At 37.1% G+C, this 109,516-nt stretch carries 101 protein-coding genes, 2 tRNA genes, 1 rRNA gene and 1 other RNA gene (2 of these 105 cut by a window edge); 36 read left to right on the top strand and 69 right to left on the bottom strand.

Annotation, left to right across the window (positions count from 1 at the left end; genetic code table 11):
* The 6 genes from CGC47_RS09430 to CGC47_RS09405 form a co-directional block, all read right to left on the bottom strand.
* A tRNA-Ala gene (locus tag CGC47_RS09430) sits at nucleotides 1–40 on the bottom strand (it extends 34 nt beyond the left edge of the window).
* A 132-nt stretch (nucleotides 41–172) separates the two neighbouring features.
* Nucleotides 173–246: transfer RNA gene (locus CGC47_RS09425), tRNA-Ile, on the bottom strand.
* 150 nt (nucleotides 247–396) lie between these two features.
* Nucleotides 397–1,912, bottom strand: a 16S ribosomal RNA gene (locus CGC47_RS09420).
* A 1,338-nt stretch (nucleotides 1,913–3,250) separates the two neighbouring features.
* The gene (locus CGC47_RS09415) at nucleotides 3,251–3,964 is read right to left on the bottom strand and encodes a hypothetical protein (RefSeq protein ID WP_157908818.1); all 714 of its coding nucleotides are present in this window, start codon (nucleotides 3,962–3,964) and stop codon (nucleotides 3,251–3,253) included.
* A 57-nt stretch (nucleotides 3,965–4,021) separates the two neighbouring features.
* Nucleotides 4,022–5,380 (bottom strand): dGTP triphosphohydrolase, encoded by a 1,359-nt coding sequence (gene dgt, locus CGC47_RS09410; RefSeq protein ID WP_095900279.1) that lies wholly within the window; start codon nucleotides 5,378–5,380, stop codon nucleotides 4,022–4,024.
* A 121-nt stretch (nucleotides 5,381–5,501) separates the two neighbouring features.
* Entirely contained in the window at nucleotides 5,502–8,135 is a 2,634-nt protein-coding gene (locus CGC47_RS09405; protein ID WP_041998764.1) for a valine--tRNA ligase, read from the bottom strand.
* Nucleotides 8,136–8,276: 141 nt separating this feature from the next.
* Between CGC47_RS09405 and CGC47_RS09400 the strand changes: the two genes are divergently transcribed.
* Both CGC47_RS09400 and CGC47_RS09395 read left to right on the top strand, forming a co-directional pair.
* Nucleotides 8,277–8,657 (top strand): DUF1573 domain-containing protein, encoded by a 381-nt coding sequence (locus CGC47_RS09400; RefSeq protein WP_013996847.1) that lies wholly within the window; start codon nucleotides 8,277–8,279, stop codon nucleotides 8,655–8,657.
* Nucleotides 8,658–8,776: 119 nt separating this feature from the next.
* Entirely contained in the window at nucleotides 8,777–9,658 is an 882-nt protein-coding gene (locus tag CGC47_RS09395; RefSeq protein ID WP_041998761.1) for a mechanosensitive ion channel family protein, read from the top strand.
* A 1-nt stretch (nucleotide 9,659) separates the two neighbouring features.
* Here the strand turns inward: CGC47_RS09395 and CGC47_RS09390 are convergent, their stop codons facing one another.
* Both CGC47_RS09390 and mnmD read right to left on the bottom strand, forming a co-directional pair.
* A complete protein-coding gene (locus CGC47_RS09390; protein ID WP_013996845.1) occupies nucleotides 9,660–10,325 on the bottom strand; it encodes a carbonic anhydrase in 666 nt (221 codons plus the stop codon).
* Nucleotides 10,326–10,501: 176 nt separating this feature from the next.
* Entirely contained in the window at nucleotides 10,502–11,161 is a 660-nt protein-coding gene (gene mnmD / locus CGC47_RS09385) for a tRNA (5-methylaminomethyl-2-thiouridine)(34)-methyltransferase MnmD (RefSeq protein ID WP_013996844.1), read from the bottom strand.
* A 162-nt stretch (nucleotides 11,162–11,323) separates the two neighbouring features.
* Here mnmD and CGC47_RS09380 point away from each other — a divergent pair, with 162 nt between their 5' ends.
* Complete coding sequence (locus CGC47_RS09380; protein ID WP_013996842.1) at nucleotides 11,324–12,028, top strand: hypothetical protein; 705 nt, start codon at nucleotides 11,324–11,326, stop codon at nucleotides 12,026–12,028.
* Between the two features lie 123 nt (nucleotides 12,029–12,151).
* Here CGC47_RS09380 and CGC47_RS09375 read toward each other — a convergent pair whose 3' ends face one another.
* The 6 genes from CGC47_RS09375 to rsfS form a co-directional block, all read right to left on the bottom strand.
* Complete coding sequence (locus tag CGC47_RS09375) at nucleotides 12,152–12,871, bottom strand: YebC/PmpR family DNA-binding transcriptional regulator (RefSeq protein WP_013996841.1); 720 nt, start codon at nucleotides 12,869–12,871, stop codon at nucleotides 12,152–12,154.
* A 58-nt stretch (nucleotides 12,872–12,929) separates the two neighbouring features.
* Nucleotides 12,930–13,610: a phosphatidylserine decarboxylase family protein gene (locus tag CGC47_RS09370; RefSeq protein ID WP_013996840.1), complete on the bottom strand. Its 681-nt coding sequence runs from the start codon at nucleotides 13,608–13,610 to the stop codon at nucleotides 12,930–12,932.
* Entirely contained in the window at nucleotides 13,600–14,424 is an 825-nt protein-coding gene (locus CGC47_RS09365) for a phosphatidate cytidylyltransferase (protein WP_095900278.1), read from the bottom strand. Before CGC47_RS09365 ends, CGC47_RS09370 begins: the two co-directional genes overlap by 11 nt.
* Nucleotides 14,425–14,435: 11 nt before the next feature.
* Complete coding sequence (locus CGC47_RS09360) at nucleotides 14,436–15,041, bottom strand: LUD domain-containing protein (protein WP_095900277.1); 606 nt, start codon at nucleotides 15,039–15,041, stop codon at nucleotides 14,436–14,438.
* A 128-nt stretch (nucleotides 15,042–15,169) separates the two neighbouring features.
* Nucleotides 15,170–17,146, bottom strand: a complete 1,977-nt coding sequence (ftsH, locus tag CGC47_RS09355) for an ATP-dependent zinc metalloprotease FtsH (RefSeq protein WP_095900276.1) — start codon at nucleotides 17,144–17,146, stop codon at nucleotides 15,170–15,172.
* Nucleotides 17,147–17,151: 5 nt separating this feature from the next.
* Complete coding sequence (gene rsfS / locus CGC47_RS09350; protein ID WP_013996836.1) at nucleotides 17,152–17,526, bottom strand: ribosome silencing factor; 375 nt, start codon at nucleotides 17,524–17,526, stop codon at nucleotides 17,152–17,154.
* A gap of 178 nt (nucleotides 17,527–17,704) precedes the next feature.
* Between rsfS and CGC47_RS09345 the strand changes: the two genes are divergently transcribed.
* The 3 genes from CGC47_RS09345 to dgt (CGC47_RS09335) all read left to right on the top strand — a co-directional run bounded on the left by CGC47_RS09345 (nucleotide 17,705) and on the right by dgt (CGC47_RS09335) (nucleotide 20,377).
* Nucleotides 17,705–18,439 (top strand): biotin--[acetyl-CoA-carboxylase] ligase, encoded by a 735-nt coding sequence (locus CGC47_RS09345; RefSeq protein ID WP_095900275.1) that lies wholly within the window; start codon nucleotides 17,705–17,707, stop codon nucleotides 18,437–18,439.
* A gap of 62 nt (nucleotides 18,440–18,501) precedes the next feature.
* Nucleotides 18,502–18,930 (top strand): DUF2147 domain-containing protein, encoded by a 429-nt coding sequence (locus CGC47_RS09340; protein ID WP_042000386.1) that lies wholly within the window; start codon nucleotides 18,502–18,504, stop codon nucleotides 18,928–18,930.
* 106 nt (nucleotides 18,931–19,036) lie between these two features.
* Entirely contained in the window at nucleotides 19,037–20,377 is a 1,341-nt protein-coding gene (gene dgt / locus CGC47_RS09335) for a dGTP triphosphohydrolase (protein WP_042000383.1), read from the top strand.
* A gap of 187 nt (nucleotides 20,378–20,564) precedes the next feature.
* Here the strand turns inward: dgt (CGC47_RS09335) and CGC47_RS09330 are convergent, their stop codons facing one another.
* The gene (locus CGC47_RS09330; RefSeq protein ID WP_013996832.1) at nucleotides 20,565–20,885 is read right to left on the bottom strand and encodes a lipoprotein; all 321 of its coding nucleotides are present in this window, start codon (nucleotides 20,883–20,885) and stop codon (nucleotides 20,565–20,567) included.
* Between the two features lie 230 nt (nucleotides 20,886–21,115).
* On the opposite strand from CGC47_RS09330, the gene pruA reads away from it, so the two are divergent.
* Both pruA and CGC47_RS09320 read left to right on the top strand, forming a co-directional pair.
* Nucleotides 21,116–22,741, top strand: coding sequence for an L-glutamate gamma-semialdehyde dehydrogenase (pruA, locus tag CGC47_RS09325; protein WP_095900274.1), 1,626 nt, complete (start codon nucleotides 21,116–21,118; stop codon nucleotides 22,739–22,741).
* Nucleotides 22,742–23,262: 521 nt separating this feature from the next.
* On the top strand, nucleotides 23,263–24,006 hold the full coding sequence (locus CGC47_RS09320) for a DUF6261 family protein (RefSeq protein ID WP_042000380.1): 744 nt from the start codon (nucleotides 23,263–23,265) through the stop codon (nucleotides 24,004–24,006).
* A 772-nt stretch (nucleotides 24,007–24,778) separates the two neighbouring features.
* Here CGC47_RS09320 and CGC47_RS09315 read toward each other — a convergent pair.
* The 5 genes from CGC47_RS09315 to CGC47_RS09295 all read right to left on the bottom strand — a co-directional run bounded on the left by CGC47_RS09315 (nucleotide 24,779) and on the right by CGC47_RS09295 (nucleotide 32,178).
* Nucleotides 24,779–25,954 (bottom strand): gliding motility-associated C-terminal domain-containing protein, encoded by a 1,176-nt coding sequence (locus CGC47_RS09315; RefSeq protein ID WP_042000376.1) that lies wholly within the window; start codon nucleotides 25,952–25,954, stop codon nucleotides 24,779–24,781.
* Between the two features lie 84 nt (nucleotides 25,955–26,038).
* Nucleotides 26,039–27,103, bottom strand: a complete 1,065-nt coding sequence (locus CGC47_RS09310; RefSeq protein WP_095900273.1) for a hypothetical protein — start codon at nucleotides 27,101–27,103, stop codon at nucleotides 26,039–26,041.
* Between the two features lie 43 nt (nucleotides 27,104–27,146).
* Complete coding sequence (locus CGC47_RS09305) at nucleotides 27,147–29,288, bottom strand: hypothetical protein (protein WP_095900272.1); 2,142 nt, start codon at nucleotides 29,286–29,288, stop codon at nucleotides 27,147–27,149.
* A gap of 148 nt (nucleotides 29,289–29,436) precedes the next feature.
* Nucleotides 29,437–31,005 carry a sialidase family protein gene (locus CGC47_RS09300; RefSeq protein WP_042000364.1) on the bottom strand — a complete coding sequence of 523 codons (1,569 nt, stop codon included), beginning with the start codon at nucleotides 31,003–31,005 and terminating at the stop codon, nucleotides 29,437–29,439.
* A 15-nt stretch (nucleotides 31,006–31,020) separates the two neighbouring features.
* Nucleotides 31,021–32,178, bottom strand: coding sequence for an AGE family epimerase/isomerase (locus CGC47_RS09295; protein WP_042000361.1), 1,158 nt, complete (start codon nucleotides 32,176–32,178; stop codon nucleotides 31,021–31,023).
* Nucleotides 32,179–32,380: 202 nt separating this feature from the next.
* Between CGC47_RS09295 and CGC47_RS09290 the strand changes: the two genes are divergently transcribed.
* Nucleotides 32,381–33,124, top strand: coding sequence for a FadR/GntR family transcriptional regulator (locus CGC47_RS09290; RefSeq protein WP_095900271.1), 744 nt, complete (start codon nucleotides 32,381–32,383; stop codon nucleotides 33,122–33,124).
* Here CGC47_RS09290 and CGC47_RS09285 read toward each other — a convergent pair.
* A complete protein-coding gene (locus CGC47_RS09285; RefSeq protein WP_042000355.1) occupies nucleotides 33,121–33,771 on the bottom strand; it encodes a uroporphyrinogen-III synthase in 651 nt (216 codons plus the stop codon). The genes CGC47_RS09290 and CGC47_RS09285 overlap by 4 nt on opposite strands.
* Nucleotides 33,772–33,774: 3 nt before the next feature.
* Nucleotides 33,775–34,908 carry a 2-amino-4-hydroxy-6-hydroxymethyldihydropteridine diphosphokinase gene (gene folK / locus CGC47_RS09280; protein ID WP_042000352.1) on the bottom strand — a complete coding sequence of 378 codons (1,134 nt, stop codon included), beginning with the start codon at nucleotides 34,906–34,908 and terminating at the stop codon, nucleotides 33,775–33,777.
* 96 nt (nucleotides 34,909–35,004) lie between these two features.
* On the opposite strand from folK, the gene sppA reads away from it, so the two are divergent.
* The 3 genes from sppA (at nucleotide 35,005) to CGC47_RS09265 (ending at nucleotide 38,545) form a co-directional block, all read left to right on the top strand.
* The gene (gene sppA / locus CGC47_RS09275; RefSeq protein WP_042000348.1) at nucleotides 35,005–36,768 is read left to right on the top strand and encodes a signal peptide peptidase SppA; all 1,764 of its coding nucleotides are present in this window, start codon (nucleotides 35,005–35,007) and stop codon (nucleotides 36,766–36,768) included.
* 192 nt (nucleotides 36,769–36,960) lie between these two features.
* The gene (mscL, locus tag CGC47_RS09270) at nucleotides 36,961–37,341 is read left to right on the top strand and encodes a large-conductance mechanosensitive channel protein MscL (RefSeq protein WP_013996587.1); all 381 of its coding nucleotides are present in this window, start codon (nucleotides 36,961–36,963) and stop codon (nucleotides 37,339–37,341) included.
* Between the two features lie 208 nt (nucleotides 37,342–37,549).
* The gene (locus CGC47_RS09265) at nucleotides 37,550–38,545 is read left to right on the top strand and encodes an aspartate-semialdehyde dehydrogenase (RefSeq protein WP_013996586.1); all 996 of its coding nucleotides are present in this window, start codon (nucleotides 37,550–37,552) and stop codon (nucleotides 38,543–38,545) included.
* 61 nt (nucleotides 38,546–38,606) lie between these two features.
* Here CGC47_RS09265 and eno read toward each other — a convergent pair whose 3' ends face one another.
* The 37 genes from eno to CGC47_RS10930 form a co-directional block, all read right to left on the bottom strand.
* On the bottom strand, nucleotides 38,607–39,899 hold the full coding sequence (gene eno / locus CGC47_RS09260) for a phosphopyruvate hydratase (RefSeq protein WP_041913511.1): 1,293 nt from the start codon (nucleotides 39,897–39,899) through the stop codon (nucleotides 38,607–38,609).
* Between the two features lie 118 nt (nucleotides 39,900–40,017).
* Nucleotides 40,018–40,545: a class I SAM-dependent methyltransferase gene (locus CGC47_RS09255; RefSeq protein ID WP_013996584.1), complete on the bottom strand. Its 528-nt coding sequence runs from the start codon at nucleotides 40,543–40,545 to the stop codon at nucleotides 40,018–40,020.
* A 96-nt stretch (nucleotides 40,546–40,641) separates the two neighbouring features.
* On the bottom strand, nucleotides 40,642–41,745 hold the full coding sequence (carA, locus tag CGC47_RS09250) for a glutamine-hydrolyzing carbamoyl-phosphate synthase small subunit (protein WP_042000345.1): 1,104 nt from the start codon (nucleotides 41,743–41,745) through the stop codon (nucleotides 40,642–40,644).
* Nucleotides 41,746–41,835: 90 nt separating this feature from the next.
* Nucleotides 41,836–42,306 (bottom strand): 50S ribosomal protein L17, encoded by a 471-nt coding sequence (rplQ, locus tag CGC47_RS09245; protein WP_041987584.1) that lies wholly within the window; start codon nucleotides 42,304–42,306, stop codon nucleotides 41,836–41,838.
* Between the two features lie 33 nt (nucleotides 42,307–42,339).
* Nucleotides 42,340–43,332 carry a DNA-directed RNA polymerase subunit alpha gene (locus CGC47_RS09240; RefSeq protein ID WP_013996581.1) on the bottom strand — a complete coding sequence of 331 codons (993 nt, stop codon included), beginning with the start codon at nucleotides 43,330–43,332 and terminating at the stop codon, nucleotides 42,340–42,342.
* Nucleotides 43,333–43,354: 22 nt separating this feature from the next.
* A complete protein-coding gene (gene rpsD, locus CGC47_RS09235; protein ID WP_013996580.1) occupies nucleotides 43,355–43,960 on the bottom strand; it encodes a 30S ribosomal protein S4 in 606 nt (201 codons plus the stop codon).
* An 89-nt stretch (nucleotides 43,961–44,049) separates the two neighbouring features.
* On the bottom strand, nucleotides 44,050–44,442 hold the full coding sequence (gene rpsK / locus CGC47_RS09230) for a 30S ribosomal protein S11 (RefSeq protein ID WP_013996579.1): 393 nt from the start codon (nucleotides 44,440–44,442) through the stop codon (nucleotides 44,050–44,052).
* A 12-nt stretch (nucleotides 44,443–44,454) separates the two neighbouring features.
* Entirely contained in the window at nucleotides 44,455–44,829 is a 375-nt protein-coding gene (gene rpsM / locus CGC47_RS09225; RefSeq protein ID WP_013996578.1) for a 30S ribosomal protein S13, read from the bottom strand.
* 2 nt (nucleotides 44,830–44,831) lie between these two features.
* A complete protein-coding gene (gene ykgO, locus CGC47_RS09220; RefSeq protein WP_041913510.1) occupies nucleotides 44,832–44,948 on the bottom strand; it encodes a type B 50S ribosomal protein L36 in 117 nt (38 codons plus the stop codon).
* Between the two features lie 96 nt (nucleotides 44,949–45,044).
* Entirely contained in the window at nucleotides 45,045–45,260 is a 216-nt protein-coding gene (gene infA, locus CGC47_RS09215; protein WP_041987579.1) for a translation initiation factor IF-1, read from the bottom strand.
* A 5-nt stretch (nucleotides 45,261–45,265) separates the two neighbouring features.
* Nucleotides 45,266–46,615 (bottom strand): preprotein translocase subunit SecY, encoded by a 1,350-nt coding sequence (secY, locus tag CGC47_RS09210; protein ID WP_042000342.1) that lies wholly within the window; start codon nucleotides 46,613–46,615, stop codon nucleotides 45,266–45,268.
* A 13-nt stretch (nucleotides 46,616–46,628) separates the two neighbouring features.
* A complete protein-coding gene (gene rplO, locus CGC47_RS09205) occupies nucleotides 46,629–47,081 on the bottom strand; it encodes a 50S ribosomal protein L15 (RefSeq protein WP_013996575.1) in 453 nt (150 codons plus the stop codon).
* Between the two features lie 18 nt (nucleotides 47,082–47,099).
* Nucleotides 47,100–47,282: a 50S ribosomal protein L30 gene (rpmD, locus tag CGC47_RS09200; RefSeq protein WP_013996574.1), complete on the bottom strand. Its 183-nt coding sequence runs from the start codon at nucleotides 47,280–47,282 to the stop codon at nucleotides 47,100–47,102.
* Nucleotides 47,283–47,292: 10 nt separating this feature from the next.
* On the bottom strand, nucleotides 47,293–47,817 hold the full coding sequence (rpsE, locus tag CGC47_RS09195; protein WP_013996573.1) for a 30S ribosomal protein S5: 525 nt from the start codon (nucleotides 47,815–47,817) through the stop codon (nucleotides 47,293–47,295).
* A gap of 6 nt (nucleotides 47,818–47,823) precedes the next feature.
* On the bottom strand, nucleotides 47,824–48,180 hold the full coding sequence (rplR, locus tag CGC47_RS09190) for a 50S ribosomal protein L18 (protein ID WP_013996572.1): 357 nt from the start codon (nucleotides 48,178–48,180) through the stop codon (nucleotides 47,824–47,826).
* Nucleotides 48,181–48,191: 11 nt separating this feature from the next.
* On the bottom strand, nucleotides 48,192–48,734 hold the full coding sequence (gene rplF, locus CGC47_RS09185; protein WP_013996571.1) for a 50S ribosomal protein L6: 543 nt from the start codon (nucleotides 48,732–48,734) through the stop codon (nucleotides 48,192–48,194).
* 19 nt (nucleotides 48,735–48,753) lie between these two features.
* Nucleotides 48,754–49,152 (bottom strand): 30S ribosomal protein S8, encoded by a 399-nt coding sequence (gene rpsH / locus CGC47_RS09180; protein WP_041913509.1) that lies wholly within the window; start codon nucleotides 49,150–49,152, stop codon nucleotides 48,754–48,756.
* A gap of 21 nt (nucleotides 49,153–49,173) precedes the next feature.
* Nucleotides 49,174–49,443 (bottom strand): 30S ribosomal protein S14, encoded by a 270-nt coding sequence (gene rpsN / locus CGC47_RS09175; protein WP_013996569.1) that lies wholly within the window; start codon nucleotides 49,441–49,443, stop codon nucleotides 49,174–49,176.
* Nucleotides 49,444–49,447: 4 nt separating this feature from the next.
* Nucleotides 49,448–49,999, bottom strand: coding sequence for a 50S ribosomal protein L5 (gene rplE / locus CGC47_RS09170; protein WP_013996568.1), 552 nt, complete (start codon nucleotides 49,997–49,999; stop codon nucleotides 49,448–49,450).
* Nucleotides 50,000–50,001: 2 nt separating this feature from the next.
* On the bottom strand, nucleotides 50,002–50,316 hold the full coding sequence (gene rplX / locus CGC47_RS09165) for a 50S ribosomal protein L24 (protein WP_172458718.1): 315 nt from the start codon (nucleotides 50,314–50,316) through the stop codon (nucleotides 50,002–50,004).
* A gap of 16 nt (nucleotides 50,317–50,332) precedes the next feature.
* Nucleotides 50,333–50,701 (bottom strand): 50S ribosomal protein L14, encoded by a 369-nt coding sequence (gene rplN / locus CGC47_RS09160; protein WP_013996566.1) that lies wholly within the window; start codon nucleotides 50,699–50,701, stop codon nucleotides 50,333–50,335.
* 2 nt (nucleotides 50,702–50,703) lie between these two features.
* Nucleotides 50,704–50,961 carry a 30S ribosomal protein S17 gene (rpsQ, locus tag CGC47_RS09155; RefSeq protein WP_013996565.1) on the bottom strand — a complete coding sequence of 86 codons (258 nt, stop codon included), beginning with the start codon at nucleotides 50,959–50,961 and terminating at the stop codon, nucleotides 50,704–50,706.
* Between the two features lie 18 nt (nucleotides 50,962–50,979).
* The gene (rpmC, locus tag CGC47_RS09150) at nucleotides 50,980–51,171 is read right to left on the bottom strand and encodes a 50S ribosomal protein L29 (RefSeq protein ID WP_013996564.1); all 192 of its coding nucleotides are present in this window, start codon (nucleotides 51,169–51,171) and stop codon (nucleotides 50,980–50,982) included.
* A 10-nt stretch (nucleotides 51,172–51,181) separates the two neighbouring features.
* The gene (gene rplP, locus CGC47_RS09145) at nucleotides 51,182–51,601 is read right to left on the bottom strand and encodes a 50S ribosomal protein L16 (protein ID WP_013996563.1); all 420 of its coding nucleotides are present in this window, start codon (nucleotides 51,599–51,601) and stop codon (nucleotides 51,182–51,184) included.
* Nucleotides 51,602–51,620: 19 nt separating this feature from the next.
* Entirely contained in the window at nucleotides 51,621–52,352 is a 732-nt protein-coding gene (gene rpsC, locus CGC47_RS09140) for a 30S ribosomal protein S3 (protein WP_013996562.1), read from the bottom strand.
* A gap of 8 nt (nucleotides 52,353–52,360) precedes the next feature.
* Nucleotides 52,361–52,771, bottom strand: a complete 411-nt coding sequence (gene rplV / locus CGC47_RS09135) for a 50S ribosomal protein L22 (RefSeq protein WP_013996561.1) — start codon at nucleotides 52,769–52,771, stop codon at nucleotides 52,361–52,363.
* A gap of 9 nt (nucleotides 52,772–52,780) precedes the next feature.
* On the bottom strand, nucleotides 52,781–53,059 hold the full coding sequence (gene rpsS, locus CGC47_RS09130; protein WP_013996560.1) for a 30S ribosomal protein S19: 279 nt from the start codon (nucleotides 53,057–53,059) through the stop codon (nucleotides 52,781–52,783).
* 12 nt (nucleotides 53,060–53,071) lie between these two features.
* Nucleotides 53,072–53,896 (bottom strand): 50S ribosomal protein L2, encoded by an 825-nt coding sequence (gene rplB, locus CGC47_RS09125; protein WP_041987562.1) that lies wholly within the window; start codon nucleotides 53,894–53,896, stop codon nucleotides 53,072–53,074.
* A gap of 21 nt (nucleotides 53,897–53,917) precedes the next feature.
* Nucleotides 53,918–54,208, bottom strand: coding sequence for a 50S ribosomal protein L23 (gene rplW / locus CGC47_RS09120; protein WP_041913508.1), 291 nt, complete (start codon nucleotides 54,206–54,208; stop codon nucleotides 53,918–53,920).
* A gap of 7 nt (nucleotides 54,209–54,215) precedes the next feature.
* Entirely contained in the window at nucleotides 54,216–54,845 is a 630-nt protein-coding gene (rplD, locus tag CGC47_RS09115) for a 50S ribosomal protein L4 (RefSeq protein WP_013996557.1), read from the bottom strand.
* The gene (rplC, locus tag CGC47_RS09110; protein WP_013996556.1) at nucleotides 54,845–55,462 is read right to left on the bottom strand and encodes a 50S ribosomal protein L3; all 618 of its coding nucleotides are present in this window, start codon (nucleotides 55,460–55,462) and stop codon (nucleotides 54,845–54,847) included. Before rplC ends, rplD begins: the two co-directional genes overlap by 1 nt.
* 149 nt (nucleotides 55,463–55,611) lie before the next feature.
* Entirely contained in the window at nucleotides 55,612–55,920 is a 309-nt protein-coding gene (rpsJ, locus tag CGC47_RS09105; RefSeq protein ID WP_013996555.1) for a 30S ribosomal protein S10, read from the bottom strand.
* Nucleotides 55,921–55,932: 12 nt separating this feature from the next.
* Nucleotides 55,933–58,053, bottom strand: coding sequence for an elongation factor G (fusA, locus tag CGC47_RS09100; RefSeq protein WP_042000330.1), 2,121 nt, complete (start codon nucleotides 58,051–58,053; stop codon nucleotides 55,933–55,935).
* Nucleotides 58,054–58,067: 14 nt separating this feature from the next.
* The gene (gene rpsG / locus CGC47_RS09095) at nucleotides 58,068–58,544 is read right to left on the bottom strand and encodes a 30S ribosomal protein S7 (protein ID WP_041913507.1); all 477 of its coding nucleotides are present in this window, start codon (nucleotides 58,542–58,544) and stop codon (nucleotides 58,068–58,070) included.
* 21 nt (nucleotides 58,545–58,565) lie between these two features.
* Nucleotides 58,566–58,979: a 30S ribosomal protein S12 gene (gene rpsL, locus CGC47_RS09090; protein WP_013996552.1), complete on the bottom strand. Its 414-nt coding sequence runs from the start codon at nucleotides 58,977–58,979 to the stop codon at nucleotides 58,566–58,568.
* Between the two features lie 145 nt (nucleotides 58,980–59,124).
* Entirely contained in the window at nucleotides 59,125–59,421 is a 297-nt protein-coding gene (locus tag CGC47_RS10935) for a transposase (protein WP_232779659.1), read from the bottom strand.
* 16 nt (nucleotides 59,422–59,437) lie between these two features.
* Nucleotides 59,438–59,839: a transposase gene (locus CGC47_RS10930; RefSeq protein WP_232779658.1), complete on the bottom strand. Its 402-nt coding sequence runs from the start codon at nucleotides 59,837–59,839 to the stop codon at nucleotides 59,438–59,440.
* Nucleotides 59,840–60,138: 299 nt separating this feature from the next.
* On the opposite strand from CGC47_RS10930, the gene CGC47_RS09080 reads away from it, so the two are divergent.
* From CGC47_RS09080 to CGC47_RS09035, 10 genes are all read left to right on the top strand, one after another.
* The gene (locus CGC47_RS09080) at nucleotides 60,139–60,993 is read left to right on the top strand and encodes a YicC/YloC family endoribonuclease (protein WP_041999517.1); all 855 of its coding nucleotides are present in this window, start codon (nucleotides 60,139–60,141) and stop codon (nucleotides 60,991–60,993) included.
* Between the two features lie 10 nt (nucleotides 60,994–61,003).
* Nucleotides 61,004–61,576 carry a guanylate kinase gene (gene gmk, locus CGC47_RS09075; protein ID WP_041999519.1) on the top strand — a complete coding sequence of 191 codons (573 nt, stop codon included), beginning with the start codon at nucleotides 61,004–61,006 and terminating at the stop codon, nucleotides 61,574–61,576.
* Nucleotides 61,573–62,157, top strand: coding sequence for a nicotinate (nicotinamide) nucleotide adenylyltransferase (nadD, locus tag CGC47_RS09070; protein WP_041999522.1), 585 nt, complete (start codon nucleotides 61,573–61,575; stop codon nucleotides 62,155–62,157). The genes gmk and nadD overlap by 4 nt, the downstream gene beginning before the upstream one ends.
* A 269-nt stretch (nucleotides 62,158–62,426) precedes the next feature.
* On the top strand, nucleotides 62,427–63,383 hold the full coding sequence (gene metF / locus CGC47_RS09065; protein ID WP_041999524.1) for a methylenetetrahydrofolate reductase [NAD(P)H]: 957 nt from the start codon (nucleotides 62,427–62,429) through the stop codon (nucleotides 63,381–63,383).
* 64 nt (nucleotides 63,384–63,447) lie between these two features.
* On the top strand, nucleotides 63,448–65,751 hold the full coding sequence (gene metE / locus CGC47_RS09060; RefSeq protein ID WP_041999527.1) for a 5-methyltetrahydropteroyltriglutamate--homocysteine S-methyltransferase: 2,304 nt from the start codon (nucleotides 63,448–63,450) through the stop codon (nucleotides 65,749–65,751).
* A gap of 104 nt (nucleotides 65,752–65,855) precedes the next feature.
* The gene (locus tag CGC47_RS09055; RefSeq protein WP_041999530.1) at nucleotides 65,856–67,100 is read left to right on the top strand and encodes a hypothetical protein; all 1,245 of its coding nucleotides are present in this window, start codon (nucleotides 65,856–65,858) and stop codon (nucleotides 67,098–67,100) included.
* A gap of 406 nt (nucleotides 67,101–67,506) precedes the next feature.
* Nucleotides 67,507–69,390 carry a molecular chaperone HtpG gene (gene htpG / locus CGC47_RS09050; protein WP_041999533.1) on the top strand — a complete coding sequence of 628 codons (1,884 nt, stop codon included), beginning with the start codon at nucleotides 67,507–67,509 and terminating at the stop codon, nucleotides 69,388–69,390.
* 565 nt (nucleotides 69,391–69,955) lie between these two features.
* Entirely contained in the window at nucleotides 69,956–70,423 is a 468-nt protein-coding gene (locus CGC47_RS09045; RefSeq protein WP_041999536.1) for a hypothetical protein, read from the top strand.
* A 235-nt stretch (nucleotides 70,424–70,658) separates the two neighbouring features.
* Nucleotides 70,659–72,488, top strand: coding sequence for an SLC13 family permease (locus CGC47_RS09040; protein WP_041999562.1), 1,830 nt, complete (start codon nucleotides 70,659–70,661; stop codon nucleotides 72,486–72,488).
* A 272-nt stretch (nucleotides 72,489–72,760) separates the two neighbouring features.
* Nucleotides 72,761–73,297 carry an RNA methyltransferase gene (locus tag CGC47_RS09035; protein ID WP_041985120.1) on the top strand — a complete coding sequence of 179 codons (537 nt, stop codon included), beginning with the start codon at nucleotides 72,761–72,763 and terminating at the stop codon, nucleotides 73,295–73,297.
* Between the two features lie 44 nt (nucleotides 73,298–73,341).
* Here the strand turns inward: CGC47_RS09035 and trxB are convergent, their stop codons facing one another.
* From trxB to CGC47_RS09020, 3 genes are read right to left on the bottom strand one after another with little or no spacing between them, the layout of a single operon-like run.
* Nucleotides 73,342–74,292: a thioredoxin-disulfide reductase gene (gene trxB, locus CGC47_RS09030; protein ID WP_095900269.1), complete on the bottom strand. Its 951-nt coding sequence runs from the start codon at nucleotides 74,290–74,292 to the stop codon at nucleotides 73,342–73,344.
* Nucleotides 74,293–74,317: 25 nt separating this feature from the next.
* Nucleotides 74,318–74,845, bottom strand: a complete 528-nt coding sequence (locus tag CGC47_RS09025; protein ID WP_041999539.1) for an adenine phosphoribosyltransferase — start codon at nucleotides 74,843–74,845, stop codon at nucleotides 74,318–74,320.
* 27 nt (nucleotides 74,846–74,872) lie between these two features.
* Nucleotides 74,873–75,292, bottom strand: a complete 420-nt coding sequence (locus tag CGC47_RS09020) for a nucleoside-diphosphate kinase (RefSeq protein WP_041985129.1) — start codon at nucleotides 75,290–75,292, stop codon at nucleotides 74,873–74,875.
* Between the two features lie 172 nt (nucleotides 75,293–75,464).
* Between CGC47_RS09020 and ffs the strand changes: the two genes are divergently transcribed.
* Nucleotides 75,465–75,563: signal recognition particle sRNA small type (gene ffs / locus CGC47_RS09015), an RNA gene on the top strand.
* A 195-nt stretch (nucleotides 75,564–75,758) separates the two neighbouring features.
* Here the strand turns inward: ffs and rpmA are convergent.
* Both rpmA and rplU read right to left on the bottom strand, forming a co-directional pair.
* On the bottom strand, nucleotides 75,759–76,019 hold the full coding sequence (rpmA, locus tag CGC47_RS09010; protein WP_041913497.1) for a 50S ribosomal protein L27: 261 nt from the start codon (nucleotides 76,017–76,019) through the stop codon (nucleotides 75,759–75,761).
* Between the two features lie 49 nt (nucleotides 76,020–76,068).
* On the bottom strand, nucleotides 76,069–76,686 hold the full coding sequence (gene rplU, locus CGC47_RS09005; RefSeq protein ID WP_041999542.1) for a 50S ribosomal protein L21: 618 nt from the start codon (nucleotides 76,684–76,686) through the stop codon (nucleotides 76,069–76,071).
* 328 nt (nucleotides 76,687–77,014) lie between these two features.
* Here rplU and CGC47_RS09000 point away from each other — a divergent pair, with 328 nt between their 5' ends.
* From CGC47_RS09000 to CGC47_RS08940, 13 genes are all read left to right on the top strand, one after another.
* Entirely contained in the window at nucleotides 77,015–78,994 is a 1,980-nt protein-coding gene (locus CGC47_RS09000; protein ID WP_041999545.1) for an alpha amylase C-terminal domain-containing protein, read from the top strand.
* 39 nt (nucleotides 78,995–79,033) lie between these two features.
* Entirely contained in the window at nucleotides 79,034–80,215 is a 1,182-nt protein-coding gene (locus CGC47_RS08995) for a Type 1 glutamine amidotransferase-like domain-containing protein (protein WP_232779657.1), read from the top strand.
* Nucleotides 80,216–80,225: 10 nt separating this feature from the next.
* Nucleotides 80,226–81,212 (top strand): RhuM family protein, encoded by a 987-nt coding sequence (gene rhuM / locus CGC47_RS08990; protein WP_095900267.1) that lies wholly within the window; start codon nucleotides 80,226–80,228, stop codon nucleotides 81,210–81,212.
* 16 nt (nucleotides 81,213–81,228) lie between these two features.
* Nucleotides 81,229–83,178, top strand: a complete 1,950-nt coding sequence (locus tag CGC47_RS08985) for a glycogen debranching enzyme N-terminal domain-containing protein (RefSeq protein WP_041999550.1) — start codon at nucleotides 81,229–81,231, stop codon at nucleotides 83,176–83,178.
* An 83-nt stretch (nucleotides 83,179–83,261) separates the two neighbouring features.
* Nucleotides 83,262–83,789 carry a DUF1643 domain-containing protein gene (locus CGC47_RS08980; protein WP_041999553.1) on the top strand — a complete coding sequence of 176 codons (528 nt, stop codon included), beginning with the start codon at nucleotides 83,262–83,264 and terminating at the stop codon, nucleotides 83,787–83,789.
* Between the two features lie 425 nt (nucleotides 83,790–84,214).
* A complete protein-coding gene (locus CGC47_RS08975) occupies nucleotides 84,215–84,526 on the top strand; it encodes a hypothetical protein (RefSeq protein WP_013996524.1) in 312 nt (103 codons plus the stop codon).
* A 57-nt stretch (nucleotides 84,527–84,583) separates the two neighbouring features.
* A complete protein-coding gene (locus CGC47_RS08970; RefSeq protein ID WP_095900266.1) occupies nucleotides 84,584–85,675 on the top strand; it encodes a DUF4932 domain-containing protein in 1,092 nt (363 codons plus the stop codon).
* Between the two features lie 100 nt (nucleotides 85,676–85,775).
* On the top strand, nucleotides 85,776–86,237 hold the full coding sequence (locus CGC47_RS08965) for a YdeI/OmpD-associated family protein (protein WP_095900265.1): 462 nt from the start codon (nucleotides 85,776–85,778) through the stop codon (nucleotides 86,235–86,237).
* 162 nt (nucleotides 86,238–86,399) lie between these two features.
* Nucleotides 86,400–87,689 (top strand): glycosyltransferase family 4 protein, encoded by a 1,290-nt coding sequence (locus CGC47_RS08960; RefSeq protein WP_041999556.1) that lies wholly within the window; start codon nucleotides 86,400–86,402, stop codon nucleotides 87,687–87,689.
* 92 nt (nucleotides 87,690–87,781) lie between these two features.
* Entirely contained in the window at nucleotides 87,782–88,972 is a 1,191-nt protein-coding gene (locus CGC47_RS08955) for a glycoside hydrolase family 57 protein (RefSeq protein ID WP_041999572.1), read from the top strand.
* 93 nt (nucleotides 88,973–89,065) lie between these two features.
* A complete protein-coding gene (glgP, locus tag CGC47_RS08950) occupies nucleotides 89,066–93,304 on the top strand; it encodes an alpha-glucan family phosphorylase (protein ID WP_041999558.1) in 4,239 nt (1,412 codons plus the stop codon).
* 121 nt (nucleotides 93,305–93,425) lie between these two features.
* Nucleotides 93,426–95,675: a GH92 family glycosyl hydrolase gene (locus tag CGC47_RS08945; protein WP_095900264.1), complete on the top strand. Its 2,250-nt coding sequence runs from the start codon at nucleotides 93,426–93,428 to the stop codon at nucleotides 95,673–95,675.
* A 36-nt stretch (nucleotides 95,676–95,711) separates the two neighbouring features.
* Entirely contained in the window at nucleotides 95,712–98,039 is a 2,328-nt protein-coding gene (locus CGC47_RS08940) for a glycoside hydrolase family 20 protein (RefSeq protein WP_095900263.1), read from the top strand.
* A gap of 103 nt (nucleotides 98,040–98,142) precedes the next feature.
* Here the strand turns inward: CGC47_RS08940 and CGC47_RS08935 are convergent, their stop codons facing one another.
* The 5 genes from CGC47_RS08935 to CGC47_RS08915 form a co-directional block, all read right to left on the bottom strand.
* On the bottom strand, nucleotides 98,143–98,736 hold the full coding sequence (locus tag CGC47_RS08935) for a ribonuclease HII (protein WP_041988741.1): 594 nt from the start codon (nucleotides 98,734–98,736) through the stop codon (nucleotides 98,143–98,145).
* Between the two features lie 24 nt (nucleotides 98,737–98,760).
* Entirely contained in the window at nucleotides 98,761–99,885 is a 1,125-nt protein-coding gene (locus CGC47_RS08930) for a formimidoylglutamase (protein WP_041999199.1), read from the bottom strand.
* A 280-nt stretch (nucleotides 99,886–100,165) separates the two neighbouring features.
* Nucleotides 100,166–102,124, bottom strand: coding sequence for an OmpA family protein (locus CGC47_RS08925; protein WP_172458717.1), 1,959 nt, complete (start codon nucleotides 102,122–102,124; stop codon nucleotides 100,166–100,168).
* A gap of 20 nt (nucleotides 102,125–102,144) precedes the next feature.
* The gene (locus tag CGC47_RS08920) at nucleotides 102,145–103,068 is read right to left on the bottom strand and encodes a PorP/SprF family type IX secretion system membrane protein (RefSeq protein WP_041913490.1); all 924 of its coding nucleotides are present in this window, start codon (nucleotides 103,066–103,068) and stop codon (nucleotides 102,145–102,147) included.
* Nucleotides 103,069–103,172: 104 nt separating this feature from the next.
* Nucleotides 103,173–109,516 carry the 3' portion of a T9SS type B sorting domain-containing protein gene (locus tag CGC47_RS08915; protein ID WP_114626114.1) on the bottom strand. The gene runs 2,227 nt beyond the window's last position, so the window shows 6,344 of its 8,571 coding nt (coding positions 2,228–8,571); its start codon lies beyond the right edge, outside the window — the gene reads right to left on this strand; the stop codon is at nucleotides 103,173–103,175.

The raw sequence follows: 109,516 nt of genomic DNA, 5'->3' as shown, positions 1-109,516 counted from the left end.
CGTGCAAGGCAGGCGCTCTAGCCAGCTGAGCTAATTCCCCATTAATATAGGTATTAGGGGTTAGGCAATAGGGAATAGTTTATATCAATCCCAAAACTCTTACCTATCTTAAAAGCATCAACCTCTAAAATTTCCTTTCAATATTAATATCAATGAACTTAATCACTATCAGTAGTCCCAGGCAGACTCGAACTGCCGACCTCTACATTATCAGTGTAGCGCTCTAACCAGCTGAGCTATGAGACTGCATCTTTTTAGCTATTAGCCATCAGCAAATAGCAATTAGTCTATATAACTTCTAAACACTAATCACTAACCTCTAATTAGCTTAGAAATATCGACTGCACAAGATTTAAAGAATACCCTACAATTACTCCCATAAAGGTATTTCTCTAGAAAGGAGGTGTTCCAGCCGCACCTTCCGGTACGGCTACCTTGTTACGACTTAGCCCCAGTCACTAGTTTTACCCTAGGCAGCTCCTTGCGGCAACCGACTTCAGGTACCCCCAGCTTCCATGGCTTGACGGGCGGTGTGTACAAGGCCCGGGAACGTATTCACCGGATCATGGCTGATATCCGATTACTAGCGATTCCAGCTTCACGGAGTCGAGTTGCAGACTCCGATCCGAACTGTGACCGGCTTTATAGATTCGCTCCTGCTCACGCAGTGGCTGCTCGCTGTACCGGCCATTGTAGCACGTGTGTAGCCCAAGATGTAAGGGCCGTGATGATTTGACGTCATCCCCACCTTCCTCACGGTTTGCACCGGCAGTCCCGTTAGAGTGCTCGACTTGACTCGCTAGCAACTAACAGCAGGGGTTGCGCTCGTTATAGGACTTAACCTGACACCTCACGGCACGAGCTGACGACAACCATGCAGCACCTTGAAAAACGTCCGAAGAAATATCTATCTCTAGATACGTCGTTTCCCATTTAAACCTTGGTAAGGTTCCTCGCGTATCATCGAATTAAACCACATGCTCCACCGCTTGTGCGGGCCCCCGTCAATTCCTTTGAGTTTCACACTTGCGTGCGTACTCCCCAGGTGGGATACTTATCACTTTCGCTTAGCCACTCAAAATTACTTCCAAACAGCTAGTATCCATCGTTTACAGCGTGGACTACCAGGGTATCTAATCCTGTTCGCTCCCCACGCTTTCGTCCATCAGCGTCAATAATTTGTTAGTAACATGCCTTCGCAATCGGTGTTCTGTGTAATATCTATGCATTTCACCGCTACACTACACATTCCAGCTACTTCACAAACATTCAAGACCTACAGTTTCAAAGGCAGTTACTCAGTTGAGCTCAGTGCTTTCACCTCTGACTTATAAGCCCGCCTACGGACCCTTTAAACCCAATGATTCCGGATAACGCTCGCATCCTCCGTATTACCGCGGCTGCTGGCACGGAGTTAGCCGATGCTTATTCATACAGTACCGTCATCAATCTACTCGTAGACCTTATTCTTCCTGTATAAAAGCAGTTTACAACCCATAAGGCCGTCATCCTGCACGCGGCATGGCTGGATCAGTCTTCCGACCATTGTCCAATATTCCTCACTGCTGCCTCCCGTAGGAGTCTGGTCCGTGTCTCAGTACCAGTGTGGGGGACCTCCCTCTCAGGACCCCTACCCATCGTAGCCTTGGTATGCCGTTACCACACCAACTAGCTAATGGGACGCGTACTCATCTTTTGCCACCAGAGCTTTAATTATTCAGTGATGCCACCAAACAATACTATAAGGTATTAATCCAAATTTCTTCGGGCTATCCCTTAGCAAAAGGTAGATTGTACACGTGTTACGCACCCGTGCGCCGGTCTCAAGTGCCGAAGCACTCTACCCCTCGACTTGCATGTGTTAGGCCTGCCGCTAGCGTTCATCCTGAGCCAGGATCAAACTCTTCATCGTTAAAAATCTTTAATATCGCAACCTTTAACAAAAAAGTAATCGACTCTTAGGATAATTCTTTAAATCTTATTCTTGTGCTGTCAACAATATTTTCAATGAACTTCTCATTTCTTTTTTTCGCTCTCTAGCCTTACGCTTTCAAAAGCGAGGGCAAAGATAAAAACTTTTTCTTTACCAACAAAACTTTTTAAAGTTTTTTTTCAAAATATTTTTTTTGAACTTTTTCGCTTTATTACTAATCACTAATCTCTATTAACTAACGACTTTCTCAAAGCGGGTGCAAAAGTAATACTTTTTATTTAATCACCAAAACTTTTTAAAGTTTTTTTTTTCAAAATATTTTTTGAGCTTTTCGCTTTTCATCTATTCACTAATCTCTATCAACTAATGACCTCCTCAAAAGCGGGTGCAAAAGTAATACCTTTTATTTAATCACCAAACTTTTTTAAAGTTTTTTCTAAAATATTTTTTATTAAACAAAATAAAATAATGAAAAACAAAAAGTTAAACCCAAAAAAACAATTCTGTCAAAATAATTCAAAAACAAATCCTTCCCCACAATAACAACAAAAGACTACTCATTCAAGTAGCCCCCTATACCTATATATACCTAATAAATAACATTACATATTCCCATTTGCAAAACTCAAAGACAAAAATACTTTCGCAACCTCATTTTCATCCTTTGTCTTCATCCTTATATTCTTTTACTTCTTAGTTTGACTATCTCCTTTTCCCTGATTGTTTCTTCGTTTTATGGTGGTATTGGTCGTGTCAATCACTTGTTCTCACCAAAAGTAAGTCAGAAACATCATCGATTTGGGTAGTGCGAATGGAAGTGTTTAGTTTGTTCATAGCGGTATAAATTTAGTTTGACAATCAGTAATGTGTTTTACTTTTTCCGCTAATGTACAAAAATATTATTGTGTAAGCGCTTTTAGGTTGAATTTTAACATTTGTTGTTGTTTAGTTGCAATCATTTAGGCGAAACGAGAAAACAAATGTTCCCAACCTTCGCCTACTTAGGCGATATGTAAAAACAGCTGTTTTCTACCTTTACCTATTTAGGCAAAGGTTTCCTCCACGTGTTTTGGGGCTTCGCCTATTTAGGCGAAACAAGAAAACAAGCGTTTTGGTGTTTCGCTTAAATAGGGAGAATAAGAAGTCATTTGTTTTTTAATTAAAAACTTTAATAAAGAGATTTGGGATACACGTTTTATTCTTTTAGGTAATTCCCTTAAAATGAAAAAATACGTGCTAGAATCTTGATAATGTTTATAAACGCGTTAACATAATTCTTTATTTGATTGATTTGTAATAATTTGTTTTTTGTAATCTTTAAAAATCTAGAAGATATTGATTATTATAGTTATTATTTTTTTTTATTTCTTCTATACAACACTCTATGTAAGCTGAATTTAATTCATTGTACTTCGGATAAGTTTGTTTAATTTTATTAAGATGAGACAATACATTACCATATTTATCTCGTAAATGTCCAAGTTTTTTACTCACATATAAATAAGTGTTATCGCTTAAAGAAGAATTGAATCTATACTTTATATAAAAGGCTCTTATTATATTCGCCTCAACAGAAGGATTTAAATTTTTATATATCGATTTTTTTTGAAGAATATCAAGTTGATTATTTTTTACAAAGTCTTTATAATACTTCAAGTTGTATGAAAAGTTGTGGAGATTAATTACTAATGAATCATAGTTGTAAAAGCACCCCTTGGCTATACTATTCAATTTGTCATTTTCATTTAACTTTACCAAGTTATTTTTGAAAGCCCAATTGTCCTCTATAGACCAAATATCTAACTCTAAATCACTTAACTTGATTTTGATCCCCCCATATCTATTTACTTTATGGGGAAAGCAAAAGGACGATATTATTTCGATTAGTTGTGTTCTTTTAATGTCTACTATTATATCTATATCACGACTATTTTTCCCATATAAAAAATCTCTGAAAAAACCACCTATTACATAAGCTGTCTCAACAGAAAGGATGTTGTATAAAAGAGATATAGCGTTATTCTCTTTCATTTTGTGTACAAAATAATCTTGAAATTTTTTTTTGATATTCTCCTCTTCGAAAAACATTTATAATTTAATTCCTTTTAATTGTTGATATAAATTAATGGCATAAGAATCTGTCATTCCAGAGATATAGTCTACTATCATCTGAAGTTTTTTATATTCATCGTTGTTATACTTTTCAATATTCTCATACACATATCTATGATCTGATGATATTAAATTGTATAAACGGGAATCATAAGTGCCCTCTTTTTCACAAAAGCTTGGACTTTCAGAGGCTTTTACAAAAATGTCTAACAACCCATAGATGGCTTCCCATCCCGCAATTTCCTTTTTAATAATACATTTATCTTTAAAAACAATAGATTGTAATTCTTTATATGCTTTTCTTATGTCAGAGGCTTCTGAAATTTTGATAATTTCTTCTTTCATAGTTCCTTCCATAATTTTATCATAATTGTTTTCAAAAGTTTCTATAATTTTTTCAATCATAATTCTTTGGGTGAAAATTCTAAACTTTTGTATAACTAAGGAGGAGTCCCTCTCATCCCAAAATTTGTTAGTTAGTGAATCTAACTCTTTAAGGACTTGTATTTTATTTTTAGATAAGTTTTCATTAAAGATTTTTCTTACTTTGTTTATATCTATAATACCAAGCTTTATACTATCTTCTATATCTGCTGCACTATACGCAATATCATCAGCAGCTTCAAGTAAATAAGTAATAGGATTTCTCTTGTTGTTTAGTTGTAAATATCCATCTATTTCTTTATATAAACTCTCTTCTGTAACAAAGTATCCAAACTTCTTCTTAGCAATATCCTCTGAATCTCCTTGATTGCCCTCTACGGAACTGAAAGGATATTTTACGATTGAAGCTAGTGAAGAATAGGTTAAATTATAGCCAAAACCATCTCCAAAGTAATATAGCTTGGATAATATCCTAAATGTTTGAACATTACCATCAAAATATTTCAAATCAGCTTTTTCATTATCATTAAGGGATGTACTTTTTTTATCAAAATAATCTGAAAAAAAAGTAGCTATAGCTTTTTCTCCGAAATGTCCGAATGGGGGGTTTCCTAGGTCGTGAACTAATCCAGCAACTCTAAGAAGTGAACTAAGAAGTCCTTTTTGATCATCAGTAATATCTCCTTTTTTGAGTAAAACTTTTTCAATACTCTGACCTATTGAGCTAGCAATATAGGATACTTCAAGGGAATGGGTTAATCTCGTTCTTATATAATCGCTCTGTTCTAGTGGAAAGACTTGTGTCTTATCCTGTAGACGTCTAATAGGGGAACTTGAAATAAGTCTACCATAATCATTTTCAAAGGGATTTCTTCCATCAGTAGGTATTGTTGGAGATTTTTCTCTAAATCTTTTTTCTCCAAGCAAAAGTTTCCATTTTTCTCTATACATAATATTTAATTTAGTTTATAATTGGTATTGAATGTCTATGTATTCGTATATGCTCTACGTAAAAGCGAAAAAATCTTTCGCCCTTTCTTGTAACTTTATCCTTTACACTTTTTCCTTTTCCTTACCCCCGCAGGTTTTTAAGGCTTTGTTGAATGGTTTCAATCTTCGCTAGTGCGTCGGCTTGTTTTTTACGTTCCATTTCCACCACTTTTTCAGGAGCGGAGCTGACAAATTTCTCGTTGGAGAGTTTTTTCTCCACCGAAGCCAAAAAGCCTTGCGTATATTTGAGTTCCTCTTCGAGTTTTTTGATTTCTTCCTCTACATTGATGTTGCCCTGCATCGGGATAAAATACTCGTTGGACTTCACTCGGAACGAAATCGCCCCCTCTACCTTTTGGCTAACATATTTCAGTTCGGACAAATTCCCTAATTTGGCGATAATCACATCGAAAGTCGTTGCCGTTTGTTCGTTGTTGAGTACCGAAAGGGGCATTTCTTCCTTAAACGGAATGTTTTTCTCTTTTCGTATGGTTCTAATGCCCGAAATTACTTCGGCAGCGGTCTCAAATTCGGCTAAAATCTGCTCATCAAACGAAGTTATTTCAGGATATTTTGCCACTACCAGAGCCTCCTGAGGTTTTCGCTCGGTGATATGTTGCCAGATTTCCTCCGTAATAAACGGCATAAACGGATGTAACAATTTGAGGTTATCTTCAAAAATGGCGATGATTTCGGTAAACGTTTTTTGGTCAATTGGCTGTCCGTAAGCAGGTTTTACCATCTCCAAGAGCCACGAACAGAAGTCGTCCCACACCAATTTGTAAATTTTCATCAAGGCATCGGAGATTCTGTATTTTGCAAAATCGTCTTCGGTTTCGGCAAGTACCTTTTGGAACTTATTTCGGTACCATTCGATGGCAATTCGATTGTTTTCAGGCTGATTAGCTTCCGAAATTTCCCAACCTTTTACGAGTCGGAAGGCATTCCAAATCTTGTTGGCAAATCCGCTACCTTGCTGACAAAGAGCCTCATCGAAAAGTAAGTCATTTCCTGCTGCGGACGACAATAAAAGCCCCACACGAACGCCGTCCGCACCAAAGTCATCAATCAATTTCAACGCATCGGGCGAATTTCCTAATTGTTTGGACATTTTTCGTCCCTGCTTGTCGCGAACAATCCCCGTGAAATAAACATTGGTAAAAGGTTTTTTCCCTTTGAATTCGTACCCTGCCATAATCATTCTCGCCACCCAAAAGAAAATAATATCAGGACCTGTAACCAAATCATTGGTAGGATAATAATAATTGTATTCTTTGTTTTCAGGGTCTAAAATTCCGCCAAAAACGCTCATTGGCCACAACCAAGAAGAGAACCACGTATCGAGAGCGTCTTCGTCCTGCTTTAAGTCATTAGTTGTTAGGGAATAGTTATTAGATTTTGCTTTTGCCAATTCTAAGGCTTTTTCTTTGGTTTCGGCAACTACGAAATCTTCTTTTCCGCTACCATAATAATACGCCGGAATTTGTTGTCCCCACCAAAGCTGACGCGAAATGTTCCAATCGCGGATGTTTTCCATCCAATGGCGATAGGTATTTTCATATCTTTTGGGGAAGAAATTGATTTCTTCGCTTTCCAAAACTCCGCTGATGGCAGGTTTTACCAAATCTTCCATCTTCAAAAACCATTGGTCGAGTGGGCGTTGTTCGATAACAGCCCCTGTACGCTCCGATGTACCGACTTTATTAAGGTAATCTTCCGTTTTCAGCAATAAATCTTTTGCTTCGAGTTCTTTAACTATCTCTTTGCGAACCACAAATCGGTCTTTTCCTTCGTAATGCAATCCGTGATGATTCAGTTTGGCATCGTCGGTAAAGGCGTCGATGATTTCGAGTTTATGGCGTTCGCCGATTTCGTAGTCGTTTTTGTCGTGAGCCGGAGTGATTTTCAAAGCTCCTGTTCCAAACTCAATATCCACGTATTCGTCTTCGATAATCGGCACAATACGATTAACAATCGGCACGATTACTCTTTTGCCTTTCAGATGTTTGTAACGCTCATCTTTGGGGTTGATACAAACGGCAATATCTCCGAAAATGGTTTCAGGACGCGTGGTAGCAACCAAAAGATATTCCTCTGAACCTTCTATTTTGTATTTCAGATAGAAAAGTTTTCCGTTCTGTTCTTTATAAATAACCTCTTCATCCGAAAGTGTGGTTTTGGCTTCGGGGTCCCAATTAACCATTCGATATCCGCGATAGATGTATCCTTTATTGTATAAATCGACAAACACCTTTATCACTGAAGCATAAAGGTCATCATCAAGGGTGAATTTGGTTCTGTCCCAATCGCACGAACAGCCGAGTTTTTTGAGCTGCTCAAGGATAACGCCCCCATACTGATGCGTCCAATCCCAAGCGTGTTTGAGGAATTCCTCACGTGTGAGGTTGGCTTTGTCGATGCCTTGTTCTTTGAGCTTTGCCACTACTTTGGCTTCGGTGGCAATAGAAGCGTGGTCGGTACCCGGCACCCAACAAGCATTGAAACCTTTTAGCCTTGCACGGCGGATAAGTACATCTTGAATTGTGTTATTGAGCATATGCCCCATATGCAAAATTCCCGTAACGTTTGGCGGGGGAATTACAATGGTGTAAGGTGTTCTTTCATCGGGAGTTGAGTGGAAGAAATTGTGTTTCATCCAGTATTCGTACCATTTGGCTTCTACCGAATTGGGTAAATATTTTGAAGGGATTTCCATACTTTGGCTTGATTTTTGTTTGTTAAATTATTGTGCAAATGTAAAACTTCTTGCGTATTTAAAGAAATAAAAATACATTTGCCCCCACATTTATTAAAATGAAGGAATAAAAGTAAAACTAATTTTTTAAATTTTTATGTCATGAAAAAGATTTTAACATTTTTATTTGTAGCTGTTTTTGGTGCTGTAACGTATGCACAAGAAGCTGAATCTGCAGAAATTACATTCAAAGCAGAAGAAATTGATTACGGTACGGTAAAAGCAGGAAGCAACGGAGTTCGAGTTTTTGAATTCACCAATACAGGAAAAGCTCCTCTTGTAATCACCAATGCTACTTCAACTTGCGGTTGTACAGTACCTGCTTGGCCTAAGGAGCCTGTTGCACCTGGAGCTTCTGGTAAAATTGAAGTTAAATATGACACTTCACGTGTTGGTCCTATCCGTAAAACGATACAAGTTTATTCCAATGCTAAAAACGGAACAATAAAATCCTTATCTATCAAAGGAACTGTAGCACAATAATCGTATTGTAATACAAGAGTATAATAAAGGAATTCTTATTAAATTTAAGAATTCCTTTATTTTTTTGAGTATTTCAAATTCAACAAATAAAACGTATTTTTGAAAAAATTATTTTACTTATGCTTCTTACCGCAACACTTACGGATCTTTGGGGAAAAATAAAAAATGTAATGACTATCGTTATTTTTGACATCAAAGGAAATAACTTTACTCTACTGACACTGATTTATTTAACGCTTTCCAGTTTTCTTTTGATTTTTCTTTCAAAAAAGCTAAGTCATTTTTTAGAAAATAAATTGTTAACCAAGCGCATCTCACAGCAAGGGGTTCGTGCGGCTATCGTAACTATTGCTCGTTATTTTCTACTCCTTTTTGGTTTTTTGTTTATCTTTAAATCTGCAGGATTTGACTTAAGTGCTTTTGGTTGGCTATTCGGAGCATTGGGCGTGGGTATTGGTTTTGGTTTACAAAACATTACTAACAATTTCATCTCTGGGATTATCATCCTTTTTGAGCGCCCTATAAAAATTGGTGATCGTATTCAAGTTGGTGACATTTCGGGAGATGTAGTTGAAATTTCAATGCGTTCGACCACTGTAGTGACAAATGATAACATTTCGGTGATTGTGCCTAATTCACAATTTATCAATACAAATGTAATTAACTGGTCACATAACGATCGCTTGGTGCGTTTTCACTATCCCGTTGGAGTATCATATAAAGAAGATCCGGAAAAAGTGCGTGAAATTGTACTGAATGTAGCTCGACAAAACACAGCTGTATTGGAAAATCCTGCTCCTGCTTTTTGGTTTGTGGAATATGGTGATAACTCTTTGAATTTCGAATTGGTGGTTTGGACTTCCACTTACACCCAAAAACCTGTGGTACTCAAAAGTGAACTTTACTATGCTATTTTCAAAGAATTTGCCAAGCACGGCATAGAAATTCCGTTTCCTCAACGCGATTTGCATATTCGTTCAGGACTTCCTCACTTGCTATAAACTAGCGCCTTCTAGGCATCATCCATTCGGTATCGGTTAAATCGTATATTTTCTGAATATCCTTCATAATCTTATGAAAATCAATCTTTAGATCGATTAATTTCCCATTTTTCAAATCAAAAACCCAACCGTGTACCCACGGAACGCCCTCTTCAATGTAACGTTTTTGAACGGCGGCGGTTTTGATTACATTGATGCATTGTTCTTGTACGTTTAGCTCCACCAATCGGTCATAACGCTTGTCTTCATCTTCAATGGCATCGAGCTCATCTTGATGCAAACGATACACATCACGAATATTTCTAAGCCACGGATTTAATAGCCCCAAATCTTGCGCTGTCATCGCTGATTTTACCCCTCCACAATGATAATGCCCACAAATCACAATATGTTTTACTCGCAAATGTTCCACCGCATATTGTATTACCGAAGCCACATTCATATCAATGGCATTCACCACATTGGCTATATTACGATGCACAAAAACCTGCCCAGGCTTTACACCCATAAGTTCTTCGGCGGTGACCCTACTGTCAGAGCAACCAATATATAAAAATTCAGGATTTTGAGCCTCAGCAAGTTCCTTGAAAAAATCTTTATTTTCTTTGAGCTTACTTTCAATCCATCGGCGGTTATTTTTAAAAATTTGTTCGTAAGAATCTGACATCATCTATCTTTTATAAATCAATGCGAAAATATAAAAATTTGGTTGTGTTATAAAAAGTATGATGATAATTTTTAGTGTCAGGCTTCGACTTCACCCAGACTGACAGAAATCCATCATTTTTTATGTATTCTATTTTTTAAGTCAATTCTAAAAATTGCATTCTTTTACATACAATACTACTTTCGTGCCCGAAGCATTTCTCGCTTGCCTGGCGGACCTTGTAATTTTTCGACCTTAAAACCACAAGCTTGCATCGCTCTGCGTACACTCCCCTTAGCCGAATAAGTAACCAAATACCCTCCTTCTTTAAGGGCTTGAAACATTTTTCTGAATATGTTTTCGTTCCATAATTCGGGTTGTACTCTTGCCCCAAAAGCATCAAAATAAATCAAATCAAAATGCTTCACATCATTTATGTTTTGAAAAAGTTGATTTCGCTTTTTGAATCGGAACGAAGAACATAGACTGTGCTCTTGCTCCCAAGTGCAGGTATGCAACTGCTCAAAAACGGACAAATTGTCAGTAGCGTTAAGTTGTTGCACGTAGTTCATTGCCATTGCCTCTTGTAAAGTTAGCGGGTACGCCTCTACTGTTTGGTAATTTACATTCAATTTTCTTTTTCGGTGTTCCAAAAAGGTAATAAAGGCATTTAATCCGGTTCCAAAACCAATTTCGAGAATATTTATACTTCTGCTTTCGAAGAGATTCAGTCCGTTTTTAATAAAAACGTGATAAGCCTCCTGAATAGCCCCGTGTTTAGAATGATAACTTTCATTCCAATCCTCAATATATATTGAAGTAGAGCCATCGGAAGTAATAATAATTTGTCGTTTCATAATAAAATTTGTTTTTAAATGAACCAAAGTCCAAAAATAAACAAAATTGGAGAAACTATTTTCAGTTTTTCAGATAACTATTCAGATAAAAAATGTAATTTAGCTGTTATTTTATCATTATTAAGAAAATAAACAAATCGTCAAATTTTATTCTATATTACAATGAAATCATTATTCTTAAGTTTTGTATTTTTATTTCCTTTATGTCATTGGGCACAAGATTTTCAACAGCAGTATGTTATCATTCCGAAACGCTTTGACTTTATGAAAACGGATAACGAGTTTCAACTCAGCGAGCTGACAAAATTTCTATTTGAAAAAAATAGTTTCAAAACCTTTTGGGAAAATGAAATTCCTACTGAAATAGCCTCAAAACCTTGTGAATTACTCAAGGCTTCAGTTAGTAATAGTTCAGGAATGTTTATAACAAAGCTGACACTAAAACTAACGGACTGTACTGGCAAAGAAGTATTCACCTCAGAGATAGGAAAAAGTAAAGAAAAAGAATTCAAACGCGCTTATCAACAAGCCTTACGAGAAGCATTTTCGGCAGAAAACAAATTGGCTGAATTCCGAAAAAATAATCTGATAGGCACTTCAAAAGACTATCCAACGACCAATGTGGCAAAAAGTACCTCAACCTTACCTATTTTATATGCACAACCCAATGAATTAGGTTTTCAATTGATAGACAGTTCTCCGAAAATCATTCTTAAAATACAAAAAACTTCATTACCCGATATTTATATGGCTCAAACTCCTGAGGGTATGCAAGGTATATTATTCAAAAACCAAGAAAATTCATATACTTTTGAATTTATAAAGTCTAATACCTTAACTCAAGATAAGTTTGAAATCAAATTCTAAAAACAAAACGAGGAAAAATTTTTAAAAATTTTTCCTCGTTTTGTTTTCTTTTGAAAGTACGATACCTATATCTTAATCGTTACATAAAATTAACTATAAAATATTCTCTTGTTGTATGAGTATTTAGCTTTCGGTTTCTTTCATCGTATGATAGACATTTTGAACGTCTTCATCTTCTTCTATTTTTTCCAAAAGTTTTTCAACATCGGCTTGTTCTTCTGGCGATAACTCTTTTGTTATCTGCGGAATACGCTCAAATCCAGAAGAAAGAATTTCAATATTTCTCCCTTCAAGTTCTTTTTGAATAGCACCAAAACTTTCAAAAGGCGCATAAATATGGATACCATCCTCATCTTGAAAAACTTCTTCGGCCCCGAAATCAATCATTTCAAGCTCTAATTCTTCTGCTTCCAAGCCCTCTGCATTGATTCTGAAATTACAAGTATGGTCAAACATAAACTCCACTGAACCCGATGTGCCTAAAGTGCCATTACATTTGTTAAAGTAACTACGAATGTTAGCAACGGTACGATTGTTATTATCGGTAGCCGTTTCAATTAAAACAGCTATACCATGCGGAGCGTAGCCTTCAAACAGCACCTCTTTATAATTGGCTGTATCCTTTTCCGAAGCCTTCTTTATTGCCCTCTCAATATTTTCTTTGGGCATATTGGCTGCTTTTGCATTCTGAATTACGGCACGTAAACGGGAGTTACTCTCGGGGTGTGGCCCACCTTCTTTAACTGCCATCACAATATCTTTCCCGATGCGTGTAAAAGTTTTTGCCATTGCTGCCCATCGTTTAAACTTTCGGGCTTTTCTAAACTCAAATGCTCTTCCCATTTATAATAAAAATATTTAGTATTTATAAATTTTTCAAATGTTATGCGAAATTACGTATTTATACGCAATCATCGGATGATGATTCCACTTTTTTTTCAGCGATGAAATCAATTCCCCCTTTAACCTTATCGCCCAAAGAAACGTTTATTTTAGTATCAAGTGGCAAAAACAAATCCACTCGTGACCCAAATTTAATAAAACCAGCATCTGCTCCTTGAAGCGCCACATCGCCTTCTTTGGCATAGTTCACGATACGTTTAGCTAAGGCTCCTGCTATTTGCCGATACAACACCTTACCAAACACCTCATTTTCAACCACTACTGTTGTTCGCTCGTTTTCCTCAGAAGCTTTGGGGTGCCAAGCTACCAAATATTTACCAGGATGATATTTGCTAAAAACTACCTTCCCGCCTATAGCATAACGAGTTACGTGTACATTTACTGGCGACATAAATATCGAAACCTGAATACGTTTATCTTTAAAATATTCCTTCTCAAAGACTTCTTCAATCACCACTACTTTTCCATCAACAGGGGCAATTACCCGATAATCATTACATTCTCCTCGCCTTTTTGGATTTCTAAAAAATTGGAGAATGAGAATCAGAAAAATAACCGCCAAAATCTGTATTAGCTTTGAGAGCCAAAAAATAGGAACAAAATAATGAGCTACCAAAACCAATCCAATGGTAATAAAAAACGAAGTTAAAATGATTTTAAATCCTTCTTTATGAAACATATGCTAAAAATTGTAAGGTTAAAAATGCAAAAGGGGAAGCAAATATTAAACTATCCAATCGGTCTAACAATCCTCCGTGACCAGGTAATGAAGTACCACTATCTTTAACTCGAGCCACGCGTTTAAATCGAGATTCGACCAAATCTCCAAGCGTACCAGTAATCACCAATACTATTGACAATACAACCCAATGCCAAGTAGTTTTTTCGGTATAAGTTGAAATAATAGAAGCCGTAATAATAGCACCTACCAACCCACCAAGCGTACCTTCAATGGTCTTTTTAGGCGATATTCGTTCCAATAATTTATGTTTACCTAAACTCTTACCAATCAAATAAGCAAAACTGTCACTTGCCCAAATGATGCACAAAATGCCTATCATTGTAAGTTGTGCTTCAAGTTTTGTATACGAGTTAAACAATTCGTGTTTGTAAATCAGAGGCATAAAAATACATCCTGCACCAATATATACCAAACTGATGAAAAATTTGTAATTATTATCTCTAAGCCTTAAAGGTTTTTTCTCTGAAAATAAATCCAACACCAAGAAACTGTTTACCAATATTGTGGTGAGTAGAAGTAAATACACCGAAAATTCAGACGTACGCAAATGGATAAAAACCCACCACATAAACAAGAAAGCAATAAATATATACAAGCCACGTAGCTTAATAAGCATTTTAAATTCGAAAAGACAGATTATTCCGAAAGACAAAAATAGAAAATCAAAAGCATCAGCATCAAGCATAATGGCTGAAAGCAAAAGGAAAATATAAATAAATCCGGTTATAATTCTTTTGACAAATTCGTTCACAATGTGTGGTTTTAGTTAGACATATCTTCCAATAAAATGAGATACATTTTTTTGGAACAAGTGCCGTAAGTCAAAAAATCGTCTTGACTTTCTTTAAAGTTATGAAGCGCTGTAATGCCTGAAGGTATCTTTTTACGATACTTGTTTTTGATTCCACGCATCCCTTCACTGATATCAAGTACCATCTGTGAGGTTTTGGCAAAAACAATAAAAATTTTGGGCAAATCCTTCATTTTCTTTTGCCTTAATTGATTTGATGAAAAGAGTATCGCCCCCTTATCCGTAAGCAAATATTCACAATCGGTAAGGTAGATGTTAGCTTTATCTACATTTTTGACAAAAAGAGACTCAAACTCGCCAAACATTTCAACGAGCTGCTGACTAGGAGTTGCTATTCGGGCATCAATTCCTATCTCTCTGATGATATTAACAAAAATCTGTTGTATTTCTATCTCACTTTCGCAATAAATAAATTTTCCGCCATTTTCAACGAATTTTATAGCGAAGCATTCATCTGCCGAAATTTTCTTCTGCTCTGCGGGAGCATATTTCCCCCTTTCTTCCTTACTTTTAGAAGTTTCATTACGAGAGCCAAATATCTTTTTAAAAAAACTCATTAACCTTGACTGATGTGTTACACGATATGATGTAAATCAAAACGTAAAATTATAAAAAAAACTTGATTAAAACACTTTGTTAATCAAGTTTTTTTATTTTTATGAAATTTATAGGTTTTTATAAACCATTAACTTTCGGTAGCATCTACTTGTTGTTGTAAACTTTCATTGACTTTTACGGTTGGTTCTATATCATTACCATATTGTCTTTTACCAAAAATATCCTCCAAATCTTCTTTAAAAATAACCTCTCTTTCCAATAATAAATGGGCTAAACGAGTAAGTTTTTCCTTATTCTCGGTTAAAATTTGAATTGCTCTCTGATATTGGGTTTCAATGATTTTAGAAATCTCTTGATCAATAAGTTGAGCCGTTTGCTCACTATAGGGCTTAGTGAAATTATATTCCTGACCACTTGAATCATAATAAGTTAAATTCCCTATCTTATCATTTAATCCGTAAATAGTTACCATAGCCCGTGCCTGTTTGGTTACTTTTTCCAAATCACTGAGGGCTCCAGTAGAGATTTTACCAAAGGTAACCTCTTCAGAGGCTCGTCCGCCCAAAGCTGCACACATTTCGTCCAAAATTTGCTCGGTACGAACAATTTGTCGTTCTTCGGGTAAATACCAAGCTGCCCCTAACGATTGCCCTCGCGGAACAATAGTTACCTTAACCAAAGGAGCGGCGTGTTCCAAAAGCCAACTCACAGTGGCGTGACCTGCTTCGTGAAATGCAATGGCTTTACGCTCTTCTGGTGTGATGATTTTCGTTTTCTTTTCAAGTCCACCCACAATACGATCAACCGCATCCATAAAATCTTCCTTGCTTACTGCTTTCTTACCTTTTCGAGCAGCAATAAGAGCGGCTTCATTACATACATTAGCAATATCAGCCCCTGAAAATCCTGGGGTTTGTTTCGCCAGAAAATCCAAGTCAAGAGCTTCAGCGGTTTTAATAGGACGTAAGTGAACATTAAAAATTTCCTTACGCTCATTAATATTGGGCAATTCGACATAAATTTGGCGGTCGAAGCGTCCTGCTCTCATTAGGGCTTTGTCAAGAACATCGGCACGATTGGTTGCTGCCAAAACGATAACATTGGTATTAGTACCAAAACCATCCATTTCAGTAAGTAACTGATTTAACGTATTTTCACGCTCATCATTAGCTCCTGTGAAATTATTTTTGCCTCTTGCCCTACCGATGGCATCAATCTCATCAATAAATATAATTGCTGGTGATTTTTCTTTGGCTTGTTTGAAAAGGTCTCGTACACGCGAAGCCCCCACCCCTACGAACATTTCCACAAAATCAGACCCTGAAAGCGAAAAGAAAGGTACTTGGGCTTCACCTGCTACTGCCTTAGCCAATAATGTTTTACCCGTACCAGGAGGTCCTACCAACAAGGCTCCTTTTGGAATTTTCCCTCCCAAAGAAGTGTACTTGTCTGGATTTTTTAAAAACTCAACAATTTCCTGTATTTCTTCTTTAGCACCTTCAAGTCCAGCTACATCTTTAAACGATACTTTGACTTCCTTCTTTTCATCAAACAAACGGGCACGTGATTTACCGATGTTGAAAATTTGTCCGCCTCCAGCTCCTCCACCTGCCATTCTTCGCATAATAAAAATCCATATTGCGATAAAAAGGACAAAAGGTAAAACAGAAAACAGAATATCAGCAAACAGATTTTGTTTGGTTTTATTATCACGCGTAGTAGTCAAATTATTTTCCTGTACGATTTGGTCAAATTTATTTTCAAAATTGCTCAAATCTCCTAGTTCAAATTTGTATTGAGGAGTATCGCTCTCCGCAGTTTGAGAAAACAAAGAGTTTTCAGGCTTTACCGCTTTGTGTTCTTCCTTTTTCATCGCATCGGGGGTAAGATAAACATTAGCATCTTTACGATTCACTATCACCACCTTAGCAACATCGCCATTGCGTAGAAATTCTTCAAACTTGGATTGTGAAACCTCCTTAGGCTGGTACCACATACTCCCCCCAGAATAAAAATTTACCCCCAATAGGAGCATAATGAGTATGGCATAAATCCAGTAGGCTGAGAATCGAGGTTTATTGTTAGGTTTGTTATTTTCTGTCATTTTTGTTAATTGTTTGTTTCTATTTGAGTTATTTTAGCATCGCCCCAAAGCCCTTCAATATCGTATCTTTCACGCAATGGTTTTTGGAAGATATGTACCACTACATCAACATAATCCATCAAAATCCACTCAGCATTGGCTTCTCCTTCCACGTGCCAAGGTTTTTGGTTAATATCTTTACTTACCACTTTCTGTACCGAACCCGAAATAGCTGCTACTTGAGTGTTGGAATTTCCGTCACACAAAATAAAATAATCACAAACGGTATTTTCAATACCTCGTAAATCCATTATGGTAATGTTATTGCCTTTAACTTTTTCTATCCCTTTGAGAATATGTGTTATAAGTTGATCTGTCTGTGCTTCTTTGCTTGATGTCATTAAATAAATGATTTATTTTAAGTTAAAATTGATTTATACGAATTTGTAAAAGTGCAAATGTATCATTTTCATTCTTATTTCAGGCAATGAAAAACCTATAAAAAGCAAATTTTAATGTTTTTTTAGGGATATATCGTACATTTGCGCCTTTATATTGCTTTTCTTCATTTCATATTTTATGGAAATTATCAAACTTAATGCCATAGATTCCACCAATGGGTTTTTGAAAAAAATGGCATACGAGCAGCCTAATTTGTCAAACTTTTTAACCATTTGGACACCTATGCAAACTGCCGGTGTAGGGCAGTACGGCGCAAAATGGAATTCTGAACCTAATAAAAACCTCACTTTTAGCACACTATGCTTATTTAATAGATTAGAAACAAAACATTTTTTCCTACTCAATATGCTAGTTTCTTTAGCAATTCACAAGGCTTTGGAAACGCTAGAAATTCCACAACTAAGCATTAAATGGCCTAATGACATTTTGTCATCAAAATATAAATTGGGAGGCATTCTCATCGAAAATGTAATTCGTAGCGGATACATCGAAAAGAGCATCGTGGGTATTGGCTTGAATATAAATCAAACCGAGTTTAATGGTTTACCCAAGGCAAGTTCACTAAAAAAAATTACCGGACTTACCTACGAGATTGAACCCTTAATGCAAAGTATCCTCAAAAACTTAGAAGCGCATTTAGCTAAAGTTGAGCAGCTAAGCTTCGAATCGGTTTACCCCTTGTATAAGCGTCATTTGTTTCGCATAGACCAAGTTTCGGCTTTTCGACCCCATTTAGGTAATGATTTCTCTGGGATAATACGAGGCGTTTTACCCTCAGGAAAACTCGTTGTACAAAATGAAGACGATCAAATGCTAACTTTCTCTTTGAAAGAAATTGAGCTACTTTATTAGCATTTTGCAAGTACTTTAATTTTAGTATCTTTGAACCCTAAACCATATATTTATTTAGAAATATGAAAAAAATACATTTACTTACCTTTTTATTGGCAGCTTTTACTTTCACCACTCAAGCTCAGAGCGTTTTAGGAAAATGGAAAACCATTGACGATGAAACCGGTAAAGAAAAATCTATCGTACAAATCTATGAAGAAAAAGGTATCGTTTATGGAAAGATTGTTTCCTTGCTTGAAAAAGACAAAAAAAGTTTAAAATGCACCGCTTGTACCGGAAATGACAAAAACAAACCCTTAGAGGGACTCGTCATCATAAAAGACCTTCAAAAAGATGGCGATCAATGGAACGGTGGAAAGATTTTAGACCCTAAAACTGGCAAACAATACAAGTGTTACATCACTTTGGAAGATGCAAACAAACTCAAAGTAAGAGGATACATTGGCGTAGCACTAATGGGAAGAACCCAATACTGGCATCGTGTGGAGTAATTTTTTGCCAGAAAATACATCTGACTTTAAACATAAAAATCTGAAACAAAACTATGGCTTGAACCCTTAATTCAGGTCTGAATCTTTCAAAAATCTAAACCTTTTTATGAACTGGGAACATTTATTAACTTTAAAACGCTTCGGAGATACCGAAAAACGACTTCGGAAAGACCAAAACGAAACCCGATTGGTTTTTGAGGTCGATTTTGACCGCATTGTTTTTTCAAGTGCTTTTCGTAGTCTACAAGATAAAACCCAAGTCATTCCGCTTTCAAAAACCGGATTTGTTCATACTCGACTCACTCACAGTATGGAAGTATCAATGGTAGGAAGAAGTTTGGGGCGCACTGTAGGGGGGCAACTCTTAAAAAAATATCCAGAACTTCATACCGAGTTAGGGTATCAAGCTAATGATTTCGGGGCAATTGTAGCTGCCGCGGCTTTGGCGCACGACATCGGAAATCCACCCTTTGGTCATAGTGGAGAAAAGGCTATCGGAGAATTCTTTGAACACCAAAAAGGAGCCGAAATCAAGCAATACATCTGCGAAAAATCGTATAAAGACCTCTGTAGTTTTGAAGGCAATGCCAATGGCTTCAGAATACTTACAGAAACTCGCCCAGGATTAGAGGGCGGTTTAAGGCTTTGCTATCCTACCTTGGGGGCTTTTACCAAATATCCAAAAGAATCACTACCTGAGAAGCCTACCAAACATATCGCCGACAAAAAGTACGGTTTCTTCCAGTCCGAAAAAGCCTTTTTTGCAGAAATTGCCCACGAAATGCAGCTCAAATCCACAGCCAATCAGCCCAATGAGCTGCGTTTTGCACGTCATCCGTTAGCTTTTTTAGTAGAAGCCGCCGATGATATTTGTTATACAATTATCGATTTTGAAGATGGTATCAATCTGGGGTTAATCCCCGAAGATTTCGCTTTGGAATACCTCGGAAAACTCATCAATCAGCGTATCATTACCGAAAAATATAGTCGTCTTGCTACCAAAGAAGACCGCATCGCTTACCTACGGGCTATCGCCATCGGAACGCTCATTGAAGATGCAAGTAACACCTTTATGAAATACGAAAGCGCTATCTTAAACGGAGATTTTCATCAGTCATTACTCAGTGAAAGCATCTACAAACCACAAATTGATGACATTATCGATATTAGCGTTTCGCACATTTATCGCTCGCCTGAAGTGGTTGAAAAAGAAATTTCAGGCTATGCCATTTTGCAAAACCTACTCGATTTGTTCTACACCGCAATTATCAATGACGAAACTGGAAAAACAACCTCTTTCGACAAACTTATTTTAAACGGATTACCTGAAAAATACCAGAAAAACGGTAGCATCTACGAGCGTATTATGGGGATAACCTGCTACATTGCCAGCCTTACCGACGGAAAAGCCTTAGAACTTCATCTGAAAAGTTTAGGCAGATTGTAAGGAACAAGGATAAAGGATAAAGAAACAAGGTACAAGATACAAGATACAAGGCAGAAGAAATAAAGGTAAAAGAAACGAGGAAGATACAAATAACATTGTAAGCCTATTATCCTATGAAAAACGGCAAATAACACGAAATGGAATAAAGCAATTTCGTGTTATCTGCAAGTTTAGTCTTCTCATCGGATTATCGTTTTTCTACCTTTACAATCTTTATCACGCTATAAGGCTTTGCCCCTCTTCCACACAAATAATGGTATTTCGTATTTTGGTAATACACCTTTACTTGTAATCCGTTTTGCTTAAACTCCTCCTCTAAATGGTCCACTGAAAAAACATTTCCTTCAATATCAATAAGCCAACCACAACCATCATAAGAAGGGTCACCACTATCAATAAGTCGCCCCAGTGCCACCTGCGTGTCTTTGGGCAGCATTTGATGCTCTCTTTTACCACATCCGATTATCAATAGCATTGATAAAACAAAAAATAATTGTTGCAATTTCATTTTCAAAAGCTTTAAATTGAGAAGTAAAACTACAAAATTCAAACTCAAAAGTCAATAGAAACTTTTCAAAGCTAAAGATATTGATAACAACCCCATTAACGATTAACCGTTTTCATACGTTACACCATATATTTTTAACGACCCTTTTCATCATATTTATTTTTTTCGTAACTTGCTACCATATTTTATATTTATTTTGTTTAACAGAAAAATTTCATATAACAATCACTATGGGAAAAGGATTTTTTAAAGTGCCAAAGGCTGTGAACGAGCCTGTAAAATCATATGCCAAAGGAACACCTGAAAGAGAGGCGGTTCTGAAAGCATATAAAGAACTCTGGAACAATTCCGTAGATGTTCCTTTATATATTGGGGCAGACCAAATCAGAACGGGGAAAACTAAAAATATGATTGCTCCGCACGACCATCAGCACGTGGTAGGCACATATCATCTTGCGGAAAAACAACACGTAGAGAAAGCAATTGCAACTGCTTTGGAGGCTCGTAAGAAATGGGCAGCACTTCCTTGGCAAGAGAGAGCGTCTATTTTTTTGAAAGCAGCCGAACTCATTGCGGGACCTTATCGAGCAAAAATCAATGCCGCTACAATGATTGCACAATCCAAAACAATTCATCAGGCGGAAATTGACTCGGCTTGTGAACTTATCGACTTTCTTCAGTTCAACGTAGAATTTATGGCAAATATCTACAACGACCAACCAATATCATCAGAAGGAATTTGGAATAGAGTGGAATATCGTCCGTTGGAAGGATTTGTATATGCAGTTACGCCTTTCAACTTTACAGCCATCTCAGGAAATCTACCAGCCAGTGCCGCTCTGATGGGGAACGTAGTAATTTGGAAACCAAGTAACGCCCAAGTATTTTCAGCCAACGTAATTATGGAAATTTTTAAAGAGGCTGGACTTCCTGATGGGGTAATCAATTTTATTAACGGCGACGCTGCAATGATAACCGAAACATTACTAGCAAGTCCTTACTTTGCTGGAATTCATTTCACAGGGTCAACAGGTGTGTTTCAAGATATCTGGAAAAAAATAGGCAATAACATACATAATTATAAGACCTATCCGAAAATAGTAGGCGAAACTGGAGGTAAAGATTTCATCGTTGCGCATCCGTCGGCAATTTCTAAACAAGTGGCAACGGCAATCACGCGTGGAGCATTCGAGTTTCAAGGACAAAAATGTTCAGCTGCATCACGAGTATATCTTCCCAAATCGAAAGCTGATGAAATTTTGAATTTTGTTAAAGAAGATGTACAATCTTTCAAAATGGGGTCGCCAGAGGATATGGAAAACTTTATTACTGCCGTGATTCACGAAAGTTCGTTCGATAAATTAGCTAAATATATCGACCAAGCGAAAAAAGACAAGGACGCTGAAGTGTTTGTTGGGGGTAACTACGATAAATCGAAAGGATACTTTATTGAACCTACCGTTATTGTAACTACAAATCCGAAATATACAACTATGGAAACGGAGCTTTTTGGTCCGGTGGTTACAGTTTATGTATATGACGATAATAAATGGGAAGAAACACTCAAATTAGTAGATGAAACTTCGGAGTATGCACTTACAGGGGCTGTTTTCTCACAAGATAGATACGCTCTTAATCAAGCAATCAAGGCGTTGGAAGATGCAGCTGGTAACTTCTATATCAACGACAAGCCCACTGGAGCTGTGGTAGGGCAACAACCTTTCGGTGGTGCCAGAGCATCAGGAACTAATGATAAAGCAGGTTCAGCTCAAAACTTATTGCGTTGGGTTTCTCCTCGATTGATTAAAGAAACCTTTGTTCCGCCTGTGGATTATCGTTATCCATTTTTAGGTTAAGAAATCTCAAATAATAAATCTTTGTCAGAAAACTATTTTGGCAAAGATTTATTTTAAAAAGATACCATACCACTTTAAAAATCATCTTAACAACACAGAAAACAATCTATAAATTTTTAAAAAGCTATTTATACATACGAAAATAGCAGAAAATAAAATAAAGTATCATCTTCTCTAATTGAGAAACCATAAAATAAATGTAAAACAAAAAATCTCATATTGAGAAAGCATAAAAAACATTAAAAACACCATTTCTCATCTTGAGATTTTAGAAGTTGAAAACTATTGATAGCTTCTCGTATTGAGAAATCATAAAACAAATTTTATTTGCACTTTCTCTACTTAAAACAAAAACTTACAATTCTATTTTAACCAATTCTCAAGTCAATATTACCACACAAGAAAATAAAAAGTACAAATTGGCTTAAAAACACACACTCATAACTATTATTATCTATTTTTCAATAGAAAGCAACCAGCATAAAAAATTAAAAGAAATTAACTAAAAAAATAATACCATTATGAAAAATTTTAAATTAATTCCGATTCATCTTTCTAGTTTAAAGAACACAGAATTTGCGCAATTGTTAGTCCGTTTTTTTGAGGATTTTGAAAAATCAGGATTAGACTTGCAAACAGACACTGACTTCAAAAGGTTGTTTGAACTTATTCAAGCTAAAAAACCAACCCTTGACGAGGCACTTGACCAAGTAAGGGGCAGTGAAGAGTCCGAAAAAATTATGAAAGCCGATAAAGAAAGAGATAACTTGCTCAAAGCACTTCGTTCGGCTACCAATGCGTACAAATATTCAACTAACCCAAAAGAAAAAGATGCGTTTGCAACGGTAAATTTGCTACTTTCAGAATATAAAAACGTAGAAAATGACGGGTATGAACAAGCTACTTATCGCTTGTCAAACCTCACAGAACGCTTACAAAACGAAGAATACAAAGATGCTGTTAAAGAATTGTCTTTAAGTAAATTTGTTTCTAATTTGGCTTCAGCCAATGTCACATTCAACGAATTATTTGCCCGACGCTCTTCCAAGGCGATGCAAAAACCTTCGTACAACGTAAAGGAACTCAGAAAGGAATTAACTACCATTTATAAAGATTTGACCGACTATACCTATATCTTGGCTCGTATCCGCAATGATGATTTCTTTACAAAAGCACTCGGTGTTATCAATAACGGACGCAAATATTTTGCAGATACTATCATTGCTCGACGTAATGCTGGTAAAGTAAACTCAAAAAAGGCATAACATTTGCCTGATAAGGAATGAAAGAAACTATCTTTAATTGCGAACTTTATCTCAAACTATTTTTAAAAGCTTTAATAAGCGAATTGGAGGTATAAGATATTCATCTAATGCTATCACAGTTCTTTATTAAGGCTTTTTTTATTTTTTGTAAACAAGAAATTTGTTTTAGATAGCTAACTTTATATCGTTTGCCTTTTACCTCTGTTCTTTTGTCTTGAAACAAAAAAACCAAAAGTTCAATACTTTGAATACTCCGCTAAAAATCAATTCATTTTCGCTGAAAATCTCCGAACTTGCTCCCTTCGGTCGCTTCGAACAGCGGATATTTTCTACGCTCCACTCATTGATTTTCTTAACGCTTCATCTCCAAGGTCATAAACTTACTCTTGAAAATAGTGATAATTTAAAATATATTGATTATAAGAGTTTACTACCAGAGCTATCTTTATATCATCTATCTCTTCTACTCTTACTCTAAATATCTATGCTTTTGCCTTGAAGCAAAGAAAAATGAAAATGTAAGTCCTTGTATATACTCGTAAAAATTAACTCAATGCTAAAAAAGACTACAAAATTACTTACATTTAAATCGTAGAAATTTGCTGGGCTTCATTCATTGATTCTTTTACTTTTTTGTGGTAAAATGGAGAATACCTATTAAAATAAACGCTATCCAACCCTATCGGTTGGCTATACGATACTAAACTTTATGGGCAAATGAGAAGAAAAATGCCCTAAAAAAAAGTTTAAATTGGGGTTTGGTAATTTGTTTTTACAAATCGAATTCCGAATCCTTGCTCATATAAAGGTATCCGGTTTTTTGTTTTCCGTCTTCAAAGGTGATGACAAAGAAATAGGTTCCGTTAGGTAATGGTTTTTTACTTACAGTTCTGCCGTGCTGAGAAAATCCTTTAAAACGCTGATTATCGAGCATATAATTATCTTTTTCATAGACTTTTACTCCCCAACGGTTAAATATACGCACTACGTTTTGCTGTTTGCAGCTTTCGTAATATTTTTTGAGGTCTTGTACCTCCCAAGTGTCATTCACTCCGTCTTCATTCGGAGAGAACCCTGTTGGGATAACCATATTTTCAAACAAATCATCACAAGGATTTTTTCTTACTACCTCAAGCAGTAAACTCACCGCGTTGCTTTGGCAGTCGTTAGGCGTTTTACAAACCACGTAATAGGTAGTATTTTCCGTAGGTCGAACCTCATCGGCAGTAATTTCTTGTGTAAGTGCTGCATCGGTAAACCATTGTACTTTATCGCTACCACAAGATACTCTTGCTAAACTTACCGATTCACCAGCATAGATGCGCGTTGGGAATGCCGAAGTGTTAGGCGTAGTAGGTATGGTATTTCGCTGTATGGCGACCTCCGTTCGAGGGCTTTTCACGCCATCAACCATCTGTTCTACCCAGTAAGATAGGGTATTTCCTTGCGGAATGTTTTGGGTATCCACCACAATAGATGCCGAAGTTTCGCCCGTACTCCATAACAACGCCCCTCTAAAATCGGTAGCTTGTAATAATGCGGTACCTCTGTGGCAATCATAAGTGATGCTTATTTTAGGCGGAGCAATGTTCTCGGCAACAGTAATCACCCCAATTTTGGTATTGGTAGCACAGCCACTACTCACACTGACCTTATAATAGTATGTACCTGCTTCAAGCCATTGTACTTGCACTTGCGCACTGGTATTTCCCCCTGTAAAAACCGCTTTCGAGGGCGGACAATTGCCCGATATTTTGGCAAAATCTATATTAGGGGTAGGCACATAAAGTTCCCAAGTGTATGTACTATTAGGTACATCACTTACCGATAGTGTGGTGGTCTGCCCTACCCAGACTTTGTTTTGAGCCGAAAGATTCCCCCAAAGCCCACTTAGCCACAAGCAAAGCCACAACAACAATGAAACGATATGTTTGTTATGCCGATACATATTACATATACAAAGGATATAATTTTCCGAACGCTTTAAACACTCGGAAAATTATACCTCGTACAGAGAAAGTTTTTTAAATTTTTATTGAATTTGGATAATGAAATTTCCTGAAGTTGCCGTAACGGTAGGACGAGCCAATATTTTTTGATTTGCTTTTTTATTGTTATCGTCTGCTATTTCATTACAATTGTCGTCAACGTCTCTTTTTCCTAAACTATTATTAGCAAGAACCATTTGCCCTTTAGTTGCAACAGCGATAGCTTCATCGGTTAAGCCTTCATAAGTCCCGTTGTCAATGGTTACTTCCAAAATAAATTCTTGTTTATTCGTCGCATTTTCAGAAATAATATCCTGAGCAGTTCCATTATTAGCTACATTTGCAAAAGTTTCAAATGCTCCTGTTGTTCCTACATTCCACTTAACAGATGTATATTTACGAGGCACATAGTTTCCATCTGCAGGAGATGCAATACTTGTTGTCCCTTTCAATTCTGGTAAATAGATGGTAGGTTTCCAACTTCCTGTAAACCCTGTCATTTTAACTTTATAGTATAGCTTGGTTTCTCCGTACACATACTTAACTTTATCACCAACAATAGAAGCTGATGTTACTTCAGAAGAACAAACTTTAGCATCATCTGGATTAGCAAAAGGGTCTCCATCAGAATTTTTAACGGGAGTAATAGTTAATTTAAAGTTATTCAAAGGATTAATTTTCATAACTTTTACATTTTTCCCTAAACAAACAGTATTATCTTCACTATACTTAAGTACTAAATAAAAAGGTCTAGTTTCCATCAAAGCATTAGGCTTCCATTCTAAGTCTATACTATTCGTTGTACCAGTATTAGCAGTAGAGTTATAAGGAGACCCTCCTTTATATGCAAAGAAATCATTATTAACATCCAAAGCATTAGCTGTATCATCTTTTAATAAATCTGCGCCATTTTGTGTGACATACCACTGATATACTCCATTCCCATCATAGTTATTGGGAGTTGTACCTCCTGAAATCGCAACTTGATAAGTGTACTTAGTTCCTATTTCGGGCTTATTAGGAGCTGGTGTACAATTGTCTACTGGAGCTTGTGCATACGCACCTACCGATACGATGGCTAAAGCCATACTTAAAATGAACTTTCTCATAATAAAAAATTTAAAAAATGATATTTAATATTTATTTTAATTATTAGTTACTAAAATGAATTTGTGGTCGGGGGGTAATCCGCACTTGTCGGGTTATATGGCTGTATTTTTGTCCGTTGCATTCCAACCAATAAGTTATCGTATAAACTTTATCGGAGGAAGTCGCATTTTCAAAAGAAATATTCCCTATAGTTGAGGGTTGCCCCGTTCGTGTTTTACTCAAATCGTTATTGATTGTCCATTTCAAAGTAGGATTTGGGCAACAAACTGAATTTACCCCTACATCAAGCGTTGTATCTCCCAAAGGCAAAACATAACTATTTTGCGTTATGGTAGTATTTCCGTTATTATCATAAACCGCCGATACAATTTCGGGCAAACACCACACAACATTCTCAGGTGCTGTTATAGAAGGAGCCACCACATTTACTACCTTTTTCTTATTGGTAAAATACGTAGTACAGTTTGCGTCTTTAACCCATAAAATCTCATAAGTGAACTCGCCCTTATCATTAGGAATGTGTTCTATAACCAACCTATTTTGGTTATTTTCTAATGAGTATTCCTTTTCTTCAAAAGCTCCCCCTGGCTTTGTAGCTTTCACCTTCACCGTAAAGGGAGGTTTTCCTGTAAAAGTAACCCACGGAACTTGTGCTTTTGAAGTGTTTAAACATAACGTGGTATTCTGCTCCAAGAATGTAGCTGTAGGCAAAGGATTTATTGTAATATCATCAGAGTCCCCTAAAGTCACTCTACAGCCATTACCATCAGTAACAGACACGTATTTATAGTTAAACCGCCCTGCTTTGGAGGTATTGACAGGAATGTAAAAAATATTATCGCTACTTTGAATTGGTGGTAAAGGTACATTATTTACTTCATAAGAGAATGTAAAAGGAGGTGCTCCTCCGTTGTTTATCTTGATACGAATTTGAGCATTCTCACCTTGGCAAAAAAGTTTTTCGGGAGGGGCTATACTAACAATGGGTTGTGGCAAAACGGTTACCTTTACTGCATTGGAAAAAATAATCTCCGTTTTTTCAGCCACTCCAATGTTTTTAAAGCGAACTGATGCCTCTCTGAAAAGATAGTATGTCCCTGCTTGATTAAAAGGGGTGGTTTTCGTATCAGGGGTAAAATCTTTTTGTGTTGCCCCAGCAATAGCAGTACGCCTTCCGTTGGGATTCGTTGCGTAGTGCCATTGAAACTGAAAAGTTGGATTGAAATTGTGTTGAGCTCTTCGCTTGAAGTCATCTCCCGTTATAGGAGAAGCTTGACTACCTTGACAAATCGTTTGCTCTCCAACAATGGTGTTTTCGATGATTTTATTGGCGTCACTGATTTCAAACAGATACTGAAGTTTCCCATTCCCATTGTAAAACTCATAAGAGAGTAAACTATTGCCCGAAAGTTTAATGATTTGATTATTTACAGGCTCCCATTTGGGGTCTGATTTATTGTCCCAATTATCATAAACTAAGGTGTCTATTTCTAATCTTGTACCGTCATCTGCTCCTAAATTCACGTAATACAAACCCTTACGAGTTGAACGCATTAAAAAACGTATCCGAAAATAATCGGAATTAGCAAGTAATCTGGGAACTGTGCTCCCTTGCGAATAAATTTGAAATAAGGTAGAATTTGTTACAGTATTAAAAGACTCTGGTAAATCAAAGTATCCTAAATATTTAGAAGGTAAAGGAGGAGTATCGCTTTCGTTTGCGCCTTTATAAAAATGTCCTCTCCATTTGTTGTTTTCATTGGGTAGAGCGTCTCGAACATCAATGTTATTCTCTCCCCCGATTACCTTTATACGTAAATCTCTACCTGTTCCATACCAAGTGTAGTATATACGCAACTGCCCCGAAATAGGAGCTATAAAACTTCTTTGAGGAGAAAGGGTTATGCCATAATTAGTAGATAAAGAAACTTCTCGAACACCATCGCAAACTTTTATATAATTGGCATTTATTTCGTATTGAATCCCTTTTATGACATTAATCAAAGCATATCGTCCTGATGGTAAATCAGGAATAGGTACACCATCTCCATTTTGTGTTCCCCATATAGGGGTAACCACATTACCCACTTGTGTACCCCCTCCGCATTGTGCATAAGAAAATCCTACTCCAAAAACGGAAGACAGAAAAAAAACACAGAAAAGTACTCTTTTAAGGTGATGCATTTTGGTTAGTAAGATTATTTTTTTTTGCAAGGGGCAAAGTTAAATGAAAACTTTGGAATAGCAAAACAAGAAAAAGAACAAAAGACATAAAAAATGCTTCTTGTTCCATTGAACAAAAAGCATTTTTTTTGAATTCTTTAAGATTGATTTAGTTCTTGATAAATTCCTCAACTGGTATTTTTTGGAAAATCAAGTCTCCTGCGCCTTCGTAAAGTATTCCGATGTATTTATCGTCAATAATCGACATACACGAATATCCAAACCCTTCGTTTTCATAAAGTTTTAGGGCTGGGAGTTTGTCCCACGTATTACCGTCATCATCACTTACCTTGATAGTCATATTTACACGCTTTTTGGCATCTGCTGGATTAGAGAAAAATAAATATTTTTTCCCATTTTTATCCAATGAAATGATACTTGCCATACAATTAGGCTCGGTTAGTGCTTTACGTGATGTGCTGTGTTCTGTCCACGTTTTTCCAAAATCGCGAGTAACAGCCACTGAACGTCCGTGAAAGGCATCGGAAAGCGTGTAATTCTGCCGATTTCGGTCATCACGCATATTAAGCATTATACTTCCGTCGGAAAGTTGAACCACTTGTGCCTCTGTAGTATGCGATTTAGCTCCCGTTCCACAATGCCACGTTTTTCCGTGGTCGTCGCTATATATTAAGGTGGAATGTGGTACTTGATTTTCGTCTTTGTATTGTGCGGCAAACATTATTTTTCCATCGTTTAGGGTGATACCGCTACCAGGTCCGTTGAAGAAAAGATACCATTTTGGGTCTTTGGTTTGAGCCGTGATGTTGATAGGTTCGCTCCACGTGATGCCGTCATCTTCACTTTTAACGAGCATCAACTGACCTGTTTCGTGGGGAGTCATACCCGGTTTGGAAGCCCACCACGCCATTTTGTCTTTATCGTGTCCGTGGAGCCAAAGCGCTGCTACCCAAATTGTTCCTGTGGTTTTATCGACTAGTACGGCAGGGTCGCCAATTCCGTTAAGGCGATTATCAAGTCCACCCCATTCACCCAAGTCCATAATTTCCTTCATCGGTTCCCAAGTTTGTCCGCCATCGGTGCTTCGACTCATTCCTACATTTACATCTTCCTGCAAATCCTTGCAATTATTGTAACGATTGTCGTACACCGCGATGAGTGTTCCTTTGTTGGTGGTCGCCAGTCCAGGAATACGATAGCATTCAATGCCGTCTTGTTTCTTATCGCGAAGCGTTATCCCAAAGCGTTGTGCAGGACTTTTCGGATTCACATATACGTATCGTGCCCCATTTGATAAAAATTCGATTTGAAAAACTTTAATTTTGTTTAGAAGATTCGGCTTTTCGGTGGTTCTTGTTGTTACCCAAACATAAGTGTTTTCAGTTTTGGGCAAATAATTACCTTTCAGAAGTGTTGTCGATTGAACGTTTTTAGTAGAAGCGAATTGTTGTGCTTCTTTAAAATTTTCTTTATCACTTAAATAGATGGCTATTTCACTTAAATCTAAAGATTTTAATTCGGATTTGAGTAAAACTTTTACCTCTGTGATAGCATTCAAATTTTTAGTAGCTAACTTGAAAGAAGCTAATAAATTCTCCTTGCCTGTGACCAAAGGCATTTCGGGTTGTGTAAATTCGCCGCCGCCGATTACGTTTTTTTGGCTTCCACAAGCCGACAAAAGAACAAAAGCGAATAAAAGATAAAAAATACGATTCATTATGATGCGTTTTATTTATTGATTTTCAATTTTTTCAAAAGTTTTCCAACATTGGAACATAGCTCTCGGCACGTGGAAGCAGCCTTTCCATTTTCCGCCTTTAAGAGTGAGCAAAGGTTTTCCTTCCCGATTCAGGTAACCGAACCATTCACCGTACTCAGGGTCAGAGAAATGCGACCAAGCATAGTTGTGTACTTTTTCGTACCACGTCCAAATCTCCGAGTTTTTGGTGTGCAAATACGCCTTTGAAAGTGCTACCAAAGTTTCTAAATGCACCCACCAAAGTTTTTGGTCCCATTCCAATTGTTGTGGCGGATTTCCTTTGGAATCCATAAAATACAGAATGCCTCCGTGTTTTTCGTCCCAACTGTAATTGAGGATGTTAAGAATGGTTTGTGTCGCTTTTTCAATAAGCGATTGGTCACCACGACGTACGGCAATATCAATCATAAACCACATCGCTTCGATGCCGTGACCGGGGTTTAGCAATCGACCGTTAAAGCTATCTTCTTTGCTCCCGTCAGGGCGAACATTCTCAAAAATAATACCTGTTTCAGCATCTAAAAACACGTTCATTACTTCGTTGATACTGAAATCTATCGTTTTGTTGATTTCTTCTTCTGAAAGAACGCTTTCCAATTCCAAAACCAAATTAGAAAGAATCATCGGGAGTGAAAACCCTTTGAGCGGACGCACATCGGTTGTTTTTTCGTATTTGCCTTTGGGATTGTTTTGTTTTTTTAATATGTTGTGATATGTGCTGATAGCTAGTTTTTTATAAGTTTTATCACCCGAGGCTTTTGCATACTGACTAAAAGCCATCGCTGCAAAACAATCCGAAAAAATGTTGTAAGGTTGAACCAGCGGTTTGCCATCGCGAGTGAGTGCAAAATAGAAATTCCCGTCGCTGTCCATTGCGTGATTTTTCAGAAATTCAACGCCTAGTTTTGAGATTTCAAGCCATTTTGGGTTTTTCTCTACCTGATTGTAAAGCATCGCAAAAGTCCACGCTTGTCGTCCTTGCAACCAGATGAATTTATCGGTGTCAAAAACGTTTCCTTCACGGTCAAGGCAAGTGAAATATCCGCCAAATTCGTGGTCTAACGAATGTTTTTCCCAGAAAGGAATAACATCTTCCAGTAATGTTTTTTTGTAAAGTTCGCTGTGTTTCATTGGTTTTACGCTAAATAATTATTTTCTTTTTATTTGCATCTTTTCTTAAAAAGTACTAATTTAGTGCTTGAATTTTCTTTGCTTTAAATACATATGTGCAACATAAGACAAATGTACAGAAAATAAATGGAGTAAGAAAAGGAAAAACTAAAATTATACCGTTTTTCGGTAGCTGTTTGTTGTTAACTTAATTTTTTGAGATATGCCGATGGATAGTATCAAACCGATCGAAAATGTGTCTTTGGTGGATCGGGTGGAACAACGTATTATGGAGTACATCAAAGAAAATAATTTGAAACCTGGGGACTCGCTCCCCAAAGAAATACAATTTTCGGAATGGTTGGGGGTAAGCCGAACGGCAATTCGTGAGGCAATGTCACGTTTGCGTACCTTAGGGCTGGTCGAATCCAAAAAGCATCGAGGTATGATTCTAAAAGAACCCGACTTGGTAGAGAATTTTGAAAAAATGCTCAATCCTCAAATATTAGATGAAGCCACCCTGCAAGACTTATTTGAATTTCGGCTGATGTTTGAAATCGGTATGGCCGATTTTGTCTTCGCTCGAAAAACTCACGAGCAAATTCGGGAATTAGAACAATTAGTAAGCGAGAGTGAAAACGTTCAGTGCAATGACAAACATTTTTCCCTTGAAACGGAAGTAAAATTCCATAAAGCATTGTACAAAATGGCAAACAACAATATGCTCTTTAAGTTTCAGCGAATATTACTCCCTGTTTTTCAGTATGTTCACGAATTGCAAAAATCCGAATTAAATTACCATTCTTGGGGTGGAGGATTTACCGATGCCCCCCAAAAAGTAGTAACCCATAAAGATTTGGTTCGCGAACTTAAAGAAGGTACTCCACAATCCTTCCGTGAGGCAATGCGTATGCACTTAGACCCACATTTTAAGCGAAATTTAAAAAACAGAGGTGAACTACTTTAATATTCCAAACATTTGGCTATTACACTTTCCACGGTAGGCGAGTCAGCTATAACCACTTTTAGGGAGTGTTTTTGAGCCTCTTGAGCAGTAGTGGTGCCGATACAAAAAAGTATTTGAGTGGTTATTGAATTTTTAAGTAAGTAACTTTTCACCTCAGAGGGGCTGAAAAACAGAATGCCATAGACTTTTTCGGATATTGCCTTTGGCGTATAATAGGTTTGGTACACCTGTATCTCTTCAAAGGCGAGGTTATGTTTGTTAAAAAAATCAGGAAGCGTGTCACGGCGCAGGTTTCCGCAGAAAAAAGTTATTTTCCGATGCCCTATTTTTTGCAAAATTTCCACAGCCAAATCGGCAGCATAAGGCTTAAAGAAAAGGACTTTCCAACCATTTTCTTTCAGTAATTTGGCGGTCTTTTCTCCTACACAAACGGCAGGTATGCTTTTTAAATGAAGAAGCATTTGGCTTTTTAAAACACTTCTTACCGCATTTTGACTGGTAAAAAGCAATATATCGCCTGTGATTTGTGGCAATGTAGCACTATGCTTAATAGTTATGAAATCGTGTTGTATAATTTGAAAATCAGAATGTTCAAAAGATTTTTTTTGTGTTTCTGAAAGTATTTTGGTAGCAAGAAGGATACGCATCGTTTATATCTTTTGAAATCCATCAATTTGAGTAATAATTTGCTCGTAATGTGAAGGATTTTCAACAAAATCCAATTCGGTAACATCAATAATTAAAATATTGTCATCTAAACTATTTTGAATAAACTGCAAATATCCGTCGTGAATTTGTTTTAAATATTCCTTCGAGATATTTTGCTCGTATAACCGTCCTCTTTTTTGAATATTTTCAATGAGTCGTTGCGGATTTTGATACAAGTAGATATAAAGTTCAGGCTTTACAATCTGCCGATACAAAATATAGAAAAGCTTTCGGTAAAGCGAAAATTCCTCTTCTGTAAGAGTTACTGCCGAGAATATCAGCGATTTAAAAATATCATAATCGGAAACCACAAATTGCTTAAAAAGGTCTAATTGTGCCAAATTTTCAGCCATTTGTTGGTAACGTTCGGTCAAAAATGACATTTCTAAAGTGAACCCATAACGTTTCGGATTTTCATAAAATTTAGGCAAGAATGGATTATCGGCAAAACGTTCCAAAATGAGTTTGGCGTTATAATCTTCAGCTATTTTAGTGGCTAATGTGGTTTTCCCAGCACCAATATTACCTTCAATAGCAATGTAATTGTAGTTAGCAAATGGTGATTTTTTCCTTTTTGGAGTTAGCCGAATTCCTGTAGGAATAACCTCGCTGATATCAGCGGTGGTTTCAGAAAGTTGTTTTATACTCTTTTTAAGTACGGGATGTATTTCATTATGAGCTATTTCAACAAGCGGAAACAATACAAATTTTCTGTTTTGAATTTGAGGATGTGGCACTTGTAGCTCCTCGGTTTCAATAATTTGGTTGTCATACAAAAGTATATCCAAATCAATGGTGCGCGACTGATAAAGCTTAGTATCACTTCGAACTCTGCCCAATTCATTTTCAATACTTAACAACACCTCAAGACATTTTTGGGCACTCAAATCGGTTCGAACAAGCACACAAAGGTTATAAAAAGCATCTGCTTGAAAGCCCCACGAGGCAGTTTCGTATAACTGCGAAAGCTGTACCACCCTACCAATACGCTGCTCAATGGCATCAATGGCTTGTTGCAGATATATCTTACGATCTCCTAAATTACTTCCTAAGGCTATGTAAATTTTGTGTCTCATAATCGTGCAAAAATACAGAATCTGAAGTTAATTTTATTACATTTGCCCCATAGAGTTATCAATACATTCGTTATTTAACATTTAAACCCTTTGAGAATGAATTTTTTAAAAAACGTATTAGCCGCAATTTTAGGCTTTTTTATTGCCACAGGAATCCTTTTTGTTGTGTTTCTGTTTGTAATCTCGGCTTTAGCTTCTACTTTTGGCGATGACGGAAAAATTATTGTAAAAGAAAATTCCGTTTTAGTACTTGATTTTAAAGAACCTATAAAAGATTACAGCAAGGAAGTCTATTTTGAAGATTTCGATTATAAAGATAAAGATTTTAATGGATTAAGTAGCATTTTAAAAGCCATTGAAATTGCGAAAGCCGATGATAAAATTAAAGGAATCCATATAAAAAGTTCTGGTAATATTGGCGGACTGGCAATGGCAAGTGAGTTGCGCCAAGCTTTAGCTGATTTTAAAAGTTCTGGAAAATTTATCTATGCCCATAATGATTTCATAACTCAAACGGATTATTACCTTCAATCTGTTGCCGATTCTGTATTTTTAAGCCCAATGGGAGAGTTATCTTTCAGAGGATTATCTTCAGAAATATTATTTTTCAAAGAAATGCAAGAAAAATCGGGGGTAAATATGGAAGTTATCCGTCACGGAAAATACAAAAGTGCCGTAGAGCCGTTTCTCGAAAATACAATGAGTGAAGCAAATCGCCTACAAATGACCGAGCTACTCAATTCATTATGGAATGTAATGGCTACGGATATCGCTCAAAATAGAAATATTTCGATAGAAAACCTTAATAACATTGCCCACAATTTAGAGGCTCGAACGGCGGAATTGGCATTAAAAAACAAACTTATTGATGGAATTATTTACAGCGATGAGTTCGAACAAATACTCTGTCGTGCCACAAATACTCAAAATATAAGCGATTTAGACTTTATCACCATTAACAAATATGCTGAAAGTGTGGTGAATAAGGCTCGTTTAAATCGTCCGAAAGATAAAATTGCAGTAATTTATGCCGAAGGCGAAATCATTTATGGTAAAGGAAATCCAGAAGTAATTGGTAATGAAACCATTGTAGAATCATTACGCGAAGCATCGGAAGACGAAAGCGTAAAGGCTATTGTTCTGCGAATAAACTCTCCTGGTGGAAGTGCTCTGGCTTCGGAATTGATACACCGAGAGATAGAATTGGCTAAAAAACGTAAAAAAGTATATGTTTCTATGGGAAATTATGCCGCATCGGGCGGATATTACATCGCTTGTAATGCTGATAAAATATTTGCTCAATCAGGTACGGTTACTGGTTCCATCGGGGTATTTGGGGTGCTACCTAATGTACATCGTTTGGCAAAAGATTGGGGTATCAATGCCGAGCAAGTACAAACTCATAATCACTCCCTTGAATATAGTATCTTTGAAAAGCCTACTGAAACCTTTATAAAAACCACCACAGAATCCGTAGAAATGGTGTACAATACGTTCTTGGAACGTGTTGCTAACGGACGTAATATGACCAAAGAGCAAGTCAATGAAATTGCTCAAGGTAGGGTTTGGAGCGGAATACAAGCTCAACAAAACGGATTGGTTGATGCCATTGGTAATTTACAAGATGCCTTACAATTTGCTGCTTCTGACAATAACATAGAATCCTTTGAGGTAAAAAATTACCCTTTGTTCAAAATGAATTTTGAGGAAATTTTAACACGTTTCGGGGTAAGGGTAAAAACTAAAACTTTAAAAGAAGAATTAGGAGATGAAGCCTTTGAGAGGTATCAACAAATCAAATCAATTTCACAACAAAAAGGTATTCAGGCACGTTTGCCTTACAATATAAGTATGAATTAGTAAAGGGCTAACAAAAATAAAGTGTTTTAAGGTGAAAATTATTTTTTCCAGATATGGAACATCCCCTTACACGAAATCTTAAACTTTCGTTATAATTTTTTTATTTAGCTTTTTTTAAAATACCTTTGCCTACTAGAAAAGGGTTATGTGTTTTAACCCAAAAAATTAGTACTCACTTAAAATAAAAAATGTATGGGATTTTTAAAAGAATTTAAAGAGTTTGCTGTAAAAGGTAATGTGGTTGATATGGCTGTCGGTGTTATCATCGGAGGTGCTTTTGGAAAAATTGTCAGCTCTTTTATTGAAGATGTTATTACGCCTCTTCTGCTTAACCCTGCTTTGGAAGCAGCTAATTTGAAAAACATTGAAGAACTTACCATCTTCGGTGGGGTTAAGTACGGTATGTTCCTTTCAGCAGTAATTAACTTCTTGATTATTGCCTTTATTTTATTCCTTATGATCAAAGGAATTAACAAACTTAAAAAACCTGCGGCTGAGGCTCCAGCGGCTCCTGCTGGTCCTACGCAAGAGGAACTTTTGGCTGAAATTAGAGATTTGTTGAAAAACAAATAAAACGTACGCTTGTGTAACCGCTATACTACACACGCATTTATTCACTAAACCACACCTAAAGGTGTGGTATTTTTGTTTTATTTAAAATAATTTGTTTCATTTTTATAGTTCACTTTCTTTTTTCGAGAACAAATAAAGAAAATATACTATTTTTGGACAAAAATATAGTAAGAATATTAGGTGTAATTTCAATTTAAAAAAATAAAATATGAGAATAGCTGTTGTAGGCGTTACTGGAATGGTGGGTAACGTAATGTTAGAGGTATTAGAGGAACGTAATTTTCCAATAACGGAATTGATTCCTGTGGCGTCAGAGAAATCGGTAGGCAAAAAAATAATATTTAAAGGAAAAGAATATACAGTAGTGGGACTGCAACAGGCGGTTTCTTTGCGCCCAGATATTGCGCTTTTCTCAGCAGGAGGAAGCATTTCTTTGGAATGGGCACCAAAATTTGCTCAAGTGGGCACTACAGTAGTGGATAATTCTTCAGCTTGGCGTATGGACAGCACCAAAAAACTTGTCATTCCTGAAATAAATGCTGATGTACTTACTTCGGAAGACAAAATTATTGCCAATCCCAACTGTTCCACCATTCAAATGCTGGTAGCATTGGCACCATTACACAAAAAATATGGTATTAAACGTATCGTTGTTTCCACCTATCAATCAATAACAGGTACGGGCGTAAAAGCCGTACGTCAGTTAGAAAACGAATATCAAGGAATAGAAGGAGATAAGGCTTATCATTACCAAATCCATCGCAACGCCATTCCACACTGCGATATTTTTGAAGAAAACGGATATACCAAAGAGGAGATGAAGTTGGTACGTGAAACCCAAAAAATATTGGGTGATGATTCTGTAGCCGTAACAGCCACTGCGGTAAGAATCCCAGTAGTGGGTGGGCATAGTGAATCGATTAACGTAGAGTTGCTATCTGATTATCATATAGATGAAGTTCGAAAATTGTTATCCCACTCGGAGGGCATCGTGCTTGAAGACGAACCCCAAAACAATAAATATCCAATGCCTTTATATTCGCAAGGAAAAGATGCGGTTTTCGTAGGACGTATTCGAAAAGACGAATCACAACCTCGAACACTCAATATGTGGGTAGTAGCTGATAATCTACGCAAAGGAGCTGCTACAAATACCATTCAAATCGCTGAATACCTAATAAAACAAGGACTGGTATCAAAATAAATCAAAAAGCCTCTGAAAATTGTTTCAGAGGCTTTTTAAATATCTATGACAAAAAGTTTAACTATCCTTTTACATTAAATGCTTTTTCTTGAGGAAAGTAAGCCACAGTACCCAATTGTTCTTCAATGCGAATCAATTGGTTGTATTTTGCCATACGGTCAGAACGTGAAGCCGAACCTGTTTTGATTTGCCCTGTATTTAAGGCTACCGCTAAATCGGCAATGGTGTTATCTTCGGTTTCGCCAGAACGGTGTGACATCACTGAAGTGTAACCTGCTCTGTGCGCCATTTCAACTGCTGCAATAGTTTCAGAAAGTGTACCAATTTGGTTTACTTTAATCAAGATAGAATTAGCAATTCCTTTCTCAATTCCGCGCTCCAAAATAGATACGTTAGTTACAAACAAGTCATCTCCAACCAATTGTACTTTGTGTCCGATTTTCTCGGTAAGCATTTTCCAGCCTTCCCAGTCGTTTTCGTCCATACCGTCTTCAATAGAAATGATAGGATATTTTTCAACCAATTCAGCTAAGTAATCTACTTGCTCTTGGCGTGAACGTACTTTTCCAGAAGCTCCTTCAAATTTAGAATAATCGTATTTTCCGTCAGCGTAGAATTCTGATGAAGCACAATCCAAAGCAATTTTGATTTCTTCACCCCATTTGTAACCTGCATTCTCTACTGCTTTCTTAATAGAATCCAAAGCGTCTTCTGTTCCGTCAAAAGTTGGTGCAAAACCTCCTTCATCACCCACAGCAGTGCTTAACCCTCTATCGTGCAATACTTTTTTCAAGTTATGGAAAACTTCTGCTCCCATTTGGATAGCCTGAGAAAAGTTTTTGGCTTTTACGGGCATAATCATAAACTCTTGAAAAGCAATGGGTGCATCGGAGTGTGAACCTCCATTGATGATGTTCATCATCGGTACAGGCAATGTATGTGCATTAACCCCACCTACATAACGATATAATGGTAACCCAAGCTCAGCAGCAGCAGCTTGTGCTACAGCCAACGATACCCCCAAAATGGCATTAGCCCCTAATTTGGATTTATTGGGTGTACCATCCAAATCAATCATCGTTTTGTCAATAAGGTTTTGCTCAAAAACGCTCATCCCTACAATTTCGGCAGCAATAACGTCATTTACATTTTCTACAGCTTTCAAAACCCCTTTACCCATATAGGCTTTACCTCCGTCGCGCAACTCAACAGCTTCGTGCTCTCCTGTTGATGCTCCTGAAGGAACAGCAGCTCTTCCTAGTACTCCATTTTCGGTTACTACATCTACCTCTACAGTTGGGTTTCCTCTTGAATCCAAAATTTGACGTGCGTGCACGCTTACAATGATACTCATAGTCGTTTATTTATTTAATATTATATTATTGTTGAACTAAAATGTGGCACAAATTTACTAATTTCCGATGAATTTATCTTTATTTGAAACGTCTTTTTTCTATTATTTTTCGGTAATATTACCTAATGATTTTTTTTTCGGCATAAATAGCGTAATAACGTGGAGTGAAGTAACGTAAAATAGGGCGTATTCCCAACTTACGTACTGGATGCGTCCAACACATTCGATGCTTAATTTCCCATCCTGCCTTTTCCAAGAGCATATCAAATTGCCAAGCCTCAAACTCGTGATAATGGCAATCGCGTTGGTCTCTCTTATTTCTATAAGCCTTAGCAAACCACAAACGCAAAGGTACCGTAACCAATAATTTATTAGCAGGTAATGAACGTAAAACCTCAAACGGATTCACCAGATGCTCTAAAATTTCCAGAGCTGTTACAAAATCTGCCTGAATACTTTTTAGCTTGTATGCCTCAAAATCCAAATCCTCTCCTTGTGTATTTATCACTTTATAATGATTGTCTTCCATAATTTGAGAAAACGGATTACGCACCCCTAAATCCAAAATAATTTCGTCGGTACGAGCAAATCGCTTGAGTAAAGCTAAAGTTTTGTCATAACGTTTTTTAGGATATACTTTATACATATCGTGTTATGGCTTGATTCTATAAAAAAATCGCTTGAAGTACTTTTGTTATCTTTAAAAAGATACATTTCATATTTCAAACGATTTTTAACATTTTTATTTTTTTTCCAACATCGCGACAAATTGGTCAAAGAGATACGTTGCATCATTAGGTCCAGGACCAGCCTCAGGATGATACTGTACGCTGAAACATTTTTTATCCTTTATACGTATTCCCATAATGGTGTTGTCATTCAGATGCGTATGGGTTATCTCTACATTGGGGTGCACTTCTGCTTGTTCTCTATTTACCGCGAAGCCGTGATTCTGCGAAGTGATTTCACCTTTTCCCGTAATTAAATTTTTAACCGGATGATTGATTCCACGATGCCCATTGTGCATTTTATAGGTTTCTATTCCATTTGCCAGAGCAATAATTTGATGCCCTAAACAAATACCAAAAAGCGGTAAATTTTCTTTTATAATTTGTTTAGCTAAAGCAATCACTTCGGTTAAAGGCTCAGGGTCACCAGGACCATTGGATAAAAAGTATCCGTCTGGATTCCAACTTTTCATCTCTTCCAAGGAAGTATTGTACGGGAATACTTTTATGTACATATCACGCGTGGCCATATTACGCAAAATATTTCTCTTTATACCTAAATCAAGAGCAGCTATTTTATATTTTGCATTTTCATTGCCAAAGAAATAGGGCGATTTTGTGGATACTTTGGAAGCCAATTCAAGTCCCTTCATATCAGGGGCTTGTTCAAGCCTCTTTTTAAGCTGTTCCAAGTCCAGAGTTTCCGTAGAAATTACCGCATTCATAGAGCCGTTATCACGAATATGTGCCACTAAAGCCCTAGTATCCACCTCGCAAATAGCTACCAAATTGTTACGATTGAAAAAATGCTGCAAAGACTCACAATCACCAAAACGGGAATAATCATAACTAAAATTTCGACAAACTAGCCCCGTTATTTTAACCCCATCAGATTCGCTTTCCTCTGAATTGATTCCGTAATTGCCGATATGTGCATTTGCCGTTACCATAATTTGCCCATAGTACGAAGGGTCTGTGAAAATCTCCTGATAACCAGTCATTCCCGTATTAAAGCAAACTTCACCTACTACGGTACCATCATTGCCTAAGCTCTTCCCATAAAAAGCAGTACCGTCTGCCAACAAAATTACAGCTTTTTTCTTTTCTTGATATTTCATTAGATTTGATTTAGGTTATGTACAAAAAAAGGATAAACTCCGTAAAGTCTATCCTTTTTATAAGTATGATTATTAATGAACGCCATTAAACTATGCTTTGCTTTCAGAAGCTTCAGCTTGAGTGTCAACAGTTTTATCAGAGGCTTTTTTTCTTCCTCTACGTGTTGATTTTTTCTTAGCTGCTTTCTCTACATTGTAAGTAGTATTGAAATCAACCAACTCAATTAAAGCCATTTCAGCGTTATCTCCCAATCGGTTACCCAACTTAATGATACGTGTGTACCCTCCAGGACGATCACCAACTTTAGCAGCTACTTCTCTGAAAAGTTCCGTAACAGCATACTTGTTTCTCAATCTACTGAAAGCAATCCTTCTGTTATGCGTTGAATCTTCTTTGGCTTTGGTTACCAAAGGCTCAACATAAATCTTGAGCGCTTTGGCTTTAGCCAAAGTTGTATTTATTCTTTTGTGCTCAATCAAAGAACAAGCCATATTAGCCAACATCGCTTTTCTGTGAGCTGTTTTTCTTCCTAAATTGTTGATTTTATTTCCGTGTCTCATTTTCTCCTAATTAAATAACACAAAGTGTGTAGGTTAGTCTCTATCTAATTTATACTTTGACAAATCCATTCCGAAATTCAAGCCTTTACTTTCCACCAACTCATCAAGCTCAGTGAGTGATTTTTTACCAAAGTTTCTGAATTTCATCAAATCGCCTTTGTTGAAAGAAACCAAGTCACCTAAGGTTTCTACTTCAGCAGCTTTCAAACAATTCAAAGCACGTACGGACAAGTCCATATCCACCAATTTAGTTTTCAACAATTGACGCATATGCAATGATTCCTCGTCATAGGTATCAGTTTGAGCAATTTCGTCGGCCTCCAAAGTGATTCGCTCATCAGAGAATAACATAAAGTGATGTATCAAAGTCTTAGCAGCTTCCGTCAAAGCGTCTTTAGGGTGTATTGAACCATCCGTTTTGATTTCAAAAACCAATTTTTCATAGTCGGTTTTTTGCTCAACACGATAATTTTCAATGGAATATTTCACATTTTTGATGGGTGTAAAAATAGCATCGGTGGCAATAACCCCCAAAGCGGCATTAGGGTTTGCGTTTTCTTCTGCCGAAACGTATCCACGTCCTTTCTCAATGGTGATTTCCATATTAAAAGTCACCGTAGATTCCATATTACAAATCACTAGGTCTGGGTTTAACACCTGAAAACCTGAAATGTATTTCTGAAAATCACCGGCAGTCAATTGCTTTTTACCCGAAACGGCTATGGTTGCCGTTTCATTATCTACATCCTCAATTTGTCGTTTGAAGCGTACTTGTTTCAAGTTCAAAATGATTTCAGTAACATCTTCTACAACTCCTGGAATGGTAGAAAACTCGTGCTCTACTTTATCAATTTTCACAGAAGTGATTGCAAAACCTTCCAAAGAAGAAAGCATTACTCTGCGCAATGCGTTACCTATTGTTAATCCATAGCCAGGCTCCAAGGGGCGAAACTCAAAGCGTCCCTCGAAATTGGATGAATCAATCATTATAACTTTATCGGGTTTTTGAAAGTTGAATAATGCCATAATTTGACTGCTGTCTTATTTATTATTTAGAGTACAACTCTACGATTAACTGTTCTTTAATATTTTCAGGAATTTGAAGACGTTGAGGCACGGCAACAAAAGTTCCTTCTAATTTCTCCGTATTCCAAGTAATCCACTCGTAAACGGTGCTGTTTGCTGCCAATGAGTTTTCAATAACACTTAATGATTTTGATTTCTCACGAACCCCAACAACATCTCCTGGGCGAAGTGAATAAGAAGGAATATTAACGATTTCTCCGTTTACAGTGATATGACGGTGCGAAACCAACTGACGAGCAGCACTACGAGTAGGAGCAATTCCCATACGAAATACTACATTGTCCAAACGTGATTCGCAAAGTTGTAACAACACCTCACCTGTAACGTTTTTACTTCTTTTTGCTTTTTCGTACATATTACGGAATTGTCTTTCTAGAATTCCGTAAGTGTATTTAGCTTTTTGCTTTTCTTGCAACTGAATTGCATATTCTGATTTTTTAGCTCTACGGCGATTAATACCGTGTTGCCCTGGAGGATAATTTTTTTTCTCAAAAGATTTATCCTCTCCAAAGATAGCCTCTCCAAATTTACGCGCTATCTTAGTTTTTGGTCCTGTATATCTTGCCATTTTTGAAATATTTATGGGAGGGATTATGAATTAAGGCATTCCTTCGATAATCATTCACCTCCCTAATTTAAAAATTTATAAAAATAAAATTAAACTCTACGTCTTTTAGGCGGACGACATCCGTTATGCGGAAGTGGTGTAACATCAATGATTTCAGTTACTTCAATACCCGCATTGTGAATTGTACGAATAGCAGACTCTCTTCCGTTACCTGGTCCTTTTACGTAAACTTTTACTTTTTTAAGCCCTGCATCAAAAGCTACCTTAGCGGCATCTTCAGCGGCAACCTGTGCAGCATAGGGAGTGTTTTTCTTTGACCCTCTAAAACCCATTTTACCTGCAGAAGACCACGAAATGACATCTCCTTTTTTATTAGTAAGAGAAATAATAACATTGTTGAAAGTAGCCGAAACGTGTGCCTCCCCTACTGATTCAATAACAACTTTTCTCTTCTTTGAAGTTTTTGCATTTGATTTTGCCATACTACCTACCTATTATTTAGTTGCTTTTTTCTTATTCGCAACAGTTTTTCTTTTACCTTTTCTTGTACGAGAGTTATTTTTGGTTCTTTGTCCGCGAAGTGGTAAACCATTTCTGTGACGGATACCTCTGTAACAACCAATATCCATCAAACGCTTGATGTTTAATTGGATTTCAGAACGTAACTCCCCTTCAATCTTATAAGAAGATACGATTTCACGAATGCTATTGATTTCATCATCATTCCATTCGTTTACTTTTTTGTCTTCACTTACTTGAGCTCTGTCTAAAATTTCCTTAGCTCTACTTTTTCCGATACCAAAAATGTAGGTCAATCCAATAACTCCACGTTTGTTTTTTGGTAAATCTATACCTGCAATCCTTGCCATAATTATCCTTGTCTTTGTTTAAATTTAGGATTTTTCTTGTTAATTACGTACAATCTCCCTTTACGACGCACAATAATGCACTCGGGACTTCTCTTCTTAATTGATGCTCTAACTTTCATTTTTAATCTTTATTTTGATAGAGTTTGCAAAACTACATAAATATTTTGAATTACTTGAACCTATTTGCAAATAATATCACCTACTTCAATTATTTTTTAATATCTGTAAGTAATTCGGGCTTTGGTTAAATCATAAGGACTCATCTCGAGCTTTACTTTATCACCAGGTAGAAGCTTTATGTAGTGCATACGCATCTTGCCTGAAATATGTGCTATTACAACGTGTCCATTATCCAATTCAACCCGAAACATTGCATTTGATAATGCCTCTACAATGGTTCCGTCTTGTTCAATTGCTGCTTGTTTTGCCATAATTGTTATTGTGAAACTGTTTTTCTGTTTTTACCTGTTTTCATCAAACCATCATAATGACGATTTAATAAATATGAATTGACTTGTTGCATAGTATCAATAGCTACCCCAACCAAAATCAGTAATGAAGTTCCTCCGTAGAACATTGCCCAACCTTGTTGCATATCTATAATCTTTACTAAAATGGCAGGAAATACTGCAATGAGTGCCAAGAAAATAGAACCTGGAAAAGTAATAAGCGACATAATTTTATCCAAATAATCGGCTGTTTCTTTTCCTGGGCGAATACCAGGGATAAACCCTCCGCTACGCTTCAAATCATCTGCCATTTTATTGGTAGGCACCGTAATTGCTGTGTAAAAATAAGTGAATAAGATGATAAGTACAGCAAAAAGCAAGTTGTACCAAAATCCAAAGATATCACCAAATGCTGCTTGAAATTCTTTTGCGGTTTCCGAAGTAAGCAATCCTGCAACTGCAGCTGGAACGAACATCAAAGCCTGTGCAAAAATAATAGGCATCACCCCAGAGGCATTTAATTTAAGAGGAATGTACTGACGTGCCCCAAAAACATTTTTCTCAACAGCCCCCCCAGCCGTTCTACGAGCGTACTGTACTGGAATTTGGCGTACTGCCATAATCAAGAAAATGGATAGCAATATGATTACAAACCAAATTATCAATTCAACAAGTATTAGCATCAAACCTCCATTCGAACCTTCAATTCTTGATGCAGCTTCAGAGAAGAATGCCAAAGGTAAACGTGCAATAATCCCTACCATAATAAGCAATGAAATACCATTACCTATACCTTTGTCAGTGATTTTCTCGCCCAACCACATTGCAAAAACGGTTCCTGTAACCAAAATGATTACAGCTGGAATGATAAAATCAAGCCCTTTACCTAAAACAAAAGCGCTGTCAGGCACTCCCAAAGCACCCAACCCATAAAGGTAAGCAGGCGCTTGAACAATACATATTAGTATGGTTAGCCATCGGGTAATTTGATTGAGTTTTCTACGACCGCTTTCTCCTTCCTTCTGTAGTTTTTGCAAATAAGGAATAGCAATTCCCATCAACTGAACCACAATAGAGGCAGAAATGTACGGCATAATTCCTAAAGCAAAAACAGAGGCATTAGCAAAAGCTCCTCCTGTAAAGGCATTCAAAATGTCCAACAATCCACCTCCTGAAGTTTTTTGAGTCAGCTCGTGTAACTGAGCCGAATCAATTCCTGGAAGCACTACGTGAGCACCGAAACGATAAACTAACAAAATACCCAGCGTTAAAATAACTCTGTTTCTTAACTCATCTATTTTCCAAATGTTGGTTAGGTTCTCGATAAACTTCATAATAATATTTAATACATTACAAGGTTACAGCCTCTCCTCCAGCAGCCTCAACAGCAGCCTTTGCACTTGCTGTAAACTTATGAACAGAAATTTTTAATTTTGATTTCAACTCTCCCCCTCCTAAGATTTTAACTAAATCTGTTTTCTTAACTAGGCGAAGTTGAATTAAGGTTTCCAAATCAACCGTATCGGTAATTTTACCAGCATCAACCATTTGTTGCAATTGCCCCAAGTTAATACCTACATATTCTTTACGGTTAATGTTTTTGAAACCGAATTTTGGTACACGTCTTTGTAAAGGCATCTGACCTCCCTCAAAACCAATCTTTTTAGAATAGCCTGAGCGTGATTTTGCTCCTTTATGCCCACGAGTAGCAGTTCCGCCTTTACCAGAACCTTGCCCACGACCAACGCGCTTCCCTTCTCTGTGAATTGAACCTTCTGCAGGTTGTAAATTACTCAAGTTCATAACTTCGTATAAAAATTATTATTTAATTTCTTCAACAGAAACTAAGTGTTTTACTTTATTAATCATACCAAGAATATTGGGAGTTGCATTGTGCTCAACTGTTTTTCCAATACCTTTCAAACCAAGAGCCACTAAGGTTAATTTTTGATCCTTAGGGCGTTTGATTTGGCTTTTCACTTGTGTTACTTTAACTTTTGCCATTGTATTTTTTTTATCCTTTAAACAATTTTTCTAAAGAAATTCCACGTTGAGCAGCAATTGTTTTAGCTGAACGCAACTGTAACAAAGCGTCAAAAGTAGCTTTCACCACGTTGTGAGGGTTTGAAGAACCTTGTGATTTTGAAAGTACGTTATGTACCCCTACTGCCTCTAAAACCGAACGTACAGCACCCCCAGCAATTACTCCAGTACCCTCAGAGGCTGGCTGTAAATATACACGTGCTCCACCGTATTTTCCTTTTTGCTCGTGAGGTAATGTAGTTCCGTGAAGCGGAATGCGTACCAAATTTTTCTTAGCATCTTCTACTGCTTTGGCAATAGCATCAGCTACTTCTTTTGATTTACCCAAACCGTGACCCACTACACCGTTTTCATCACCTACCACCACGATAGCCGAAAAACCAAATGCTCGTCCTCCTTTTGTTACTTTGGTAACACGTTGAACTCCCACCAAACGATCTTTCAATTCAAGTCCGCTTGGTTTTACATATTCTACATTTTTATATTTCTGATACATAGTTTATTAGAATTTAAGTCCGCCCTCTCTGGCTCCGTCAGCTAATGATTTTACTCTACCGTGATATAAATATCCTCCTCTATCGAAAGATACTTTTTCGATACCTTGTTTCAATGCTTTTTCAGCAAGTGCTTTCCCTACCAAAGCCGCTTTTTCGGTTTTAGTAGTTTTAGAGGCTCCTATTTCTTTATCTCTTGAAGATGCAGACACTAAAGTAGTACCTTTGGTATCATCTACAATTTGAGCATAAATTTCATTATTGCTTCTAAAAACAGCCAAACGCGGTTGCTCAGCAGTACCTTGAACTACTTTTCTGATTCTGTTTCTAATGCGTTGTCTTCTTTCTATTTTTGATAATGCCATCGTTCTAACTATTAAGCTGATTTACCTGCTTTTCTTCTTAATACTTCACCTACAAACTTAACTCCTTTTCCTTTGTAAGGTTCTGGTTTACGGAAGCTACGGATTTTAGCCGCCACTTGTCCTACCAATTGTTTATCGTGCGAAGTTAATTTAATAATTGGGTTTTTACCTTTCTCGTTGATTGTTTCAAGTTTTACCTCTTGTGGCAACTCTAATACAATATTGTGAGAAAATCCTAAAGCCAAGTCTAATTTTTGTCCTTGGTTTGAGGCACGATATCCTACCCCAACTAACTCTAACTCTTTAGTGAATCCTTCTGAAACCCCAATAACCATATTGTTAATCAAAGCTCTGTATAAGCCGTGTTTAGCATTCTGGTCTTTAGTTTCAGCCGTTTTTTCTAACACTAATTGTCCATCCTCTTGCTTAACAGCAATGTCTTTAACCTCTTGGGTTAATTCGCCTAATTTTCCTTTTACCGTTACGATATTATTATTGATCGTTACCGTAACTCCGGCAGGAATACTGATGGGTGCTTTACCTATTCTTGACATTTCTTTGTCTTTTATAATATTAGTAAACGTAACAAATTACTTCTCCGCCGATGTTCAACTCCTTGGCTTTTTTACCCGTCATCACCCCTTGTGAGGTAGAAATGATGGCAATGCCCAATCCGTTCAACACGCGAGGAAGGTTATCAGCACCGGCATACTTTCTAAGTCCCGGTCTACTTGCTCTCTCTAAATGCTTAATGACAGGCTCTTTGGTTACTTTGTCGTATTTTAAAGCTATTTTGATAGTTCCTTGTACGGAATTTTCTTCAAATTTGTAGCTTAAAATATATCCTTGGTCAAACAAAATTTTAGTGATTTCTTGTTTGAATTTTGACGAAGGAATCTCCACTACTCTATGCCTTGCATTATTCGCGTTTCTTATTCTTGTTAAATAATCTGCTATAGGATCTGTGTACATATTATTGTCCTTTTAATCTTTTTACCAACTTGCTTTTTTAACGCCCGGAATTAATCCTTTATTTGCCATCTCACGGAATAAAACACGCGAAATTCCAAATGTACGCATATACCCTTTTGGTCTTCCTGTTAATTTACAACGATTGTGCAAACGAACCGGAGAAGCGTTTTTAGGTAACTTTTGAAGTGCTTCATAATCACCAGCTTCTTTCAAAGCTTTACGTTTTGCTGCATATTTCGCTACCAATTTTTGTCTTTTTACCTCACGGGCTTTCATTGATTCTTTAGCCATATCCTTAGTTCTTTTTAAAAGGTAATCCTAATTCGCTTAATAATGATTTTGCCTCTTTATCCGTTGCGGCAGATGTTACAAAAGTAATATCCATTCCTGAGATTTTATTGATTTTATCAATGTCTATTTCAGGGAAAATGATTTGCTCGGTAACCCCCAAATTGTAGTTACCTCTACCATCGAATCCGTCCGCTTTGATTCCTTGAAAATCTCTTACACGTGGCAAAGCTGTGGTTACCAATCGGTCTAAAAATTCGTACATTCTTTCGCCTCGCAAAGTAACTTTGGCACCGATAGCCATCCCTTTACGAAGTTTGAAAGAAGCTACGTCCTTTTTAGAGATAGTAGCAACTGCTTTTTGTCCTGTAATTTTAGTTAGCTCATCAACAGCATATTCAATTTGTTTTTTGTCTGCTACTGCTGAACCTACTCCACGGCTCACTACTATTTTTTCAAGTTTAGGAACCTGCATTACATTCTTATAGCCAAATTCTTCTTTCAGAGCCGCTATTACACGCTCTTTATATTCTTGTTTTAGTCTAGGTACGTAAGCCATAACTATATTACTTCATTAGATTTTTTAGAAATTCGCACTTTCTTACCATCTCTAATCTCGTAGCCAACACGTGTTGTTTTACCCGTTTTCGCATCAATTAAAGAGATGTTTGAAATGTGAATAAACGCTTCTTTTTTAACGATTCCACCTTGAGGGTTTTGTGCACTTGGTTTGGTATGTTTTGACACCAAGTTTACCCCTTCTACAATCGCTTTATTCTTCTCACGGTCAACACGAAGTACTTTCCCTTCGGCACCTTTGTGCTCTCCAGCAATTACACGTACAGTGTCTCCTGTTTTTATCTTTAGTTTCATCATTGTAGTGAATTGAAAATTAAAGCACTTCAGGTGCTAGTGATACAATCTTCATAAACTGTTTGTCACGAAGTTCTCTTGCCACAGGTCCAAATACACGAGTACCTCTCATTTCTCCAGCTGCATTCAAAAGAACACAAGCATTTTCATCGAAGCGAATATAAGAACCATCTGCACGACGTACCTCTTTTTTAGTACGTACCACAACGGCTGTAGATACTTGACCTTTCTTTACGTTTCCATTTGGAGTAGCCTCTTTTACAGAAACTACAATCTTATCGCCTACTGAAGCGTATCTGCGTTTAGTTCCTCCTAAAACACGGATTGTCAAAACTTCTTTTGCTCCGGTATTATCGGCTACTTTTAATCTTGATTCTTGCTGTATCATAATTACTTCGCTCTTTCAATGATTTCCACTAATCTCCAACATTTGGTTTTACTCAGCGGACGTGTTTCCATAATCCGAACGGTATCCCCAATGTTACAATCGTTCTTTTCATCGTGTGCCACATATTTCTTTGTACGCAACACGAACTTACCATACATAGGGTGCTTCACGCGTTTGACTTCAGAAACCACAATTGATTTCTCCATTTTGTTGCTAGTTACAACCCCTATTCTTTCTTTTCTTAAATTTCTTTTTTCCATGTTTAAAGCAGCATAGAATTATTGTAATTCTCTTTTAGTAAGCTCACACGCTAAACGAGCAACCGTTCTTCTTACTTGTCGTAATTGGATTGGTTTTTCAAGTGGCTGAATGGCGTGAGCCATTTTCAAATCTGCATACGATTTTTTATACTCACCAAGCTTTCCTTGTAGCTCAGCTATTGTCAAATTTTTAATTTCAGACTGTTTCATTGCTCTTTAATTAATCTTGATAATCTCTTGCTACAACGAATTTTGTTTTAACTGGTAGCTTTTGAGCTGCCAAACGCAAAGCCTCTTTAGCCACGTCTAACGGCACACCCCCTACCTCAAACATAATTCTTCCTGGTTTCACAACAGCTGCCCAATATTCAACGGCACCTTTACCTTTACCCATACGTACCTCTAAAGGCTTTTTAGTAATCGGTTTGTCTGGGAAAATCTTAATCCATAATTGCCCTTCACGTTTCATAAAACGAGTTGCTGCAACACGAGCAGACTCTATTTGACGTGAGGTAATAAACGATGAATCCAATGATTTTATACCGAACATACCGTTTGAAAGCTCGTGTCCTCTTTGAGAAACTCCTTTCATTCTGCCTTTTTGTACTCTACGATATTTTGTTCTTTTTGGCTGTAACATTTCTTCTTTTCTTTAAAAATTACTTTCTACGACGAGCTCTTTTAGGTGCCCCAGAAGGAGTGCTTGATGCTGCAGACTTACCCGTAGCTTTTTTAGTCATTCCTGTTAGTGGAGAAAGCTCTCTTTTTCCGTAAACTTCACCTTTCATAATCCACACTTTAATTCCCATACGTCCATAGGTAGTGTGTGCCTCGTCAAGAGCATAATCGATGTCTGCTCTGAAAGTAGATAAAGGAATACGTCCTTCTTTGTAGCTTTCAGAACGTGCCATCTCAGCTCCGTTCAAACGCCCTGAAATCATCACCTTGATACCTTCAGCATTCATACGCATAGCAGCTGCAATAGCCATCTTGATAGCTCTACGGTATGAAATACGGCTTTCTATTTGACGCGCAATACTTGCCGCCACTAAGTTAGCATCAAGTTCAGGTCTTTTGATTTCAAAGATATTGATTTGAATATCCTTACCTGTGATTTTTTTCAATTCCTCTTTAAGCTTGTCTACCTCTTGCCCACCTTTACCGATGATGATTCCAGGACGAGCTGTAGTGATAGTAACGGTTACAAGTTTTAAAGTTCTTTCAATAATCACACGTGAAACACTGGCTTTTGATAAACGCGTTAGAACGTACTTTCTGATTTTGTCGTCTTCAGCAAGTTTATCTCCGTAGTCATTACCTCCGTACCAGTTAGATTCCCATCCTCTGATAATTCCAAGGCGATTTCCGATTGGATTTGTCTTTTGTCCCATAGTTTATCTTAGCTTTCTGTGTTATTATTTTTAGCTGCCAAAACCACTGTTACGTGATTAGAGCGTTTTCTGATTCTGTGTGCTCTTCCTTGTGGAGCTGGACGTAATCTTTTAAGAATCGCTCCTCCATCCACACGGATTTCTTTAACGAATAAACCTGCATCTTCCAAATTAGCATCTTCGTTTTTAGCTTGCCAGTTAGCAATAGCCGACAACAATAATTTTTCTAAACGAGCAGATGCCTCTTTTTGGTTAAATTTCAAAATAGCAAGGGCTTTATCTACTTGTTGACCACGAACCAAATCCGCTACCAAGCGCATTTTTCGTGGTGAAGTAGGGCAGTTATTCAACTTTGCAAAAGCCAAGCTCTTTTTAGCTTCTTTTATTTCTGTTGCTTTTTCTCTTTTACGAACTCCCATAGCCTTCTATTATTTTTTACCTTTATTTTTTGCACCAGCGTGCCCTCTAAAGGAACGTGTTGGTGAAAATTCTCCTAATTTGTGTCCTACCATATTCTCAGTTACATAAACTGGAACAAACTGACGACCATTGTGTACTGCTATCGTTTGACCTACAAAATCAGGGGTTATCATTGAAGCTCGTGACCAAGTTTTAATCACAGTCTTCTTACCCGTTTCAATATTTTGTTGGATTTTCTTCTCCAAACTATAGTGAACATAAGGTCCTTTTTTTAATGAACGTGCCATCTTCTAAGTGTTTTATTTCTTTCTACGTTCTACAATATACTTATTACTTGCCTTGGTTTTAGAACGAGTTCTGTAACCTTTAGCAGGAATGCCCTTACGTGAGCGTGGGTGACCTCCGGTTGCTCTACCTTCACCACCACCCATTGGGTGATCAACAGGGTTCATAACCACCGGTCTTGTTCTTGGTCTTCTACCTAACCAACGAGAGCGACCTGCTTTTCCTGAAACGATCAACTGATGATCTGAATTAGAAACCGCTCCGATAGTTGCTACACAAGTAAGCAAAATCATACGTGTTTCACCAGAAGGCAATTTAACAGTAGCATATCTTCCTTCTTTTGCCATCAATTGTGCAAATGTACCTGCAGAACGTGCAATATTGGCACCTTGCCCAGGACGCAATTCAATACAAGAAATTACCGTTCCTAACGGAATTTGTGAAAGTGGCATAGCATTACCTACTTCAGGAGCTACATTATCTCCTGAAATTACTTTCTGCCCCACTCGCAACCCATTAGGCGCAATAATGTAACGTTTCTCTCCATCGGTATAAACTAACAAAGCGATAAAAGCTGTTCTGTTAGGGTCATACTGAATGGACTCCACAGTAGCTTCTATACCAAACTTGTTGCGTTTAAAATCGATAATACGATACTTTTTCTTGTGACCACCACCAATATAACGCATGGTCATTTTTCCTTGATTGTTTCTACCACCCGTCTTTTTTAACGGAACCAAAAGGCTTTTTTCCGGCTTATCAGTAGTAATGGTGTCAAAATCGTTTACTACTCTAAAACGCTGACCGGGGGTAATCGGTTTTAATTTTCTAACTGACATTTTTGTCTATTTATTAAACACTTATATATTACTATAAAAATCTATAGTCTCTCCTTCAGCTACTTGAACAACAGCACGCTTTACAGCGTTTGTTTTACCAACTTGCAAACCTGTTTTTGTATAGCGCACTTTACGCTTTGGTGCATAGTTCAGCGTACGAACCTGCTCTACTTTTACGCCATAAGTAGCCTCAATAGCATTTTTAATCTGGATTTTATTTACATCCTTAGCAACTTCAAACGTATATGCGTTTTTCAACTCACTGTTTGCACTTGCTTTTTCCGTAATTACGGGTCTAATTAGTATACTCATAGCTTACTTATTTTGTTAAATTTGATTCAACAACATCTACAGAACTCTCCAAAAGAACAACACCTGAAGCATTCATAATATCATAGGTATTTAATTCTGAAGCAGTTACCACGTTTGTGTTTTTCAAATTTCGTGAGGACAAATATACATTATTATTTATATCTGCCAACACAAAAAGTGATTTTTTATTCTCTAATCCTAAAGCTTTCAATACACTAACAAATTCTTTGGTTTTTGGAGTGTCAAAATTGAAATCTTCCAAAACTACAACTGCTTGTTCTTTAGCCTTTAAGCTTAAAGCTGAACGACGTGCCAAACGCTTTACATTTTTGTTGAGCTTTTGAGTGTAGTCTTTAGGTCTTGGACCGAAAATACGTCCTCCACCAACAAACACAGGCGATTTTACACTTCCTGCACGAGCTGTACCTGTTCCTTTTTGCTTTTTAATCTTACGTGTACTTCCCGCTACTTCATTTCTTTCTTTAGCCTTGTGCGTTCCTTGACGTTTATTTGCCAAATAACGTTTAACATCTAAGTAAATTACGTGATTGTTAGGCTCTATTGCAAAAACAGCATCAGAAAGAGTAATCTTTCTTCCTGTCTCTTTTCCTTGATTATTTAATACTGCTACTTCCATTATTTGTGAATAGTTACGTAAGCATTTTTGTGTCCTGGAACACATCCTTTAACAATTAAAAGATTTTTTTCAGGAACTACTTTCAACACTTTTAGGTTTTGTACTGTTACTTTCTCTGCTCCCATTCTACCTGCCATACGCATTCCTTTGAATACTCTTGAAGGATACGATGAAGCTCCGATAGAACCTGGTGCTCTTAAGCGGTTGTGCTGACCGTGAGTGGACTGACCTACACCACCGAAGCCGTGTCTTTTAACAACGCCTTGAAAACCTTTCCCTTTAGAAATACCAGTGATGTCAACAAATTCTCCTTCAGAGAAAAGTTCAACACTAATAGCATCACCAATTTTGTACTCTTTTTCAAATCCTTGGAATTCGACAACTTTTTTCTTAACAGACGATCCTGCTTTTTTAAAATGCCCTAATTCAGCTTTGTTAGCACGATGTTCTGCTTTGTCATCGAAACCAAGTTGAAGAGCCTCATACCCATCAACCTCTACGGTTCTGACTTGGGTAACTACGCATGGGCCAGCTTCGATGACTGTACAAGGAATATTTTTCCCGTTTTCATCAAAAATGCTGGTCATACCTACTTTTTTTCCAATTAACCCAGACATAAAAATTTAGTTATTAAATGATTATTATTATTTTTCAAAAATTCAGGGTCAAAAAAATTTCTTCGACCCTGAATCCATTTTTTATCCGTTTTTCCCTCACTTTCAGCGCTTGGGACAATGTATAAAGTTCTTTAAAACTTTAGCAGTTATCACACTTTGATTTCAACTTCCACCCCGCTTGGTAACTCAAGTTTCATCAAAGCATCAATAGTTTTTGATGAAGAACTATAAATATCCAATAAGCGTTTGTGTGAACTTAATTGAAACTGTTCGCGTGATTTTTTATTTACGTGAGGAGAACGTAACACCGTGAAAAGCTTTTTGTGTGTAGGTAACGGAATAGGACCAGTTACCGCAGCTCCAGTAGCTTTTACTGTTTTTACAATCTTCTCAGCGGACTTATCTACCAAATTATGGTCATAAGATTTTAACTTTATTCTGATTTTTTGACTGCTCATCTGTGTGAAAAATTAGTTACCTTTTGCTTTTTTAATTACTTCTTCCGCAATATTAGAAGGGGTTTCTGCATAATGAGAGAACTCCATAGTTGAAGTTGCACGCCCTGAAGATAAGGTTCTCAAAGCAGTTACATAACCAAACATTTCCGATAGTGGAACATTCGCTTTAATTACTTTAGCTCCCGCTCTATCATCCATATTATTAACTTGACCACGACGACGGTTCAAGTCACCTACAATATCCCCCATATTTTCCTCCGGAGTGATTACCTCTAATTTCATTATCGGCTCCATAAGTACAGCTTTTGCGGCACGAGCAGCTTCTTTATATCCTAATTTGGCTGCCAATTCGAAAGATAATGAATCCGAGTCAACGGCGTGGAATGAACCATCTACCAAGGTAACTTTCATTGCATCCATTTCAAACCCTGCTAAAGGACCATTTTTCATTGCTTCTTTGAAACCTTTTTCTACCGAAGGAATATATTCTTTAGGAATGTTACCTCCCTTGATTTCGTTGATGAATTCCAAGCCTACTTTACCTTCATCGGCAGGTTCCATACGGAATACGATATCAGCAAACTTACCACGTCCACCCGATTGTTTTTTGTAAACCTCACGGTGATTAGCCACCGCAGTTAACGCCTCTTTGTACTCTACTTGCGGCTCTCCTTGGTTGACTTCTACTTTGAATTCACGTTTTAAACGATCAACGATGATATCCAAGTGTAGCTCACCCATACCAGAGATAATAGTTTGACCAGATGCTTGATCCGTTTTTACTTGGAATGTTGGGTCTTCCTCTGCTAATTTCGCCAAAGCCATACCCATTTTATCTACGTCAGCTTTAGTTTTTGGCTCAATGGCAATACCTATTACTGGATCAGGGAAAATCATTGATTCCAATACAATAGGATGTTTTTCATCACAAAGGGTATCCCCTGTTTTGATATCTTTAAATCCTACAGCTGCTCCAATATCTCCAGCTTCAATAAATTCAATAGGATTTTGCTTATTAGCGTGCATTTGATAGATACGAGAAATACGCTCTTTGTTTCCTGAACGTGTGTTCAATACATAAGAACCTGCATCTAAGTGACCCGAATAAGCACGGAAAAACGCTAAACGCCCTACATAAGGGTCTGTTGCAATTTTAAACGCCAAAGCAGCAAAAGGCTCAGAAACAGCTGGCTTTCGTGCAATTTCTGCACCTGTATCTGGATCTGTTCCTTCAATAGCTTCTTTATCCAAAGGAGAAGGTAAATAACGGCAAACCGCATCTAACATAAATTGAACTCCTTTGTTTTTGAACGAAGAACCACAAACCATTGGGATAATTGCCATATCCATAACAGCCGCTCTAAGCGCTTGATGAATTTCCTCTTCAGTGATAGAGTTTTCATCCTCCATAAATTTCTCTAAAAGCCCTTCATCATACCCAGCCACCTCTTCAATAAGGTGAGCGCGGTACTCGTGAGCCTCATCCTTCATTTCTTCAGGAATTTCAATCACATCAAAAGTAGCTCCTTGAGTTTCCTCGTGCCATACAATAGCACGGTTTTTGATCAAATCCACAACACCTTTAAAATCAGCTTCATCTCCAATAGGAAGCACGATAGGCACTGCATTTGACTTCAACATATCTTTCACTTGGTTACAAACATTCAAGAAGTTTGCACCTTGTCTGTCCATTTTATTAACAAAACCAATGCGAGGTACTTTGTAATTGTCTGCCAAACGCCAGTTAGTTTCTGATTGAGGCTCAACGCCATCAACAGCACTGAACAAAAACACCAACCCATCCAATACACGTAAAGAACGATTTACCTCAACGGTAAAATCAACGTGACCAGGAGTGTCAATAATATTAAAGTGATACTCTTTAGCATCAGCTGTTGGTTTACCTTGCTCCGTTGGGAAGTTCCAAGTACAAGTTGTTGCAGCTGACTGGATCGTGATTCCACGTTCAGCTTCTTGCTCCATCCAGTCCATAGTTGATGCTCCATCGTGCACCTCCCCTAACTTATGCGTTTTTCCAGTATAAAAAAGGATACGCTCAGTGGTGGTTGTTTTTCCTGCATCAATATGTGCAGCAATACCAATGTTTCTTGTATATTTTAAATCTCTACTCATCTATTTGTATATTATTAAAATCTGAAATGTGAGAATGCTTTGTTTGCTTCCGCCATTTTGTGAGTATCCATTCTTTTCTTCACTGCCGCACCTTCTTCTTTAGCAGCTGACAAAATTTCTCCTGCTAATTTTTGCGACATTGATTTTTCGTTACGCTTACGAGCATATCCGATAAGCCATTTCATAGCCATTGACACTTTTCTGTCTGGTCTGATTTGCATCGGAATTTGAAAGGTAGCCCCTCCTACTCTACGACTACGCACCTCAACGTGAGGCATCACGTTAGTCAAAGCATCTTTCCAAACTTCCAAAGCCGTTTTCTCGTCATTGTTCTTTTTCTGTTCTACAATATCAAGCGCATCGTAAAACACCTTAAAAGCGATTGACTTCTTACCATCCCACATTAAGTTATTCACAAAACGGGTTACCAATTGATCATTAAATTTCGGATCTGGTAAAAGAGGTCTTTTCTTAGCCTGTCTTTTTCTCATTTCTTCTAATTAAAGGTTTAATTATTTTTTCTTCCCTTTTGCTGGTGCTGCGGCTGCCTGTCCTGGTTTTGGACGTTTCGCGCCGTATTTAGAACGACGTTGCGTTCTTCCTGCAACCCCTGCTGTGTCTAACGCACCACGAACAATGTGGTAACGAACACCTGGTAAATCTTTTACCCTTCCGCCTCTTACCAATACTATCGAGTGCTCTTGGAGGTTATGTCCTTCACCAGGAATGTAAGCGTTAATTTCGTTTCCGTTAGTCAAACGCACACGTGCTACTTTACGCATCGCTGAGTTTGGCTTTTTAGGAGTTGTCGTATAAACACGCGTACACACACCTCTTCGTTGAGGACACGAATCCAAAGCAGCCGATTTACTCTTCTTGGCAATCGTAGCTCTTCCTTTTCGTACTAATTGTGAAATTGTTGGCATAATTTATTTACAAAAAATTAATTTAAAATATTCTCTTCTTTGAGGGGTGCAAATATAAAAATATTTTTTAACTCAACAAACTATAATGTATTTATTTTCAGATTTTTTTTGACTTTTCAAGAAAAAAGGCACGTTAAAAGCCTGTTTAATTTTTTTTGAGTAAAATTTTTATAGCGGATAATTTAACCATATTTTCTGAGTTTTCTAGCAGTAATTCATAATTTCTACATAATCTTCGATCATTGTCTAGCCAAGCAAAAGTGCGTTCTATCACCCATCTTTTAGAAATGGGATGAAAATCCTTTTTCCTTTGATCATTTCTCATAACTACCTCAATGATATAACCAAATTTATTCTTCACTTGTTCGATAATCTCTCCCCTATAACCTCCATCGGCAAGGATAATCTTTAAAGGAATGAATAAATATGCCAAAGTTCTCATCAGAAAATCTGTCGCCTTACCATCGTGAATATTGGCTACTGTGGCTATTACTTATTACTGCTAATAAAAATCCGTTTTTGTCCACTACTATATGTCGTTTAATGCCTTTCACTTTTTTGTTTCCTTCAAATCCTTTCAACGAACGATTATTGCCCCATTTTACACTCTGGCTGTCCACCATTCCGAGACTAGGTACTTTGTTTTGGTTTCTTTTAGTCCTTACTTCTTCGCGTAATTTGGAAAGAAGTAAATCAAAATCCTCTGCATTTGCCCACTTGCTATAGTAGTAGTAAACCAATTGCCATTTTGGAAAATCACCAGATAACATCCGCCATTGGCATCCTGTTTTTACAAGATACATTATGGCGTTCCAAATAGTTCTTAAATCGTGTTTTCGCTTTCTTTCATTGAAATTCAAAGTTTTTTTATAAATTGCCACTGATTGTCAGTGATATCTGTTGGATAATTTTTCATCGTAACATAATTGTTTATTCACCAAAAAGTTACGAAAAAATATTTAATATCAACAGCTGACAATCATTTTTTTTGTTTTTATAAAAATTCTCAATACGAATTTTTGTAATATCTTTTTTAAACAGGCTCTAAGCCTCATTTTAGATTTCAAAAAAATAATCTATTGAGCAGCTTATTATTAAATCTACTCCATTTTCGAATTCTTTTTATTACTTTTGCTCACTTCTAACAAATGTTTAGTCAATGATACACTCTATGACCGGCTTTGGCAAAAGCGCCACACAGCTTACCGATAAACGCATCACCATTGAAATCAAATCACTCAATAGTAAAAATGCTGACATCAATACACGAATTCCGTTGGCGTATCGAGAAAAAGAACTCGAAATCAGGAAACGCATTTCCGATCGTCTGCAACGTGGTAAAATTGATTTTAGTCTTTTTGTTGAAAACACAGGAACGCAAACCCCTTCCAAAGTAAATGAAAGCATCGTTAAATCGTATATTCAACAACTTAAAAATATCGTTGATGGCGATACTACGGAGTTACTGAAAATGGCAGTACGTATGCCCGATGCACTCCAAACTACCCTTGAAGAGGTTTCAGGCGAAGAATTTCAAACCATAGCCCAGTGTATGGAAACAGCCCTTGACGAATTACTGAGTTTTCGCATCAAAGAAGGCGCAGTTTTAGAAAGGGAATTTATATTGCGAATTACCAACATCCAAAAATTGCTTGTAAAAGTAGAAACGTTGGACCCCAAACGGCTCGTTTTAATACGTGAACGATTAGAAAAGGCAGTTGCCGAAATGCAAAATGTAGATGTAAATCGTTTTGAGCAAGAGCTCATCTTCTATTTAGAAAAATTAGACATCACCGAAGAAAAAATCCGGCTGAAAAATCATTTGGATTATTTTTTGGAAACCTTGCAACTACCTGAATCCAACGGACGAAAATTAGGTTTTATTGCCCAAGAAATCGGAAGAGAGATAAATACCTTGGGCTCAAAGGCTAATTTTTCGCCCATACAGCAACTTGTCGTTCAAATGAAGGACGAATTAGAGAAAATAAAAGAACAAGTACTTAACGTATTGTAAATTAAACAGAATGAGTGGAAAATTGATTATTTTTTCGGCACCTTCTGGAAGCGGAAAAACAACCATTGTACGCGAATTGTTAAAACATTCGGAATTGAATTTGAGTTTTTCAATTTCCACGACCTCACGTCTTCCGAGAGGACAAGAAAAAAACGGTGTAGATTACTATTTCGTTAGCGTAGAAGAATTTAAAACCAAAATTGCAGCTGGTGACTTTCTAGAATGGGAAGAAGTTTATACCGATAATTTTTACGGCACCACACGAGCAGAAATTGAGAGGCTCAGCAACTTAGGAAAAAATATTCTTTTAGATATTGACGTTTTTGGAGGAATTAACGTCAAAAAACAATTCGGTACGCGAGCCTTATCTTTATTTATACAACCTCCGAATATTGAAGAATTACGCAGACGATTGGAAAACAGACAAACCGAAACCGCAGAAAAAATCAATATGCGTATTGCCAAAGCTTCTACTGAAATGGCTCAGGCTCATCATTTTGATAAAATCATCATCAATGATACTTTAGAAGATGCTGTGGCACAAACCTTACTTGCGGTAAAAAATTTCCTAAATACAAAATAATGAGAAAAATAGGTTTGTTTTTCGGTTCATTCAATCCCATACACATTGGGCACTTGATTATCGCCAATCATTTGGTTGAACATAGCGATATGGATGAGCTTTGGCTGGTAGTTACGCCACAGAATCCGTTTAAGGAAAAAAAATCGTTGCTGGATAATTATCATCGGTTGGAAATGGTACACCGAGCAGTGGAAGCATATCCTAAAATTCGTCCTTCAGACATTGAATTTCGTCTGCCACAACCTAATTACACCATAAATACACTGATGTACTTGGAAGAAAAGTTCCCTAACTATACTTTTTCGTTAATTATGGGGGAGGACAATCTGAAGAGTTTTTATAAATGGAAAAATTACGAACAAATTTTAGCTAATTATCATTTGTATATTTATCCGCGAATTTCGGAAGGCAACCTCCCCGATATTTTTGTAAACCACCCCAATGTAAAATTTATTCAAGCACCAATCATTGAGCTTTCAGCAACCTTTATCCGACAAGAAATCAAAGAAAAACGAAACGTAAAACCTTTACTTCCAGAAAAAGTTTGGCAATATATCGACCAAATGGGATACTATCTATAAATCATATTTTAATATTTTTTTTCAGTACACTGCCTACGAATTAGGCAGTTTTTTTATGTCTATTTTTTTTGAAAATAAGAACTAAATCATAATTAAACAACTGATTTAAAGTAACTTAAATTCAAAACAAAAATTTCCATTATTTTATTTTAAAAAATAATTTTACTTTATTTTTATTTTATAGTTTTTTTTTACACAAAAATTGTTTTGAGAAAAATATTTTTTTACATTTGCCCCAATTTATAACAAATATAATACAACAAAAAAATATGAAAATAACAGAGCATATTGCCAAAGCCAAAGGGCAAACCCTCTTTTCCTTTGAAATTGTTCCTCCTAAAAAAGGAAATAATATCGAAGAGCTTTATCAAAATATCGAACCGCTTATCGAGTTCAAGCCTCCTTTTATTGATGTAACCACATCGCGAGAGGAATATTTTTATAAGGAACATCCTAACGGATTACTGGAAAAGAAAATCACCCGTATGCGTCCTGGTACGGTAGGAATATGCTCTGCTATAAAGTACAAATATGGTATCGACACCGTTCCTCACGTACTCTGTGGAGGGTTTACAAAGGAAGAAACCGAATACCTATTGGTCGATTGTTTTTATCTGGGAATAAATAATGTGATGGCTCTGCGAGGTGATGCAATGAAAGAAGAGCGCTATTTCCAACCCACCAAAAACGGACATACCTACGCTGCACAACTAGTAAAACAAATCAAAGATTTGAGCAAAGGGAAGTATCTGCACGATGTCATTGAAACCGATTACGGAGCCGATTTTTGCATCGGGGTAGCCGGATATCCTGAAAAACATCTGGAAGCTCCTTCTCTATCTTTTGATTTAGCCCGATTGAAAGAGAAAGTAGATGCAGGAGCCGACTATATTGTAACTCAAATGTTCTTCGATAATCAAAAATATTTTGACTTTGTTGAAAGAGTACGTTTGGCTGGGATTGATGTACCCATTATTCCAGGTATAAAACCCATTACCAACAAACGGCACATCAATTTGCTTCCGCAGGTGTTTAAGTTGGATTTACCAGAAATTTTGGTTACTGAATTGGAAAAATGTAAAACGAACAAAGAAGTAAAGCAAGTAGGCATCGAATGGGCAATTGAGCAAAGTAAAGAGCTTAAAAACTATGGCGTTCCTACGCTTCATTATTATTCTATGGGAAAATCCGATGGTATTGTAGATATCGTTTCCAAAGTATTTTAATAATTCAATTCATCTAAAAAGAAAAATATCATTCATAATAAATAATAAAAAAATATAATTAGATATGAAAACCAATCTGTTAGGATATCCTCGTATTGGGGAAAAACGCGAACTAAAAAAAGCTAATGAGGCTTTTTGGGCAGGAAAATTTTCTGAAAAAGCACTTTTCGAAGTTGCTGATGCTATACGTATTCACAACTGGAAAATTCAACAAGAAGCAGGAATTGACTTGCTTCCATCTAATGACTTTTCGTTTTACGACCAAGTACTCGATTTTTCGTTCAGTGTCAATGCCATTCCGCATCGTTTCAGTCCGATAAAACATCTTTCGGATATGGAACTTTATTTCGCTTTGGCAAGAGGATACCAAAAAAACGGAATTGATATTACCGCTATGGAAATGACCAAATGGTTCGATACCAACTATCATTACATCGTTCCTGAATTCTACAAAAACCAAACCTTTGAAGTACGACACAACAAAGCCCTTGCCGAATACCAATTTGCTAAAGATAAAGGCTTTGAGACCAAACCTGTATTGTTAGGTGTGGTAACTTATCTATTATTAGGAAAAGAAAAGGAGAATGATTTTGACCGTTTGGACTTGGCTCTTTCATTGCTTGCCACATACAAACAAATCATAAAGGAATTGGTAGCTGCTGGAGCTAAAACCATTCAAATTGATGAACCTTGTTTGGTACTCGACCTCAGCCCGAAAGCCAACGAAACCTATACGATTGTTTATGAATCTTTAAAAAAAGATTTTCCTGATACTACATTTGTCATCACTACCTATTTCGGAGCATTGTCTGACAATTTGGCTCTGGCGTTAAGCCTTCCATTTGATGTACTCCACATTGATTTGGTACGAGCACCTGAGCAATTAGATGATGTTCTTAATCAGATAGATAATCATAAAAAACTTTCTCTTGGAGTTATTGACGGAAGAAACGTTTGGATCAATGATTTTGAAAAATCGGTAGCTTTGATTCAAAAAGCACAGCAGAAAATAGGTGATGAGCGTATTCTGATAGCTTCCTCTTGTTCTTTGCTTCATTCGCCTTGCAATTTGGAATTAGAAAATGATGAAAAAGTGCTCACTCCCGAAATCAAGCAATGGCTCGCCTTTGCTAAACAAAAACTTCGTGAGATTACCACCCTCAAAGCAATCGTACAGGATACAATAACACCAGAGCAGAAACAAGCCATTACTCAAAATAAAGTTTCCAATGACAATCGGAAAACCTCAACACTCATTCACGATGCCGCTGTAAAAGCACGTGTTTCGGCTGTTACTGAAAAGGATGCACATCGTAAAAGCAATTTTGCTACACGACAAGCCATTCAGCAAAAAACACTGAATTTGCCCCTTTTCCCAACCACAACCATTGGTTCCTTTCCTCAAACACAAGAGGTAAGAAGCTGGAGGGCAAACTTCAAAAAAGGCATTCTTCCGCTGGAGGAATATGAAAGCCTTTTAAAAGACGAAATTCAGGATTCTATACGTTTTCAGGAAGAAGCAGGTATTGATGTATTGGTTCACGGAGAATTTGAGCGTAATGATATGGTGGAATATTTCGGTGAACAATTAAAAGGATATACATTTACCAAATTTGGTTGGGTACAAAGTTATGGTTCACGTTGTGTAAAACCTCCTATTATTTATGGTGATGTTTCACGCCCTGAACCGATGACTGTACGTTGGTCAAAATTTGCACAATCGTTGACTTCATTGCCTGTAAAAGGAATGCTTACAGGTCCGGTAACTATTCTGCAATGGTCTTTCGTTCGTGACGACCAGCCCCGTTCAACTACTTGTACACAAATTGCTTTGGCAATACGCGACGAAGTGGTTGATTTGGAAAAAGCAGGGATTAAAGTCATTCAGATTGATGAACCTGCTGTTCGCGAAGGATTACCACTTCGTAAAAAAGATTGGGAAGACTACTATGATTGGGCGATACGAGCTTTCCGAATTTCAGCTTCAGGAGTAGCCGATAGCACTCAGATACATACCCATATGTGCTATTCCGAATTTAACGATATGATTCAGGCCATTGCCGATATGGATGCTGATGTAATCACTATTGAGTGTTCACGTTCGCAAATGGAATTGCTTGATGTGTTTGCCGATTTCAAATATCCTAACGAAATTGGTCCAGGAGTGTATGATATTCACTCGCCTCGTGTACCTTCCATTGATGAGATGACTTTCTTGATGGAAAAAGCCATTAAGGTTATTCCGCAACAGAATTTGTGGATTAACCCAGATTGCGGACTCAAAACACGCCATTGGGAAGAAACCAAAAAAGCTTTAGTGGCAATGGTTGAAACCGCAAAACAATTGCGAAACAAGTACACAAAATAACTATTTCTAAATCCGTAAACAAAAAGGTTGTTTAAAAGCAAAAGCAACCTTTTTTCTTTTGAAATAAGCTTGGTAAGATTTTTGATGTCTCTTTAAGAAAACGTATGAAAACTCATAGCCTTTTATTTTTCTTTTTTATTATACTGAAAATAAATGCCCAGTATCAATCAATAACAAAAAGAAATTTCAATAAATTTTACCAACAAGAAATCATTACTTGTTTTGAACCTGAAAATAATATACTGCAAACCATTGAACCCATCGCTAAAAAAGTATATATATTCAGAGAATATCAAAAAAATTATTTTTCAAAAGGCATACAATCTGACAAGAATCAATCCTTTATCGTAAAAAAAGCCTATATTGACATCCTTGGCAAAAACGAAAAAATACCATTTTTAGAAAAACTTAATTATGAAAATTTCGGCATTGAAAAAGAGAGAAGAGCCTTCGAAACTAGCTTATTACTACGAGAAAATTATTGGGTAAAAACACACAAAAATAAAAAAACAGAACTTCGTTACCAAAACCAAGTATTACTTCCAAAGAAATATGAGCGTATTGAGGCAAATCGTGCCTTTATAATTGGCTATGATAAAGGAAAATACGATATTTATAATACCTCATTGAGGTTACTTGCAAAAGATGTACTTACCTATACTCAACAAGAAGCCTATATTGAGTATGTGAAAAATCATCAGGTGTATCGCATAGGTATGGAAGGATTTTCTAAAAATAATTACACCCACAAAAAATTGTTTTTGTGTTGCGATATTGAAACAGATACCTCGTCAGAATATTTCCTTGAAAAAGATAGTTTGAATACTCCCACTATTTTGGAAAAGATAACCTTTTATAACGAAACATCTGAGCTTAAATACGATATTGTTTATCATTTTGATGACAATGAAAAATTTGATGATATCTTTTGGTTAGATGACACCTATGTACATCATTTAGAGCATCACGAACACTTTGAAGTAATGGTTATCAATGATCTACTCTTAGTAATAAAAGACAACAAGAAAGCTATCGCTTATCCTTTACTAAATCATCAAGAGCGTAAAATCATTCTTAAATACATTACCAACTTTGAATACGATTCAATACACTATACGGATATTAACACCCCTCTAATTCTCAGCAAAAAGCATCAAAAATTTGTGGGTCATTTTCCAAATTGGGATAGTTTTCGCTCCAATGAATACGAAAAACCTTTCCAATTACTCATCAGTGAACCTTTTAAAGAAATTCGAGAGCAGTATTACTTATTCATTCGTTATGTAAAAGAAAACGATAAAAAGGGCTGGTATAACATCAAAAAAAATACCTCTCACGATGACTTTTAACTGACAAATTGACATCATCAAATACTTTGGTATTTTTTTTGGGAAGAAGTTGTCTGAAAATTTTGAAACCTCGTAAAAGTACAAAAAGAAGATTTTTACAAAACGAAGGCAAATTAAAACTTTTTTATTTAGTCAAGTTTAAATTCCGTTTAGTTTGAAGAAACAATCAAAATGATAACAAAAGTAATTATTTTGGTTACGGATTCAAAAATATTGCTTTCAGAAGCTATTTTTTAGGTTTTTTAATCATTTTGTAAGTAATTGATGACTTTTTTAATCTTTAAAATCTTTAGTTTTTTGGATTTTTAAACTTTTCAATCTTTTCGGTTTGTTATGTTTTGGATTCTCTGAATCTTTTAAAAGTTGAATTTTTTAATCTTTTAATCATTAAATTATCTCATAAGAAATGAAAGGAAATATCAATGTTTCGGTGGAAAATATTTTTCCACTCATCAAGAAATTTTTATACAGTGACCACGAAATTTTCCTTCGGGAACTCATCTCTAACGCTACCGATGCTACGCTGAAATTAAAGCACTTAACCCAAATTGGCGAGGCAAAAGTAGAGTATGGAAATCCTATCATCGAAGTGAAGATTGATAAGGAAAATAAAACCTTACATATCATCGACCAAGGTATCGGGATGTCGGGCGAAGAGGTGGAAAAGTATATCAATCAGATTGCTTTTTCAGGAGCAGAAGAATTTTTAGAAAAATACAAAGACACTGCCAAAGATGCAGGTGTAATAGGGCATTTCGGACTCGGGTTTTACTCTGCTTTTATGGTGGCAAACCAAGTGGAAATCATCACCAAATCGTACACTGATGCTCCTGCCGTAAAATGGACGTGTGACGGCTCTCCCGAATACACGCTTGAACCTGCCGAAAAGTCAGAAAGAGGTACGGAAATCATCTTACACATCGCCGAAGATTCCACCGAGTTTTTGGAAGAATATCGCATCGAGGAATTGTTGCGTAAATACAACAAATTTATGCCAATTCCGATTAAATTCGGAACGAAACAAGTGCCACTTCCTCGCCCTGAAAATGCCGATGAAAATTACAAAACCGAATATGAAACGGCTGACAATATTGTAAATAACCCAAATCCGGCGTGGACAAAACAACCTGCCGATTTGCAAGACGAGGACTATAAAAACTTCTATCGTGAACTTTATCCGATGCAGTTTGACGACCCCTTGTTTCACATTCACCTAAATGTGGATTATCCGTTCAATTTAACGGGAATTTTGTATTTCCCAAAATTGTCAATGGATATGCAAATCCAAAAAGACCGTATTCAGTTGTATCAAAATCAGGTTTTTGTAACGGATAATGTGGAAGGAATTGTTCCAGAATTTTTGACAATGCTTAAAGGAGTTATCGATTCGCCAGATATTCCGCTCAACGTGTCACGTTCGTACTTACAAGCCGATGGCAATGTTAAAAAAATCGCAAATTATATTACCAGAAAGGTTTCTGATAAATTAAAATCGCTTTTCAATACAAATCGTGAGGATTTTCAATCAAAATGGAACGATATTAAGATTGTTTTGGAGTATGGAATGCTTTCCGAGCCGAAATTCTACGAAAAAGCAGGGGATTTTGTGCTTTATCCAACGGTAGATGACCAGTATTATACGCTTTCGGAGCTTAAAGAAGCCTTAAAAGACCAACAAACGGATAAAGATGGTAAATTGGTGGTGCTTTACGCCCAAAATAAAGAGGTACAACACGCTGCCATTGAAGAAGCTAAGGAAAAAGGATACCAAGTGTTGCTTTTGGATTCGCCCATTGTGTCGCATTTAATTCAAAAATTAGAACACGATAATGAAAACTTGACTTTTGCTCGAGTGGATTCGGCTCCGATTTCCAAACTGATTCAAAAAGAAGATACTACAATTTCCAAATTTTCGGAAGAAGAAAAAACATCACTTAAAGAAAGCATCGAAAAAAGCATTCCGAGTGAAGGTTTTGTGGTGCAATTGGAAGATTTGGACAGCGATAGCACACCTTTTAGCATCAATCAGCCCGAATTTATGCGTCGTATGAAAGAAATGAGTGCTACGGGCGGTGGCGGAATGTTCGGAATGGGTAATTTCCCTGAAATGTATCATTTGGTGGTTAATACCAATTCGCTTTTGGCAACTTCCATACTTAATGCAAAAGACGAAAACGAAAAACAAAGCCTCATCAAACAAGCCTTTGATTTGGCGAGACTTTCGCAAGGGCTTTTGAAAGGAAAAGAACTTACCGATTTCATCAAACGCAATTTTCAGGAATTGAAATAATATTGTTTTTTCCATAACTATAGAAAAGCGATGCACCATTTTTGTGTATCGCTTTTCTTTTTTTGCCTTTGTAAAAATCAATAATAAACCAAAAACAACAAACTTTGAATTTTAAAGCTAAAATTTAGATTCCGATGACAATATTTTAGGCTCGTGAACCAATATTTTAGCTTCCGATGACTATTTTTTAGGTTCCAAAACCTAAAATTTAGGCTCCGATGACTATTTTTTAGGTTCGTGAACCAATGTTTTAGCATCTGATGACAAGATTTTAGGTTCCAGAAGCAATAATTTAGGCTCCGATGACAATATTTTAGCTTTTGATGATTATTTTTTAGGTTCCGAAAACAATCATTTAGCCTTTTAAACCATTTTACTTATATTTGATTTATAAAAAATAGTTATTCTTATAAAGAGAGTATGATATTCTTCTTTACTTTTTGTTAATGGTTCATTTTTTCACTCAAAAGACAACCCCTTAAAAGTTAAACATTTACTAAAAATAAGTTTCGTAACGAAAAAAGTATTACTTTTATAACGAGCAACTTATAAATTAGTAATACTTATGAATAATTTGGTAAGCGCTAAGTTATCGGATTCCGATAAAGAGCAAGTAAAAGTCAAATTGCAAGAAATTCAGCAATTGTTACCCTTTCTGATAGCTCTTCCAGCAGGTCAGAAAAGAGGGGGAGCCTCGATGGGGCAAAAAAGTGTGGAATTTGTAAATCTCGCCTTGCGTGGAGCCACTCATTTTCCGCAGTATTTGCTTCAATCGTTTAACAAGGAGGAATTTGCCAATGATGTAAAACTTATTGACCAGCTTTGGGACATTCGTATTTTGGTGGCATCACTCCTTGAAAACATCGACGATACCATTCACGCCGCATCTATAGATGCAATGCATACGGGCAATGAAGTGTACGGCTATCTCAAAGCAGCCGCCAAAAAAGATGCTTCGGTCAAAAACTTAGTAGATGAAATGGCTAAACGATACGAAAAGAAAAAAACGAAAATACCGCCTTCTACTACATAATCATTGGGTATCTAATTCATTACAAAGAAAATACATTTATTTTAATCCTCCTTTTTTAACCCTAAAAAAGGAGTTTTTTTATCGGATAAAAAACCTTTTTTGGCATTTTTCAGATTTCAAAAAACACCTTTAATTTACGGATATAAAACTTTCTTTTTCACAATAAAAAAGTTATATTTGTTGAGCATTTTTTTTAAACTTACAACAGACTATGAGCTTTTATTTGCCCGACCCTATGTATATTACTCTTGCCATATTAGGTATTGCTTCATTCTTTTTTATGCGCGGTAAAGTCCGTTCCGATTTAGTAGCTGTGTGTGCCTTATTATGCCTGATGCTTTTCGGTATTCTTTCTCCGGCTGAGGCTTTGGCTGATTTTTCAAACTCGGTGGTGATTATGATGGTAGGACTTTTTGTTGTGGGGGCAGGTATTTTCCGTACAGGACTAGCAAAAATGATTAGTAGCCACATTTTACGATTGGCAGGAAATAACGAAAAATTACTCTTTGTACTAGTAATGCTCGTGACGGCTTCAGTAGGAGCTTTTGTAAGCAATACCGGAACCGTAGCTGTAATGATGCCCATCGTGGTAAGTATGGCGGCAAGTGCTAACCTAAATCCGTCACGCTACTTAATGCCTTTGGCTTTTGCCAGTAGTATGGGGCTATTTACACTAATTAGTACTCCACCCAACTTAGTCATTCAAGAAGCTTTAATTAAAGCAGGATACGAACCTTTAGGCTTTTTTTCCTTTGCCCCCGTAGGTTTGATTTGCTTAACCGTAGGAATTATAGGAATGTTCTTTTTGAGTAAAACTTTAATAAGCTCAGACAAAGACGATAAACAACGCATCAAGAAACACGGAAAAACCCTGCAAGAATTGGTTAGTGAGTATCAGCTCAATCATCAAGCCTTCCGATTTCAAATTACCAAAAACACACCACTACTAAACCAATCCCTTGCCGAACTAAAAATTGCCACTCGTTATGATATTCATATTACTAAAATCATACGCAAAACAAGTGCTTCTGGTTTAGGGAAAAAATATTTGGAAATTATGGCAACACCCAATTCACTGATTTTACACGGTGATGTTATTTATTGTACAGGAAATGAAGACAATATTAAAAAGTTTGCTCAAGAAAATCTGTTAACCTTTGAAGCCGACACCGAAGGTACTTTTTCTAACTTTCAGGAATCAGGTATTGCCGAAGTATTCGTTATGCCGAACTCAAAACTGATTAACCGTACCATCTTAGAGGCTCGTTTTCGAGAAGAATACAATGTAACGGTTTTAGGAATTAAACGCCAAACCACCTACAAACGTGAAGGTTTTCAAAATATGAAATTACACTCGGGCGATGCTTTACTCATTCAAGGACGTTGGGAAGATATTGCCGCACTAAGCAATAGGCAAGACGATTTGGTTTTAGTAGGTCAGCCCCTTAAAGAAGCTGCCAAAGTAACGCTCGACCAAAAAGCCCCCATTGCTGCAATCATTATGCTACTGATGATTATCGCTATGGTCACCAACATTATTCCTGCGGTAACGGCGGTAATGTTAGCTTCCATATTGATGGTCATTACGGGCTGTCTACGAAATATGGAAGAAGCCTACAATAGTATCAATTGGGAAACCGTAGTGCTTATTGCTGCAATGTTACCTATGGCTACAGCTTTCGAAAAAACCGGAGCGGCATCACTCATTTCTAATACCTTAGTACAACACTTAGGAAACTTTGGTCCATACGCTTTATTGGCTGGGGTTTATTTTTCCACTTCCATACTGACTCTTTTTATTAGTAATACAGCTACAGCTGTGCTTTTCTCGCCTATTGCAATGCACGCAGCACAAGGTATGGGGGTAAGTCCTTATCCGTTTTTGTTTGCTGTGGCAGTAGCAGCAAGTTTATGCTTTGCTTCGCCTTTTTCAACCCCTCCGAATGCAATGGTAATGCACGCTGGGCGCTATAATTTTATGGATTATATCCGTGTTGGTGCTCCATTACAGCTCATTATGGGAATTGTTTTGGTGTTGTTATTGCCTTTTTTGTTTCCTTTTTAATTTTTTTCTCTCTTTGGTAAAAATTACCTTTTAAACAAACTTTGAGTTTTACGCTCTTTTACTTTTTATCAACAACGTTTGAAATCCGATGTTTTGATAGAAGTAAACTTTGAAAAAAGTGTACCTTTGTCCGCTCTTTTTAATAAAGAAAGTTTGTCTTCGTTTACCAAAAAGAAGCCTTCAGAAGCATTTTTTTAGCTTCCGGAAACTATTTTTTTGCTAACGAAACCTTTAAAACACACTACCAAATCAAATAAAAAGATATTTATCGTATGCGAAAGTTAGCCAACAGCGAATTGCAACGTTTGGAAGTTGCCGATTTTAAAAAAGCAACAAAAACTCCTTTGATTGTCATTTTAGATAATGTACGGAGCTTGAACAATATCGGTTCGGTTTTCCGCTCTTGTGATGCCTTCCTCATCGAAAAAATTTATTTATGCGGAATTACTGCTACACCTCCCAATAAAGAAATTCATAAAACCGCTTTAGGTGCCACCGAAAGCGTAGATTGGCAGTACGTTGCCGACACTTTAGCCTTAGTAAAACAACTTCAAGAAGAAAACGTTACAGTAATTGCCATTGAGCAAACCGAAAATGCCGTGATGCTCCATAATTTTGAGGTGGAAAGTGATAAAAAATACGCCATTGTATTTGGCAATGAGGTAAAAGGCGTGGAACAAGAGGTAGTTTCTGCTTGTCAAGGAGTGATTGAAATTCCGCAATATGGCACGAAACATTCGTTAAATGTTTCAGTAAGTGCTGGAATTGTAATTTGGGATTTATGGCAAAAAATTACCCAAATGAACTAAAATCCATTTGGGTAATTTCGAAATCATCTATAATAGTTTGATTCCTATTCGTCTTCCAAAGTAGCCAAATAGCGCTCGGCATCTAAGGCTGCCATACATCCAGAACCTGCGGCGGTAATGGCTTGTCGGTATCGGCTATCGGCAGCATCTCCTGCTACAAAAACCCCTTTCACATTGGTTAGTGAAGTTCCTGCAACGTTTTTAATGTAGCCTACCTCATCGGTTTCGATAAAAGATTTAAAAATATCGGTATTAGGTTTATGCCCAATAGCTACGAAGAAACCCGTAATAGGAATTTCGGAGGTTTCTCCCGTTTTATTGTTTTTCACGCGCAAGCCACTTACTACTTGTCCATCTCCAAGAATTTCCTGCGTTTCTGTGTTAAACAATATTTCAATGTTTTGAGCCTTTTTTACTCGATTTTCCATAATTTTTGAAGCTCGAAACTCATCTCTACGCACCAACATCGTTACTTTTTCACAGATATGCGACAAATATAGAGCTTCCTCACAAGCCGAATCTCCTGCGCCAACTATGGCTACCTTTTGTTTACGGTAGAAAAATCCGTCACAAACGGCACAAGCTGAAACCCCTCCACCCGTTTTTAGGTAATGTTGCTCGGAGTCGAGCCCTAAGTATTTTGCTGAAGCTCCTGTAGCGATAATTACGGCATCGGTGTGAATTTCTTGAGTTTCATTTATCCATACTTTATGAGGAGTAGCCGAAAAATCAACTTTAGTAACCCAACCATTACGAATATCCGCCCCAAAGCGTCTGGCTTGTTGCTCCAATTCCACCATCATTTGAGGTCCTGTTATTCCATTAGGGTATCCTGGGAAATTCTCTACCTCATTAGTAGTGGTTAGTTGCCCACCTGGTTGTTCCCCTTGATATAAAACGGGTTGCATATTTGCCCGAGAAGCATATATGGCTGCTGTGTATCCTGCGGGGCCAGAGCCAATTATCAAACATTTTATTTTTTCTATTTCTGCCATAATTTTATCTTTTTAAAGTTTTATATTAGTATTTCAAAATGCTGTAAACCTCGTACCCTTTAAGTTTTTGGACTCCTTGTAAGAACGAAAGTTCAATTAAAAAATTAAGTTGAACGATATTCCCCCCGAGGCGTTCCACCAATTTTACAGCCGCCTCTGCAGTACCTCCTGTTGCCAACACATCGTCGTGAATTAGTACATTTTCGCCTTTTTTAATGGAATCGGAATGCATTTCGAGTTGGTCTTGTCCGTATTCCAAATCGTAGGTTTGAGCGATGGTTTCAAAGGGAAGTTTTCCGGGTTTTCGCACCGGTACAAAACCTGCATTTAGGTGCTGAGCCAGTAACGTCCCGAAGAAAAAACCTCGGCTTTCCATTCCCACCACTTTATCTACCTTTATTCCTTTTAGATGTTCGCAAAACAATCCGAGAGCTGTCTTAACTGCTTGCGGGTCTGAAAGAATGGGAGTAATATCTTTAAAAACTACCCCTTGTTTTGGAAAATCATAAATATCTCTGATTTTTTCTTTCAGTTGGTTTACCTCATTATTCATACTTATTTTTTTATCTTTAATTTATTTTTAGAAGATTTCGCGTCCCGAAAAATGAAAATTCCCTTCTATTGCCGCGTTTTCATTACTATCCGAACCGTGAATGGCATTTTGCCCGATAGAAGTTGCGTATTTTTTTCGGATAGTACCTTCGGCAGCCTCAGCAGGGTTGGTAGCACCTATCAATTTTCGGAAATCTTCCACGGCATTTTCTTTTTCAAGAATTGCTGCTACAATGGGTCCACTAGACATAAACTTTACCAAATCTTCAAAGAACGGACGTTCCTTATGAATATTATAAAACAACTCAGCATCGCGTTTACTAAGTTGAGTAAGTTTCATCGCCTTAATGGTAAAACCCGCTTGAGTAATTTGGTTAATAATAGCCCCTATATGGCCGTTTTTCACGGCATCGGGTTTAATCATAGTAAAAGTTCTATTCGTTAGCATAATATAGTTAAAAAATAATTATTGATTCTAAACTTCTGTAATATTGTTAAAATGCACATTATAATTATATTAACTAAAAAATAATATCCAAACACATTACAGCAGAGCAAATATACACATATTTTTTGGTTTAAAAACTTGCCAACTTAATAAAAGTGTGTATATTTGCAATCGGCAAGTCCTACACGACCAGCTCCTGCAGAATCCTCCAGGGTGGGAACGCAGCAAAGGTATGTGGTTGTAGCGGTGCGATGTAGGTAGCTTGCCTTTTTTTGTGTCTTTACGTTACGTTTATAGAAAAAATCCGCCTATTTTAGAAGTATAAAATAAGCGGATTTTTTCTTTTTATAACGAAATTGATTGAAACATTCTTTTTGGTAAATTAAAGAAACAGATTTTTAAACACTATTACCAAAATAAAAAATGCTGCTCTTAAGAGCAGCATTTTTTATTTTATCCTTTGAAATTAAGCTTCAAAAGGAACAACTGATACAAAAGATTTATTATCTTTCTTCTTTTCGAACTTAACAACTCCGTCAATCTTAGCGTGTATTGTATGGTCTTTACCCATATATACGTTTTCACCAGGATTATGAGAAGTTCCACGCTGTCTAACAATAATATTTCCTGCTACAGCAGCTTGTCCTCCGTATATTTTCACTCCTAAACGTTTTGAGTGAGATTCTCTACCGTTCTTTGAACTACCGACACCTTTCTTGTGAGCCATAATAATTAGTTTTTTAAGTACTTACTTTGTAATGTAAGCGTTAGTTAATTTATTTTTCAACACCACCATTAAGTTCGTCTTGCCATTTTTTTAGCTCATCCCATTTACCTTCAGCGGCTAATTGTGCTTGTTGAGGCCAAGTTTGTGGATCTAAATGAGCTAAAGTAGAGCTGGCTTCAGTTAAAATGGTTTTAATTTCGTCTGCTGATTTTTTAGACAATTTAGCAAACGTATCAACACCTGCTGCTACAAGAGCCTCAGCTGCTTTGGGTCCAATTCCTTCTACTTTTTTCAAATCATCAGCTTTGGCAGCTTTACCTGATTTTGTTTCCTTTTTCTCAGTTTTTTTAGCTCCAGAAGCAACAATGCTTTCAATAAGGATTTCAGTTAAGTATTGTCTGTGACCGTTTTTAACCTTAAATCCTTTGCGTCTTTTTTTTCTAAAAACGATTACTTTATCACCTTTTAGGTGCTTCAATACTTTAGCTTCAACAGAAGCTCCTTCTATAGCGGGGGCGCCAAGGGTAATCGCTCCGTTATCATCCAAAAGAAGTACATTCCCAAAAGAAATGTTTTTTCCTTCTTCAATTTGCAAACGATGAACAAAAACTTTCTGATCTTTAGCAACTTTGAATTGCTGCCCTGCTATCTCTACAATTGCATACATAGCTTTAAAATTAATTATTTCTTTGATTTCTTACTAAAACGGGGGCAAATATAACCTTTTTACTTGTAATTACCAAATGCCCTATAGGCTCCCCATACAAAGAATTTCAATTTTTTGTGTATTTTTTAAGTGTTTTGATTCTTTTTTCACAAAGTATGTATGAAATAAGAAAGACCTTAAACACAAAAATAAGATATAAAAAACTGAAAACGAGAAGATTAACACTCTTATATTTTATTAAAAAAGTTTAGGTTTTGTCCAAAAAAAAACATACCTTTAACTCTTAAATAGAAAGCATCTTTCACCAAAAAATTAACCAAAATTTAATATGCTACGACTATTCGAAACAGATAAGGATTTAACAAAATACACCCCAATCATCAAGCAACGTCACGCACATTTCCTGCAAACTCAGAAAAAAATGCGAGGAAATTGTGCTCGTCTGTCTGATAATATAAATTCTCACTTGTTTTACGGATTGCATTTTACGGAAAATGAATGGATTTTGAGAGAATGGGCTCCGAATGCCACAAAAATATATCTACTTTTTGACAAAAACGATTGGCAACCAACTGAAAAATATACTTTTACAAAAATAGACCACGAAAATTGGGAAATTCGTTTACCAAAATTGGAACTTTCGCACGGCGATTTGTACAAATTGTACGTAGAATGGCAAGGTGGCGGAGCAGAAAGGCTTCCTTCACACGTGAAAAGAGTAGTTCAGGACGAATATACAAAAGTTTTTACCGCCCAAGTTTGGCAACCTGAAAAGCCCTATCAATGTAAAAATGTTCGACCTTCTCAAACGAATTCTCCTCTAATTTATGAAGCTCATATTGGTATGAGCTCCGAACAAAGAAAAGTGACTTCTTTTACCGAATTCCGTCTGTTTGTGTTGCCTCGAATTGCTTCTTTGGGCTACAATACTATTCAACTTATGGCAATTCAGGAACATCCGTATTATGGTTCGTTCGGTTATCAGGTAGCAAATTTCTTCGCTGTGAGTTCTCGTTTTGGAACGCCTGAAGAGCTTAAAGAGTTGATAGACACAGCTCACGGATTAGGAATTAAAGTCATTTTGGATATTGTACATTCGCATTCGGTAAGCAACGAAGCCGAAGGATTGGGCTATTTTGATGGCACGGATTATTTGTATTTCCATTCGGGCGAAAGAGGAAAACATCCGCAGTGGGATTCGCGTTTGTTCGATTACGGAAAACCACAAGTGCTTAATTTTCTGCTTTCTAATTGTAAATATTGGTTGGAAGAATTTCAGTTTGATGGCTTCCGATTTGATGGCGTTACAAGTATGATTTACTTTGACCACGGATTAGGAAAAGCCTTCACTAATTATTCTTTGTATTATGATGGAAATCAAGATATTGATGCGATAACATATCTGACTTTGGTAAATCAGCTTATTCACGAAATACATCCGAAAGCCATTACCATTGCCGAAGAAATGAGCGGAATTCCGGGTTTGGCATTTCCTATTGAAGGAGGTGGAATAGGCTTCGATTATAAAATGCATATGGGCGTTCCCGATTATTGGATTAAACTTTTGGAAGATTACAAAGATGAAGATTGGCACGTGGGCGATATCTATTACGAACTGACTAACAAACGTTTAGAAGAAAAAACTATCAGTTACGCCGAAAGCCACGACCAAGCCTTAGTGGGCGACAAAACGATTTTCTTCCGTTTGGCGGATAAGGAAATTTATTCAGGAATGAGCGTTTTCGACCAAAATTTGGTGATTGACAGAGCCATCGCTTTACATAAAATGATTCGTTTGGTAACCATTGCCACAGCAGGAAATGGCTATTTGGCATTTATGGGGAACGAATGGGGGCACCCTGAATGGATTGATTTTCCGCGTGAAGGAAATGGTTGGAGCTACAACCACGCGCGTCGTTTGTGGAGTTTGCTTGATGATGAAAATCTGAAATTCAAATATTTGAATAATTTTGATAGGGCGATGATTCATTTTGTGAAAAACAATAATTTACTCGAACAAATGCCTAATATTTTGGTTCGTGATAACGAACGTCAGATTTTAGCTTTTGAACGAGGTGGATTTTTGTTTGTGTTTAATTTCAATCCGTCCGAGTCGTTTAATAATTATGAATTTGAGGTAGAAGCAGGAAAATACACCTATGTTTTAAATTCAGATAATCCGAACTTTGGAGGTCAAAATCGTATCGATGAAAATGTCGAGCATTTTACGCAGTATAAGCACGAGAAGAATTTAATCAGTTTGTATGTTCCGTCAAGGTTAGCTATTGTTTTGAAAATGAATGAGTAGTTTTTTAATTGTAGAGTGATGAAATTTCGAGTAGTTTATTTGTTTGTTATATTTTCTCTTGGTTTTATAAATGGTTTAAAGGCACAACATAAAACACAGAAAGAAGAGATTATTTTCATTTGGGGAGGTGATATTAATTTGAAATTCACCGAGTATATAATGGGGCTAACGAATAAAAAAAATCCTAAGATATGTTATGTACCCACTGCAAGTGCTGATAACTCAGAAAACATTAAATATTGGAAAAATATTTGTGACAAATTAAAGATAGAAACCATCGTACTGAATGTATGGGTTAGTTCTTCCAACGAAAATCAATCGTTTGAAGAAATTTTACTCAATTGTGATGCTATCATTGTAGGTGGAGGTAACACACTGAATATGATTGGAATTTGGAAAGCTCAGCAAATTGATGATGTACTAAGAAAAGCGTTGAAAAAAGGAATTATTTTGGCGGGAGGCAGTGCAGGTTCCATCTGTTGGTTTGAAAATGGAATTAGCGATTCGCGTCCTACTAATTTGAGTATAGTTGATGGATTAGCTTTTTTACCTTATAGTAATTGTCCTCATTATTCACAAAAAGAAAGGCAAAATCTCTATCATCAAATGATAATGGAAAATAAAATCAAATCGGGATATGCCACAGATGAACTGGCAGGAATTCTTTTCAAAAATGGAAAGGCAGTAGATTTTATTAGTCAAAGTGATATGCATAATTGTTATCAAGTATATTCTGAAAAAGGAGATGTAAAGTCAGTCAAAATGAATGCAAAAATTGTTCTTAGGTCTAGTGCAATTCCTGAGAATTCTTATACAAATCAATTGGTTAATAAAAAAATAAAAGATTTATTAACTTTAAGTGATATAAAAACTCCTTTGACTGCATATATTTCTGAAATGAAAAAAATGATTTTATACAAAGATGGAATTAACGACTCAAAAAGAGATGAAATATTGAATATTAATATAGAAAAAATATTTGTGTATCAGGATAAAATTGCTGGAATTGTAAATGATGCATACATTGATGATTTTGGATATGGCATACGATATTTTTATAATTGTAATGGTTTTTGGGTAAGTATGGGAGAAGATATTGGAGGAGAAACATTATTGGAAAGTGAAATTACATTTCGAGAAAAAGCAAAAATCATTATCCAACGAGCGGAAGAAAAATCAGTATGTGCAAATTTTACAACAACTGGATTAAATATGAAGTAATCACGATTAAATGATAAATGAAATAAAAATATTTACCACTGACGACAAAAAAATTTCATTGCAGGTTTCCTTGGAGAAGGAAACAGTGTGGCTTACGCAGTCGCAAATGTCTTTTTTGTTTGATACAAGTACGGACAATATCGGTTTGCATTTAAAAAATATTTTTTTAGAAGAGGAATTAGATGAATTTTCAACTACCGAGGATTTCTCGGTAGTTCGTCAAGAAGGAAAAAGGCAGGTTAAGAGAACGTTAAAACATTATAATCTTGACGCAATTTTGTCTGTTGGATATAGAGTTAGCTCTAAGAGAGCAACTCAATTCCGCAAATGGGCGACACAAACCCTAAAACAACACTTGGTTCAAGGTTATACCATTAATGAACAACGCTTAAAAGAGCGAGGTATCGAATTTAATGAAGTCCTTTCGTTGTTGAGTTCCACTTTGGAAAATCAAACTTTGATAAACGATGAAGGTGTTGCGGTACTGAAAGTTGTGCAAGAATATGCAAAAAGTTGGAGTTTATTACAAGCTTATGACCAACAGAGCCTACCAAAAAGTTCTTTAAAAAACCAAGAAATGAACGCTTTGCCGTATGAAGACGTTTTAAAAGCCATTGACCAACTCAAAAAATCACTCGTTGAAAAGGGGGAGGCTAGTGAACTTTTCGGACAAATACGCAGTAGCGGACTTGAGTCGGCATTGGCTACCATTGAGCAAGGTTTCGGTGAGGAATATTTTTACCCCAATGTAGCAAGTAGAGCGGCTCATTTACTCTATTTCATCATAAAAAATCATCCGTTTGCCGATGGAAACAAACGTACGGGAGCATTTTTGTTTTTATGGTATTTGCGTATCAATCAACATCTTTTGCAAAAACCTGTGGAAAACTTAATCAACGACAATACATTGGTTGCTTTAGCTTTATTAGTTGCTGAAAGTAAACCTGAACAAAAAGAATTAATAATACGTTTAACAGAACATTTCATTAACGTCTGAATAAAAAAATAAGATAATGAGTTATTTAACATTCAAAAAGAAAGAATTAATCAATTTGGAATATTCTCTTGACAGAGAGTTTCTTGGCACCAATCGCGGGGGCGGATACAGCTCTTCTACCCTTGTTTTTTGCAATACACGAAAATATCACGGACTTTTGGTAGTTCCACTTGAAAATTTTAGAGGGCAGAATCACGTGTTGTTGTCTTCACTTGATGAAACCATCATTCAACACGGACGCGATTTTAACTTTGCCGTGCATCAATATCCCGAAACGTACGAACCTCGCGGACATAAATATATCGTGGACGTTTCCTACGAAAAAGCCTTTACTGTTATCTATCAGGTGGGGGGCGTAACGCTCAAAAAAGAAATTCTGATGGTGCATAACGAACCTCAGGTTTTGGTGCGTTACACCTTGCTCGAAGCCCACTCCCCTACTAAGTTGAGGTTGAATCCGTTATTGGCATTTCGTGATATTCATTCGTTAAGTAAAGTCAATGATTTAGCAAACAAAAATATTGAGAAAATTGAAGGCGGAATCAAAACCAAACTTTATCCTGATTTTCCGTATTTGCATTTGCAATTAAGCCAAGATACTGATTTTGAATACCAACCGAATTGGAATTGTAATATATTTTATAAAAAAGAAAAAGAACGCGGATACGATTATACGGAAGATTTGCTCACGCTTGGTTATTTCGAGTTAAATATCAAAAAAGGCGAAAGTGTTGTATTTTCGGCAAGTACGGAGGAAAACAACAGCAAACAACTCAAACAGAAATTCACCCGACTTATCAATCAGCGTCGCGAGCGAAACTCGTTTGAGGAATGCCTTAACTATTCTGCTACGCAATTTCTAATTCAGAAAGCAGGAGAAATTCGCGTGAAAGAAGGTTATCATTGGTACAATAGTAACACACGCGATACGTTCATCGCCTTGCCGGGAATTGCTTTGGCAGAAAACACTCAAAAGACGTTCGATGAGGTACTTACATCAGTTAAAAAATATTTTTCCAATGGACTTTTTGAAAAAACAGTAAGTACGCACGTAGCTGAACGTCAATATGATGCCGACACTTCACTTTGGTTTTTTTGGACAATTCAGCAGTATGAAAAATACACCAAAAAAACGCCAAAACAACTTTGGAAAGACTTTGGCGAGTTGATGCGAACCATTTTGGAAACTTACAAAAATGGACAGCATAAATCCATACGAATGGATAACAACGGACTGATTTGGTCGGAAGATATTAGTCGTCCGCTAACGTGGGTCGATGCTCAATTTGATGGCGGAGCCATTGTTCCGAGAAACGGTTATGTAGTGGAAGTCAATGCGTTGTGGTACAATGCTGTTTGTTATGCACTTGCTTTGGCAGAAGCCTCAAAGGATAAAGATTTTCTGAAAGAATGGAGCGATTTGCCTATGATGATTGCTGAAAATTTCAATCAAACCTTTTGGATTTCTGACAAAAAATACTTGGCAGATTATGTGAATTATGCTCATCAAAATCGTGATGTTCGCCCCAATCAGTTGATACCTTGTGCGTTGGCATATTCTCCTCTTGATGAGCGAAGTAAGAAACGCGTTTTGGACATTGTCAGACAAGAATTGCTCACCCCAAGAGGATTGCGTTCGTTGTCACCTAAAAATAAAAGTTACGAAAGCGTAAGTATTGGCAATGTGTACGACCGCGACCGAGCTACGTTTAACGGGTCGGTACATCCTTGGTTTATAGGATTTTACATAGAAGCTCATTTAAAAATTTACGGAAAAACCTATATCCCTGATGCAGAAGCAATTTTAGCTGATTTTGAGGAAGAACTAAGCGGACACGGCGTAAGTACCATTTCGGCAATTTATGATGGAAATCCGCCATTCCGTTCGCGAGGTTGCATTTCGAAAGCCCGAAATGTAGCCGAAATCCTTCGAGCCAAACAACTGACAATGAATTATGAGTCCTAAGGATTTATGTTAGGTGTGATTACGAAAAATTTTTCGCCCTTAGAAGTAAAAATATATCATTAACAATAATTATTTATCAACTTATGGAATATGCAATTAGTATTTATGAGGCGTCCTCTGACGGAAAAAATCGGTTTATTTTAGGAACAAAAGGTAAAAATCCTCTTTTTGTTATTGGTGTAAATCCAAGTACTGCCGATGACAAAGTGGCTGATAAAACCATAACAAAAGTAATGGGATTTGCAGAAAAAAATAACTTTGATTCTTTTATAATGTTTAATTTATATCCTCAGAGAGCAACAAGACCAAACGATTTACATATAGATAAAGATGATAGTTTAATTGAAGAGAATACTAAAACAATAAAAAGTATGCTTCAAAAATATTCATTTCCTACAATTTTAGTTGCTTGGGGAAACCTGATTTTGGAAAGAAAATATTTGAAAGAATGTTTTCTGAAAATTTATAATGAATTGCAAGATAATTCTATAAGATGGATGAAAATAGGAAATTTAACTAATACCAAAAATCCAAGGCACCCATTATATGCACCTTATGATGCTCCCCTTACGGAATTTGAGATTAAGAAATATATTGAAAATTTCAAATAATCATAATAATATATCCTTTTTCTTGTTCAAGAGAAAATATAAATTGAAGCACGTCAGCAGTTTGAAAACAAGGGGTTATTGAATAAATAAAAACGAAATCGGTGAATATGTACGTTACGAAAAAGCGTATAAATGTTCAGAAGAAAACCTTTTTATAAGTAAATATAAATGATAATAATAAAGAATAAAACAGATAATACGTAGAACCTTTATCTTCATAAGAAGAAAATACTTCTACACGTGAAGAAACAAAATCTTCTGATGAAGAAAATATTTCTTCTTATGGATAATATAATGCTACTGATGAATTATTTAATTCTTCATTAGAATATAAAAGTTCTACTAAAGAAGATTTTAATTCTACATCTGTTTTATTGTAAAATCAACAAGAATAACTATTTTTATAATATAAAAGACAAATTAAGATGAGAAAAAGGTCATTTGCCGAAATCATCACATCGGCACAACTATTAGTAAAAGCCCTTACCGAACGAGGTGAAAATTTGCCTGTGGGTGTTACCGCTCAAATGCGTGACAAACTAAACACTGCCTACCAAAAAGCAGCGGAGGTCAATGTAGAACAGGAAAAACTTAAAGCTCAACTCAAAGAAAAAACCGCCGAGTTAGAAAAACATATTGCCGAAACGGAAGAGGTATATGCCTTTTTGAAAAAATACATCAAAATGGGCGAACCGCAAGAACGTTGGCGAGAGTTTGGTTTTGAGGATAAACGATAGAAAATAAATATATCCTTTTTTTAGGACATCAAAATTTCTTAAAAAACACATTCCATTATGAAAAGATTGTTTCTTTTAGCTGTAGCATTTTCGTTTACAATACAGATACTTGCTCAAAACGAAAGTATTTTAGCAAAACCTAAGGTTGATAAACGTGTGGAGTTATTAAGCATTGTATTTCGATTGGCTGATGCTTGGGAATGTAGTATGGAAGATTTTAGTCTTTATACGGATAAAATTCAGAAATATTATGTTCCTTATAAAAGCCACGAATTGATAAAATTTGTAAAAGAAATTCGTCAGAAAAATGGAATCTATGCACAAGATATAATGCAAATGGCTGTTCATTTAGATGAAAATTTAGAGCCTTTAATCCCTTTTACGGAAACTATACCTGCAAATAGTTGGGGAAAAGAAGATGCTAATAAATTTGTTAATCTTTTAAAACAGTTTTACAAGGAAACCAAAAGTGAACAATTTTTTAAAGAAAATAGTTCTTTATATGAGGAAGCTAGTATCCGTTTTCATTCCGTTTTTAATCGTTTAAACTTAGATTGGTATAAAACTTTTTACGGAAAAGAACCCAATGAAGAGTTTATTATTATCAATGCTTTGGGAAATGGTAAAACAAACTATGGAATTTCACAGAATTTGCCTAATCAAAAAAGAAAGGTGTATGCCATAATGGGAGCTTCAAATACTGATAAGCAAGGAATGGTGGTTTTTGAAGATTATTTTTCTACGTTACTTCACGAGTTTAATCATTCTTTTGTGAATTATTTGTTAGACCAAAACCCTTTACCTTTTCAGAAAAATGGAGAAAAAATCTTTGAATTGGTAAAAGACAAAATGGAAGCAATATATTACAAAGATTGGCAAACAATGCTTAATGAGGCTTTAGTTCGTGCTGCCGTTATTAAGTATATGAAAGACCATAATTTTTCAGAGCAAGAAATTAGAAAAGAAACCCAAGAACAACTTCAAGAGGGCTTTGTATGGATAGAAGATTTATTGGCTGAGTTAGAAAGATATGATAAACAGCGTGATATTTACCCAACATTAGAAAGTTATATGCCGAATTTAGCAAAAGCTTACGAGGTATTTGCAGAAAAAATGCATCAGTATATGAATGCAAATTCAAAAATATAGAATGAAATGAAGAAAACTAAATAATATGTAGAGTCATATACGATACATCCTTACACTTGCAATAAATTGTATATCAACTGAAAAATGATATAAAAAAACAATGAAGTTATTAACTGATAAAATCTATCGTATTGAAAAATTTGAGGGCAAAGGCGGTTGGACGTTCGTTCGGATTTCTGAAATTAAACCCAACAAAAACGCCCCTTTTGGTTGGGTACGAGTTTTCGGTACTATTGATGGGCATTCCATCGAAAAGTACAATTTGCAATCGATGGGAAATGGAAATTTGTTTTTGCCACTGAATGCTCAAATCAGAAAGAAGATAAAGAAACAAGCAGGTGATAATGTACATATAGTGTTGTATGAAGATAACGTTCCGTCAGAAATTGCTAACGAACTCAGAATGTGTTTGCAAGATGAAAAACATCTTTGGGAAACATTTTTGAGCTATTCTGAAACAAAAAGAAAAAAACTAATTGATTGGATTTATCAGTCTAAAAATGAAGATGAAAAAGCAAACCGAATTGTAGAGATAATTAACAGAATAAGTAGTGAAAAATAACGAAATAACAATAAAATTGTGTTTATTATGAGCTATTTATCTGGATAGAAGATGAATACGAACGAGAGTTTTGAAAGAAACGAAATGGAGGATAATAGCAAAGAAATAGAATAAAAAAATCAATAAAATTTTAAATAGAAACGCCAAATAAGTAAGAATGATATGAGTGTAAAAGTACTAATGTTCGGTTGGGAGTTTCCGCCCCACATCAGTGGAGGGCTTGGCACAGCCTGTTATGGAATCGCAAAAGGATTAGCAAAGCACAACGTAAATGTTTTGTTCGTGATGCCAAAAGCAGGGGGTGATGAGGATAGTTCCGTCGCACAGATTATAAACGCAAGTGATGTGGAAATGCTCCAAAATATGGAAAATATTGAGGAGTTTTGGAAGAACATCAACTTTATGGAAATCGGTTCGAATTTAGTTCCATATTTAGACCCCGAAACCTTTGCTCGTGAACGCGAAGCCTATCTGAAAACGGGCGAAAACAAAGAAACCATTTCTTTCAGAAATAAATTCCAATTTTCGGGTAAGTATGGTGCCAATCTGATGGAGGAAGTGTATCGATATGCGTTGGTTGCCGGAACGGTGGCGAAAAATCATCAATTTGATGTTATCCACGCCCACGATTGGCTCACGTACAGTGCCGGAATTGTTGCCAAGAAACTATCAGGAAAACCATTGGTGGTTCACGTACACGCTACCGAGTACGACCGAGGCGGGGAACACAATCGTAATACATTGGTGTACGATATCGAAAAACGCGGAATGGAAGCTGCTGACGTTGTGGTTACAGTGAGTAATTGGACGCGTAACATCGTGGTGGAGAAGTACGGCATCAATCCGGAAAAGGTTATCACGGTGCATAATGCGGTTGATTTTTCTGCTGAAACTACCGAAAAGGAAGAACGAGGCGTTAAGGAGAAAATCGTAACTTTCTTAGGAAGAATTACCCTGCAAAAAGGTCCGGAGTACTTCGTTGAAGCCGCAGCTAAGGTACTCAAACGGACTCCCAACGTTCGTTTTGTAATGGCAGGAAGTGGCGAGAAGATGAATCCGTTGGTGCGACGTGTGGCACAATTGGGCATCGGAACGAAATTTCATTTTACAGGTTTCTTAAAAGGTGGCGAAGTACAACGAATGTTCCGTTATAGTGATGTTTATGTAATGCCCTCGGTTTCAGAGCCTTTCGGGATTTCACCTTTGGAAGCGATGCGTTCGGGTGTGCCTACCATCATTTCGAAGCAATCGGGTGTAGCTGAGGTTTTGGACCACGCCATCAAGGTCGATTATTGGGATATTGATGCCTTGGCAGATGCCATTCACGGAATCCTCTCCTATCCTACTCTTGCCGAATATATGTCACGCGAAGGCTACGATGAGGTAAATCAGCTCAAATGGGAAAACGCCTCTTTGAAACTCAAAACCATTTACGAAAAGCTCGTGGAATGATAAAAAACAACCAATCAATACATTAGACAAACGATAAAATGGCAGAAAATAGAAAAGAATCAAAAAATATCAACATAAAAACACATAACGATATGAAGAAATCAGTTTGTATTTATTTCCAAATACATCACCCCGAACGACTTAGAAAATATCATTTTTTTGATATAGGAAAGAAACATAATTATTTTGACAATTACGCCAATCGTTCTGAATTGGAGGAACTTGCCGAAAATTGCTACCTCCCTGCCAACGCATTGTTGTTGGATTTAATCAAAAAATACAATGGAAAGTTCAAGGTTGCCTTTTCGATTTCGGGTTCGGCAATCGACCAATTAAATATGCATACTCCTGAGGTTATCCGCTCGTTTCAAGAACTTGCTGAAACTGGCAACGTGGAATTTTTAGCGGAAACCTATTCGCATTCATTGGCCTCTCTTTCAGAGGATTCGGACGAGTTTGAACAACAAGTAAAACGCCACGTAAATGTGGTAAAAAGCCTTTTCGGGAAGAAGCCTGTAACCTTCCGAAATACGTCTTTGATTTATTCTGATAAAATTGGAGAACGAGTAGCCAAATTGGGTTTCAAAACGATGCTTACCGACGGAGCAAAACACGTTTTGGGTTGGAAAAGTCCGAACTTTGTGTATAAAAATCCTGTGGACGAAAACTTAAACTTACTACTCAAAAACAGCAAGTTAAGCGACGATATCGCCATTCGGTTTTCCAACACACAATGGGGCGAATATCCGCTTACGTCCGAGAAATACGCTTCGTGGGTTAAACACAGTTTGGCAGAAACCGACGTGCTTAATTTGTTTATGAATTATGAAGTAATCGGTTATTACAATCGCAAGGAAAGCGGCATTTTTGACTTTTTGGAATATTTCGTAAAAAATATGATGGAAGATGATGATTATCAGTTTCTTCTTCCGAAAGAAGTTGTTAAAAAACATAGTGCGAAAGATGTTTTGCCCGTTCCTTTCCCAATTTCGTGGACAGACGAAGAACGCGATATTACTTCGTGGCTTGGAAACGAATTACAGAAAGAGGCGTTCAACCAATTATTTAGAATTCAGTCTATTGTAAAGAAGAAAAAGAATGCAGAATTGTCCGACGATTACGGACGATTACAAGCAAGTGAACATTTTTATCATATGCGGACTAAACTCTTCTCTACTTCGGATTATCATAAGTATTTCACTCCATATGATTCTCCGTACGAGGCGTTTATCAACTATATGAACATTTTGAGTGATTTTGAGGTACGCCTTGAAGGCAAATAATACGATTTCAGACAAAGTTTTTATCTTTGTCCGAGCTTTTGATTTTAGTAAGTATATAAGTAATAACACAGATATAATTCGAAAAATAACTTTATGAGTAAAAAAACATTAAACCCTGACTATATTTTTGAAACCAGTTGGGAAGTATGCAACAAAGTAGGAGGTATTCACACAGTAATATCTACTAAAGCTTTGAGCATCAGTAAGAAATTTAAAGACAAATATATTTTAATCGGTCCAGACCTGTGGCAACATACCGAAAACCACGAGTTTATTGAAGATACTGAACTTTTTAAATCGTGGAAAGCAAATACTGAAAATGAAGGACTTCGTGTTCGTGTTGGGCGTTGGAACATCGCTGGAAATCCGCTGGTTATCTTAGTTGATTTCTCTCGATATTTTGCCAACAAAAACGAAATTTTACGTTACTATTGGGATACCTACCAACTTGATTCATTGAATAGCTCTTGGGACTATATCGAATCCGTGCTCTTCGGATATGCCGCGGCCAAAGTCATTGAAAGTTTCGTAAACTTTAATGTGGCTTCTCGTGAAAATATCATTTGTCATTTCCACGAATGGATGACAGGTAGCGGACTTTTGTACGTAGAGGACAAAATGCCAAAAGTAGGTTCAGTTTTTACCACACACGCCACCGTAGTAGGGCGTTCCATAGCTGGAAATGGTTATCCGTTATATAACACAATGAAAGGCTATCAGCCCGAAGAAATGGCATATCGTTTTGGTGTACAGCATAAACATTTCTTAGAAAAAATAGCCGCAAAAACTGCAGACTGCTTTACCACCGTTAGTGATATTACCGCACAAGAAAGTTTACATTTTTTAGGAAGAAAAGCAGATGTCATCACTCCTAATGGCTTTGAGGACTCCTTTGTGCCTAATGCCAAAACGTTTACCAAAAAACGTAAAGATGCTAAAAAACAATTGCACAATGTAGCACAAGCATTGGTGGGCTATTCCTTAAATGAAAACATAAAAATGGTAGCCATAAGCGGACGTTATGAGTTCCGTAACAAAGGTATCGATGCCTTTATTGATGCTCTTGGTGCATTAAATCGTGATACTAAAAACGATGAAGAATTGTTTGCTTTCATTTTAATCCCTACGGCTCAAGAAGGTCCTAACAAAGGACTGGTTCATAATATGCAAATGCCTCAACAAGCCGTTAATAATGAAGAAAAGCATTTAACACATTACCTTTCAGATTTCCATAATGACCAAATTTTAAGACGAATTTATGAGCAACAGCTCTACAATCGTAAAGAAGATAAGGTAAAGGTAATCTTCTGCCCCAGTTACTTAGATGGAAAAGATGGTGTTTTCAATCTGCCTTATTACGATGTACTTATTGGGCTAGATGCAACGGCTTTCCCTTCCTATTACGAACCTTGGGGATACACGCCTTTGGAAAGTTTAGCTTTCAAAGTACCTACGATAACCACTTCCCTTTCAGGGTTTGGTAAATGGGTTACAGACTATTACCCTGAGAGTCCTTCCGCAATTAACATTTTAAAAAGAGAGGATTCCAACTATGGGGATATCGTTGGTAGCATTACCAAAAATCTAATCAAATTGCTAAAAATGAAGGAGGAAGAACTTGAAAAACTACAAAATGAAGCCTCCGAAATTGCTCAAATTGCCTTGTGGAAAAATTTAAGCAAACACTACTTAAAATGTTATGAACTAACGCTTCAAAATATTGAAAGCCGTGTGGAAAGCCTCCCAAATATTGACGCTCAAACGGCAGTATATTTCGAGCAAACCAAAATGATTAAAGCCCCCAACTGGCGCAACGTTATCATTCATCGCTCTATGCCTCAAGCGCTTTTACCTCTTGAAGAACTCTCCAAAAACTTATGGTGGTGTTGGAACGATAAAGCTTCGGAACTTTTCAAAAGCATTGACGTAAACCAATGGATTGAAACCCGTAAAAACCCTATCGCATTGCTGGATACCATCTCCCTTTCACGCTATAAAGAGCTTGAAAATGATGCCGATTTTATGAAAAAACTTAAAGACGTATATGCTGAATTTAAGACATATATGGCTGAAAAAGAGAAGATGACAAGCCCTACCGTAGCTTATTTCAGTATGGAATACGGATTGCATTCTTCTTTAAAGATTTATTCTGGAGGATTGGGTATCTTAGCAGGGGATTATCTAAAAGAAGCCAGTGATAAAGCAACCAAAATTACTGGGGTGGGCTTGCTATATCGTTATGGTTATTTCACACAAAAACTATCTTCGGCAGGAAATCAAGAAGCTGACTATGAGGCACAAGACTTTACTAAAATCCCTGTCACTCCGGTAATGGGTGAAGACGGAAGATGGCTAACTGTTTCTGTAGATTTGCCACAACGTACCCTTTACGCTCGTGTATGGCGCGTTGATGTAGGAAGAATCGAACTATACCTTTTAGATACTGATTTCGAAGATAATAGAGATGATGACCGTTCAGTAACTCACCATCTGTACGGTGGAAATTGGGAAAATCGTTTAAAACAAGAGATGTTATTGGGACTTGGAGGTATAAAAATGCTCCGAAAACTCAATATTGATACTGATGTTTACCACTGTAATGAAGGACACGCTGCTTTCATCGGGTTGGAAAGACTTCGCGAATATATCCAAAATGATAAACTTTCCTTCTCAGAAGCGATGGAAGTGGTTCGTGCTTCTTCTTTATTCACCACACACACTCCAGTACCTGCAGGGCACGATTTCTTCGAAGAAGGTATGTTACGAACTCATATCGAGCACTATACTGAAAAATTACACGTTTCTTGGCAACAAATTTTATCATTAGGTAAAATTGATGTATATAACCCACGTGAGAAATTCTCAATGAGTAATTTAGCGGCAAATCTTTCACAAGAAGTCAATGGAGTGAGCTGGTTACACGGAGAGGTCAGCAAAGATATTTTCAAAGACTTATGGCCGGGATATATGCCTGACGAGTTGCACATCAGCTACGTAACTAATGGTGTTCATCAACCTACTTGGACTTCGCCTTTATGGAAAGAAATTCAAAATGAAGTGTTTGGCGAAGATTTCAAAACCCATCAATACAACCCAAAAAGTTTCGAAGGCATATACAAAGTATCCGACAAACGTATTTGGGAAGTGAAAACTGCCCTACGCGGAAAATTACTACGTCGTATCGAGCAAAAACTACGTCGTGAGAAGAATACTCCATACTTCTCACCCAAACAATTGGTGGAAATCAAAGAAAATTTACGTGACGATATTTTAACTATCGGTTTTGCTCGACGTTTTGCTACCTACAAACGTGCTCACTTGCTGTTTAGTAACATTGAGCGCTTGGATAAAATTGTTAACAATCCTGATCGTCCTGTACAGTTTATCTTTGCTGGAAAAGCGCACCCAGCCGATAAGGCAGGACAAGACCTAATTAAACACATCGTAGAAATATCAAAATTACCTCAATTCTTGGGTAAAATTCTCTTTATTCCGAACTACGATATGGAACTTGCTCGCCATATGGTACAAGGCGTTGACGTATGGATGAATACACCAACACGTCCGCAAGAAGCCTCAGGTACCAGTGGCGAGAAAGCCGTAATGAACGGAGTAATGCACTTTAGCGTTTTAGACGGATGGTGGGTTGAAGGTTATCGAGAAGATGCTGGCTGGGCTTTGCCTATGGAACGCGCCTACGAGAACCAAGAGTACCAAAATGAATTAGATGCTGAGCTGATTTACAACATTATAGAAGATGAAATTGCTCCTGCTTTTTATGATAAAGATAAAGATGGAATTTCTCAAACTTGGTGTAGTTACATCAAAAATACCATTGCCAAAGTAGCGGTAAACTTCACCACAAACCGAATGCTTACCGACTACGAAAAGCAATACTACTACCCAATGAGCGAACGAGCTAAAAAGTTGAAAGCCGATAAATTTGCAACCACAATCCAAATTTCGGACTGGAAAAAACGTGTAAGCAACGAATGGGATAATATCAAAGTAGTAAATGTTGATGTACCCAACCGAAACAAACAAGTCATCGCCATTGGTAAGACTTACAAGGGTGAAGTTACTCTAGATTTAGGTAGCCTTAGTATGAATGATATTGGTATGGAATTAGTAGTCGCTGAACAAAAAGACGAAAAAATGAAAGTCTTGTTAACCAAAGAATTTAAAGCGGTTTCTCAACAAGGAAGTCTCGTAAAATACGTCTTGGAAGTAGTTACTGAATATCCAGGTTCGTTACAACTAGCGGTTCGTATTTTCCCGAAAAACGAACTATTACCACATCGACAAGATTTTGCACTTGTAAAATGGTTATAATATCATATAAACCGCCTCTTGAAAGAGGCGGTTTTCTTTTACCCTTATAAATAACTCCAAAAATCAGAAAAAAAGTTTATCTTTGTAGGATTAGGAATTTCTCTCAATTTAAGAATAGTTAATGAAAAAAATTTTTTTAGCATTGGTAGGTGCAATGTGCCTACTTATGGGATGTAAAAAAACAATTTCGCCTGAAGTTTCTTCCGAAAAACTAACAGATTGGGTTAATCCGTTTATTGGTACAGACGGACCAGGAAATACCTATCCTGGAGCTACCGTTCCTTTCGGTATGGTACAATTAAGCCCAGATATTGGCATTCCAGGTTGGGACAGAATCGCTGGTTATTTCTACCAAGATAGCATCATCAGTGGCTTTTCTCACACTCACCTAACAGGAACTGGTGCTGGTGATCTGTACGATATTTTGGTAATGCCTACCAATAGCCGTTTTTCCGAACGCATTGCTGAAAATAGCTACAAGCCTTTTTCTAAGTTCAATCACCAGCAAGAAAAAGCCACTGCAGGATATTACACTGTTGACTTATTGAGTTACGGCATAAAAGCTGAACTTACTGCTACTGAGCGGGTAGGTATCCATCGTTATACCTTTCCTAAAGATGAACAATCTAAAATTCACATTGATTTGGGCTTTGCTATGAACTGGGATGCACCCACCGATACCCACTTACGCGTTGTAGATGCTAATACCATTGAGGGGTACCGAAAATCAACAGGTTGGGCAAAAGATCAGCGTATTTTTTTCGTGATGCAATTTTCACGCCCCTTTACAGACTATCTACTATTTGAAGATGAAAAACAAGTCAAGCAAAGTGCCAAAAGTAAAAATACACGTATTGAGCTATTGTTTCCAACCGCCTCCGATGAAAAAATCGTGGTGAAAACGGCAATTTCTACGGCAAATATTGAAGGGGCTTATGCCTCAATGCAAACCGAAGCTACGGATTTTAATTTCGAAAACTATGTTCAAAAAGCGCAACAATTGTGGGAAAATGAACTGCAGAAAATACAAATTTCGACCAATGACCCCGATAAGAAAACAATATTCTACACGATGATGTATCAATCAATGCTCGCCCCTACCCTACTGAGCGACCCCAACGGATATTACAAAGCGCCTAACGGAAATATCTCTAAAGCAGAAAATTATAACCGTTACGACACCTTTTCCTTATGGGATACTTTTCGAGCAGCACATCCGTTATATACCATCATTCAAAGAGAAAAAAGTGCCGATTTCATAAAATCCTTATTAGCTCATTATCAAGAAACTGGGAAACTCCCCGTTTGGTCTATGCAAGGCAATGAAACCAATATGATGATTGGTTATCACAGCGTACCTGTAATTGTTGATGCTTATTTCAAAGGCATTCCTATGGATACCGACTTAGCCTACCAAGCCTGCGTGGCAAGTGCTATGGTAGATGAGCGTCAAATCGATTTGTACAAAAAATTGGGATACGTGCCCACTGATGAACATCACGAAAATTGGTCTGTTTCCAAAACTGTGGAGTATGCCTACGGAGATTGGTGCATAGCTATGTTTGCCAAGGCTCTGAATAAAAATGAAGATTATCAATACTTTTTGAATCGCTCAGAAAACTGGAAAAATCACTACGATACTCAATCTACTTTTCTTCGTCCGAAAGATAAAAACGGAAAATTTGTATCTCCTTTCGTTGCAAAGGAATACACCCCATATTTCTGCGAAAGTAATGCGTGGCACTACTTCTGGTTCGTACCCCAAAACATTCCTGCACTTATTCAAAAAACAGGCGGAAAAGAACGCTTTGAGCAAAAACTGGACTCAATGTTTACCCTAAAACCACTTCCTGAAGACAAGCTTCCCATATTCAGCACAGGAATGATTGGTCAATATGCTCACGGCAATGAACCCAGCCACCACGTAGGCTACTTGTATAACTACACAGGAAAACCTTCTAAAACACAGTCAATTATACAAGAAATTATGCAAACACAATATAGTAATACCCCCAATGGGCATTGCGGTAATGAAGATTGTGGACAGATGTCTTCTTGGTTTATTATGAGTAGTTTAGGGTTTTATCCTGTAAACCCAGCACAAGGCGTTTATCTGTTCGGTACACCTTTTTTTGAACAATCAATCATTGATTTGGGTAATAAAAAAACATTTACCATTAAGGCATTAAATTTTTCCGAAGAAAATCAATACATACAAGCTATCAAATTAAATGGAGTAGTTTATAAAAAGCTATTTATCAGCCATAAAGATATTTTACAAGGTGGGGAGCTCGTCTTCGAGATGGGAAACACGCCCAATGATGTTGTTTTGGGAGAATATGAGCTTCCCGAGCCTGAAAAAGTGTATTAAAGTTTAGTATCGTAAATAATTTTTAAATTCAATATAATGAAAATCAACTTATGGTATTGGTTTTTTGGCGTATTTTTATTGGTTTCGTGCCAAAACGTCCAAAAAACAACAAAAGCTAATTATCAGGTAGTTCCTCTTCCTGAAAAAATTGAAAAAAAAGAGGGAAATCCGTTTTCTTTGAGCAAAGAAACCGTTATTACTTACCCTTCAGGAGATTCAGTTTTAGAAAAAACAGCTCATTTTTTGGCTTCATATTTGAAAGACCAAACGGGAATAACTCTCTCCGTAGCTGAGGAAAATTCACAAAAAAACGCCATTCGTTTACAAACTGGGCTTTCTTCTAAAAACAAAGAAGCTTACGAACTTTCGGTTGAGGCCAATGGTATTGTGGTTAATGGAGCTTCGCAAGCAGGTGTCTTTTACGGCGTTCAAACTTTGAGAAAATCTATTCCTGTTGAGAAAACTAGTGGCGTAGTTCTATCACCTATTCATATCTCAGATGCTCCCCGTTTTGGGTATCGTGGGGCTCATTTGGATGTAGCTCGTCATTTTTTCCCGTTGGATTCTATCAAAACTTTCGTGGATATAATGGCTTTGCACAATATGAATACTTTTCATTGGCATCTAACCGATGACCAAGGTTGGCGAGTAGAAAGCAAAAAATATCCAGAACTCACTCAAATTGGTTCAAAACGTAAAGAAACTGTAATTGGCAGAAATTCTGGTAAGTACGATGGAAAACCTTACGAAGGATTTTATACTCAAGAAGAACTTAAAGAAATTGTAGCCTACGCAAAAGAACGCCACATTACTGTAATTCCTGAAATTGACCTACCTGGGCATATGCAAGCCGTTTTGGCTACGTATCCTGAATTGGGCTGTACAGGAGGTCCGTATGAAGTTTGGACGCAATGGGGAGTTTCTGATGACGTACTTTGTGCTGGAAATCAAAAAGTTTACGAATTCATTGAGGATATTTTAAACGAAGTTGCTGATATCTTCCCTTCAGAATACATTCATATTGGAGGCGATGAAAGTCCTAAAGTTCGTTGGGAAAAATGCCCTAAATGTCAGTTAAAAATCAAAGAATTAGGCATCAAAAAGGACGACAAGCACACCGCTGAAGAATATCTGCAAAGTCACGTCATTTCATTTGCTGAGCGAGTTTTAGCTAAAAGAGGAAGAAAAATCATTGGTTGGGACGAAATTCTGGAAGGAGGCATTGCCCCAAATGCTACTGTAATGTCGTGGAGAGGCATTGAGGGAGGAACTTTCGCCGCACAGACGGGACACGATGCCATTATGACGCCAATGTCTTTCCTTTATTTTGATTACTATCAATCAAAAGACACTGAAAATGAACCTCTTGCTATTGGAGGATATATTCCTGTGGAAAGAGCATACAGCTTCGAGCCTATACCTGATGCACTCACTCCTGAGCAAAGAAAACACATCTTAGGTGTACAAGCCAACATCTGGACAGAATACATAAAAACTTTCAAACAAGTACAATATATGGCACTGCCTCGATATGCAGCCTTAGCCGAAGTACAATGGACACAACCCGAGAAGAAAAACTATCCTGATTTCTTACAGCGTGTGGTTTCACTCATTAAAATCTACGAATTGTACGGATACAATTACGCTACGCATATCTTTGATTTAAAGGCGGATATTACTGCTTTAGAAAAGGAAGGAGCCATTGAAGTTGCCTTTGCTACCGTTGATAATGCCGCCATTTATTACACTTTGGACGGAAGTGAACCTTCCGAAAAATCGGAAAAATATGCTGAGCCTATCAAAATTAGAAAGGACGCACAACTACGTGCCATTGGAATTCGAGAAAACGGAAAAACCCGTGTTTTCTCTGAAGATTTCAAATTTAATAAGGCCACAGCAAGAGCTATTGATATGAAAACTGAAATTTATCCTTCCTACAAGTTCGGTGGAGCTTCTACTTTGGTGGACGGCTGTGTGGGAGACCAAAATTTCAGAACTGGACGTTGGATTGCCTTCTCAGGAAACGATTTAGAAGCCGTAATTGATTTGGTAGATGCCACTGAAATTTCAAAAGTAGCTTTCAATGCGAATGTTATTACAGGCGATTGGATTTACGACGCTCGTAGTTTTTCCGTAGCTATATCCGATGACGGAAAAAATTTTCAGGAAGTAGCCTCTGAAACCTATCCACAGGAAGCAGAAGGACACAAAAGCGAAATTCGTACACATTCTTTGTCGTTTGACCCAACAAAGACACGTTATGTAAAAATAAAAATCGCTTCGGAACAAAGCATTCCTAATTGGCACACACAAGCCAAAGGAAAATTAGGGTTTTTATTTATTGATGAAATTATTATTGAATAATACATTGGTTTAATCACGATAAAACTCCCTTTGAAAATTTTCAGAGGGAGTTTTATTTTGTAAAATTTTGTGTGATTTTTTAAAAATGAGAAATGTATTCAACCTAAAGCTGCAATTTCAACTGAGTGGGTAGTAATTGAAACGACTTGCGATGATAGGGCGTAATTCCGTATTGAGCAATACTTTTACGATGCTCAATTGTAGGATATCCTTTATTTTTATTCCAGCGGTACATCGGAAATTCCTCGTGAATTTGTTGCATATACGCATCACGATTGGTTTTGGCTAATACAGAAGCTGCGGCAATGGTTTGTATTTTAGCATCTCCTTTGACAATACAAGCATACGGAATCTGCCCAAAACTTTTAAAACGATTACCATCAACGGCTACAAATTCGGGAGTAAAAGAGAGTTTTTCAAGTGCTTTATGCATTGCTAAAAAAGAAGCATTAAGAATGTTTATTTCATCAATCTCAGCTGGAAATACGTGTGCCACAGCAAAAGATACCGCTTCTTGTTCTATAATGTCTTTGAGAAAAAGACGTTGTTTTTCAGAAAGCTGTTTAGAATCGGTAAGTAATTCATTTTTAAAATTTTCAGGAAGAATAACTGCTGCTGCGGTAACTGGCCCCGCCAAACACCCTCTCCCCGCTTCATCTGTACCAGCCTCAAAAGCAGAATGATAAAATAGTTGCATTTCTTTGAAAAATTTGAGCCCTTATTATAAAATTGATTTTCGATAAACTTTCCACCATTTTTCAGGAATATCACCTTTCAAAGCATTGGTATAATCAGTTGGGTTACAAGGTATCAATCCTAATGGCAGATGATTAGTTCCTCTTTTACTACTTTCGGTATAAGGCTTAAGCCACCAACGCCCTGTATGATTACTCTTAAAAAATGTAACTTCTAAATCATCTATCAAAACGGTATATTTCGTATAATTTTCATCATTAAGTACGGGCAATTCCCTAACTCTAAAATTATATCCTTCAATAAAATACCACATCATTTGAGCCAAAAGCTGGTATGCCAGTTCAGTTGGCGGAACATCAAAAACTCCAAATACTTGTACATTGCTACTGATCCCCGCATAACGGGCTAAGGTGCAAATTTCCCGATTAGAAAATCCGTTGACATTGCCCGAGGCTATTCCCACGTCTTTAGCTTGAATGGAGGTCATATCTATACTCACAATATCGGCATCTCGCATAGCTGGTTCGGCTAAGGTCATATCTGCAACCAAATTCCCCAAACGATGTGCCTCAAAAAACATTTTGTCCATCAAATCCAATTCCTCTTGGGCATTGTAGAATGATTGATATCCTAAATTGGTAAAATCGTTAAGATTGACGGGGTCTTCCGATAAAATACGACTCATATAGGAATTTTCAGCAAATAGTTCCTGCTCATTACCAAAGTCAAAACGAGCATCGACCGACACCAAATTTACCATCTGCTCCAAAGCATCAAAAGCTCGATATAAACCATACGTAAAATGATGCTCACCGCCAATTACCATAGGAATTATTTGCTTTTTGAGTAAAGTGCTAACCAACTCTTTTATAGCAAAATAAGTATCCGATGCGGAATGACTTTGGATAAGATTCCCTAAGTCGGCTATCGGAAAGTGCCAGTTACCACTATAAAGTGCATAAAAATGCTTACGAAAATCATCAGATTTTTGTTGGCTGTTTTCAATACAAAAAAATGCTATTTTAATATCCTCCAAATCAGGAAATAATTCATATTCAGTATGTTTGCGAATTAAATATCCTAACTGTTGAGGTTTATAACTATCAGCTAATGTAGCGCTACTAATGGGTTGTAAAAAAGTGAAAGGCATTCTCCATAATTTTGCTTCAAAACTACTGCTTTTTTACCATTCTTAAAAAAATTTTAGAATAGAGAACAAAAAAGCTACTCCTAAAAAGACAACTTTCTATATATCAACCGGTATTTTCTATCTTCAAAAAGAGGATATAAATCCTCATCAAGGTCAAAAAAAACCATAAAGCTTACCCAAATTAAGTTTAAAACCACACAGAAACATCTATATTATGATTCTATGTGGTTTCAATTATAATATTCAGAAAAATACTATTTCCTACCTTATCCCATAAATATTACTCCATACTCACGATAATAAACTCGCTTCTTCGGTTGGCTTGATGTTCCTCCTTGCTACAATCCACCCCATTGCTGCAATGGTTAGTAAGCTGACTCTCCCCATAGCCTCTTCCTGTTAATCGATCCGCACTGATGCCATTAGCAATCAGCCATTTAATCGTAGATTTAACACGTCTGTCCGAAAGCGCCATATTGTAACTGTCCGAACCACGGCTATCCGTATGCGAACGTACATCTATCTTCATCTTAGGATACTCCTGCATCACCTCCAATATCTTAGCCAACTGTACAGAAGCATCATAACGAATATTCGACTTGTCAAAATCAAAATAAATGTTCTCTATCTTGAATACTTTAGCCAAATCATCCCCTTGCGTTACCTGAATCACCCGCGGTGTAAGCAATACCTCACAATAAAAATCCTTGTCCATCTGCGATAACACCTTAACCTCTGCCGTTTCATAGCCCTCCTTAGCCCCTTTCACGTAGTAGTAAGGTTTGTAGCAATCCACCTCCTTAGCAAAGGCGAATGTTCCGTCTTGAGCACTTTGGATGCTGTCCAATGCCTCAAAATCAACCCCTGAAAGCGTCAATGAAGCATCCGACAATACCGCCTGTGTATGCGCATCCTTAACCACACCACGCATCAACTTCGTACAAGAAAAATATAACGGTACACGCTCATAAAAACTATAAATATCATCTTTACCCACACCTCCCGAACGATTCGAGGTCAAAAAGCCCACACGCGTGTCACTATCTATCACATAACAAAAATCGTCATCTGGACTATTGGCAGGGCGACCAACATTCACCGCCTTACCTAAACTTCCGTCAGGGCGTATCTGTGCCGCAAAAATGTCCAAACCACCCAAGCCCGGAAATCCGTCCGAGGCAAAATAAAGGACATTATTCTTCGAGATAAATGGAAAAGACTCTCTACCATCCGTATTTACATTCTCACCTAAATTCTCCGGTTTACCATACCCTCCGCCTGATAAAATCTCCACACGGAAAATATCAGAAGCCCCACGGCTGCCTCGCATATTCGATGCAAAATACAAATACTTCTCATCCGGACTCAAAGCAGGGTGTGCCACACTATACACATTGCTGTTAAATGGCAATTCCACCGGTTTGCTCCAACGACCATTAGCGTCCTTGGTAGATTTCAATATCTTTAAAAGAATGGCATTATCACTATCCATTCCTACCTTCTTGTTGATGTAGTTATTACGCGTAAAATAAACCGTATTGCCATCAGCGGTAAAAACCGCCGTCGATTCGTTAAACTTCGTGCTTAACACCGAAGAAAACTCCGACTTTTTACTCAAAGCAATGCTATCGCGACGTGCCTCATACAAGTTGTAAAACGTCTCTCCCGTCCAATACGAAGTCGGTTTGAAAAGACTGTTGTTACTCGCAGCAAAAACCACCTTATCCCCATAAAATGCCGTACCATATTCCGAGTACTCCGTATTGATATCCACCAAATGCAAATCCATACGACCCGAATTCTTAGCAATCACCTGCTGATAATTGCGGTTCTCCTCGAATATCGTTCCGCGATTGTCTTCCTCCGTAAGGGCAATAAAGCGGTTCATCATCGCATCCGATTCCTCATAACGCTCTGCCGATTTAAGCGATTGCGCATAACGATAATAATACTCCGGCTTACTAATCTCATACTGCGAATTACCAAAAAGCTTTTCATACCAAACCAAAGCATTGCGATAATCCGCATTGAAATAATACGAGTTGCCCAAACGTTCCAACAACTCCTGATTCTCAAAACCCTTACGTGCTATACGCTCATAAATGCTAATGGCATCAACATAAGCAAAACTGTTGTAAAGCTTGTTGGCCTTTTCCAAATCCTTGTTCTGGGCATAAGAACCACTAAAGCACAACAGCCCAAAAAACAATACACTATATAATCTGTAACTTAATTTCATATCCTAACCTTTTATTACCCTTAGAAGAAACGAGGTGATACCACCTTCTTGTACGTCTTTATAAATTCATATCTTAAGAAGATTTCGTGAGAACCCGAATTATACTTCGACAATTCCGTAGTCTCAAAATCATAGCCATAACCAATAAACCAGCGGTCACTAATCTGAAAACCTGCCATAGCACTCACCGCTGCCGACCAGCGCCAAGCAGCGCCCAAGACAAATCTTTCATTAAACATAAAGTTCGCCGACAAATCCAACTGCAAAGGAGTACCATAAGCCAATTTAGACAAAGCCGCAGGCTTGAACTTTACAGAATCTGACAAATCAAAGACATAACCCCCTATCAAATAATAATGCTGTGTGTTCTTAAGTACAGAAATCGAACGATCATTACGAGAGTAAACATCCGTCTCCAATAGCGTCGGAACAGACAATCCCAAATACCAATTGTCCGAGTACCAGTACAATCCCGCCCCCACATTCGGAGAAAAAATACGATTATCACCTCCCGTGAATATATAATCCCCAGAATCCTGCAAACGCAACTTATTGTAATCAATATGGAAAAAACCTGCCGTACCCTTTATCCCAAAAGCCAACTTGCTGTTCTCCAAATTCAACGTGTACGAAAAATCAACCATCAAATTCGTGTCCGTCTGAGGACCTATCGTCTCGTGGTGAATCGACAAACCCAAACCAACATTCTTGTTCTTTATCGGCGTATGAAAACTCAAATTACTCGTCTTAGGAGCTCCGTCCAAACCTACCCATTGCGTACGATAAAGTCCAAACAAACTACCCACACCACGAGAACCCGTATAACCCGGATTAAACTGCATCGTGTTGTACATATACTGCGTGTATTGCGACTCCTGTTGTGAATATCCAAATACACTAAACATAAGCATTAAAATGAGTACAAATCTATTACTTCTCTTCATAACTGAATCTTTATTTCTTTTTTCCTTGTTCGATTTTTTTTCCTTTTCGTTTAGTTAAGCAAAGCCGAATGAAAAAACATCCGGCTTATGCTTATATATAAAAACTATCGCTTAATGTACAACCAACCCGCCTCACTATGCGTTTGATTTGAAGCATCGGTGTATTCCAATACATAGTAGTACGTGCCTTGCGGAAGTTTTTTATCCACATCTACCGTTACTCGACCATTAGAAATTCCTCTAAAGGCTTTTGTGGTGTTATTATAACCGTGGGCTTCAAACACCTTAACACCCCAACGATTGTAAATACGCACAGTATTGTTTGGATATCCTTCAATTCCTTTGATATAGAATACATCATTTGAACCATCATCATTGATAGAAATCGCATTGTAAGGTGTGATGTCTCCTCCTGCTACCACTTCAATTGTAACCGTAGCACTCGCACAATTACCCGCTGCGTCACAAAGTTCGTACACAAAAGAATCGGTACCTACAAAACCTAGATTTGGTGTATAAGTAACTGTATCATCAGATGGGTCATTTGGTGTACCTCCATCGTTCACTTGTACGCTGCCTTGTGATGGACCACTCACCACAGATACTTTTCCTATTGCTGGGATATTCTGGTCGTTTTCCAAAATATTTACCACTACAGGTGTATTTATTTCTGTAGTTGCAGAATCATCACTTGCCTTCGGAACATCTAAAACCACTACTATTACATTGGCTTGATTACTACAATTTGTTGGATTTCCTTTTTCACAAATTGTGTAAGTTAGTGTGTATGTACCCACTGGCGTGTTTGGTAAAACCACAACCATTCCACTGGCAGGATCAATGTTTATGTTCGTATTTGGTGTGGTAGGATTTGAAATGGTAACTGTTCCTAAAGTTGCTGTCACTCCTTCAAATGTATCATTTACCAACACAGATGTACTTACGGTTCCTCCGATGGTTGTATATATTGGGTACATTGTATAGTCATCATCATTTGCCACAATTGGCGATGCTGTTACTAATACCGTAACCGTGGTTGTCTTACAATTCGATGGATTTAAAACCTCACAGATTGTGTAAGTCAGAGTATATGTACCTGCTGGGGTATTTGGCACTACAGTAATGGTTCCGTCTGCATTTGGTGTAAATCCACTCGGAATAGTTCCCCAAGTAAGCGTAACATCAGAAGGATTTAACGGAGTTCCATTCAACTTGTCATTGGTTAGAACACTTGATGTTTTTCCTCCATCAGTTCCACCAATTGGTGTTGCGGTAAAGTCATCTGGAACTGCCTCCAAATCTGCTGGACTTACCACAACCGTTGCTGTGGCTGTATCACAATTCGATGAATTTAATTTCTCACAAATTTGATATACTATACTATAAGTCCCTGCTGGAGTATTTGCCGGTACAGTAACCTCTCCTGTAGCTATATTCAAACTAGGTACATTACCACCGTTAATCGGTGTGGCTGGAGTAACCTCTGAAATCGTAACATCAGTAACTGTCGCAGGATTAACCCCTAACATATCAGCACCTTTTCCATTATCAGAAAGTACATTACCTGCTGTTCCTCCTGTAACTCCTGCAATAGGAGCAAAAGTATCATCTTGTGCCTCTATTACATCTGGAACTACAACTACCTTAACAGTAGTTGTCTTACAGTTCGATGGATTTAATTTCTCACAAATTGTGTAAGTCAGAGTATATGTACCTGCTGGGGTATTTGGCACTACGGTAATGGTTCCGTCTGCATTTGGTGTAAATCCACTCGGAATAGTTCCCCAAGTAAGCGTAACATCAGAAGGATTTAACGGAGTTCCATTCAACTTGTCATTGGTTAGAACACTTGATGTTTTTCCTCCATCAGTTCCACGAATTGGTGTTGCGCTAAAGTCATCTGGAACTGCCTCCAAATCTGCTGGACTTACCACAACCGTTGCTGTGGCTGTATCACAATTCGATGGATTTAATTTCTCACAAATTTGATATACTATACTATAAGTCCCTGCTGGAGTATTTGCTGGTACAGTAACCTCTCCTGTACCTTTATTCAAACTAGGTACATTACCACCATTAATCGGTGTGGCTGGAGTAACCTCTGAAATCGTAACATTAGTAACTGTCGCTGGATTACCACCTAACATATCAGCACCTTTTCCATTATCAGAAAGTACATTACCTACAGTTCCTCCTGTAACTCCTGCAATAGGAGCAAAAGTATCATCTTGGGCGACTATATCCTGAGCTGTAACTACAACCGTTGCTGTTGCTGTACTACAATTCGATGGATTTAATTTCTCACAAATTTGATACACTATACTATAAGTCCCTGCTGGAGTATTTGCCGGTACAGTAACCTCTCCTGTAGCTATATTCAAACTAGGTACATTACCACCATTAATCGGTGTGGCTGGAGTAACCTCTGAAATCGTAACATCAGTAACTGTCACAGGATTACCGCCTAACATATCAGCACCTTTTCCATTATCAAAAAGTACATTACCTGCTGTTCCTCCTGTAACTCCTGCAATAGGAGCAAAAGTATCATCTTGGGCCTTTATAAGCTGTGCTGTAACTACAACCGTTGCTGTGGCTGTATCACAAATAGTCGTACCCGAAATACAAATTTCATAAGTAATTGTATAAGTTCCGGCTGGGGTACCTGTTGGCACACTCACATCTCCTGTTGCTGAATCAAGAGTTGGCACATTCGTAGTACTTCCTATTGGCGTTGCTTGAGAAATTACAGTGAGCTTCACCTTTGAAATTAGGATATTAGGTACACCATCAAAAATATCATTCGTCAGTACGTTTACAACATTCGGATTTCCTACCGACCCATTTACTGGCGAACCACTCATATCATCATCTTCAGCCTTTATAGTACTAACCAATATGGTTGCCGTTGCCGTATCACAATTACTAAGATTATTGTTATCACATATTTTGTAAACTATCGTATAAGTTCCAGCAGGAGTACCCGCAGGTACGGTTACTTTACCTGTTGTAGTATCTAACTGAGGTACATTTCCTGTACCAGCAGGTGTTACTACACTTATCTGAACATTCGAAGTTGTAGCATCTTCACTACCTAATTTATCCTTACCATTTCCGTTATCAGAAAGCACATTACCTGCCTCTCCGCCAACAGTACCACTAACAGGAGCAAAGGTATCATCAACGGCATCAATCACGCAAGTATCATTAACTGTAAAAGTTGCCTGTGCTTGACATCCTCCTGCGGCAGTTACCGTAACTGTGTACGCTTGACCATAAACAAAGCCAGTGATTTTTCCAGTAGTATCATCCATGGTCAATGCTGTATCACTAAACTCATAGGTGTTAATTCCGTTATAATTTGAAATTGTAACACTACCCAATGTCGTACAATCTTTGTTCACAATAGTGAAAGTAGGTACATCAGCAGAGGTATGAATTATTACATTTTGTTTGTTACTCTCACATTTGCCATTTTCAACAACTGATACCTGATAGAATCCTGCCATCAAATCACCCGAAGTAACCTCAGAAGTTCCTAAATATACCTTTATTACTGCTCCAACAGGTACAACAAACTTCGCTTTTAAGTTATCTACCGAAATAGCACCACATAAAGTCTCTGTAAGAGCAGCAGGGGTAGCCGATTTACCAATGGTAAGGGTAATATGATTATACACACTTTCACATTTTCCTACTTGAGTACGTGTGTAAGCGTACATCTGCCCTGCTGTCAGCTGATCTGCATCTGTTTTTAACGTGGTAGGTGCTTGTGTAACAGGGTCTATTTCATATATTTTAATCTCACCATCTTCACCTTGATTATTTATGTATGATTTCAATTGAGCTACCGTTACAGAATTTACATTACAGAAAGCATCTTCTGTCTTAGTTATGTGTCCTCTTTCCGATTGTTCTTTGATAGTAACTGAAACCGCCAAACGTTCAGCACTTTCACAACCTGTTAACGCATCTTTAAGCGCTACGTAATAAGTTGTGGATGTAATTTGATGAGTTGATGCTAAAGCTGTTCCGCCCGTAGCAGTAGTGTACCAAGCCAAATTCGCATTTTGCTCTATCAGATTGCTTAAATCGGCAACGGTTTTAGTTCCGCAGAATTCAGTATTGGCACCTGCTTTTAAGTTTGCTTTAGGTAGGCTAATTTCTAGAGGCATCTTACGCTCAACTATAATCGTTTTCAAGTTACAACTGGGAGTTGGTGAACAACTTGAGCCAAATACACCAGCATCTATCACATAGTATAACTCTGTATGTATATCTTGAGCGATATTACAAGGAAATATTCCCGTAAATTCCATAGATACATCATTCAATTCTAAAAATTGTCCTTTGATTACAGGTGTAAGTAGCTTATATACGTAGAAATCATCTTGTAAGCCTTCGTATTCTAATTTTCCTACAGATTTGGTAACAATTTCTTGTGGGCTATTAAAAGTCCACCCAGTAGGTAATTTTATCGCCAATTTAGCATTAGCATTGATAGGGTCCGCATTAGAAGCACTTCCTTCATTGCTAAATTTCAACGTATATTTAGCCGATGGTTTTCCTGTTGCTCCTACTTCGTTAAAGGTCACCACAGCAGTAGATTGGTTTATAACCACAACTGGTCTGTTTGAAGTATCTCCTTCAATAATCAAATTATCACTAGTAGCACTGTTGATATTGATTATTTCACTACCACAGAAGTTTTTCCCCTTAGGTATAAATTGTAATTTTTGATGACTCGCAAATTTACAATCATTCGTGGTCTGTACCTTAAAACGTACACGGATCTTTTCCCCACTTGACAAAGTGTTATCTCCTAAACTGATAGTTATAATATCATTAGCACTTGTTACGTTAGCATTTGCCCAACTTCCAGTAGTATTTTGCGTTCCTGTTGTATATTTTTGAGAAATATGGGCACTTCCAGGAACAAAGAATAATCCTTGATCAGTTCCTAATGGAATGTTCAATGTGATATCTTTTGCCAAACCTGCTCCGGAATTATTGACTTCAATATCGTACTCAATTTGGTCACATAATTTCGGACGAGTATCTGCAGGTGGTTGGCTTATAATTTTCACTTGAAATGCCGCTTCGGTTTTTGTGTATTTTACAGGCAACTTCTTAACACAGGGTGAGTCAGCATCAATAGCATTCGGATAGCCCTCACAACCTTGTCCAAACAAAATATTTTTGTTGCCAGTGCCACACTCAGGAACGTTAGCCGTTACTAAGAAATAACGGGTTTTAGTAGGTTCTAATTTATCCAATTTAAAAATACCAGAAGGCTCTTTTGTCGGTGTAATTCCTATAAGAGTATTGCCCGTAGCGTCAGTAACTTCTTGTACCGAAGTGATTTCCATATCGGTTGATGCTATCCACAAATTGGTAAATTTATGGAAAGTAGAACTATTCGCTACTTGTACTACCCAACGTACCTCATTCGTATTCCCGACATAATTAGGCTGAGCTACTGTAGTTGTTATTTTATCGTTGTCTGCAAGATATTTTATTTCTCGTCTAATGGTTCGTATATTAGTCTGATTAAAATGCGTAAATCCAGAATGGTTTACCGAATGCCCTGTACCCTCAAGTTCCATTTCCATAGATAGCACTTCTGCTTCTCCAGAGTAACAATTAAGTTTTACCTCTGGAACAATGAATATACGGTAACCCTCGTCAATATGCAAAGGTTTGTCTCCGTGACCTACTTTATTGTTTATAAGGGTACGTAACGCCTTTTCCAAATCAAACCCATAATTGGTATTATCGGTAACTTCGGCATCATTACCATCACCATTATCTGCGTCTATATCGATATGAGTGTCTGAAAAATTGGCACTACCTTGTCCATCTAATCGCAATTTGACTCCTGTCAAAATAAGTCCTTTAGGTACATTAAACCATATTTTTTTAGGACGTAAGAAAGTTCGGTGCTCATTAGGAAACATTGCATTAGTGGTAAGTATCTCATTCATAAATGTATCAAAATAAAAATACGATTGGGATCCTCGTTCACACTCCAATATTTGACGATACGTTGGGTATTGATCCTGATTAGGGACCACATGTAAACCAAACCGAGTAATTCCATAATAGCTATTAGCAATACCTGGAGGTCCACAAACTACATCCGCTCCGTTATGAATCAATTTGAAATTAGGATAAAACAATTTCTGTCCTTGACTTGTATGACCAAATTTATTAGGAGTCATATCCATTGAGATTGTAAGAACGTCTCCATTCTGAAAATCTGCAATAGAAGGAGGAAATCCTTTGGCTTGTAAAGTCGGAATATCAAAATTAACGGTAATGGTTTTATTACCCGTCTGAATAAGACCTAAAGCCGTTGCCGTATAGGTTGCACCAGCACGTTGAAGAGTTAAAATAACACTTTGTGGATCAATGATAGTCAAAGGATCTGCATCAGCATGTAAATTTT

This window comes from Capnocytophaga canimorsus, assembly GCF_002302565.1.
Classification (GTDB): domain Bacteria; phylum Bacteroidota; class Bacteroidia; order Flavobacteriales; family Flavobacteriaceae; genus Capnocytophaga; species Capnocytophaga canimorsus.
The sequence above is the reverse complement of the archived record's forward strand: the minus strand, read 5'-3'. Positions and strand labels throughout refer to the sequence as shown.

Bases quoted from the DNA above. Each gene is read 5' to 3' on its own strand.
- gmk (WP_041999519.1), top strand. From the start codon at position 61,004: ATGAGTGGAAAATTGATTATTTTTTCGGCACCTTCTGGAAGCGGAAAA.
- CGC47_RS09330 (WP_013996832.1), bottom strand. From the start codon at position 20,885: ATGAAATTGCAACAATTATTTTTTGTTTTATCAATGCTATTGATAATC.
- glgP (WP_041999558.1), top strand. From the start codon at position 89,066: ATGAGTAAAAAAACATTAAACCCTGACTATATTTTTGAAACCAGTTGG.
- rplV (WP_013996561.1), bottom strand. From the start codon at position 52,771: ATGGGAGTTCGTAAAAGAGAAAAAGCAACAGAAATAAAAGAAGCTAAA.
- CGC47_RS08975 (WP_013996524.1), top strand. From the start codon at position 84,215: ATGAGAAAAAGGTCATTTGCCGAAATCATCACATCGGCACAACTATTA.
- CGC47_RS09025 (WP_041999539.1), bottom strand. From the start codon at position 74,845: ATGAATAATGAGGTAAACCAACTGAAAGAAAAAATCAGAGATATTTAT.
- dgt (WP_042000383.1), top strand. From the start codon at position 19,037: ATGAACTGGGAACATTTATTAACTTTAAAACGCTTCGGAGATACCGAA.
- CGC47_RS09390 (WP_013996845.1), bottom strand. From the start codon at position 10,325: ATGTCAGATTCTTACGAACAAATTTTTAAAAATAACCGCCGATGGATT.
- rpmD (WP_013996574.1), bottom strand. From the start codon at position 47,282: ATGGCAAAAGTTAAAGTAACACAAGTGAAAAGCCAAATCAAACGCCCT.
- rpsL (WP_013996552.1), bottom strand. From the start codon at position 58,979: ATGCCAACAATTTCACAATTAGTACGAAAAGGAAGAGCTACGATTGCC.
- carA (WP_042000345.1), bottom strand. From the start codon at position 41,745: ATGAAATATCAAGAAAAGAAAAAAGCTGTAATTTTGTTGGCAGACGGT.
- rplD (WP_013996557.1), bottom strand. From the start codon at position 54,845: ATGGAAGTAGCAGTATTAAATAATCAAGGAAAAGAGACAGGAAGAAAG.
- CGC47_RS08970 (WP_095900266.1), top strand. From the start codon at position 84,584: ATGAAAAGATTGTTTCTTTTAGCTGTAGCATTTTCGTTTACAATACAG.
- rpmA (WP_041913497.1), bottom strand. From the start codon at position 76,019: ATGGCTCACAAGAAAGGTGTCGGTAGTTCAAAGAACGGTAGAGAATCT.
- CGC47_RS09370 (WP_013996840.1), bottom strand. From the start codon at position 13,610: ATGTTTCATAAAGAAGGATTTAAAATCATTTTAACTTCGTTTTTTATT.
- sppA (WP_042000348.1), top strand. From the start codon at position 35,005: ATGAATTTTTTAAAAAACGTATTAGCCGCAATTTTAGGCTTTTTTATT.
- mscL (WP_013996587.1), top strand. From the start codon at position 36,961: ATGGGATTTTTAAAAGAATTTAAAGAGTTTGCTGTAAAAGGTAATGTG.
- rplO (WP_013996575.1), bottom strand. From the start codon at position 47,081: ATGAACTTGAGTAATTTACAACCTGCAGAAGGTTCAATTCACAGAGAA.
- CGC47_RS08920 (WP_041913490.1), bottom strand. From the start codon at position 103,068: ATGAAGAGAAGTAATAGATTTGTACTCATTTTAATGCTTATGTTTAGT.
- rplE (WP_013996568.1), bottom strand. From the start codon at position 49,999: ATGGCTTACGTACCTAGACTAAAACAAGAATATAAAGAGCGTGTAATA.
- rplR (WP_013996572.1), bottom strand. From the start codon at position 48,180: ATGGCATTATCAAAAATAGAAAGAAGACAACGCATTAGAAACAGAATC.
- rpsK (WP_013996579.1), bottom strand. From the start codon at position 44,442: ATGGCAAAATCAAATGCAAAAACTTCAAAGAAGAGAAAAGTTGTTATT.
- CGC47_RS08985 (WP_041999550.1), top strand. From the start codon at position 81,229: ATGAGTTATTTAACATTCAAAAAGAAAGAATTAATCAATTTGGAATAT.
- ykgO (WP_041913510.1), bottom strand. From the start codon at position 44,948: ATGAAAGTTAGAGCATCAATTAAGAAGAGAAGTCCCGAGTGCATTATT.
- CGC47_RS10935 (WP_232779659.1), bottom strand. From the start codon at position 59,421: ATGAGAACTTTGGCATATTTATTCATTCCTTTAAAGATTATCCTTGCC.
- rpsC (WP_013996562.1), bottom strand. From the start codon at position 52,352: ATGGGACAAAAGACAAATCCAATCGGAAATCGCCTTGGAATTATCAGA.
- rpsN (WP_013996569.1), bottom strand. From the start codon at position 49,443: ATGGCTAAAGAATCAATGAAAGCCCGTGAGGTAAAAAGACAAAAATTG.
- CGC47_RS09000 (WP_041999545.1), top strand. From the start codon at position 77,015: ATGCTACGACTATTCGAAACAGATAAGGATTTAACAAAATACACCCCA.
- CGC47_RS09380 (WP_013996842.1), top strand. From the start codon at position 11,324: ATGAAATCATTATTCTTAAGTTTTGTATTTTTATTTCCTTTATGTCAT.
- rpmC (WP_013996564.1), bottom strand. From the start codon at position 51,171: ATGAAACAGTCTGAAATTAAAAATTTGACAATAGCTGAGCTACAAGGA.
- rpsM (WP_013996578.1), bottom strand. From the start codon at position 44,829: ATGGCAAGGATTGCAGGTATAGATTTACCAAAAAACAAACGTGGAGTT.
- CGC47_RS09240 (WP_013996581.1), bottom strand. From the start codon at position 43,332: ATGGCATTATTCAACTTTCAAAAACCCGATAAAGTTATAATGATTGAT.
- trxB (WP_095900269.1), bottom strand. From the start codon at position 74,292: ATGGCAGAAATAGAAAAAATAAAATGTTTGATAATTGGCTCTGGCCCC.
- CGC47_RS09405 (WP_041998764.1), bottom strand. From the start codon at position 8,135: ATGGAAATCCCTTCAAAATATTTACCCAATTCGGTAGAAGCCAAATGG.
- CGC47_RS08980 (WP_041999553.1), top strand. From the start codon at position 83,262: ATGGAATATGCAATTAGTATTTATGAGGCGTCCTCTGACGGAAAAAAT.
- CGC47_RS09265 (WP_013996586.1), top strand. From the start codon at position 37,550: ATGAGAATAGCTGTTGTAGGCGTTACTGGAATGGTGGGTAACGTAATG.
- rplW (WP_041913508.1), bottom strand. From the start codon at position 54,208: ATGAGTATACTAATTAGACCCGTAATTACGGAAAAAGCAAGTGCAAAC.
- rpsG (WP_041913507.1), bottom strand. From the start codon at position 58,544: ATGAGAAAAAGACAGGCTAAGAAAAGACCTCTTTTACCAGATCCGAAA.
- rplB (WP_041987562.1), bottom strand. From the start codon at position 53,896: ATGTCAGTTAGAAAATTAAAACCGATTACCCCCGGTCAGCGTTTTAGA.
- CGC47_RS08935 (WP_041988741.1), bottom strand. From the start codon at position 98,736: ATGCAACTATTTTATCATTCTGCTTTTGAGGCTGGTACAGATGAAGCG.
- rhuM (WP_095900267.1), top strand. From the start codon at position 80,226: ATGATAAATGAAATAAAAATATTTACCACTGACGACAAAAAAATTTCA.
- CGC47_RS09315 (WP_042000376.1), bottom strand. From the start codon at position 25,954: ATGTATCGGCATAACAAACATATCGTTTCATTGTTGTTGTGGCTTTGC.
- CGC47_RS09295 (WP_042000361.1), bottom strand. From the start codon at position 32,178: ATGAAACACAGCGAACTTTACAAAAAAACATTACTGGAAGATGTTATT.
- CGC47_RS09020 (WP_041985129.1), bottom strand. From the start codon at position 75,292: ATGCTAACGAATAGAACTTTTACTATGATTAAACCCGATGCCGTGAAA.
- CGC47_RS08955 (WP_041999572.1), top strand. From the start codon at position 87,782: ATGAAGAAATCAGTTTGTATTTATTTCCAAATACATCACCCCGAACGA.
- rplX (WP_172458718.1), bottom strand. From the start codon at position 50,316: ATGATGAAACTAAAGATAAAAACAGGAGACACTGTACGTGTAATTGCT.
- CGC47_RS08940 (WP_095900263.1), top strand. From the start codon at position 95,712: ATGAAAATCAACTTATGGTATTGGTTTTTTGGCGTATTTTTATTGGTT.
- CGC47_RS09040 (WP_041999562.1), top strand. From the start codon at position 70,659: ATGTATATTACTCTTGCCATATTAGGTATTGCTTCATTCTTTTTTATG.
- fusA (WP_042000330.1), bottom strand. From the start codon at position 58,053: ATGAGTAGAGATTTAAAATATACAAGAAACATTGGTATTGCTGCACAT.
- CGC47_RS09255 (WP_013996584.1), bottom strand. From the start codon at position 40,545: ATGTATAAAGTATATCCTAAAAAACGTTATGACAAAACTTTAGCTTTA.
- CGC47_RS09300 (WP_042000364.1), bottom strand. From the start codon at position 31,005: ATGAATCGTATTTTTTATCTTTTATTCGCTTTTGTTCTTTTGTCGGCT.
- CGC47_RS09375 (WP_013996841.1), bottom strand. From the start codon at position 12,871: ATGGGAAGAGCATTTGAGTTTAGAAAAGCCCGAAAGTTTAAACGATGG.
- CGC47_RS09035 (WP_041985120.1), top strand. From the start codon at position 72,761: ATGCGAAAGTTAGCCAACAGCGAATTGCAACGTTTGGAAGTTGCCGAT.
- eno (WP_041913511.1), bottom strand. From the start codon at position 39,899: ATGAGTATCATTGTAAGCGTGCACGCACGTCAAATTTTGGATTCAAGA.
- mnmD (WP_013996844.1), bottom strand. From the start codon at position 11,161: ATGAAACGACAAATTATTATTACTTCCGATGGCTCTACTTCAATATAT.
- rplU (WP_041999542.1), bottom strand. From the start codon at position 76,686: ATGTATGCAATTGTAGAGATAGCAGGGCAGCAATTCAAAGTTGCTAAA.
- CGC47_RS09045 (WP_041999536.1), top strand. From the start codon at position 69,956: ATGAATAATTTGGTAAGCGCTAAGTTATCGGATTCCGATAAAGAGCAA.
- rpsE (WP_013996573.1), bottom strand. From the start codon at position 47,817: ATGTATCAGAAATATAAAAATGTAGAATATGTAAAACCAAGCGGACTT.
- CGC47_RS09310 (WP_095900273.1), bottom strand. From the start codon at position 27,103: ATGAGAAAGTTCATTTTAAGTATGGCTTTAGCCATCGTATCGGTAGGT.
- metF (WP_041999524.1), top strand. From the start codon at position 62,427: ATGAAAATAACAGAGCATATTGCCAAAGCCAAAGGGCAAACCCTCTTT.
- rpsH (WP_041913509.1), bottom strand. From the start codon at position 49,152: ATGTACACAGATCCTATAGCAGATTATTTAACAAGAATAAGAAACGCG.
- CGC47_RS08960 (WP_041999556.1), top strand. From the start codon at position 86,400: ATGAGTGTAAAAGTACTAATGTTCGGTTGGGAGTTTCCGCCCCACATC.
- rplQ (WP_041987584.1), bottom strand. From the start codon at position 42,306: ATGAGACACGGAAATAAAATCAACAATTTAGGAAGAAAAACAGCTCAC.
- htpG (WP_041999533.1), top strand. From the start codon at position 67,507: ATGAAAGGAAATATCAATGTTTCGGTGGAAAATATTTTTCCACTCATC.
- CGC47_RS08945 (WP_095900264.1), top strand. From the start codon at position 93,426: ATGAAAAAAATTTTTTTAGCATTGGTAGGTGCAATGTGCCTACTTATG.
- rplP (WP_013996563.1), bottom strand. From the start codon at position 51,601: ATGTTACAGCCAAAAAGAACAAAATATCGTAGAGTACAAAAAGGCAGA.
- CGC47_RS09055 (WP_041999530.1), top strand. From the start codon at position 65,856: ATGAAAACTCATAGCCTTTTATTTTTCTTTTTTATTATACTGAAAATA.
- CGC47_RS08925 (WP_172458717.1), bottom strand. From the start codon at position 102,124: ATGAAATTAAGTTACAGATTATATAGTGTATTGTTTTTTGGGCTGTTG.
- CGC47_RS08930 (WP_041999199.1), bottom strand. From the start codon at position 99,885: ATGCCTTTCACTTTTTTACAACCCATTAGTAGCGCTACATTAGCTGAT.
- CGC47_RS09320 (WP_042000380.1), top strand. From the start codon at position 23,263: ATGAAAAATTTTAAATTAATTCCGATTCATCTTTCTAGTTTAAAGAAC.
- CGC47_RS09415 (WP_157908818.1), bottom strand. From the start codon at position 3,964: ATGAAAGAGAATAACGCTATATCTCTTTTATACAACATCCTTTCTGTT.
- dgt (WP_095900279.1), bottom strand. From the start codon at position 5,380: ATGTATAGAGAAAAATGGAAACTTTTGCTTGGAGAAAAAAGATTTAGA.
- CGC47_RS09345 (WP_095900275.1), top strand. From the start codon at position 17,705: ATGGAAATTATCAAACTTAATGCCATAGATTCCACCAATGGGTTTTTG.
- CGC47_RS09400 (WP_013996847.1), top strand. From the start codon at position 8,277: ATGAAAAAGATTTTAACATTTTTATTTGTAGCTGTTTTTGGTGCTGTA.
- rplF (WP_013996571.1), bottom strand. From the start codon at position 48,734: ATGTCAAGAATAGGTAAAGCACCCATCAGTATTCCTGCCGGAGTTACG.
- CGC47_RS09285 (WP_042000355.1), bottom strand. From the start codon at position 33,771: ATGCGTATCCTTCTTGCTACCAAAATACTTTCAGAAACACAAAAAAAA.
- folK (WP_042000352.1), bottom strand. From the start codon at position 34,908: ATGAGACACAAAATTTACATAGCCTTAGGAAGTAATTTAGGAGATCGT.
- rsfS (WP_013996836.1), bottom strand. From the start codon at position 17,526: ATGACATCAAGCAAAGAAGCACAGACAGATCAACTTATAACACATATT.
- ftsH (WP_095900276.1), bottom strand. From the start codon at position 17,146: ATGACAGAAAATAACAAACCTAACAATAAACCTCGATTCTCAGCCTAC.
- rpsD (WP_013996580.1), bottom strand. From the start codon at position 43,960: ATGGCAAGATATACAGGACCAAAAACTAAGATAGCGCGTAAATTTGGA.
- infA (WP_041987579.1), bottom strand. From the start codon at position 45,260: ATGGCAAAACAAGCAGCAATTGAACAAGACGGAACCATTGTAGAGGCA.
- metE (WP_041999527.1), top strand. From the start codon at position 63,448: ATGAAAACCAATCTGTTAGGATATCCTCGTATTGGGGAAAAACGCGAA.
- rplC (WP_013996556.1), bottom strand. From the start codon at position 55,462: ATGTCTGGGTTAATTGGAAAAAAAGTAGGTATGACCAGCATTTTTGAT.
- rpsS (WP_013996560.1), bottom strand. From the start codon at position 53,059: ATGGCACGTTCATTAAAAAAAGGACCTTATGTTCACTATAGTTTGGAG.
- rpsQ (WP_013996565.1), bottom strand. From the start codon at position 50,961: ATGGAAAAAAGAAATTTAAGAAAAGAAAGAATAGGGGTTGTAACTAGC.
- CGC47_RS09305 (WP_095900272.1), bottom strand. From the start codon at position 29,288: ATGCATCACCTTAAAAGAGTACTTTTCTGTGTTTTTTTTCTGTCTTCC.
- pruA (WP_095900274.1), top strand. From the start codon at position 21,116: ATGGGAAAAGGATTTTTTAAAGTGCCAAAGGCTGTGAACGAGCCTGTA.
- rplN (WP_013996566.1), bottom strand. From the start codon at position 50,701: ATGATACAGCAAGAATCAAGATTAAAAGTAGCCGATAATACCGGAGCA.
- CGC47_RS09080 (WP_041999517.1), top strand. From the start codon at position 60,139: ATGATACACTCTATGACCGGCTTTGGCAAAAGCGCCACACAGCTTACC.
- CGC47_RS08965 (WP_095900265.1), top strand. From the start codon at position 85,776: ATGAAGTTATTAACTGATAAAATCTATCGTATTGAAAAATTTGAGGGC.
- CGC47_RS09360 (WP_095900277.1), bottom strand. From the start codon at position 15,041: ATGAGTTTTTTTAAAAAGATATTTGGCTCTCGTAATGAAACTTCTAAA.
- CGC47_RS09395 (WP_041998761.1), top strand. From the start codon at position 8,777: ATGCTTCTTACCGCAACACTTACGGATCTTTGGGGAAAAATAAAAAAT.
- CGC47_RS09340 (WP_042000386.1), top strand. From the start codon at position 18,502: ATGAAAAAAATACATTTACTTACCTTTTTATTGGCAGCTTTTACTTTC.
- rpsJ (WP_013996555.1), bottom strand. From the start codon at position 55,920: ATGAGCAGTCAAAAAATCAGAATAAAGTTAAAATCTTATGACCATAAT.
- CGC47_RS09290 (WP_095900271.1), top strand. From the start codon at position 32,381: ATGCCGATGGATAGTATCAAACCGATCGAAAATGTGTCTTTGGTGGAT.